The organism is Kineococcus endophyticus (assembly GCF_040796495.1).
GTDB lineage: Bacteria > Actinomycetota > Actinomycetes > Actinomycetales > Kineococcaceae > Kineococcus > Kineococcus endophyticus.
Map to the genome: position 1 here is coordinate 56,564 of NZ_JBFNQN010000010.1, position 115,343 is coordinate 171,906.

Below are 115,343 nucleotides of genomic sequence, written 5' to 3' on the forward strand. Positions count from 1 at the left end.
CCCGCAGGAGCACTGGGAACTGCTGCCCGACGTCCCGCCCGGGCACGACGCCGCGAACCTGGACGCCGGTTCCGAGGCGGCGCTGTCCGAGCTCGGGTTCATCATCGGCCAGCTGCAGCGCGTCATCTTCTACGCGCCCGGCATCAAGGAGACGAACTGGTCGGCGACCCGCGAGGTCGTCGGCGTCGACGGTGTCACGCGGCGCTGGGTCTACCTGCACTACTTCAAGCAGGGCCAGCCGTCGGTGAACTGGCTCGACCCCTCCTTCGCGGGGATGAAGCTGGTCATCGGTGACGCGCTGCACTCCCTGGGCGACCTCGGGACGAGCGCACTCCGCCTGGACGCCAACGGTTTCCTGGGGGTGGAGAAGAGCGTCGAAGGCCCGGCCTGGTCCGAGGGGCACCCGTTGTCCGAGGCGGCGAACCACCTCATCGCGGGGATGGTCCGCAAGGTCGGGGGGTTCACGTTCCAGGAGCTGAACCTGACGATCGAGGACATCCGCGACACCTCCGAGGTCGGCGCGGACCTGTCGTACGACTTCATCACCCGTCCCGGCTGCCAGCACGCGGTCGCGACCGGCGACACGGAGTTCCTGCGGCTGTGCCTGCGCCAGGCGCTCGAACTGGGCGTCGACCCCGCCTCCCTCGTGCACGCGCTGCAGAACCACGACGAGCTGACGTACGAACTGGTCCACTGGGCCACCCGGCACTGCGAGGACGAGTACGAGTTCCGCGGGGCGACCGTCACGGGCGGGACGCTCGCCGAGACGATCCGGGCCGACCTCGTCGAACGCCTCACGGGGGACAACGGCCCCTACAACCTCGTCTTCACCACGAACGGCATCGCCTGCACCAGCGCGAGCGTCATCGCCGCCAGCCGGGGCCACCGCGACCTCGACAGCCTCACCGAGGACGACGTCGAGCAGATCAAGCGGGCCCACCTGCTGATGGCGATGTTCAACGCCTGGCAGCCGGGGGTCTTCGCCCTGTCCGGCTGGGACCTGCTGGGCATGCTGCCGCTGCCGGTCGAGAGCGTGAAACCCCTCCTCACCTCGGGGGACACGCGCTGGATCGAGCGCGCCGGGCACGACCTCATGGGCGTCGCCCCCGAGGCGACGATGTCGGCCTCGGGCATCCCCGTCGGGCGCTCGCTCTACGGCACCATCCCCGAGCAGCTGCAGGACGACAACTCGTTCGCCAGCAAGCTGTCCCAGGTGCTCGCGGTCCGCCGCGACAACCGCATCGCGACGGCCCGGCAGATCGACATCCCGCCGGTCGCCCACCCGAGCATGCTCGTCATGGTCCACGAGCTGGACCCGGCCGACCACGGCGGCCGCACCGCCCTGCAGGTGACGGTCCTGAACTTCGGGTCCGAGACGATCGAGGGCTCGGTGCGCTCGGAGCACTTCACCCCGCGGGTGCCGGTCACGGACCTGTCCAACGGCGGCGAGATCGGCTGGGTCGACGACCTCAAGAGCTTCGGCGTCTGGCTCAAGCCCTACGCCGGGTTGTCGCTCCTGCTGCGGGAGAACGAGCCCGAGGACGACGTCAGGCGTCCTGAGGGACGTTGAACGGCGTGACGATCTGCACGGCCGAGGCGCTGCCGGTCAGCTCCGTGCGGGTGTAGGGAGCCTGCAGGAGCATCCGGCAGGCCTGCCGGCAGTCCGCCCGCAGGTCGTGGTGCAGCACCGCCGTCAGGTCGCCGCGGCGCAGCAGGTCGGCGTTCTCCCCGTCGAGGTCGTGCGCGACGAAGGCCGCGGGCCTGCTGCCACGGCGTTCGAAGGCCCGCACGACGGCCCCGTTGCCCCCGGCTCCCGCGCACATCGAGTACACCGCGCGGAGGCCGGGCCGGCCGCCGAGGACGGCGAGCACGGACTCCTCGACGACGGCCGGGTCCTGGTCGTCGTCGACGACGGTGAGCACGGGCCGCACGGACCCCTCGAGCTGGGCGAGGGCGGCCTCGAAGCCGGCCCACCGCTCCCGGTCCCCGTCCTGCGGCTGCAGGCCCCGCACGACGAGGACGGGCTCGGAGGGGTCGGGGACCCACTGCGTCAGCAGGTAGGCGGCGGTGGCGCCGGCGCCGCGGTTGTCGGCGCCGACGTACCCGCGCCGCCGGCTGCCCGGCAGGTCGCTCGCGAGCGTCACGACGGGGACCTGGGCGGCGGCCAGCTGCTCGACGGCGGCGCGGACCACGGGCAGGTCCGGGGACTGCAGCATTACGCCGTGGGAGCCGGTGCGCCGCACGCGGTCCAGCTCGGCGGCCACCCAGTCCGCGGACGCCCCCGGCGCGGTGTGGAACCGGGCTCGCACCGTGGCGGGGTGCAGCGCGGGCAGTTCGGCCTCCAGGGCCGAGCGCACGGCGTCGGTGAAGCGGGTGGGGGAGGCCATGACGACGTCGACCACCACCGTGCGACCGCTGAGGCGCACCTGCGACCGCTGTCGCTCGAGGTCGGCGACGGCGCGGCGCACCTGCTCGACCGTCGCGGTGCGCACACCCGGCCGCTCGTGCAGGACGCGGTCCACGGTGGCCTCGGACACCCCCGCCTGCAGGGCGATGTCCCGCACGCTGAACGTCCGCCTCACGGGCAGATGCTCCCACGCTCGTGCGCCAACAGTTCGCGCACGAACGGGTAGCCTGCCCCCGTGACGACCGAGGACCCGCTGGCGCTGGAACGGCAGGTCTGCTTCGCCCTCGTGGTGGCGGCCCGGACGGTGCTGTCCGTGTACCGCCCCGTCCTGGAACCCCTGGGCCTGACCCACCCGCAGTACCTCGTGATGCTGGCGCTCTGGGGACGCGAGCCGATGTCCGTCAAGGACCTGTCCGAGGCCCTGCAGCTGGACCCGCCCACGTTGTCCCCGCTGCTCAAGCGGCTCGAGGCGCAGGGGTTGCTCGAACGTCGGCGGCTGCCGGAGGACCAGCGCAGCCTCGCCGTCACCCTCACCGAGCGGGGGAGGGCACTGCGCGAGGAGGCGCTGCGGGTGCCCGGGCAGGTCCTCGACCGCCTCGGGATGGACGTGGCCGAGCTCGAACGCCTGCGGGACGGGCTGACGCACGTCATCGACGCGGCCACGTCAGCCGGGGCCACGACCGCGGGCCTCAGTCGAGGTCGGTGACGCGCTTGCCCAGCAGGGACAGGGCGAGCTCGCAGAACGTGGAGTCGGCCCAGGAGAACCACTCGCGCGTCCACCGCGACGGGTCGTCGACGTGGAACCCCTCGTGGACGTGGCCGGTGTCGTCGTCGCAGTCGGCGACCAGGCGCAGGACCCGGACCGCCTCCTCCTCGTCCCCGCTGGTCAGGGCCTGCACGCACAGGGCGATCGGCCAGACGTAGCGGTCCGGCGTGTGGGGGCTGCCGATGCCCGTCGCGGCGGTCCCGCGGTGGAACCAGGGGTTCGTGTCGGACAGCACGAGCCCGCGCGTCGCGACGTACAGGGGGTCGTCGGCGCGGCAGGCGCCGAGCAGGGGCAGGGAGAGCAGGCTGGGCATGTTCGCGTCGTCGGCGAGCAGCGTGCTGCCCAGGCCGTCGACCTCGTAGGCCCAGACGCGGCCGTGCCCGGGGTGCTCCACGACGCCGTGGGCCTCGACGGCCGCACGCAGTTCGGCGGCCAGGGCCTCGGCGTCGGCGGCGAGACCCGCGTCGTCGAACACCTCGCGGGCGAAGGTGGCGACGTGGTCCAGGGCCCGGGCGGCGAAGAGGTTCGCCGGGACGTTGTAGCCGTACTCGCAGGCGTCGTCGCTGGGGCGGAACCCCGACCACGTCATGCCCGTGACCGCCACGGGCGTCCCGAGCCCGTCGCGGTCGAGCGTCTCGCTGCGCTCGTCCGTCGGCCGGACGAACCGGTAGGGCGAGCGGCCCTCGTGGTCCTGCTCCAGCCGCCACAGGTCGACGATGCGCCGCATCGCCGGGTGCGCGTCGGGGCCGAGGAGGTCGTCGCGGCCGGCGGCGCGCCGCAGCCGGTGCGCCAGGAGCACGGGGAAGGCGAGGGAGTCGACCTCGTACTTGCGCTCCCACAGCCAGGGGTCGTCGCTGTTGTCACCGGGTTCGTGGCAGCGACCGGTCGGGCCGTCGTTGAAGGCGTTGGCGTAGGCGTCGTGCCGGATGGAGGCGAACTGGGTCCGCAGCACCCCGGCGATGACGTCGGTGAGGGCCGGCGCGCGGTCCAGCAGCAGCAGGTACGTCTGCCACTGCGCCGTGGAGTCGCGCAGCCACATGGCCGGGATGTCGCCCGTCACGACGAACACGGACCCGTCGGGCCGGACCGTCGGCGTGCGCTCGACGGTCTCCCGGAGGGCCCGGGCGACGATGCGCCCCACCCGTTCCCCGGCCCGCTGCGTGACCTGCTCCGCCAGGTCGTCCACCAGCGCCGCCGGCAGCAGCTCGTCCACGTCCACCCTCGTCGTCGCGTCCACGGCGCCACTGTAGAGGCAGCCTGGGAACGATCTCAGGAGAACGCCGGATCCGCGGGGGCGAAGTGTTCGCACGGCGTTCAGCCGACCTCCTCCCGCACGTGGCCGGACCGGGCGCGCGGCGCACCCACTCTGGAGCCGTGCGAGTAGCGATCGTCACCGAGTCCTTCCTGCCCCAGGTCAACGGTGTGACCGGCTCCGTGCTCAAGGTCTGCGAGCACCTGCGCTCCGAGGGTCACGAGGCCCTCGTCGTCGCCCCCGGACCGGGCCCCTCCCGGCACGGTTCCGTCCCCGTCGTCCGCATCGCCTCGGCTCCGCTGCCCGGGTACGCCGAGCAGCGCGTCGCCTACCCGTCCTGGCGGCTCGCGCAGGCGCTGCGCGACTTCCGTCCCGACGTCGTCCACCTGGCCGCCCCCACGGTCCTCGGGGCGCAGGCCGCGACCCTCGCGCGCCGCGCCGGGGTGCCGGCCGTGGCGGTGTACCAGACCGACCTGCCCGGGTACGCCGCCCGGTACGGGTGGCGGGGTGCGTCGCAGGCGGTCTGGCGCTGGCTGCGGCGGGTCCACGAGATGGCGGCCCGCACCCTGGCGCCGAGCCGGCACGCGTGCGCCGAACTCGTGGCCCACGGGTTCCCGGACGTCTCGCGCTGGCCGCGCGGCGTCGACGTGCAGCGGTTCCACCCGCGGTTCCGCGACGAGGAGTTCCGCCGCGACCTCGCCCCGCGCGGGGAACTGCTCGTCGGCTACGTCGGGCGGCTGGCCCGCGAGAAGGAGCTCGACCTCCTCCGCGAGGTGCACGGCGTGCCGGGCGTGCGTCTCGTCGTCGCCGGCGACGGACCGCAACGCGCCCACCTGCAACGGGTCCTGCCCCGGGCGCGGTTCCTGGGCATGGTGCACGGGGCGCAGGTCGCGCGCGTCTTCGCCTCGCTCGACCTGTTCGTCCACACCGGCCGCCACGAGACGTTCTGCCAGACCGCCCAGGAGGCCCTGGCCAGCGGCGTCCCCGTCGTCGCACCCGCAGCCGGCGGGCTGCTGGACATCGTGGACCCGGGGGTCAACGGGGAGTTCTTCACCCCCGGCGACGGCGCCCAGCTGCAACGGGTCGTGGGCCACCTGCGCCAGGACACCGGCGCCCGGCTCGAACTCGCCGGCCGGGCCCGGACCTCCGTGGCCGGTCGCGACTGGACATCGGTCGGGCACGACCTCGTCGCGACCTACCGCGCGGTGTCCGTCTAGGTGCCGGCCGGCTGGACGCCGACCGTCCCGAACCCCTCCGGGAGCCGGAACGGGCAGTACGGGCTCATCTGCGGCTCCACCCTGTCCTGGGCGCGCTGCAGGGCCTCCCGGGCCGGGGTGCGGCTGTAGAGCACGGCGTCCTTGGCGTCGACCGTCGCGTCCCACAGCACCTGCGCCGCGGGCAGCGGCGGCCGGGACGTGCTGTGCTGCAGCTCGTCGGCGAAGAACCGCAGCGACGGGTCCGAGGCGGAGGGGTCGGACAGCACGTCCACCCGGGTGGGCAGGCGCTTGAGCTCGCCGAGCAGGGTCCGCTGCCCGTCCGCCCCCGCGTAGCTCGTCATGAAGTCCCACACCTCCTTCGACCGGCTCGACCCCTTCGGCGTCGCCACCGCGAAACCCCCCGACCACGTGTACGGCTGGTCACCGGGGGAGTTCACGGGCAGGTGCGTCACCCCGACGTCGAGGTCGGGTGCGTACTTGGCGAACTGCGACAGCCACCACGGCGTGGCCGTGACGAAGGCCCGCCGCCCGGTGAACATCGTGTTCGCCGACGGGGGACCGGACGCGGGCTGGTAGGTCGCGAGGAACAGGTCGACCTTGGTGAAGTCCAGCCGGTCGCGCCACTCCTCGAGCTGCTCGTAGGCGTGCAGCACGGGGTCGGCGAGCAGGTCGACGCTGCAGCTGGTGTCGTCGAAGTACTTCGCCCCGCGGGCGAACGAGTACGTCATCGGCCACCCCTCGTCGCTCCAGGGGATCCAGCCGATGCGTTCGTAGTTCCCGCGGGCGTCCCGGCGGGTGACGGCGTCGGCCATCTCCAGCACCCGGTCGAACGTGACCGGTCCGTTGGCCGGGTCGAGCTCGTCCGGGTCCACCCCCGCCTCGCGCAGCAGCTGCTTGTTGTAGAACAGCGAGCGGCAGTCGGTCTCGGTGGGCAGCGCGTAGAGCTTGCCGTCGTAGCTGGCCTCGTCGGCCGCGAAGCGCAGCCACCCCGAGCGGAACTCCTCGACGCTGACCCCGCTGTGCTCCTCGACGAGCGGGTCGAGGGGCTCGAGCAGGCCGAGGGCCGCGTACTGCGCCGTCGTGAACCGGTCGAGCAGCCAGACGTCCGGGGCGGTGCCGCCCCGCACGGCCGTGATGATGCTGGCGCCGTAGTTCAGGGAACCCGCCGGCACCTGGCTGGCCGTGATGCGGGTGCCGGGGTTCGCCGCGGTCCAGGCGTCCAGGAACCGCGTCTGCGCCGGCAGGTCGTCACCGCCGGCTCCCCAGAAGGAGATGTCGCCGGCGGCGCGCGGACCGGAACCGCACCCGGCGAGTCCGGCCAGCCCCGTGAGGCCGGCCAGCCCACCTCCGAGGACCGTGCGACGGCTGGGGTTCTGCGTGCGGCTCACTTGAAGCTCCCGACGGTCGCGCCACGGATGAAGTAGCGCTGGAAGAGGAAGAAGAGGACCACCAGCGGCAGGATCACCAGGAACGACACCGCCATCAGCTGGTTGTACTGGAAGTCCTCGGTGGAGGCGGTCATCGTGTACGCCTGGATGCCGATGGACAGCGTCTGCACGTCCTGGTCCTGCAGGTACAGCAGCGGGCCCATGAAGTCGTTCCAGGACCCCACGGCGGCGAAGATGGCGACCGTGGCGAGGGCCGGCCGGGCCTGCGGGAAGACGACGGTCCACAGCGTCCGCCACGCGTTCGCCCCGTCGATCGCGGCGGCGTCCAGCACGTCGCGCGGGAACTGCAGCAGGAACTGCCGGATGAGGAAGACGTAGAACGCGGACGCGAACATCGACGGCACGACCAGCGGCGCCCAGGTGTTGATCCAGCCGAGCTTGGCGTAGAGGTCGAACATCGGGATGAGCGTGATGGGGAAGGGGATGAACAGCGTCGCGATGACGACGTAGAACACCTTGTCCCGGCCGGGCCACTGCAGGCAGGAGAACCCGTACGCCACGACGAAGTTCGAGGCGACGGCGAACACCACCGACAGCGCCGTCACGACGACGGTGTTGCGGAAGAACGTGAAGAAGGGCATCGACTGCACGGCCGCGGAGAAGTTCTCCCAGTGCAGTTCGTGCGGCCACAGCGTCGGCGGGAACGCCGCCAGTTCCGTGTCGGACTTCAGGGCGCTGGCCACCATCCAGTACAGGGGTGCCAGGAACGCCAGCGAGATGACCAGCAGCACCACGCGGGCGGTCCAGCGGGCGCGCCGCGTGCGCACGGGGCGGGCGCGCAGGTCGCGCCGGGCGGATCCGAGGGTGGGGCGGGGGAGGGTCACGGCCACGTCGTCGTCTCCTCTCGTCTCTCGTCGGGTCTCAGCCGGCGTCGAGGTCGTAGTTCACGAAGCGCTTCGACAGGACGTAGACGAGCGCGGACAGGGTGACGCCCACCACGAACAGCAGGAACGCCAGAGCGGAGGCGTAACCGAGGGAGGCGTAGCTGAAGGCGTTGCGGTAGACGTACAGCATGTAGAAGAGGGTTCCGTTGTCCGGACCGCCGACCGCGTCGGAGACCCCCGCCGAGACGACGTACCCCTCGGTGAAGATCTGCAGCGCGCTGGAGATCCCGGTGATGAGGTTGAACAGGATGACCGGGGAGATGAGCGGCAGCGTGATCGACAGGAACTGCCGCACCGGCCCGGCCCCGTCGACCCGGGCGGCCTCGTACAGCGTCGGAGGCACGGCGCGCAGGCCGGCCAGGAAGATCAGCGCCGCGTTGCCGGCGGCGAGCTGGGCCATCGCGACGATGACGAACTTGATGGTCCGGGGGTCTCCGAGGAGGTTGACGTCGCCGGCGCCGAACACGCGCAGCACCTGGTTCACGACGCCGAACTGCGGGTTGACGAAGACGATGAAGATGAACCCGAGGGCGAACGTCGGCACGAGCGAGGGGATGTACAGGGCCGTCCGGTACCACCGGACCTCGCGCAGGTCCTGGTTCATCGCGATGGCCACCACGAGTGCCACCAGCAGGCTGCAGGGGACCGCGACCACGGCGTACAGCAGCGTGTTCCCGATGGAGGTCCGCACGAGCGGGTCCACCGCCGCCGACACGTAGTTCGTGAACCCGACGAAGTCGGGGGAGTTCATCCCGGAGTACCGGGTGAGGCTCACGACGAACGAGTAGACGACCGGGTAGACGACGAAGACGACGACCCCGACGATCCACGGGGAGACGAAGGCCAGCCCCGTCCACAGGCGCCTCCGGTCGCGTGGGCTCAGTCGCGGCCCGGTGCGGCGCACCTCGAGGACGCCCGCGCGCAGGCGCGGTGGGTCCGTGGTCGTTCGACCGGTCGCTGGGAACACGAGACCTCCGGGACGGCGGACTTCCCGTCGGCCGGCGTTGGACGACGGGTCGTGCGCCCAGTCCACCCCGCGACCCTGGAGTCTGTCAACGTTCTCAGACGAGTTCCGGGACGCCGTCCTCCCTCAGCCACTCCGGGCGGGGGCCACGGCCCAGGCGGTACCGGGCGGCTCGTTCCGACGGGCTGTGGGGTCCGAGGGCGAGCCTCAGGGCCTTCAGCGAGACCCGGGCCGCGGCCAGTTCCCGGCGCAACCGGGCGGAGGTGGACGACCTGCCGCGGCCCGGCACGCCGGCGAGGTCGGCCAGGGTGGGGGACAGCACGAGCGACCCCGCGCGGGCGATGCGGCGGTACACGAGGCGTTCGGCGCGGCCCAGACCCGTGGGGCCGGTGATGAAGGCGCGCAGGTCGTCGGGCACGGGAACCAGCCCGGGACGCTGCTCGTGCAACGCCTCCGCGAGCTCCCTGCGGGAGGTCGGCAGGTCGAGGGCGCCGAGAGCCCGGGCGCTGCGCGCCCAGTCGGCCACGTACTCGTCCCCCCACCGCGACCCGAACCGCGGGGTCAGGTCGTTCCCGCAGGCGTCCTGGGCGGCCAGGAACGCGTCCGTGAAGGCCAGGTGGACCCAGCGCAGCAGGGCTGGGTCGGACGCGGAGTAGGGCCGGCCGTCGGGTGCGGTCCCTCGCACGCGCTGGTGCATCCCGCGGACGCGAGCCGCCTCCCGATCGGCCAGCTGCGACGATCCGAACGTCGTGACGGTGAGCCAACGCGCCGTGCCGGCGAGCCTGCCCCACGGATCGGTGCGGTAGGTGGAGTGCCGTTGCACGCCCGCGAGGGCGAGCGGGTGGGTGCCCTGGCCCAGCAGGGCCGCGACCCCGCCCACGAGGGTGGACAGGTCGCCGTGGACGCGCCAGACGACGCCGTCCGGCTCGAACCAGCCCGGACCCTCGCCGACGGTGGCGATGGCCCGGACCCAGTCCGGCGCCCCGCTCGGGTCACCCGAGACGCGGCGCCGGAACCGGGCGCGGAAGCGGTCGGAGGTGCGCAGCGCGCTCCTACTTCTCGTAGCTGCGCAGCGCGTTGCCCACGCCGAAGAACGTGGGGGCCCAGTGGCCGACGAAGATGCCCCAGCGGTCGGCGCGGTCCACGCCCGCGTCCTCGGCCTTGCGCGAGATCGTCCAGGCCAGGAACGACAGCCCGATGCTGGCGAAACCGGCCGTGTAGGCCCACTCGGACTTGATCCCGGCCTCGTGCAGCGACTTGATCACGGTGTCTCCTCGGTAGTGCGGTGGGTTGAGCGGTGGGAACTGCGTGGTCGTCGGGTGACACCTGCATCTGACCGCGGTCCGCGCGGGCCCGCCACCGGAGAGCGACCGAACTGTGACCTGGACCACGCATCCACCGGGCCCCTCAGGTCCGAAGGGATGGGTGAGAGGGGGTGACGACGTGCACCGACGTTCGACGAAGGACTCAGCGACCGACCGGCCCGGCGTCGCCGGCCACCTGTGGGGTGCCCTGTGCGGGGTGCTCTCCGGGGGCCTCACCCTCGGGGTCGGTTCCCTGGTCGCCTCGTTCCTCGTCCGGTCCTCCGACCCCGTGCTCGGGGTCGGTCAGGAGTTCATCGCCCGCACGCCGGAGTGGCTCAAGGAGTGGGCCATCCGGCAGTTCGGCCAGTCCGACAAGGCGGTCCTGCTGGGCAGCCTGTACGGCACGCTCGTCGTGTTCTTCGTCGTGCTGGGGCTCCTGGCCCGTCGGCACCTGCGGGTCGCCCTCGCGGGTGTCACGGTCCTCGGGGTCGCCGCGGTCGGTGCTACGCTCAACCGGCCGGACGCCACGGCCCTCAGCTGGCTCCCCTCGACGATCGGCACCGTGGCGGGTGCCCTCGCCCTGGTCCTCGGCACCCGTGCGCTGCGGCGACGCGGCCGGGGCCCTGCCGGGGGCGCCCTGTCCCGCCGGTCGGTCGTCCTCGGCGGCGTCGCCGTCGTCGCGGCCGGCAGTGCCGGCGCGGGCGCGGCGGTCACGTCGTCCCGGTCCGTCGCGCAGGCCCGGTCCAAGATCGTGCTGCCGAAGCCCGCCTCGCCCGCGCCGGCGCTCCCCCCGGGGATCGACACGGTCGAGGGGATCACCCCCTACGTGACGAGCGCGAAGGACTTCTACCGGGTGGACACGGCGCTGTCCGTGCCGCAGGTGGACGTCTCGTCGTGGTCGCTGCGCATCCACGGCATGGTCGACCGCGAGGTCTCCGTGACGTTCGAGGACCTGCTCGCGGAGGACCTCGTCGAGCGGTGGACGACCATGACGTGCGTCTCCAACGAGGTCGGTGGGAACCTCGTGGGGAACGCCCGGTGGTTGGGGGTTCCGCTGACCCTGCTGCTCGACCGGGCGGGTCTGGACCGGGACGCCGACATGCTGCTGTCCCGTTCCTCCGACGGTTTCACGATCTCGACCCCGGTCGCCGACGCGACCGACGGGCGGGACTCGATGATCGCCGTCGGCATGAACGGAGAACCCCTGACGGACGTGCACGGGTTTCCCGCCCGCATGCTCGTGCCGGGGTTGTACGGGTACGTCTCGGCCTGCAAGTGGATCACCGAGATCGAGGTCACCCGGTTCGACCGGGCGAGCGCCTACTGGACCGACCGCGGGTGGGCTCGGGAGGCGCCGATCAAGACGGCCGTGCGCATCGACGTCCCCGCTTCGTTCGGTCAGGTCCGTTCCGGCGCAACGGTTCCCGTGGCCGGTGTGGCCTGGGCCCAGACCCGCGGGATCTCCGGGGTGGAGGTCTCGGTGGACTCCGGGCCGTGGCGCGCGGCAGAACTCCTGCCGTCGGTCGGGAAGAACTCCTGGGTCCAGTGGACCGTCGGCCTCGACGGTCTGGAACCCGGGAACCACACCCTGCGGGCCCGTGCCACGGACGGGACGGGGCAGCTCCAGACGGAGGCCGTGGCGAAACCCATCCCGGACGGTTCGTCCGGATGGCCCAGCAAGTTGTTCACCGTCGTCTAGAAACTCCGGTGACGTTTCGGCAACGGCCGGAGCGGTACCCCGTTCTCGAGGTGCGAAACCCTCGAGGACGGTTGACCATCGAACTACCGCACCAGAAACCGAGGAGAAACCCATGTCCACGCTGAACACCACGTCGAACGGCAAGAAGGCCTTCTCCCTGGTGGCCCTCGCCGGGGCCCTCACACTGGCCGTGGCCGGCTGCGGCGGCTCGGACGGGACCGCGGGGAACGCCGAGCCCTCGACGAGCACCTCGTCCTCGTCGTCCAGCTCGATGTCCTCCAGCCCGTCCGAGAGCATGACGAGCTCGATGGCCTCGGACACCACCCCGGTCGGCCCCGGCTGCGCCGACTACGCCGCGCAGGTCCCGAGCGGTGCCGGTTCGGTCGAGGGCATGTCCACGGCGAACGTCACGACGGCCGCGTCCAACAACCCGCTGCTGAAGACGCTCACCGCCGCCGTCTCCGGTCAGCTGAACTCGCAGGTGAACCTGGTCGACACGCTCAACGGTGGCGAGTTCACGGTCTTCGCGCCCGTGGACACCGCCTTCGAGAAGCTGCCGGCCGACACCGTGAACTCGCTCAAGACCCCCGAGGGCGCCCAGACGCTGACCAAGGTCCTCACCTACCACGTCGTGCAGGGGAAGATGACCCCGCAGCAGCTGCTCGACGCGAAGTCCGTCAAGACCGTCGAGGGCCAGAACGTCGAGGTCGCCGGTTCGGCCGACGCCCTCACGGTCAACGGGTCGACGAACGTGATCTGCGGCAACGTCCAGACCTCGAACGCGACCGTCTACCTCATCGACTCGGTGCTGATGCCGCCGTCCTGACGGACGACGTGACCGTCGCCGTCGCGGCACCGATCGCCGCGACGGGACGGTCCGCGGGCAGCAGGGCGAGTCGCGAGGCGATCCCCAGCCCGCGCACGAAGGCGGACCCCTCGGCCTGCCGGTCCAGCGCACGCCCCACGGCGTGCAGGACCGGCAGGCCGTTCGTCGTCACCCCACCTGCCAGGACGACGACCGCCGGGTCGACCGTCAGCACCAGGGTCCGCACCGCGAGGGCGACCGCGGTCGCCCACCGGTCCACGACGGCCGCGGCCGCCGGATCCCCCGCGGCGGCGGCTGCGAACAGGTGCCCGCCCTCGCGGCCGGGTTCTCCGTGCGGCCAGGCGCGTTGCAGCGCCGACCCCGCGGCGACCGTCTCCAGGCACCCGCGCTGCCCGCACCCGCAGCGTTCCCCGGCCGGGTCCACGGCCAGGTGCCCGACCTCGCCGGCCGCGGCGCTGGCGCCGCGCTGCAGGACTCCGCCCACCACGAGCCCCGCCGCGACCCCTGTCCCCAGGGAGAGCAGGGCGAGGTCCCCGGCGGGCTCGAGCGACCGCCAGGCGCCCCACGTCGCCGCCTTGACGTCGTTCTCCACCGCGACGGGGACGCCGCCGACGGCCGCGCCCAGGAGGTCCGCCAGCGGGACGGGTTCCGGGCCGAACCCCAGGTTCACGGCGTCGCGCACGCATCCCGTGTCCGGGTCGACCAGCCCGGGGACCCCGACACCCACGTGCTCGGGGACGGCGCCCGCGGCCTGCACGAGCTCGACCACGGCCGCGCTCGCGGAGGCGACCACCTCGTCGCGCCCCAGACGGGTCCGGTGCCGGCACGTGGCCAGCACCTCGCCGTCGGGCCCGAGGGCGACGCCGTCGACCGACGTGCCGCCGATGTCCAGGCCGATGCGCACGGCGCGGCCGTCAGCCCACGGCCCGCAGCAAGGCGTGCCGCAGCGGGGCGAAGGCGGCCAGGCTCTCGGGCAGGCCGCCCGGGCGGGACCGCAGCGCCCAGCAGGCCCGGTGCTCCTCGAGGAGGCCCTCGAGCTCGGTGAGCAGCCGCGGGGCGCGGACGGCGTCGAACGCCCCGTCCTGGCCACGGGCCTGGAAGACGCGGACGGCGAACTCCGCCAGCTGCAGCGCCCACGTCACCTCGCGCACGACGACGTCGCCGTCCGCGGCGGCCGGCTCGGCCGACCGGAGGTCCTGCACGCACGACAGCAGCTCGGCCTGCACGTCGGCGAGGGCCGCGGGGGCGGGCACGGCCCACGGCTTGAGCTGGTCCGGTTCGCGCAGCACGAGGCACAGGGGGGAGGCGTTGAGCAGGGGAGCGCCGAGCTGTGCGCAGACCTTCCCCGCGCGCACGAGGACGTCGCCGACGACGCCGTGCGGGTCCAGCAGCAGCGCGTCGGACAGGACGGCCGCGACGTCGACGTCGCGGTTCCCCTCCAGCGACCAGGACACCGCGCCCCCGAACAGGACGGGACCGAAGGCCACCGACGGCGGGTCCCAGTGCCCGTGGTCGCCCCAGGACGTGTTGAGGTAGCCCTGCGCGGAGTGGGCGAGCCCGACCTCGGCCGCGTCCAGCATGTTGCCGACGGCGTTGTCCCACCGGCCCAGCAGGGAGTTCCAGTTGCTGGCGCCCGGCGCCACCCAGAACGGGATGCCCGCGTCCAGCAGCAGCTTCGCGCGGTCCCGGAACCCGTCGCGCAGCGCGGTGACGTCGACCCCGAGGGACTCCCACTCCTGCACCTGCCCGGGGGAGGCCGCGTCGACGACCTCCTGCAGCAGCTGCGGGGAGTCGTACTGCCAGACCACCGGGACGGCTCCCGCCGGGACCTTGTCCATGAGTTCGGGGTGGTCGCCGAAGACGTCGGCCCAGAACTCCACCGCGTACCCGCGGTCCAGCCACGGCTGCAGCACGCTCGTCACGTAGTCCCAGTACACCGTCCCGAGGCCGACCTCCTCGGCCCGGCCGGCGCTCTTGCCCGTGCCCAGCTCGAACGGCTCGTCGGCGCCGACGTTGAGGCGCTTCGTGCGGAAGTTCGGGGTGACGTCCTCGAGCAGGCCCTGGACGAAGGCCGCGTTCTCCGGGGTGGGTTCCAGGGTGCTCGGCGGCCGGTGCACCTCGCGCATCTCGAAGCCGTCCTCGTTCTCGGCGCGCTGCGCGTGCCGGGGGTGCTTGAGGAACCGCTCCATGTGGCCCAGGGTGTTCTGGTTGCAGACGAGGTCCACGCCCCGGGAGGCGCAGAGCGCGTCGAGCCACTGCAGGTCCTGCGCCGTCAACGGCGAGGCGTCCTGCCACACCTCCTGCTCACCGCTGAACGCGTAGGTGTGCTCGGTGTAGAGCTCGAGGGTGTTGATCCGGGCCAGCACCAGCACGTCGACCCAGCGCGCCAGCGTCCGCCGGGTGGGGACGCGGTCGCGGCTGACGTCGAGCATGAAACCCCGCACCGGGAAGTCGGGGTGGTCGCTGATGTCGTAGGAGGTGGTGGAGAACTCCCGGTCCGCGCGGAGCTGGTCCAGGGTCGCCAGCGCGTACCGCAACCCCGCCGCGTCCGAGTGCGCGATCGTCGTGCCCTCGGGGGAGGTCTGCAACCGGTACCCCTGTGCGGGCGTCGCCGGGTCCAGCACGACGCGCAGGGGAGCGTCCGCGGCGGGCCCGGTGCCCGTCGTGCTCGTCATCGACTGCGGACGGGGGAACGGGGTGACGGGCACGAGGAGTTCTCCTGGGTTCGAGGGGGTTTCCCCGAGTCTAGGGAGTTCGGGGTCCCAGAGGAACCCTCAGCCGAAACCGAACTCGCCCGAGAGGACGAGGGCGGCGGCGCCCTGCAGGATCCCGGCCTCGCCGAGCCGGGCCATCCGCAGGTCGACCGTCCCGCTCGTGGCCGGCAGGCACGCGCTCGCCACGAACTCGCGCGTCGCCTCCAGGAGCGGGCCGTCGAGGAGTTCCGGCGGCCCGGTGAGCAGCACCTCCTCGAGGTTCAGGGCGGCGACGACGGGGGCCAGCACGGCGCCGAGCCGGCGCCCCGCGTCCCGCAGCGCCGAGCGCCGGCCCGAGGCCGTCCGGCCCTCGACGGCCGACTGCAGGTGCGGCAGGCCCAGGTACGTCTCGAGGCAACCGCGGCGGCCGCAGCTGCACTGCGGCCCCCGGGGGTTCACGGTCAGGTGGCCGATCTCACCGGCCGCCAGGCCGTGCCCGCGCACGAGGTTCCCGTCGAGCACGAGCCCGGCACCGACGCCGCGGCCGATCGCGACGAGGAGGAAACCCGAGGTCGAGGCGTCGGCGTAGGTGAACTCCGCCAGGGCGGCCGCGTCGGCGTCGTTGGCGACGTGCACGCCGGTCCCGAGCCGGGTGCCGAGGTGCTCGGCGAGGTGGACCTCGTTCCAGTCGAGGTTGGCGGAGTCGCGGACGACGCCGTGGGCGTCCACCACGCCGGGAGAGGCCACGCCCGCCCCCACCACCGGCCGACCGGAGTCGTGCAGGACGCGGGCCGCGAGGTCCGCGACGGTCTCGAGCGCCGCCCGTCCGGTGCGGCCGCCGAGGTCGGTCGTCTCCTCGTGCACGACCGCACCGCCGAGGTCGAGGACGGCCGCCCGGGCCGTCGGTTGGGACTGCAGGTCGACCGCGAGGACGAAGTGCTCGGTGGTCCGCAACCCCACCATCATCGCCGGTTTGCCGACGCGCCCCTCGGGGCGCAGGCCGAGTTCGGCGACGAGTCCCTCGGCGAGGAGGTCGCCGACGATCTCGGAGACGGTCACGCGCGTCAGGCCGGTCGAGCGCGCCAGGTCCGCGCGGGAGGCGGGCCCGTCGTGGAACAGCAGGCTCAGCAGGACGGCGCGGTTGTGGGCCCGGGCCTGCGCGGGCACGACCGTCGCGCGCAGGCGTCCGGAGACCATCGCCCGTCGCCACTGGGGTGGCCTGGCGTCGCTGGTGGTGGCCGGCTCGCTCACGCAGTAGTGATACCAGACTGACAAATCCCCGCGGGAGTCTTCCGGTGGACGCGGCACGGCGCTACTGTCACGAAAGCGCAGCACGACTCACAAACCGTCGTGCGCGTTCCGCCCGTCACCGTCGACCCGGCTGAACCCGCCGCTGGAGGTCCCCGTGCCAGCCGACCACCCCACCGGTCTCGTCCCCGCCCCCCGCTGGTCCGGTGCGGCCCCGCAGGGCCCCGGGGCCGACCTCGGCGCCGGGGGCGACGTCCTCGCCCCGCGGGCGTGGTGGCCGGCCCTGCTCGCCGTCCTGCGTCCGCTGGAAGCCGGGACGGGCGCGGTGTTCACCCTGCGGGAACCGCAGGCGGGAGCGGAGCCCGACGCGGGGGAGGGGGCCCTCGTGACGGTCCGCCGCGTGGACGAGGTCCCGGGGTTGCTGCAGGCCTGCGGCCCTTCCTCCCAGCTGTCGGAGGGGTACGGGTTGCGGGTGGGACGGGGCACCGTCGAGGTCCTCGCCACGACGGCCACGGGTGCGGGTCACGCCCTGCAGACCCTGCGGCAACTGCTCCCCCCGCACGTCTTCCGGCGGGCCGGCCGTGGACCGGCCGTCGCTCCTCCGGTGGACCTGCTCGACGCGCCCCGGCACGCCTGGCGGGGCCTCATGCTCGACGTCTCGCGGCACTTCCACGGGGTCGCCTGGACGTACGACCTCATCGACCAGCTGGCGCTGCACAAGCTGAACGTCCTGCACCTGCACCTCACGGACGACCAGGGCTGGCGCCTGCAGGTCGACGCGTTCCCCCGGCTGACCGAGGTGGGGGCCTGGCGGCGCGAGACCCTCGTGGGGTACCGCTTCTCCGACACCTTCGACGGCCGCCCCGACGGGGGTTTCCTCACCAAGGACGACGTGCGCGACATCGTGCGCTACGCGGGCGACCGCGGGATCACGGTGGTGCCCGAGATCGACGTCCCGGGCCACGTGCTGGCCGCCGTCGCCGCGTACCCGGAGTGGGGGGTGACGGGCGTCCAGACGGAGGTCCTCACCCGCTGGGCCCGGTCGCACGACGTGCTCAACCTCGAGGACGCGACCGTCGCAGCCGTGGAGACGATCCTCGACGAGGTCGTCGAGCTGTTCCCCAGCCGGTACGTCCACATCGGCGGGGACGAGTGCCCGCGGACCCAGTGGCGGGACTCCCCGCGCGTCCAGGAACTCCTGCGCGAGCGGGGACTTCCCGACGAGGACGCCCTGCAGCACTGGTTCACCCGCCGGCTGCGCGACCACCTCGCCTCGCGTGGGCGCGTCCTGCTGGGCTGGGACGAGGTCCTCGCCGCCGACCTCCCGCAGGACGCGGCGGTCGTGGCCTGGCGCTCGGAGGACGAGGCCCGGGCGGCGCTGGCCCAGGGGCACGACGTCGTCGTCGCGACCCAGGGGAAGCTCTACCTCGACTACAAGCAGTCGCGTGACCCGCGGGAACCGCTGGGGCCGAGGATCTTCGGTCCCTACCTCACGGAACTGCGGGACACCTACGAGTACGCCTGGCCCGAGCACGACCGCGTGCTGGGGGCCCAGGTGTGCCTCTGGACGGAGTTCGCGGACAGCCGGGAGAAGGCCGAGTACCTGCTCTTCCCGCGCACCTGCGCGTTCGCCGAGAGGGCCTGGAACGGAGCCCCCGACACCTTCGAGGAGTTCCTCCCGCGCCTGGAGCACCACCTCGAGCGGCTGACCGCCTCGCACGTGGGGTTCCGCGGCCTCGACGGTCCGCACCAGGGGCAGAGCGACACGTGGTGGGGCCTCGAAGCCGAGGCGCCACCGCACGTCCTGCTCTCGTCGGACGACCAGCCGGAACAGCAGTCGGACCAGCAGCCGGACACCGTGCCGGAACCGCGCGTTTCGAGTTTGTGAACACTCTTGCCACCCGCTGGTCGCGGGTGGTGCACTGAGGCACCCCACCCACCAGCCCCTCGTCAGGAAGGCGTTGCCGTGCAACTCACCCGTAGGACCACCCTCGCCGCCGGCGCCGCCCTGGCCGGCGCCGCCGCCCTGTCCGCCTGCGGGGGCTCCAGCGAGTCCTCCGGCGGCGGCCAGTCCGACAGCAAGGACCTGACGATCTGGCTCATGCGCGACTCCGTGCCGCAGACGTCGGTCGACTGGCTCGTGAAGCAGTGGGCCGACGCCAACGGCGGCGCCAAGCTCACCGTCGAGATCCAGGACTGGACGGGCATCGTCACCAAGCTGCAGACGACGCTGTCCAGCGCCGACCAGACCCCCGACCTGGTGGAGTTCGGGAACTCCCAGGTCCTCACGTTCACGTCCGCGGGGGCGCTCAGCGACATCAGCGACCTGCAGGAGGAGCTCGGCGGCAAGGACCTACTGGCGAGCCTGGTGGACGCCGGCAGCTTCGAGGGCAAGCTCTACGCCGCCCCCTTCTACGCCGGTGCGCGGCTCGTCTACTACCGCAAGTCCCTGCTGGAGCAGGCCGGCATCGCCGTGCCCACCACCCTCGACGCCTTCAACGAGGCGGTCGTGGCCCTCAAGAACGCCAACCCCGAAGGCGTCGCGAACTTCTCCGGCATCTTCCTGCCGGCCAAGGACTACGGCGTGAGCGCGGCCTGGATCTTCACCCGCGGGGCCAAGTTCGCCGTCGAGAAGGGCGGGAAGTGGGAGGGCGACCTCACGACGCCGGACGGGATCGCCGGCCTGGACGACCTGAAGAACCTGTACGCCAACGCCTGCACGGTGTCGGCGACCGCGACGCTGGAGGAGGCCCGCGACCCCTCGGCGCCCTACAACCGCCGCGAGGCCGGCATGTTCATCGCCCTCAACAACCAGTTCCCCAAGGTCGACCCCGCGCTGGCGCCCGACACCGGGTTCTTCGCCTTCCCGGGGGAGGAGCCGGGATCGGTGGGCAAGGTGTTCGCCGGGGGGTCCAACATCGGCATCCCCGCCATGTCGCGCAAGCAGGAGGCCGCGAAGGAGCTGCTGAAGCTCGTCTTCCAGTCCGGCTTCATGGAGCCCTTCGCCTCCGAGGGCGGCTGGGTCCCGGGCAACAGCTCCTACGCCGGGCCGCTGGAGGCGACCGAGCTGGGCGCTGTCGAGGTCAAGGCCGTCCAGAACGCCGTCGCGACGCCGAAGTCGGAGGGCTGGGGCGTGGTGGAGAACAACGACGTCATCCGGGACGCCTTCACCAAGCTGGCCCAGGGCGCGAGCTCCGAGCAGATCGCCCAGGACACCGACGCCAAGGTCGAGAGCCTCCTCAACGCGTGAGCACCGTCAGCGCGACGACCGGGCGGCGGACGGGGCGCCGCCCGCAGTGGCTCACCCCGTTGCTGCTCGGCCTGCCGGCCCTCGCGGTGGTCCTGCTGTCCCAGGGCTACCCGCTGGTGCGCCAGCTGGTCATGTCCTTCCAGGAGTTCGGCCTGCGTCAGCAGTTCGGGCAGCCGCCGGAGTTCGTCGGCCTGCGCAACTACGCGGCGGTCTTCTCCGACAGCGTGTTCTGGGTCGTCCTCGCGCGTTCCATCGTGTTCTGCGCGGTCTGCGCGGCGCTGACGATGCTCCTCGGCGTGGCCTTCGCCGTCATGATGACGCGCCTCGTCCCGGCCGTCCGGGTCGTGCTGCAGAGCGCCATGCTGCTGGCCTGGGCCATCCCGGTGCTGTCCTCCCTCACCGTGTGGCAGTGGCTGTTCAACACCCGCAACGGCCTCGTCAACTGGGTCCTGGTCCGCTCCGGCCTGGACCAGTTCGACCGGTACGCGTGGCTGCTGCAGGGCACGACGCTGCTCGTCATCGCCGGTGTCATCGTCATCTGGATGTCGGTGCCGCTCGTGGTCTTCATGGTCTACGCGTCCCTGACCCAGCTGGACCCCGAGGTGCTCGAGGCCGCGGAGCTCGACGGCGCGTCGGGCTGGCAGCGGTTCCGCTACGTCACGGTGCCGGGCGTCGCGCCGGTGCTCATGCTCGTGGGGCTGCTGCAGATCATCTGGGACATCCGGGTCTTCACGCAGATCTCGGTGCTGCAGGACGCGGGCGGCGTGGCCGAGGAGTCCAACCTGCTGGGCACGTACGTGTACCAGATCGGTCTGGGACAGGGGAACTACGGGATGGGATCGGCGGTCGCCATGGTCATGCTCGTCATCACCCTCGCGCTGACGGCCGGGTACGTCCGCTCGCTCGTCCGGCAGGGGGCCACCGCGTGAGCGCCCCCGCCGCAGCTGCGCCCGTCGCCCCCGTCGGGCGGCTGTCCGCCACCGCGCCCGGACGCGTCGTGCGCAGCCGGTCCCAGCGCGTGCGCCGGGTCGTCCTGCAGGTCGTCGCGGTGCTCGTCGCCGTCCTGTGGGTGTTCCCCATCTACTGGATGGTGAACTCGAGCCTGCAGTCCAGCGCCGACCTGTCCGGGGACCCGCACTTCTGGCCCTCGCCGGCCGAGCTCGGGAACTACAGCCGGATCCTGTCCGACGCCACGTTCTGGTCGGCGTTGCGCGTCAGTGCGACCGTCACCGTCATCGCCGTCGCCGTCGCGCTGTTCAGCGCGTTCTTCGCGGCCGTCGCCCTCACCCGGTTCCGCTTCCGCGGCCGGACGTCGATGGTCATCACGGTCCTGGTGATCCAGATGATCCCGGCCGAGGCGCTCTTCATCTCCCAGTACCGGATGCTCGACAGCTGGGGCCTCATCAACAGCGTCCTCGGCCTGGGGCTGCTCTACGCCGGGCACTCGGTGCCCATCACCATCTGGATGCTCAAGGGTTTCGTCGACGGCGTCCCGGCGGACCTGGAGGAGGCCGCGATGATCGACGGCTGCTCCCGGCCGGGCGCGTTCCTGCGCATCACGCTGCCGCTGCTGGCCCCCGGGCTCGTCGCGTCGGGCATCTTCGCGCTGCTGGCGTCGTGGAACGAGTACACCCTCGCCCTCGTCGTCATGAAGGACAACTCCTCGGCCACCCTGCCGCTGTGGCTGGCGCGGTTCAACGTCGCCAACGAGGCCACCGACTGGGGCGCGATCATGGCCGGTTCCACGCTCGTCGCGCTGCCCGTGGTCGTCGTCTTCCTCATCGTCCAGGGCCGCATGGCCAAGGGTCTCGTGGCCGGGGCGGTGAAGGGGTGAGCGGCCTGGCCAGCGGCGCCAACGCCGACGCCACCGTCCCCGCGTGGTTCACCGACGCCCGGTTCGGGTTGTTCGTCCACTGGGGCGTGTACGCGTCCGCCGCCCGGCACGAGTGGGTGAAGAACTACGAGGAGATGACGAGCGAGCAGTACGAGCGGTACCTGCGCCACTTCGACCCCGACCTCTACGACCCGCGGGAGTGGGCACGCCGGGCGCGGGCGGCGGGCATGCGCTACGCCGTGCTGACCGTCAAGCACCACGACGGGTTCTGCCTGTGGGACTCGGCCCTCACCGACTACTCGGTCGCGAGCACGCCGCACGGACGGGACCTCGTGGGGCCCTTCGTCGAGGCGTTCCGGGCCGAGGGCCTGGAGGTGGGGTTCTACTACTCGCTGCTGGACTGGCACCACGAGGACTTCGTCGTCGACAGCGTGCACCCGCAGCGGAACGCCCCCGACGTCGCGGCGCTCAACGAGGGGCGCGACATGGCGCGCTACCGGGAGTACCTGCACGGGCAGGTGCGCGAGCTCCTGACGCGGTACGGGCGCATCTCCTACCTGTTCTTCGACTTCTCCTACGCCGACGACGACCACAAGCCCGGCGTGTGGAACGGGAAGGGCAAGGAGGAGTGGGGGAGCGAGGAACTCCTGGCGACCGTCCGGGAGCTGCAGCCCGGGATCGTCGTCAACGACCGGCTCGACGTCCCCGGCGACCTCGTGACCCCTGAGCAGTACCAACCGGTCGAACCCATGACCGTGCAGGGGCGGCCGGTGCCGTGGGAGGCGTGCCAGACCCTGAACGGCAGCTGGGGGTACCACCGCGACGAACTGCGGGAGAAGTCGCCGGACCTGCTGGTGCGCATGCTGGTGGACGGCGTGTCCAAGGGTGGGAACCTGCTGCTCAACGTCGGCCCGGACGCGCGGGGCCGGTTCGCCCCGTCGGCGGCCAGGACGCTGGACACCATCGCGGACTGGATGGAGCTGCACGCGCGGGCCGTGCACGGGACCGGGGCGGCCGAGCCGGGGATCGCCACGACCGCGGACGCCCGCCTCACCCAGCGCGGGGACCGGCTCTACGTGCACCTGTTCGCCTGGCCGCTGCGGCACCTGCACGTCACGGGGCTCGCCGGCCGCGTCGAGTACGCGCAGCTGCTGAACGACGCCTCGGAGGTGCAGTTCACCGAGGCGGACCCGTCCGTGCGGGCCTACGGCACCGGGATGGGCGGGCTGCCCGCCGGCACGACCACGTTCGAACTCCCCGTGGTGCGGCCGGACGTCCTCGTGCCCGTCCTGGAGGTCTTCCTCAGGCGGTGAAGACCGCGGCCAGCGAGTCCAGGGCGGCGAGGCGGTCGTCGCCGGTGGGGAACAGGACCACCTCGTCGAGCCCGGCCGCGCGCAGGTCGGCGATGCGGGTGCGCACCGCCTCGGCCGGGCCGGCCAGGGTCAGGTCGTCCACCCACTCGTCCGGCAGCAGCCGGACGAACTCGTCGACGTCCGGCGTGCGGTCGCGCAGCGCCTGCAGGTCGGCGGCGTAGGGGGACGGCGCGGTGTGCGCGGCGGCGTCGGGGGTCCCGACCCACACGAGACCGGGCCGGACGGCGTCGCGGGCGCGGACCGGGTCGTCGTCGACGGCGGCCAGCTCGTACCCGATGAGCCGGTGCTCCGGGCCCGCGCCGATCTGCTCGCGCGCCGCCCGCGCGTACGCGGCGGTCACGGGCTCGGCGAGCAGCGTGCCGTCGGCCTGACGACCCGACAGCGCCAGCGACTTCGGGCCGCGCACGCCGGACACGACGAGGGGCGGCGTGGCCGGGGGAGCCTCGAGCCGGACGCCGTCGAGGTGGACGTAGTCGCCCAGCAGCGTCACGGTCTCGCCGTGCAGGAGGCGGCGGACAGCCTCGACGTGCTCGCCGAAGGACGTGAGCGGGCTGCGTCCCCAGGCGCCGACCTGCCGCATCCAGCCGGGCACGCCGTGGCCGAGGCCCAGCGTGAACCGGCCGGGGAACTGCTCGGCCAGCGTCGCGGCCTCCATCGCGGTGAAGACGGGGTTGCGCGCGGCGGCGGGCGCGATGCCCAGCCCGACGTGGACCCGTTCGGTGACGGCCAGGACGGCGGCGGCCTGGGCGAACCCGCCGCGGAAGCCGAGGTCCTCGATGACCCAGAGGCTGCCGGCGCCGAGCGCGTCGGCGCGCCGGGCGAAGGGCAGGACGTCGGCGGCGGGCAGGTCGCGGGGGAGGACGACTCCGGTGCTCACCCGCTGCACGCTACATTCCCCGGTGTGACCGGCGGGCCGAGGTGATCCGCCTCGAGGGTGTCCGGGTCGACGCCCAGGACCACGTGGTGCTCCACCCGCTGGACCTGGAGGTGACCGAGCGGTTCACGGTCCTGGTGGGCCCGAACGGGTCCGGGAAGTCCACCCTCCTGCGTCTGCTCGACGGGCTGGTGCTGCCGTCCGCGGGCCGGGTGCTCGTCGACGGGCTGGACCCCGAGCGCGACCTGCGGGCGCTGCGGCGACGGGTGGGTTTCGTCTTCACCGATCCGGACGCGCAGCTCGTCATGCCGACGGCCGTGGAGGATGTGGCGTTGTCGTTGCGCCGCACGGACGTGCGCGACCGGGACGCGCGCGCCCGGGAACTGCTGGCCGCGGCCGGTCTCGGCGGTCTCGCGGACCGGTCCGTGCGCGACGTCTCCTCCGGGCAGCGCCAGCTGCTGGCCCTGACGACCGTGCTCGCGACCCGCCCCCGCGTCGTGCTGGCCGACGAACCCACGACCCTCCTGGACCTGCGGACGGGACGCCGGGTCGGGGACGTGCTGCGGAACCCGCCGGCCCACGTGGACCAGGTCGTCGTCGCCACCCACGACCTCGACCTCGCCGTCCGGGCCGACCGCGCGCTGTGGATCGCCGACGGCCGCGTGCACGCCGACGGGCCGGCGCCCGAGGTCGTCGCCGCCTACCGGGCGTGGGCGTGAGGCGCGGCCTCACCGGGCCCCCGCCCCTGCTCGGGACCGCCGAACCGGGGACGTCCCTCCTGCACCGGGCCACCCCGCGCACGAAGCTCCTCGCCCTCGTCGTCGTGGGGACGGTGGTGGGCCTCGTCCGCTCGCTCGCCACGCCGCCGACGGCCGCCGCGTGGCTGGCGGGTCTGCTCGCCGGCTGCGTCGTCCTCGCCCGGGGTTGCCGGTTGCGCCGCGGGCTGCTGCGCGGGCAGGTGCGCCGGACGGCCTGGGTGCTCGTGGCGCTCGCCGTGGTCCAGACCTGGCTGCAGGGCCCCTGGGAGGCCGCGGTGGTCGTCGGCGGCCTCCTGGCCTGCCTGTGGTCGGCGACCCTCGTCACCGCCACCACACCCGTCCCCGACCTGCTGGACACCGTCGTCCGGGCGCTGGAGCCGCTGCGACGCGTCGGCGTCGACCCCGAACGGGCCGGGTTGGCGTTCTCGCTGACGCTGACGAGCGTCCCCGTCGTGGGTCGGCTGCTCGCCGAGTCGCGGGAGGCTGCGGCCGCGCGGGGGCTGGGGGCCAGCCCGCGGGCGTTGCTGGTGCCCACGGTCGTGCGGGCCGTCGCCCACGCCGAGCAGGTGGGCGAGGCGCTCGCCGCACGGGGACTCGACTGACCGGATGAGGCTCCTCGTCGTCTCCCACCCGGAGGTGCAGGTCGACCCGACGGTCCCCGTGCCGCAGTGGGGCCTGTCCGCAGCCGGGTGCGACCGGCTCCAGCGCCTGCTGCGGTTGCCGTGGGCGCGTTCGGCGGTTCTCGTGGCGTCCAGCACCGAGCGCAAGGCGCTGCAGACGGCGCAGGCGGTGGCCGAGGTCAGCGGGTGCCCGGTGCACGTCGACGCGCAGTTGGGGGAGAATGACCGCAGCGCCACCGGTTTCGTCCCGCCCGAGGAGTTCGAGGCGCTGGCCGACGCCTTCTTCGCCGAACCGGGACGCAGCGTGCGCGGGTGGGAGACCGCGGCCGCCGCCCAGCAGCGCATCGTCCGCGCGGTGGACGGGGTCGTGGCGCGAGCGCTGCTGGTTGCCGACGCCCGGGCGGACGACGTCGTGGTGGTCTCCACCCACGGTGGTGTGGGAACGCTGCTGCAGTGCGCCCTGCGGGGAGTTCCGATCGACCGGCGCCACGACCAGCCGGGGCAGGGGAGCTGGTACTCCGTCGACACCGCGACGTGGGAGGTCGCGCACGGGTGGCGCCGGATCTGAGGTCGCGGGCGACAGTTTCCCGGCTGGCTGGAACCCCGACCCGGGACACCTCCCTGTGGGTGGAGGCCCTAGCTCGTCGGGTCCGTCGCCGCGAGATGACGTCCGTGTCCGCACTTCGGCCCGTGACGCACCAGTACTCCGGTGGAAGTCGCGCCGCGGGCGTTCGTCGACCTTCACAGCAGCCGGAGGGAAGCAGCGGCCAGTGCGGTGGCCGCACTCGCCGCGCTGAGTGTTGCCAACAGGCCGATGGCCCACGCCGGTACCGGTCGCAGCACCCGCACTCCAGCCAGCCAGTAGGCGCTCACCCGGCCCGTGAGGAAGCCGACCAGACACATCGAGGTCAGCAGAGCGCCGGGGATGCCGAGGATGAGTGCCCAGCTGACCCACCTCAGGTGGCCTCCCAAGGCCGCCACTCCGAACAAGGAGAAGAGGAGGAGGACGTACCCGACCACGGCGCTGAGCAGCACCGCGGGCAGTACCCAGAGGAAGCTCAGGGACCGAGCCATCGTGCGTGCCTCCAGTCGTCGCAAGTAGACGGTGTCGGCGGTTGTGGGTAGGTCCTCACGAAGCCGTCGTCCTGCACTCACCTCAGCCACTCCCAGCGGTGGACCGGGCTCTCGAGAGCGGGAAGACGTGCCCTCGGCCGCGGGCGGACCACTGTTCACCAGGTTGCGCACGACAGTTCTCAGCCGGCGTGTGAGGTTTCGTCCAGCGGGCGGTCCGTCCACGCCGTCGAGCCTGCATGACACGAGTCCCGAGCCGCAGCGGCTGCTGATGACCTCCACCGGGTCTGTACGGCACAGGCACAGGCTCGGGGCGTCGCGTGACGGTGGAATGGTCGCCGAGACCTTGCCGCCCACTCCTGGGGGGTCGAACTCCCCAGTGGTGCACGGGCTCAGCGACAGGACTGGGACCAACAGCGGTTTCTCGACGGCGACCAGCGGAACCACTGCGGTGAGCTGGTGACGTCGCACGCTCACGATCATCGCCCCGCGCTGGTGGGCGGCGGGTGCGGTCTCGTTCTCCTCCTGCTGCCTCGCCGCTGTCGCTGCGGGAGCAGCAAGCCTCTGGGGCCCTCAGGCGTGTTCCAGCGGTATCGGTGTCGTTGCAGCAGTCAGGCGGGGATCGGTGGGTTTCGCCATGTCGATCTGCAAACCATTGCTGCACATGGATTCACATCAGCGAAGGCCTAGTTTCTCAGGCGGTGTTCGACTACCCTGGAACACGTGACCCCCACCGCCCAGCACGCAGCCCAGGACGCCCTCACGCGCCTGAGTTCCGCCCTGGACGACCTGCTCACCCTGCCGACCGGAACCCTCGACCGCGACGACGTCGACCACGCCGTGAGGTCCGCGTACGCCCTCGGCAACCGCCTCGACGCCGCCAAACTCCGCCTCCTGCGCGCCGCCCTGGACCACACCACCGACGGCACCGTCACCGACCTGCTCGCCACCCACCCGGTCAACCTGTCCCGCACCCACGCCCGCAAGGACGTCGCCGCCGCCCGCCACACCGACCCCGACACACTCGAGGATGGAGGCTGGGACGGACGCATCGGCGGTCTACGCGGCGACCGCGGTTCCCTCGCCCGCCTCGGCGCGCAACTCACCGCCGGGAACACCACCCTGGCCCACGTCCACTCCGCCGTCACCGCCCTGCGCTCCATCCCCACCACCGTGCGCCGCGGCACCGTCGACGTGGAAGTCGAGATGGCTTCCGGTGAACGGGTCTGGACCACCAAACGCCGCTCAGACCTGCTCGACGGGTTCCTCGCCACCGTCACCGCCACCCAACCCCTGGCCACCTCCACCCACGTCCTCGACGAGCTCCTCACCCGCCTGGACCCCGACCGCGTCGACCGCGGCTACCGCGACCTCGAACCGGACACCACCAGCCGCCGCGCCCTCACCTTCACCCGCCACCACGGGATGCTGCGCATGACCGTCGACCTCGACGAGCACGCCGCCGTCATCGTCCGCGCCGCCGTCGACGCCGCCTCCCGCCCCAACCCCACGAACGGGGCCGACAGCGCAGAACCCGACACCCGCTCCACCATGCAACGCCGCCACGACGGCCTCGTCACCACCGGCGCCCACCACCCCGCCAGCGACCTCGACCCCGTCGTGGCCCACAAGGCGACCGTCGTCCTGCGCGCCACCCTCGACCACGACGGCACCGTGAACGTGGGAACAGCCAGCGTCGACGGGCACGGCCCCGTCAGCGACGCCACTCTGCGTGCCGCCACCTGCGACGCCGACCTGTCCGTCGCGGTCCTGGACCGCCTCGGCCGGCCCCGCTCCCTGCACACCCAGCACCGGCACGCCACCCCGGCCCAACGCCTCCTGGTCGCCGAACGCGACCGCGGCTGCACCGCCCCCGGCTGCGGCGCACCGGCGTGGGCCTGCCACTACCACCACGTCGTCCACTGGGCCGACGGCGGACCCACCAGCATCGAGAACCTCATCCTGCTCTGCGGCCGGCACCACCGCGCCCTGCACGCCGGACGGCTCGAAGCAAGGTTCGCCGAGGACGGGCTACCCGAAACCCGGACCCTGCACCGCCACCTCGGCCGGCTCGCCGACCCCGGACCCTGGACGCGGAACGACCACCCCGGCCTCCTGGCCCGAGCCCGGGAACTGTCGGCGACCCTCCAGCGCGACGACCCACCCGACCGCGCTGCGGCGTGACGGTCAGCGCAGGCGCAGGTCGATCTCGTCGGCGGGACCCGGTGCGCCGCAGTGGAAGCCCTGGAGGTAGTCGCAGCCGGCGGCCAGCAGGGCCTCGGCCTGCTCGGCGCTCTCGACCCCCTCGGCGACCACCTCGACGTCGAGCCCGACGGCGACCGTGACGACCGCGTCGAGCAGGGCCCGGCGCCGCGGGTCGGAGGCGATCCCGGCGACGAGGGACTTGTCGACCTTCGCCATCCGCACGGGCAGGTCGACGAGCCGGGCCAGCGAGGAGTACCCCGTCCCGAAGTCGTCGATGGACAGCGGGTGGCCCCGGCGCTGCAGTTCGTGCAGGGCAGGCAGGACGAGCGGATCGATGAAACTGCTCTCGAGCAGTTCCAGTCCGAGGTCGCCCGGTTCGAGTCCGTTGCGCTCCAGGGCGTCCTGCAGCACCCGGCCGAGTTCGGGATCGGCCAGTTCGCGGGCGCTGAGGTTGACGTAGACGGTCTCCGGCGCGGCGGGACCGTGCGCCGAACGCCACCGCGCCAGGTGCGCGCACGCCTCCTGTGCGACCCACCGGCCGAACGCCACGACCATCCCGCAGTGCTCGGCGAGGTCGACGAACTCCGCCGCCGGCAGCAGGCCGCGCGTGGGGTGCTGCCAGCGCAGCAGTGCCTCGACGGCACGGACGGTCCCGGTGGCGTCGGTGATCGGCTGGTGGTGCAGCCGCAGCCTGCCCTCGGGCAGGGCTCGCGTGAGCTGACGCTCGAGGTCGCGCAGGGAACCGCCGGTCCCGGTCGCCTGCCCGGCGGGGTGCTTGGCGCGGTACATCGCGGCGTCGGCCTCGGAGAGCAGTTCCTCGGCCGTGCTGCCGGGACCGCTGTGCGCGACTCCCGTGCTGGCGGAGACGACGACGTCGACGTCCCCGAGGCGGACCGGGGGAGCGAGCGCACGACGCAGCCGGGCCTGGACCGCGTCGACGTCCCGCTGCCGGCCCTCGTCGTCCGTGGCGGGCAGGTCGTCGCACACGACGACGAACTCGTCGCCCGACAACCGCGCGAGCGTGTCCCCGTCGCGCAGTTCGGCGCGCATCCGCGCCGCCACGGCGGCCAGGACCCTGTCCCCGGCGGCGTGCCCGAAGGTGTCGTTGACGGCCTTGAACCGGTCGAGGTCGACGAAGAGGACGGCGACGCCGCGTCCGCGGCGTCGTGCCGAGGACAGGGCCTGGTCGAGCCGGTCGAAGAGCAGGACCCGGTTCGGCAGACCCGTCAGCGCGTCGTGCGTGCTCGCGTGCTCGAGGTCCTCCCGTGCCCGCCGCGCCTCGTCCCGGTCCGCGGCCAGCGCCAGGTACGACGCCGCGAGGTGCCCCAGGACCCGGACCCAGTGCAGCTCGCGCGCCCGCCACGTCCCCGGGACCCGGCGGTAGACGTCCAGGACCCCGCCGAGCCGGCCACCGCTCAGCAGGGGCACCGCGACGACCGACCGCCACCCCGCGGCGAGCGCCGAGTCGACGTACGACGGCCAGGCCGTCTGCACGGGGTCGAGGAGGTCGTCGACCACGACGTCCACGCCGAACAGCGCGGCGTCCTGACAGGGCCCCTCGGCGAGCTGCTCCTGGAGGCGCTCGGGGGCCTCGGGACCACCGGTGCTCACGTGGACCAGCCGCAGGTCGCCCGGGCCCGCCGTCCCCGCCGCCACGACACCCGCGCCGTCCACGCCGAGGTGCTCGACGGCCACCTCCACGAGGCGGCGCAGGAGGTCGTCGGTGGCGGCGTCGGCGGCCGCGGTGTCGGCCAGCCCCGCCACGGCGGCGAGGAGGGCCGCGTCGTGGTGCTCGGAGTGGGGGTCGGACGGGTCTGGGTGCAACGGCCGCTCCCGTCGGGACGGATCCACCGCCCGTGTCGGTCGAGCGCGCCCGGCGTCCGGGCACGGGCAACCTAGCGCGGACGGCGGCTGCGGGCTCGTCGGACGAATACCTTCCACTGGAAGGTTCCGGTGTAGCATCGGCCCGGGCCGGTCACCGGCCCACCCGTCCACGGAACGAAGGAGTCTCGAGGTGTCCCGGAAACCCTCCGTGCAGCTGTACTCGGTGCGCGACGCGGTCCAGCAGGACCTGTCCGCCGCCGTGGCGCGGCTGGCCGAGATCGGCCTCACGCAGGTGGAGCCCTACGCGTTCCACACCCGCACCGCCGAATACAAGGACGCGTTCGCCGCCGCCGGGGTCACGGCCCCCTCCGGCCACGCGCCGGTCATCGACGCGGAGAACCCGCGGGAGGTCTTCGAGGCGGCCAACACCCTGGGCATCACCACGGTGATCGACCCGTTCGTGCCCTCGGAGCGCTGGCAGACGGCCGACGACGTGCAGCGGATCGCCGAGCGGGTCAACGAGCTCAGCGCCCTCGCGCACGAGTACGTCCTCGACTTCGGCTACCACAACCACCACTGGGAGCTGTTGAACACCGTCGACGGCCGCCCGGTCCTCGAACTGTTCGCCGAGCAGCTCGAACCCGGCGTCGTCCTGGAGGTCGACACCTTCTGGGCCTCGGTCGGTGGCGCCGACACCCCCGCGCTGCTGCGCTCCCTGGGTGACCGCGTGAAGTTCCTGCACGTCAAGGACGGCGCGCGCAGCACCGACACCTCGCTGCAGCAGCCCGCGGGCCGCGGCGAGATCGACGTCCCCGGGATCCTCGCGGCCGCCCCGGACGCCCTGCGCGTCATCGAGTTCGACGCCTACTCGGGCGACGTGTTCGAGGGCATCGCCGCCTCCCTGCAGTGGCTGTCGGAGAACGACGCGTGAGCCGCGCCGGGGTCGGCGTCATCGGCGCCGGGAACATCTCCACGCAGTACCTGGAGAACCTCACGAAGTTCGCCGACGTCGAGGTCCGGTTCGTGGCGGACATCGCCCTGGACCGCGCTGCGGCGCAGGCCGAGGCCTTCGGCGTCCAGGCGTCGGGAACGGTCGAGGAGCTCCTGGCCCGCGACGACGTCGAGATCGTCGTCAACCTCACGATCCCGGCGGCGCACGCCGAGGTCGGGCGGCAGGTCCTGGCGGCGGGCAAGCACGTGTGGAGCGAGAAACCCCTCGCCCTGGACGCGGAGTCCGGCAAGGCCCTGCTCGCCGACGCCGAACGGCTCGGCCTGCGCGTCGCCTGCGCTCCGGACACGGTGCTCGGCGCGGGCATCCAGAGCGCCCTGCGGGCCATCGTCCGCGGTGACATCGGTCAGCCGCTCACCGCCACCACGATGTTCCACGTGCCGGGTCCGGAGGCGTGGCACCCGAACCCGGACTTCCTGTTCGCCCACGGTGCCGGACCGCTGTTCGACATGGGCCCGTACTACGTGACGACGCTCGTCCACGCGTTCGGTTCCGCGAGCCGTGTGCAGGCCGTCGCGTCGCGGTCGGCGGCCACCCGCACCATCGCCTCGGGCCCGCGGGCGGGGGAGACCTTCCCCGTCGAGGTGCCCACCCACCACGCGGCGCTCATCGAGTTCGACGGCGGGCAGTCCGCGCAGTCCACGTTCTCGTTCCAGCACGCGCTGCCGCGCAACGGGTTCGTCGAGATCAACGGCACCGAGGGCACGATCGTGCTGCCGGACCCCAACACGTTCGAGGGCGACTCGACCCTGTGGCGCCTCGGGCAGGACGAGCCCACGACGCTGCCGGCCGTCGGTTCCACCTTCGGGCGGGGATCGGGCGTCCTGGACCTGGCCCGGGCCATCCGCACCGGGGGGACCGAACGCGCGTCCGGCGCCGTGGCCGCCCACGTGCTCGACGTCCTGCTCGCCGTCCGTGACGCGGCCGCGAGCGGCACGGCCGTCGAGATCGCCTCGACGGTGGCCCCGGTGGCCCCGCTGCCGGAGGACTGGGACCCGAGCGCCGCGACGCTCTGAGGCTCCCTCCGCCGCCGTGGGGGCCAGTACCCTCGCGGGGGTGAGCAGGAACGTCACCCGCGCCGACGTCGCGCGCTACGCCGGGGTCAGCTCGGCGGTGGTGAGCTACGTCGTGAACGACGGCCCGCGCCCGGTCGCCCCGGCGACCGCGGCGCGGGTCCGCGAGGCCATCGAGGCGCTCGGCTACCGTCCGAACACGACGGCCCAGGCGTTGCGGCGCGGGTCCTCGCGCCTGCTGGGGCACGTCGTCCCGGACCTGGGGAACCCGCTGTGGGCGGGGTTCGCGCTCGCCGTCGACGCGGTGGCCGCGGCGCGCGGGTACGACGTCCTGCTGGCCAGCACCGACGGTGGCGTCGAGGCCGAGCACCGACGCATCGAGGCCCTCAGCGCGCGCGGGGTGGACGCGATCGTCGTGACCAGCGTCATGGCGCGGCCCGACCTCGTGGCCCGCTCGGGTCTCGGGATCCCCCTGGTCCAGCTCAACACGTTCTTCGAGGTCCCGGGTTTCCCCAGCCTCGGGGTCGACGCGTTCGAGGGCGCCCGCGCGGGAACCGCGCACCTGCTGGGGCACGGCCGCGGTCCCGTCGCGCTCGTCATCGGCGGGGAGGCGGGGGAACTGCGCGAGGAGGGCTGGCGCGCCGCGGCGCGCGAAGCCGGCAGCGGGGTGGGGCCCATCGCGCGGGGGGAGTTCTCCCGCCGGGGCGGGTACGACGCCGGCCGCCGCCTGTTCGCCCCGGACGACCACCCGCACGCGGTGTTCGTCAGTTCCGACCTGCAGGCCGTGGGCGTGCTGCGGGCGCTGCACGAACGTGGCCTGCGGGTGCCGGACGACGTCGCCGTCGTGAGCTTCGACGGGACCGAGGAGACGGAGTTCACGCTGCCCCCGCTCACGACGGTGCGGCAACCGGTGGAGGAGATGGCGCGGGCCGCCGTCGCCCGGGCGCTGGACCCCGCCCCCGACGGCGAGCACGAACGCCAGGTCCTGCCGGCCGAGCTCGTCGTGCGGCGCAGCTGCGGCTGCTGAGGTCAGGCGCCGCCGCCGCCGATGTCCCGGCGGCTGGGCAGCAGGCGTTCCAGGAGTTCCAGCGACCGCCGGACGTCGACGCCGTCGGGGTCGAGCAGCCACTGCACCTGCAGACCGTCCGAGGCGGCGATGACGAGGGCCGCTGCGTCCGCGGGGTCGAGGTCGGCGTCGATGCGGCCCTCGCGCTGCCCGAGCGCGACCGCGTCGGCGAGTTCGGCCCGCACCCGCGAGAACCGCGCCTGGACGAACTCCCGGGTCAGCGGGTGCCGCTCCTGCAGCGCGTCGGCGGTCAGCGTCGCGTACAGCTGCACGAGGCCGGGCACCACGCGGTTGCGGTCCGCCGACCGCGCCATCTGCGCGACCGGACCGCCCGCGGCCGGGTCCTCGGGGGAGGAGTGGCGTCGTTCGTGCTCGCGGTAGGCCTCGACGAGGAGTTCGTCGCGGGAGCTGAAGTAGTGCCGCAGGGCGGCGTGCGAGACGCCGGTGCCGTCGGCGACCGACCGCAGGGAGGCCCCGTCGACCCCGTGCTCGGCGAACAGGTCGATGGCGTGGTCGAGGATCTGCTGCCGCCGCTCGATCCCCTTGCGGTACGCGCCGGGTCGCCCGGTTCCCTCAGCCACCCGGCCATGCTAAGACCAGTGCGTGACCGAACACCCCCTCCTGCTCGTGACCGGTGCCGCCGGCGGGCTCGGCCGTGAACTCGTCCCCCGGCTGCGGGCCGGGGGTTTCCGGGTCCGTTCCCTCGACCTGCCCACGCCGGGAGGAGCGGCGGACGGCGAGTGCGACGAGGTGCTCGTCGGGTCGGTCACCGACACCGACGTCGTGGACCGGGCCGTGGCGGGGGTCGACGCGGTCGTGCACCTCGCGGGGCTGAGCAAGGAACGCGCCTGGCCGGACGTGCTGCAGGCCAACGTCCACGGCACCTGGGTCCTGCTCGACGCGTGCGTCCGGGCGGGCGTCACCAAGGTGGTGTTCGCCTCCAGCAACCACGCCGTCGGTCTCACCGGGCGACCGGAGGGGGAACTGCTGGCCGCGGACACGCCGTTCCGCGCGGACAGCTACTACGGCTGGAGCAAGACGGCGGGGGAGTCGTTGTGCCGCCTGTTCGTCGACCGGGCCGGCCTCGACGTGGTCGTGCTGCGCATCGGTTCCTGCTTCCCGCACCCGGGGGGCGTGCGTGGGTTGTCGACGTGGATGTCGTACGACGACTGCGCCCGACTGGTGACGGCCGCGGTGGCGCCGCAGGTCACGGGGTGGCACTGCGTCTGGGGGGTTTCGGCGAACACCCGGCGGTGGTGGTCGCTCGCCGAGGGCGAGGCGATCGGGTACCACCCCCAGGACGACTCCGAGCAGTTCGCGGCCGAGGTGTTCGCGGCCGAGGGACCTCAGGAGGACGACGACCTCGTCGGCGGCGACTTCCACCGCACGCCCCTGGGGGAACCGAACTAACGGGCGCCGGCGATCGTCCCGACCCCGAACGCCGTCAGGACGGCGGCGCTGACCCGGTCGAGCGTGCGGGTCACGCGCGGGCGGCGGATCCACTCGACCGCGCGGGCGGCGACGTGGGACAGCACCGTGAGGTACAGCAGGGCGACCCCCGCCTCGAGGGCCCCCAGCAGCAGGGTGCCGCGCGCCCCGGCACCGGCCGGGACGAACTGAGGGACCACCGCGAGGAAGAACAACCCCACCTTGGGGTTCAGGACGCACGAGACGAGGCCGGAGCGGAACGCCGTGGGCATCCGGGGCGCCGCGGCGGTGAGGGGTTCGCCGCTGCTCGCGCGCCGGTGCGCCAGGAACGTGCGGACCCCGAGGTGCACGAGGTAGCAGCCGCCGGCCACCTTCAGCACCTGGTAGGCCTGCGCCGAGCGTTCCAGCAGTGCGGCCAGGCCGACGGCGACCGCGCTCGCCCAGACGAGCGCCCCGAGCGCCGAACCCAGCGCCGTCACGACCCCGGCCCGCGCCCCGTGCAGGCTGTGCCGCAGGACGAGGAACGTGTTCGGGCCCGGTGTCAGCTCCAGCAGCAGGCACAGGGCGCAGAACGCGAGCACGGCGTCGAGGGTCACCCCGCGAGCGTAGGCGCGGGCGAGGGCTCACCGGGGCACGTCGAGAGCACGCGGGCCACCGCCTCCCGCTCGGCCGGGGTGACCCACAAGCCGTAGGCGGCCTTCACCGCCACCTGCCGCGCGACGTACCGGCAGCGGAAGCCGGCCGCCGGGGGCAACCACGTCGCCGCGTCCCCGTCGCCCTTGGCGGCGTTGAGGGAGCCGTCCACGGCGAGCAGTTCCAGCGGGTCGTTGGCGAACGCGGTCCGGCGGGCCGCGTCCCACCCCTGCGCCCCCGTCCGCCACGCGTTGGACAGCGCGACCACGTGGTCGACCTGGACCTGCTCGCTGGTGCCGGGGCCGCGGACGAAGTCGATGCGCTCCCCGCCGTAGGGGTCGACGAGCTCCCCGCTCGCCACGACGCAGCCGCCGGACCCGGCGCGGAAGGAGACGTCGAGCAGGTCCCGGGCCAGGACGTCGTCCCGGGTCTGGCAGCCGTTGCGGTCGGTGTCGACCCAGCCGTCCCCGAACCGCTCCCGCGCGTAGCCCGCGTGCGGTGCGGGCGCCCGGACGGCCAGCGTGGCGAGCTGGGCCAGGGCCGTCTGCGCGGACACCGCCGGGGGAGCGTCCCGGTCCGGTCGGGGGGCGCCGCCCAGCGCGACGAGGGCGACGAGCAGCGCCACGACCAGCAGCGAACCGAGCAGGAGGACGAGCGGCAGGGCGGGCGGGCCAGGGCGGCCCCGGACGGTCGGCACGGCCGACGATGCTGCCGCACGCGGGCTTTCGACGGTCGTCACGGCACCCGGCGTGTCACACTCGAGGACGCTGGAGAACGCCGGCGACCGTCCACCCGTCCCCAGGTTCGACCCTGTCCCAGCCCGGTCCCCACGCCGGTCGGCCGAGGAGCACACGTCATGGACCGCCCGCCACCGGCTGCTGCCGCGGCCGCGTTCGCCGGCGATGCCGACCGCGTCCAGTCCGCCCGGCGCCTCGTGACGGCCAGCAGCAACCCCGCGCTGGACCGGCTGGCCGAGCTCGCCGCCCGCCTGCTGGGGGCACCCGCCGCCCAGGTCTCCCTGCTGTCCGACGTCCAGACCATCTCCGCAGCCGTCGGGTCGGCCGCCGAGGGTGTCGCGGGTCCCGGGCAGCCGACGCCGCTGGCGGACTCGCTGTGCACCGTGACGGCGACGTCAGCCGGGCCCCTCGTCGTCACCGACGCCCTCGCCGACGCGCGCGTCAGCGGGCTGCCGCCCGTCACGAGCGGCGCCGTCCGCGCCTACCTGGGGGTCCCCCTGCGGGGTCAGGACGGGCACGTCGTCGGCGCGCTGTGCGTCTTCGGGCCCGACGTGCGGGAGTGGGCGGGGTCCGACGTCTCGCTGATCACCGCGCTGGCGAGCTCCGCCGTGACCGAGCTGGAGCTGTCGGCGCTGTCCGTCGACCTCGAGGCGGTCCGCGTGCGCCACCAGCTCGCCGTCAGCGCGGGCGGGGTCGGCACGTTCGACTGGGACCTCGGCACCGGCAGTCTCACGTGGGACGAGAACCTGCTGCAGATGTTCGGCTACGCCGCCGACGACTTCGGACGCACCATCGAGGCGTTCAACGGCCGCGTCCACCCCGACGACCGCGCTCGCGTGACCCGCGCCCTGCAGGAGTCCATCGACACCGTCGGGCCCTACGAGGCGGAGTACCGCATCGTCCTCCCGGACGGCACCACGCGCTGGGTCCGGGCGAAGGGGCAGTCCCTGGCCGACGAGTCCGGCCGCGCCGCGCGCGTGCTGGGGGCGGCGTACGACACGACGGCGGCGCGTGACGAGGACGCCCGCATCGCCCGTGTCCTGGAGTCGATGTCGTCGGCGTTCTTCTCCCTGGACCGCGAGTTCCGGTTCAGCCACGTCAACGGCGAGGCCGAACGCGTCCTGGGGCGTTCGCGCGCGGACCTGCTGGGCGGCAGCGTCTGGGAGCTGTTCCCCGAGGCCGTCGGGTCGGAGTTCGAGACGCACTACCGCGCCGTGGCCGAGACCGGCGTGCCCGCGACGTTCGAGGCGTTCTACCCCGCGCCCCTCAACGCGTGGTTCGAGGTGCGGGCCTGGTCCGACCCCGACGGCCTGTCGGTCTCCTTCCTCGACGTCACCGAGCGGATGCGCGCGCAGCGGGCGCTGGAGGCGGCGCACGCGGCCACGGCCGACGCGGCCGAGCGGTTGCGGCTCATCGTCCGCGTCAGCGAGGACCTCTCCTCCACGCTGGACGTGGAGGAGGCGTACGCGCGGCTCGCCCAGCACCTCGTGCCGGCGCTGGGGGACTGGTGCCTCGTCACCCTCGTCGACGAGGACGGTGGGCTGCGCGACCTCGGTTGCCAGCACGCCGACGCGGCCCGCCGCGACCTCGTCGAGCAGTACCGCGAGGCGCGCCTGCAGGCGCTGGAGTCGAGTTCCTACCTGTTCCGCGTGTGGCGCACGGGCCAGCCCACCGGGGTCGCCGCCGGTGCCACCGAGTCCATCGCGGCGCAGCTGGCGCCGGGTTCCACGGCCCGGGAACTCCTGGAACGGCTGGCGCCGCAGGCGTTCGAGTGCCTGCCGGTGCGCGCTCGCGGGCGCACGGTCGGGCTCATCAGCCTGTTCCACGACCGGGCGGCAGACCGGCTCTCGGCCGAGGACCTCCTGCTGGCGACGGAGGTCGGCGACCGCGCGGGTCTGGCCCTCGACAACGCCCGGCTCTACTCCCAGCAGCACCGGGTCGCCGAGGGGTTGCAGCGCAGCATCCTCACGCCGCCGGTCCAGCCGGACCACGTGCAGGTCGCGGTGCGGTACCGGCCCGCGGCCCGCGCCGCGCGCGTGGGGGGCGACTGGTACGACGCCTTCCTGACCCCCGACGGCGCCACGGTGCTCGTCATCGGCGACGTCATGGGCCACGACATCGACGCGGCCGCCGCCATGAGCCAGGTCCGTTCGCTGCTGCGCGGGATCGCCTACAGCACAGGGGCTTCGCCGGCGCGGGTGCTGTCGGGCCTGGACGCCGCGATGGAGGGCCTGGACGTGGGGACCACGGCGACGGCGGTCGTGGCCCGCCTGGAGCTGTCCGGGGAGCGGACCCACGTGCGCTGGTCCAACGCCGGGCACCTCGACCCGCTCGTCGTCAGCCCCGACGGTTCGGTCCGGTCGCTGGACTCCGGGGCGTCGGAGCTGCTGCTCGGCATCGACCCGACCGCCGCCCGTTCCGACCACGTCGCGGTGCTCGAACGCGGGTGCACGGTGCTCGCCTTCACCGACGGCCTCATCGAACGCCGGGACATCCCGCTGGAGGAGCGCATCGCGCTGCTGCGCTCGGTCGTCGCCGACCTCGCGGGACAGAGCCTGGAGGACCTCCTCGACGGCGTCCTCGAACGGCTCGTCCCCGGCGAGCACGAGGACGACGTGGCGCTGCTCGCGTTCCGGCTGCACCCCCTCGAGGGCGACCGGCCGGCGGAAGCAGGCCCCGAGCGCGTGCCCCGGGGCCTGCCTCCCGTGCGCTGATCAGCGTCCGGGGGAGTCCTGGTCGCGCAGGTCCTCGAGACCGGTCAGCAGGCTCTCCAGACCGAGGTGGAACGCACGGGCGGACCGGTCGCCCGGTTGCGCCTTGGTCGCCCGGATTGCCCGCGAGAGCGGGGAGTCGGGACGTCCCGAGTCGGCCCAGACCTCCACGGGCGCACCGGCGTCCAGCGCCGAACCGAGGACGAAGTTGTCGAGCACCGTGACGGCGTGCAGGAGTTCCTCGTCGTCGAACCCGGCGTCGTGCAGGACCCGCGCCAACGTCTCGTAGCTGGCCAGGGTCGACGGGTGGGTGACGGTCTGCGCCGTCATGAGCGGCACCGCGGCGGGGTGGGCCACGAACGCCGAGCGGTACCGCCCGGCCCAGCGCCGGACGAAGTCCTGCCAGCTCTCACCGGGCAGGGGTTCCTCGGGCATCGCCTCCTCGGTGAGCAGCCCGCGCAACCCCTCGACGAGTTCCTCCCGCCCGCCCTTGAAGTGGTGGTAGAGCGAGGAGGTCCCGACGTCGAGCTGCCGGGCGAGCTTGGGCAGCCCGAGTTCCCCGGTCCGGTCGAGCTGCTCGAGCGCGGCACGCAGGATCTGCTCGCGGGACAGGAGCGGGGTGCTGGGACGGGCCATGGGGATCTCCGGTGGTTCAGGCGGGTTGCTGCTGGGTGATGCAGTGGATGCCGCCGCCGAACGCGAACACGTCGCGGGCGTCGACCGGGACGACGGTGCGTCCGGGGTACGCCTGTTCCAGGACGGAGCGCGCCTGCGCGTCGCGCGGGTCGTCGAACGCGCAGGCCACGACGACGGAGTTCGCCACGTAGTGGTTGACGTACGAGAAGTCCACGAGTTCCCCGTCGACCTCCGCCGTCTTCGGTGCGGGCAGTTCCAGCACCTGGAGTCGTCCGCCCCGCGCGTCGGTCGCGGACCGCAGGAGGTCGAGCACCTCCCGGCTCACGGCGTGGTCGGGGTGCCCGGGGTCGGGCTGGGTGTGGACCACCACGCGTCCGGAACTGGTGAAGGCCGCCACGATGTCGACGTGCCCGCGGGTGCCGAACTCGCCGTAGTCCGCGGTCAGCCCGCGCGGCAACCAGATCGCGGTGGTGGTGCCGAGCTGGCGGTGCACCTCCGCCTCGACGCGTTCCCGCGTCCACCCCGGGTTGCGGAACGGGTCCAGCTGCACGGTGTCGGTGAGCAGCACCGTCCCGTGGCCGTCGACGTGGAACGCACCCCCCTCCTGGGTGAGGTCGGAGGTGCTGACCGCGGTCCCCGCCAGGTCGGCGACGGCCCGTGCGGCGAGCGCGTCGCGGTCCCAGCGGGCCCACGACTGCGCACCCCACCCGTTGAAGCGCCAGTCCACCGCGACGGGTTTGCCGCCCTCGCGGGCGAACGTGGGTCCGGAGTCGCGCAGCCACGCGTCGTCGAGGGGGACCTCGGCCCGGTCGACGCCGGCGTCGAGGAGCTCGCGGGCCGCGGCGGTGTCGCCGGGGTCCACCAGGACGGTGACGGGTTCGTGCGCCGCGACGGTGTTCGCGACCGCGCTCCAGGCCCGCCGGGCCCGGGCCAGGTCGGGTCCGCCCTCCTCCCCGAACGTGGGGTTCGGGGTGGGGAACGCCATCCACGTGCGCCGGTGGGGCGCCCACTCCGCCGGCATGGCGCGCGCGCTCGTCGTGGGGCCGTCCTCGGGGAGGGTCATGGGGTGGAGGACCTCCGGTCAGGCGCGGTGGACGACGGAACCGTCGACCACGGTGAGGTGGACGGGGGACTGCGCGAACTCGTCGGGGTCGGCCGTCAGCGGGTCCAGGCCGAAGGCGGCGAGGTCGGCCCGCGCACCCGCCCGCACCGTACCCGCCCGGCCGCTCAGCCCCGCGGCGGCGGCCGCGTGCGTGGTGTACCCCTCCAGCGCCATGAGCGCGGTGAGGGCCTGCCCGGGCAGGACCGGTTCCTCCTGCGCCCGGCCGGCCGTGCGGCGCAGGCGGGCGTCGGCCATGACCGCCCGCGGGTCGAACGGGGCGACGGGCCAGTCCGACCCCAGGGCCAGCCGGGCGCCGGCGTCGCGCAGGTCGCGCGTGCGGAACGCGCGGTCGGCGCGCACCTTCCCCAGGCGCCGGGACCAGTTGTCGCTGTGGTCGGCCTTCGTGAAGTGCGTGCAGTGGGTGGGCTGCATGCTGGCCGTCACGTCGAGGCGGGCGAACTGCTCGACGAGGTCGTCCGGCAGCGTCTCGATGTGCTCGATCCTGTGTGGCACACGGGGTCCGCTCCCCGCGCTGAGACCCGCGACGGTCCGCAGGACGTGGCGGATCCCCGCGTCCCCGATCGCGTGGGTCACCGTCGGCACCCCGTGGGCGGTGAGGTGCCCGACGGCCGCGGTGTACTCGGCGGGGTCGGGCCAGAAGGGGGCGGTGGACTCGCCGTGCGTGTCGGCCTCCTCCAGCCACGCCGTGCCCCCGTCGATGGTCCCGTCGACCATGAACTTGGCACCGTCCACGGCCCACCGGCGTCCGGCGCTGCGCTGCAGGTCCACGACGTGGTCGAGGTGGTCCCGGCCGTGCTGCGGCATGACGAACGGCGCGAAGCGCAGTCGGATCGGCAACCCCGCGTCCTCCTGCGCCACCGCCCGCACGAGGTCTGCGGAGTCGCCCTCGAAGTCCATCGCGTTCGCCCCGACCAGACCCACGGCGGCCATCGACTGCAGCAGGTGGCGGAACCGGCGGCGGCGCTCGGCCGGCGCCTCGGACGGGAGCAGGTCCCCGACGAGGTCGACGGCCTCCAGTTCCAGCAGGTGGCCCGTCGGGTGTCCGTCGGCGACGACGACGGACGCACCGGACCGGAAACCCCGGGGGCCGGTGATGCCCGCGAGTTCCAGCGCGCGGGGCGAGACGAGCGCCGAGTGCGCGTCGAACAGGGTGATGTGCACGAGGGCGTCCGGGCCGAGGGCCGTCACGAGGGGTTCGTGCGTGATGGGGGCGCCCTCGAACGCGTTGGGGTCCAGCCCCCAGCCAAGGACCCAGGCGCCGCCCCGCACGTCGGTCCCGGCGTCGGCGACGCCCGCGCGCAGCGCCTCGACGAGCTCACCGCGCGTGCGCACGCCGGACAGGTCGATGCCGGCGGTGAGCACGAGGCCCATGACCGGGTGCACGTGCCCGTCGACGAGGCCCGGGGTCACGGTGGCGGCGCCGAGGTCGACGACCTCGGTGTCCTTCGTCCGCCAGCCGGCGACGTCGGCCCGGTCCCCGACGGCCGTGACGGTCCCGTCGGCGATGGCGACGGCCTGGGCGCGCGGGCGCGCCGGGTCCAGCGTGTGGACGGTGTCCGCGACGACGACGAGCTGCGCGGCGGTCACGACTCGCCGCCGATGCGGGTGTAGAGGTCGGGACGCCGGGTGCGCAGCAGCTGCGCCAGGACGATGCCCAGCAGGAGGGCGGCGGGGACGATCGCGACCAGGACCACGTTCGTCGAGGTGGGTGCGCCGGTCAGCAGACCGACGTAGCGCACGAGGAGTCCGGTGGCCACGGCCAGCAGGACGGAGGCCAGCACCGAGACCCACTTCACGAGGGCGCTGACGTCGGGCCGGCGGCGCAGGTACACCACGACTGCGATGCTCGTGAGGGTCTGCAGGAGCATGACCCCGATGGCGCCCGGCGTGTTCACGAAGATGACGAGCTGGCGGTACGGGTCGGCGTGGATGAGTGCGGCGATCGCCACGACGACGCCGGCGAGGACGCTCTGCGCCGCGCCGGCGCGGGCCGGCGACGCGTAGCGCGGGTGGGCGTGGCCGAGCGCGGCGGGCATCAGGCCGTCCTTGGCCAGGGTGAAGGAGTACCGGTTGATGGCGTTGTGGAACGCGATCTGGGCCGCGAGGACGCTGGTGAGGACGAGGACGGCCATGACGTCGGTGGCCCACGCGCCGGCGTACCGGTCCATCACCGACGTGAAGAGCGCGACGGGGTTCGCCCCCGCGGCGGCGCGCGCGTCGGCATCGCCCAGGCCCTGGATCACGGCCCACACGACGAAGGCGTAGAAGAGGCCGAGGAACGCGACGGCACCGTACGTCGCACGGGGGATCGACCGCTCCGGGTCCCTCGCCTCGCGGCGGTACAGCGCGGTGGACTCGAACCCGGCGAAGGCCGCGAAGCAGAACCCGAGGATGCCGACGAGGCCCGGGTCGGTCAGCGCGGGGGCGCTGAAGGACGTCAGGTGCAGCCCGTTCGCGCCGCCCTCGGCCACGATGCTCACGGCGAGGACCGCCAGGATCGCGGTCTCGGCCGCGAGCAGCACGCCGAGCAGCTTCGCGCCGATGTCGATGCCGCGCCGGCCCAGCGCCCAGACCACGGCGATGGCGGCGAAGGCGTACAGCCACCACGGCAGCACGAGACCGGTGAGGCGGGCGACGGTGGCCTGGAACTGCAGGCCGAGCAGGCCGTAGACCCCGACCTGCAGGGCGTTGTACGACATGATCGCGACGAGACCTGCTGCGGCGCCGAAGCTCCGGCCCAGGCCCAACGTCACGTAGGAGTAGAACGCACCCGCACCGCCGGTGAGGCGGGTCATCGTCGTGAAGCCGACGGCGAAGATCGCCAGGACGACCATGGCGGTGAGGTAGCCGGCCGGGGCGCCGATGCCGCCGATCGCGATGGCCAGGGGGGCGATGCCCGTCAGCACCGTGAGGGGTGCGGCGGCGGCGACCACCATGGCGGTGATGCCGGTGGCCCCGAGGGAGCCCTTGAGCTGGTCGGTGCCGGTGGGGCCGGGGGGAGCGGCGGGGTGAGCTGACGACGCGGTGCTGATCACAGGGTCCATCACGAGGTCCTCCTGGGTGAGGTGCTCCGTTGCACGACCGGAGCCTAACCGAAACCGTGTCGGTTATGGTGCCTTTCCCGCGAGTCCCTCGTGTTCCGCCCACGTTTCGGTCGTGTGACGTCGTCCCGCCCCGCCGCAGCGCTCCCGGGCGTCAGCCGACGGCACCGCCGGTGAAGTCGAGCAGGACCTTGCTGGCCACGCGCCGGTCGCCCGCGAGGTCGAACGCCGGGACCGCTTCGTCCACGGGGACCCGGTGGGTGAGCACGGCGTCCACGGGGAGGTCGCCGGCGAGCAGGTCGACGGCGGTGCGGATCTCGTCGGTGAAGCGGAACGCGCCGCGCAGGTCGACCTCCTTGGTGACCAGGAGGTTCCCGGGGGCGGGCACGTCGCCCGGCGGGAGCAGCCCGACCTGCACCACCACCCCGCCGCGGACGACGTGGCGAGCGCAGGTGCCGAGCGCCGGCGGGGCGCCGGACGCCTCGATCGCCACGTCGACGTCGAGCGGTTCGGTGCCGTCGAGGTCGCCGGCGTGCACCGTCGACGTCGCTCCGCAGCGCCGGGCCACCTCCAGCGCCTCACCGACGAGGTCGCTGACGACGACCTCCGTCGCGCCCGCGTGCCGGGCCGCCGCGGCGACCAGGACGCCGATCGGACCGGCGCCGGTGACGAGCACGCGGCGACCCCGCAGGTCCCCGGCGCGGGAGACGGCGTGCAGCGCCACCGCGAGGGGTTCGGCCAGCGCCGCCCGGTCCAGGGCCAACCCGGCCGGCAGTTCCACGAGCTGGGCCGCCCGCACGACGACGACGTCGGCGAAACCGCCCTGGACGTGGGGGAGGTGCGCGGCGCTGCCGAGGTAGCGGGTGGCAGGGCAGGTGTTGGGCCGGCCGGCCCGGCACTGCGCGCACTCCCCGCACGGCGTCGCGGGGTGGACGGTGACGGGGGTTCCGACGGGTGGGCCGTCGACCCCCTCGCCGAGTGCGGCGACCGTGCCGGACACCTCGTGCCCGAGCGTCAGGGGTTCGCGGATCGAGTAGTCGCCGACGCCACCGCGGTGGACGTAGTGCAGGTCGGACCCGCAGATCCCGCCGAACGCGATCCGCACGGCGACCTGCCCCGGCCCGGGGTGGGGGAGCTCGTGCTCCTCGACCCGGACGTCTCCCTTGCCGTAGGCGATCACAGCACGCACGTCATGCCTCCGTCCACGTAGACGACCTGCCCGTTGACGAAGTCCGACGCGGGGCTCACCAGGAACAGCAGCGTGCCGACGAGGTCCTCCACGTTCCCCCACCGGCCGGCGGGGGTGCGGCCCCGTACCCAGGCGCTGAACTCCTCGTCCGCCACGAGGGCCGACGTGAGTTCGGTGTCGAAGTACCCCGGGCCGATCGCGTTGACGCACAGGCCGTGCGGCGCGAGGTCGGCGCACATGCCCTTCGTCAGCATCTTCAGCCCGCCCTTGGTGGCGGCGTAGGGGGTGATGCCGGGACGTGTCACCTCGCTCTGCAACGAGGCGACGTTGACGATCTTCCCGCGCCCGCGGGAGGCCATGGCCCGGCCCACCGCGCGACCCACGAGGAAGGCGCTCGTGAGGTTCGTGGCCAGCAGCCGGTGCCACGCCTCGTCGGGGAAGTCCAGGAACGGCGCGCGGTGCTGCGCGCCGGTGTTGTTGACGAGGACGTCGAGCGGGCCGACCTCGGCCTCGGTGCGCGCCACGCCCTCGCGCACCGAGTCCGCGTCCGTCCCGTCGAAGGCGACCGCGTGCACGGCGTCCCCGAACCGTTCGGCCAGCCCCGCGCGGGCCTGCTCGAGCCGGTCGGGGTCGCGGCCGTTGAGGACGACGGTGCAGCCCGCCTCCAGCAGGCCGGTGGCCAGGGCGTGGCCGATGCCGCGGCTGGACCCGGTCACCAGGGCCCGTGAGCCACTGACGTCGAACAGGGGGTGGATCACGGTGCTCCTCGTCTCGAACGGGCCGTACCGGTCAGCGACCCCAGAGCGTCGCGTAGGCCTCGCGGTACCCCGCAGGGTCCCACGACGTCGTGCTGCCCACGTTGTCGGCGTCGGTGATGTGCACCGCCGGGACGTACCCGCTGTCGGGCTGACCGGCGAACGCGCGGTTGAACTCGTCGACGATCTGCCAGCCCTCCTGGTTGAGGGGTTCGGGGATCGTCGCGGCCTGGAACTGCTGGCCCGCAGCGCGCAGCGGGGTGGCCGCGTCGGTCGAGGTCACGAGCGCAGGGCCTCGCCGACCCTGGCGTGGACGTCGTCGACGCTGAGGTGAGCGGGGGTGACGTCGGCGCTGAGACGGGGGCGGTCGGCCGTCATGGCCGGTGGCCGCACGGAGGCGTTCGACCGGGTTCGTCCGTGTTCGACGCGATGGGGTCGGTCGTGCGCCACCTCGGCCCCGTCGGGAGCGGTCAGCTGGAGGTCGAGCGGGAGCGGCTGGTCAGCGGCGAGTTCGCGCCCGGAGGGCTCTCGGAGAACCAGCACCACGAGCCCCGAACAGCTGGTCGACGAAGGCCGTGACCGGCGTGAACGCACCCACGGCCCGGGCGGACTCGAGCGCGAAACCCAGGCTCTGTGCAGGTGCCGGGGGAGTTGTCGCGGAACCCGCAGGACGAAGCACGAGGGAGGATTCTGCGGGGGTGACGGTGTTCCGACAGCCGGGTGGACCGTGCTCGCTGACACTCGGACCTGCGGCTAGTCGCCCTGCCCCGTCCCGGGATGCGCCTTGAACCACACATAACCCACCGAAGCCGTTGCAGGACAATGTGTTCGTCTTGTTCGAACCGGCCCTGAGCGGTAGGATCAGGACATGACGGCGACGATTCAGGAGCACGCGGGACACCCCGCAGGTTCCGTGCCGCCGACGCGGTCGCCGCGGTTCCCTCTCGACGCCGACGGCTTCACCGACCTCGACCTCGACGCCCACCTCGCCGCCTTGCGCCGCGCCGCCGACCAAGCCCACGCCCGCGAACTGCTCGGGCTGGCCGACCTCATCACCCAACTCACCACCCACCCCCACCCCGACCAGGCCGGGGAACTGTCCGACCGCCGCATCCAGATCATGGGCCGCCACCACGGCCACCCCTTCGCGGCCTGGACCCCACTGCAGGCGGCGATCGAACTGGTCGCCCTGCACCACTCCCGCGGCTGCGGCGTCCCCATCGAAACCGCCCTCACCCACGTCTGGACCGCTCACGCCGCCGGCACCGCCGAACGCCCCGTCTGGGAAGCCGTCGCCGCCGGTGAGGTCACCGCCCGCCAGGCCCGCACCATCCTGGCCCAGTCCCGCCGCCTGGCCGCCCACACCGGGACCGTCGCCGCAGACGCCGACGGGGAGGTCACCGAAGGGCCCGCGCTGCTGGAGGGGGAGGCTCTCACCCAGGCCCTGGACCGGTTCCACACCAGCGCCCTGGCCTGGGCGCGCGAGGGCAAGGTCGGCTCGGCCCTGCACGGCCGCTGCTTCCGGCTGCTGGAACGGATGACCCCCCACCACGAACGCGTCGTCCGCCACACCCGCCACCCCGGACGCGAGGCGGTGCTGACCGACTGCGAGGACGGCGCCACCGCCCACCTGTCCCTGGAGCTCCCCCTGGGCCTGGGACGGCGGTTGATGACGTTCGCCACCGCCTGCGCCGACGCCACCACCGACCACACCAAGACCCACGGCCTGCACGACACCCGCGACCACGCCACCAGGGTCAACGACGCCCTCGTCGACGTCCTGCGCGACGGCCTCACCCGCTGGACCCCCGCCACCTCCGACCAAGCCCACCAGCAGCCCGCTGACGCGGACCACCCGGTCACGACCGGCCGCAGTCACCGGCCCGCGACCAGCGTCCACGTCCTGCTGCGCGTCGACGCGACCACCCTGTTCGGCACCGACGAGAACAACGGCGGGGAACTCCCCGAGGACGCAGCCTGGGTCGACGGCCTCGGCCCCGTCAGCATCGACACGGCGCGGGAACTGGCCGCCGACCCCGACGCCACCTGGCGCAAGGTCGTCACCGCCCCCGGCACCCGCGACGTCATCGACGTCGCCGCCGACGTCTACCGCCCCTCCGCCGCGCTGCGGCGGTTCATCGTCGCCCGCGACGAGACGTGCCGCGGCCCGGGGTGCGTGCGACCGGCCGCGGACTGCGACCTGGACCACGTCGTCCCCTGGCCAGAAGGACCCACCACCGCCGACAACCTTCAAGCGTTGTGCCGGACCCACCACCGGTTCAAGACGCAGTTCGTGTGGGAACACGTCGACGACCGGGCGCGGCGGGTCGCGGCGCTGCGCGCTGCCCGCGAGGCCGACGACCCGCCACCGTTCTAGGGTTGCGATCACGCGCCGTGGCGAACCGCGGAGGTCTGCGTGAATTCGTCCTGGGCAGGCAGGCGCTGACGGCGTTGCCGTCACTGCTGCGCCACCCCGGTGCGACGCCGGACTCGTACTTCGTGGTCCGTCACGGGGTTCCTCGCTGTCGCGTACGCTCTCGTGGAGGAGGGCCTCGTCGACCAGACGGTCTTCAACCCCGGGTACCTCGGGCTGCCGGACTTCGCGGACTGGGCGGCGGTTCCCGGGCTCGGCAGCACGCTCGTCCCCATCGTCGTGGTCGAGGCCTTCGACACCGGGTGCCCGCGCCCTGGTTGCGGTGGCGGGGGCTGACACTCGTCACGGCCGTCTTCCGTCGTGGGCTGCGTGGGTTTGGGCGTCCTGCAGGCCGTCGACCTCCGCTTCGTCGGCACGTGGCCGCAGTTCGCCGTCACCACCACGGCCGTGCTGGGTCGGAGCGTTCACCGTGACCAGTGGCTTGTGGCTCGTCGACCTCCCCGGGGGCGGGTGGGTGACGGCCGGGGGAGGGGCTCTCGTCCTGTTCTTCGGGCTCGTCCTCCTCGTGCGGGAGTCCCACCGCCCCGGCTGGGGGCCGGCGCACCACCTCGCCGCCGCCACGCGCCCTCGCGACGTACTTGTGGCCGCCGGTCGCCGCCCTGGCGTGGCGGGCGCGCCGCACTACGCTCGGGACATGATCCTCATCGTGGTGAAGTGGCCCGTGAAGCCCGAGCTGTCCGACCGCTGGCCCGAGCTCGTCCGCGAGTTCACCGACGCCGTCCGCGCCGAGCCGGGGAACCTCTTCTTCGACTGGTCCCGCAGCGTCGAGGACCCCAACCTCTGGACCCTCGTCGAGGGCTTCCGCGACGACGAGGCCGGGAAGACGCACGTCGCGTCCGACCACTTCCAGAAGGCGATCTCGGAGATGCCCGACCACGTCGCCGCCCAGCCGCAGATCATCTACGTCGAGGCCCCGGACGTCGCCGGCTTCGGGCCGATGGGTGAGGTGCAGCCCCGCTGACGCGATTGCACCAGCGGTGAAGATCGGCCGATCTTTCGAGGTCTGAGCCCTGTCGAGGGGTTCGCGCTTCCCGGATCGTGGGGTTCGACGACGACCCACGATCCGGGAGACGAGCCTTGACGACGCAGCTGGACGCGCCCCTCACCACACGGTCCGACGTGAACCCCCAGGTCCTGTCCTGGGTGCAGGACATCGCGAGGCTCACGGAGCCGGACGCGGTGGTCTGGTGCGACGGGTCCCAGGAGGAGTTCGACCGGCTCACGTCGCAGATGGTGCAGGCGGGCACCCTCATCCGCCTCAACGAGGACCTGCGACCCGGTTCCTTCCTGGCCCGCTCGACGACGACCGACGTCGCCCGCGTCGAGTCGCGGACCTTCATCGCCTCCCAGGAGGAGCGGGACGCCGGCCCCACGAACAACTGGCGCGAACCCACCGCCCTGCGCGAGGAACTGGACGAGGCCTTCGCGGGCTCGATGCGCGGCCGGACGATGTACGTGGTCCCGTTCTCGATGGGCCCGGTCGGCGGCCCCATCTCCCAGCTCGGCGTGCAGGTCACCGACTCCCCGTACGCGGTGGTCTCGATGCGGATCATGACGCACATGGGAGCCGAGGCGCTGGCCGCGATCACCCCCGGGACGGCGTGGGTCCCCGCGGTGCACTCCGTCGGCTTCCCGCTGGTGGACGACCGCGGTGTCGCCCGGGACGACGTCCACTGGCCGTGCAACGACCTCAAGTACGTCGCCCACTTCCCCGAGACCCGGGAGATCTGGTCCTACGGTTCCGGGTACGGCGGGAACGCGCTGCTGGGCAAGAAGTGCTTCGCGCTGCGCATCGCCTCCGCGATGGCGCGCGAGGAGGGCTGGCTGGCCGAGCACATGCTGCTGATCAAGGTGACCGACCCGCAGCAGCGGCAGTTCCACCTGGCCGCGGCGTTCCCCTCGGCGTGCGGCAAGACGAACCTCGCGATGCTGCGTCCCACCGTCCCGGGCTGGACGGTGGAGACGATCGGGGACGACATCGCCTGGATGCGCCCGGACGCCGACGGTCGGTTGCGGGCCATCAACCCCGAGGCCGGGTTCTTCGGCGTGGCCCCGGGCACGGGCTGGTCGACGAACCCGACCGCCATGGAGATGCTGCGCGAGAACGTCATCTTCACCAACGTGGCCCTGACCGACGACGGGGACGTGTGGTGGGAGGGGATGACCGACGAGGTCCCCGAGCACCTCGTGGACTGGCGCGGTCGCGACTGGACGCCGGCCTCGGGCACGCCGGCCGCGCACCCGAACGCACGGTTCACCGTCTCGGCGTCGCAGTGCCCGTCGCTGGCGGACGACGCCGACGACCCCGCCGGGGTCGTCGTGGACGCCGTCCTGTTCGGCGGCCGCCGCCGCACGAACGTGCCACTGGTGCTGCAGGCCGAGGACTGGCGCGCCGGGGTGTTCCTCGGCGCCTCGATCTCCAGCGAGCAGACCGCCGCGGCCGAGGGGACCGTCGGCGAACTCCGGCACGACCCCTTCGCGATGCTGCCCTTCGCCGGGTACGACATGGCGGACTACTTCGGCCACTGGCTGGGCATGGGCGAGCGGCTCGCGCAGACGCCCGCGGTGTTCGGCGTGAACTGGTTCCGCCGCGGGGACGACGGCCGTTTCCTGTGGCCGGGGTTCGGGGAGAACTCCCGCGTCGTGGAGTGGATCTGCCGGCGCGTGGCCGGATCGGTCGACGCGGTGCGCACGCCCGTCGGACTCGTCCCGGCACCCGGTGACCTCGACGTCACGGGGCTCGACGTCCCCGCCGAGGACCTCGCCGAACTGTTCGCCATCGACCCCGCCGCCTGGACGGCCGAACTCGACGAGCTCGAGACGTACTTCGCCCGCTTCGGGGACACGCTCCCCGCCCCGATCTCGCAGCGGTTGCACCAGCTGCGGACCGACCTGACCGCCGCGAACTGAGGAGACGACCCCGCATGTCCGACCAGACCCAGCCCGCCGACGACCTCGGCTGGTCCCTCAAGCTCGGCCTGGCCGAGGCGATGGTGCCGCTCATCGGCCGCCTGCACCGCGACCACGGGGTGACGGCGACGGTCCACGGCCGCAGCCTCGTCGGCAAGTCCGTCGTCGACCTCATCAAGGCGCACCGCTTCGCCCGCCGCGTCGACGACGTCGAGCTGAGCCTGGAGGGCAGCCTCGAACTGCTGCAGGTGCTCTGCCGCCTGCCGTTGGCCCCGGCCGTCATCGACCTCGCCCGGCTCACCGGCGTGGGGGACGAGGCCGCGGTCCGGGAACTGCTCGCCCCGCTGGCGCAGCAGCAGGCCCCCGCGGGTCGGCGCGACGTCGTCCTGTACGGGTTCGGCCGGATCGGTCGCCTCCTCGCCCGCATCCTCGTCGAGCAGGGCCAGGACCCGTGGGGTCTGCGGTTGCGTGCCGTCGTCGTCCGCCGCGGCGGGGCCAACGACCTCGTCAAGCGGGCCAGCCTGCTGCGCCGCGACTCCGTCCACGGTGCCTTCGCGGGCACCATCACGGTGGACGAGGAGAACGAGCGCATCCACGCCAACGGCACGACGATCCAGGTCATCTACTCCGACGACCCGGCCACCGTCGACTACGCCGCCCACGGCATCCACGACGCGCTCGTCATCGACAACACCGGCCGCTGGCGCGACGCCGAAGGGTTGTCGCAGCACCTGCGCAGTGGAGGGGTCGGACGCGTGCTGCTCACGGCACCGGGCAAGGGTTCGGTGAAGAACGTCGTCCACGGGCTCAACCAGGACACGCTGTCGGAGTCGGACCGGATCGCCTCGGCGGCGTCGTGCACGACCAACGCGATCGCCCCCGTCCTGAAGGTCGTGAACGACCGCTTCGGGATCCTCCGGGGCCACGTCGAGACGGTGCACTCGTTCACCAACGACCAGAACCTCATCGACAACTTCCACAAGGGCGACCGCCGCGGACGGTCCGCGGTGCTCAACATGGTGCTCACCGAGACGGGCGCGGCGAAGGCCGTGGCGAAGGCCCTCCCCGAGCTCGAGGGCAAGCTCACCGGGAACTCCATCCGAGTACCCACCCCCGACGTGTCCCTCGCCGTGCTGCACCTGACCCTGCGCGAGTCCGTCGAGAAGGCCGACCTCAACGAGTACCTGCGCCAGGTCTCGCTCGACTCCCCGTGGCAGGACCAGATCGACTACACCGACTCCCCGGAGGTCGTCTCGACCGACTTCATCGGGACCCGCAAGACGGGGGTCGTCGACGCACTGGCGACCATCACGGCGGGGGACACCGTCGTCCTGTACGTCTGGTACGACAACGAACGCGGCTACTGCGAGCAGGTCCTGCGGGTGGCCCGGACGTTCCAGGGGCTGGACCGGCAGGTGTTCCCGCCGGTGGCGTCGGGGCTCGCGACTCAGACGGGCGGTTCCGGGTCGTACTGGACGTGACGACGCACCTGGCGGGCCCGGTCCACCGAGGAGAGCCGGGCCACCAGGTGCAGGGCCATGTCGATGCCGGCCGAGACGCCCGCCGACGTGACGACGTCGCCGTCGTCGACGAAGCGGTCGTCCGGCCGGAGCTCGATCGTGGGGTCCAGCTCGGCCAGCAGGTCGAGCGAACCCCAGTGGGTCGTCGCCGGCCGGCCCGCGAGGAGACCCGCGGCGGCGTAGACGAGGGCGCCGGTGCAGACGCTCGTCATGAGCGGCACCGAGCGGCGCTGGGTGCGCACCCAGTCCAGGTGCGCCTCGTCGCGCAGCTGCGGCCGCGTGCCGCGACCGCCGGGGTGCAGCAGCACGTCGAACGCCGGGGCGTCGGCGAAGGAGTGGGCGGCGGTGAACTGCAGCCCCTTGGCCGCGGTGACGGGTCCGCCGTCGCGCGACAGTGTCGTCACCTCCCAGCCGTCCTCGTCGAACTGCTGGGTCCAGCAGGCCAGCACGTCCCACGGCCCGACGGCGTCGAGTTCCTCCACACCGTCGAAGAGCACGATCCCGATCCGCCGCACGTCGCTGTCCGCCACGGGGTCATCCTGGAGGAGGGATGAACTCCGCCGCCAGTCGTTCCGAACCCCGGGCGAGCAGGACGACGTCCGCGCCGACGAGGACGAACCGGGCCCCGGCCTCGACGTACCGGTGCGCGAGCGCGGGGTCGAACGCGTTGACCCCCGCCGGCCGGCCCGCGGCGCGCACGTCGGCGAGGGTGCTGAGGACCGCGGCCACGACGTCCGGGTGGCCCTGCTGACCCAGCAGCCCCATGGACGCTGCGAGGTCGGCGGGGCCGACGAGGACACCGTCGATCCCGGGCGTCGCCGCGATGGCGCGCGCGTTCCGCACCCCGTCCGGCGTCTCGACCTGCACGAGGACCGACACGTGGTCGGCGGCGTTCCGGAGGTAGCCCTCGACCCGGTTCCAGCGTGCGGACCGGGCCAGCGCGCTGCCCACCCCGCGCCGCCCGAGCGGGGGGTAGCGGGTGGCGGCCGCGACGTCCGCTGCCTGCTCCGGGGTCGAGACCATCGGGACGAGCACCGTGCGCGCGCCGAGGTCGAGGACCTGCTTGAGCAGCACCTCGTCGGCCGCCGCGACGCGCACGACGGGGACGACGGGGTACCCGGAGACGGCGTGCAGCTGGGTCAGCACGGACTCCAGCCCGTTCGGCGCGTGCTCCATGTCGACGAGCACGAAGTCCAGCCCCGACCCCGCCATGATCTCGGCCGCCACGGGGGAACCGGAGCAGACCCACCCGCCGAACAGGGGCCGGTCGGCGGTCTGCAGGGCGTCGCGAAGGGTCAGTGGAAGCGGCACGAGATCGTCCCCAGTCGTCCGTAGTCGGCCAGCACGGTGTCGCCGGGTTCGATCCACACCGGCCGGGTGAAGGACCCGGCGAGCACGACGTCACCCGCGGCGAGGCCGTCGTCGTGCTGCGCGAGCTTGCGGGCCAGCCACGCCACCCCGGTCGCGGGGTGGTTCAGCACGGCCGCTGCGACCCCCGTCTCCTCGATGGTCTCGTTGCGGTACAACAGAGCCGAGACCCAGCGCAGGTCCACGGCGTCGGGGGCGACGGGGTTCCCGCCGAGCACCATGCCGCCCATGGCGGCGTTGTCGCTGATGGTGTCGACGATGGTGCGTCCGGCCATCTCCAGCCGCGAGGAGAGGATCTCCAGCGCCGGGACCACGTACTCGGTGGCGCGCAGGACGTCGAACACGCTCGTGTGCGGGCCGCTGAGGGGTTCGCGCAGGACGAACGCGAGTTCGACCTCGATGCGCACGTTGGAGAACCGGGCGTGATCGACGACGCTGCCGTTCTCGAACACCATGTCGTCGAAGACCGCGCCGTAGTCGGGTTCGGTGATGCCGGTGGCCTGCTGCATCACCTTCGACGTCAGCCCGATCTTGCGGCCGACGAGCCGGCGGCCCGCGGCGACCTGCCGGCGGCGCCACTCGTTCTGGACCGCGTAGGAGTCCTCCACCGTCATGCCGGGGTGCCGGGCGGTGAGCAGGGGGACGGTCGTCCGGTCGCGTTCGGCGGCGGCGAGTTCGTCGGCGATGGCGGTGACGGTCTCGGGGGGCAGCACGGTTCAGGCCTCCTGCTCGTAGCGGGCACGCCAGTGGGCGTTCATCGGGAACAACCCGTCGACGGAGTTCCCGGCGGCGACCTGCCCGGCGATCCAGGCGTCCTCGGCCTCCTGGGCGAGCGCGGCCGCGACGACCTCCTCGACGAGGGCGCGGGGGACGACGACGACCCCGTCGCCGTCCCCGACGACGACGTCACCGGGCTGCACCGTCGTCCCGCCGCAGGCGATCGTGACGTCGGTGTCCCACGGGACGTGCTTGCGGCCCAGGACGGCGGGGTGGGCGCCACGGGAGTACACGGGGATGCCCACGGCGCTCACGGCGGCGTGGTCGCGGACACCGCCGTCGGTGACGACGCCCGCGGCGCCGCGGGCGTGGGCGCGGATCGCGAGGATGTCGCCCAGGGTTCCCGAGCCGGTCTCCCCGCGCGCCTCGATGACGATGACCTCGCCCTCGCCGACCGTGTCGAACAGCCGCTTCTGGGCGTTGAGACCCCCGCCGTGGGAGGCGAAGAGGTCGGTGCGGTGGGGGACGAAGCGCAGCGTGCGGGCCAGCCCGACGAGCTTGCGGTCCGGGTGGTTCGACGTCACCCCGTCGACCGTCACGTCGTCGAGGCCCCGCTTGCGCAGCTGGGCCGAGAGCGCCGCGGTCGGGACCCGTTCGAGGTCGGCGCGCAGTGCGGGGGACAGGCCGTGACCGGGGAGCCCGGCGGCCTCGCGCGAACCCCACGCCTCCTCGCGCTGGAGGTCGTCGACGGCGGGGCCGGACCCGAGGGCGGGGTCGAACCCGTGCTCGCCCTGGACGACCGTCGTGCGCAACCGGCCGGTCGCAGGACCTCCCGGCACGTCCACCTCGACCTCGACGACGTCCCCCGGCACGACGACGCCCGCACCGGCCGGGGTTCCCGTGAGGACCACGTCGCCGGTCTCGAGCGTGAGGTGCTGGGACAGGTCGGCGACGATCTGCGCCAGCGGGAACAGCAACCCGGCCGTCGTGTCCTCCTGGACGAGGTCGCCGTTGACCCAGGTGCGCACGCGCAGGGCGGCGGGGTCCAGGCCCCGCGCGGGCAGGACCGCGGGCCCGAGCGGGGTGAACCCGTCGCCGCCCTTGGAGCGGACGTTCGAGCCCTTGTCGTTGCTGCGCAGGTCGTACAACCCCAGGTCGTTCGCCGCGGTGACGCCGGCGACGTGGTCCCAGGCGCGGTCCACGCCCACCCGACGGGCGGGTTCGCCGATGACGAGGGCGATCTCGCCCTCGAACCCCAGGAGTTCGGTGCCGAGGGGACGTTCGACGGTGCCGCCGCCGGAGACCGAGCTGGACGGTTTGAGGAAGTAGGACGGGTGCGCCGGCCGGCGGCCGCGCTGGGCGGCGCGGGAGGCGTAGGCGAGGTGGACGGCGAGGACCTTCCCCGGCCGGTGGGGGAGCGGTCCGGACGAGGACGGCATCTGCGCACTCCTTCGTGGGTCGTGTGGTCCGACCGTCGGGCTGACGGCCGCCCGCGTCAAGCGCACCGGGCCGAGGTGCCTCCTCGGCGACGACGAGGAAGCCGGTCCTTGCGCACCGTCGAGCTGGGCACCTACCGTATCGCCGAAGATATACGATCTGTCGAGCGTCGAGGAGGACGTCGTGCCGGGTCCGGAGGCGGGTGTCGCCACGTCGAAGGTGGAGCTCGCCTACGAGCTCGTCCGCGGGCGCATCGTGTCGGGCGCCTACACGCCGGGGTACCGCCTCGTGCTCGGGGCGCTCGCCCGGGAGCTCGGCTCGTCCCCGGTGCCGGTGCGCGAAGCCGTGCGGCGCCTGGAGGCCGAAGGGCTGGTCGAGTTCGAGCGCCACGTCGGCGCGACCGTCCGGGGACTGGACCCCGTGGAGTACCGCTGGACGATGGAGACGCTGGCCGTCGTCGAGGGGGCGGCGGTGGGGCAGGCCCTGCCGCTGCTCACGGCCGACGACCTGGCGGAGGCGAGGCGGCTCAACGAGCGGCTGCGCGCCGAACTCGCCGGGTTCGACCGCGGGGAACCGGACACCCAGCTGTTCAGCCAGCTCAACCAGCGACTGCACCGCACGCTGGCGGGCCGCTGCCCCAACCCGCACCTGCTCGAGCTCGTGGACCGGGGCTGGCACCGCCTCAGCACGCTGCGCACCAGCGTGTTCTCCCTGGTCCCCGACCGTACGCACCAGTCGGTGGCCGAGCACGACGCCCTGCTCGACCTCATCGCCTCCGGCGCCCCCGCCGCCGAGGTGGAGACCGCGGCCCGGGAGCACCGCGCGGCCACCCTGCGCGCCGTGCTCGTCCACGAGGCCACCGCCCGCAACCCCGAGGAGACCCTGTGACCGCTCGCCACGTGCCGGACGGCCTGCCCACCCACCTGCAGCACTTCATCGACGGCGAACTGCGCGACTCGGCCGACGGGACCACGTTCGACGTCCTCGACCCCGTGTCGAACGAGACGTACGCCACGGCCGCCGCCGGCGGCGCCGCCGACGTCGACGCCGCGGTGCGGGCCGCGCGCCGGGCGTTCGACGCCGGCACGTGGTCCGAGCGGCCCGCCCGCGGCCGCGCCCGCGTCCTGAACGCGATCGCCGACCTCGTCGAGGCCTCGGACACGCGGCTCGCCGAGCTGGAGACCTTCGACACCGGGCTGCCCATCACCCAGGCCCTGGGGCAGGCGCAGCGCGCCGCGGAGAACTTCCGGTTCTTCGCCGACCTCGTCGTGGCGCAGTCCGACGACGCCTACAAGGTGCCCGGCAGGCAGGTGAACTACGTCAACCGCAAACCCGTCGGCGTGGCCGGGCTCATCACGCCGTGGAACACGCCGTTCATGCTGGAGAGCTGGAAGCTCGCGCCCTCCATCGCCTCCGGCTGCAGCGTCGTCCTCAAACCCGCCGAGTTCACCCCGCTGTCGGCGAGCCTGTGGGCGCAGATCTTCACCGAGGCCGGCCTGCCGCAGGGGGTGTTCAACCTCGTCAACGGCATCGGCGAGGACGCCGGGGACGCGCTCGTCAAGCACCCCGGCACCCAGCTCATCTCCTTCACCGGCGAGACGACGACGGGGCAACTGATCTTCCGCAACTCCGCGACGCAGCTCAAGGGGTTGTCGATGGAGCTCGGCGGGAAGTCCCCGGCCGTCGTGTTCGCGGACGCCGACCTCGAGGCGGCCCTGGACTCGACGCTGTTCGGGGTGTTCTCCCTCAACGGGGAGCGGTGCACCGCGGGGTCGCGCATCCTCGTGCAGCGCAGCATCTACGACGAGTTCGTCGATCGGTACGCCACCCGGGCGCGGAACATCGTCGTCGGGGACCCGCACGACCCGCGGACCGAGGTCGGCGCCCTCGTGCACCCCGAGCACTACGAACGGGTGCTGGGGTACGTCGAGGTCGGCAAGACCGAGGGGCGCCTCGTCGCCGGCGGCGGGCGACCGGACCACCTTCCCGTCGGGAACTACCTCGCGCCCACCGTCTTCGCCGACGTCCCCTCCACCGCGCGGATCTTCCAGGAGGAGATCTTCGGTCCCGTCGTGGCCATCACGCCGTTCGAGGACGAGGCCGACGCCGTGCGGCTGGCCAACGACGTCAAGTACGGCCTCGCGGGGTACGTCTGGACGTCCGACCTCACGCGCGGGCACCGCGTCGCGCACGCGATCGAGGCCGGCATGGTGTGGCTGAACTCCCACAACGTCCGCGACCTGCGCAGCCCCTTCGGCGGGGTGAAGGCCTCCGGGCTCGGCCACGAGGGCGGGTACCGGTCGCTGGACTTCTACTCCGAGCAGCAAGCCGTCCACATCACGCTGGGCGACGTCCACACCGCGCGCTTCGGCGCCCACTGAACCCCCGGGAGCCCGACATGAGCGACACGACACGAGACCTGCCGACCCCGCCCGACGTCATCCGCTGCGCCTACGCCGAACTCGTCGTCACCGACCTGCAGGCCTCGAAGTGGTTCTACACCGGACTGCTCGGCCTCGTCGTGACCCACGAGACCGAGGACGCGCTGTACCTGCGGGCCTTCGAGGAGTACCTGCACCACAGCCTCGTCGTGCGGCAGGGGCCCGTGGCGGCGGCGGCCAAGTTCGCCTACCGCGTGCGCACGCCGCAGGACCTCGACCTGGCCGAGGCGCACTACCGCGCGCTCGGGGTCGAGGTCCGCCGGGTGCCCGCCGGGACCACCCGGGGGATCGGCGAGGCCGTCCAGGTCGTCGACCCCCTGGGGTTCCCCGTCGAGTTCTTCCACGAGGCCGAGCACGTCGAGCGGTTCCACCAGCGCTACGACCTGCACGGGGCGGGGGCCATCTCCCGGCTGGACCACTTCAACGTCGTCACCCCCGACGTCCCCGCCGCGCGCGCCTACTACGAGGGCCTGGGGTTCAAGGTGTCCGAGGACATCGAGGACGACGAGGGCACCGTCTACGCCGCCTGGATGTACCGCAAACCCACCGTCCACGACGTCGCCCTCACCGGCGGGGACGGCCCGCGCATGCACCACATCGCCTTCGCGACCCACGAGCGCAGCCAGATCCTGCACCTGTGCGACCACCTCGGGGCCGTGCGGCGCTCGGACCAGATCGAGCGCGGCCCCGGCCGGCACGGGGTCTCCAACGCGTTCTACCTCTACCTGCTGGACCCGGACGGGCACCGCATCGAGATCTACACCCACGACTACTACACCGGTGACCCCGACAACCCGGTCATCACGTGGGACGTGCACGACAACCAGCGCCGCGACTGGTGGGGCAACCCCGTCGTCCCGTCCTGGTACGCGAACGCGTCCACCGTCCTCGACCTCGACGGCACGCCCCGCCCGGTCACCGAACGCACCCAGGACCGCGAGTCCGACGTCACCATCGGCGCCGACGGGTTCTCCTACACCCGCAAGGACGACGAGGCGGTCGGCTTCAAGGTGGGGCACCAGGTGTGAAGACCGTCCGGCAGGCGCCGGCGTGGTCCCTGCGCCAACTCCTCTACTTCGTCACCGTGGCCGAGACGGGGACGATCACCGGTGCCGCCGAGCAGCTGGTGATCTCCCCGTCGGCGGTCGCCGCGGCGGTGGAGAAGCTGGAGCACGCCTTCGGGGTCCAGCTCTGCGTCCGCCGGAAGGCGCACGGCATCACGCTCACCGCGGCGGGGCAGGACCTGCTCCGCCGCTCGCGCGCCCTGCTGGAGGAGGCCGAGGAACTCGCCGAGGTGGGGGGCGGCGCGGGGGAGTCCCTGGGCGGGAACCTCACCGTCGGCTGCTACCACACGCTGGGACCGACCTGCCTGCCGCCGCTGCTGTCGGCGTTCGCCGCCGACCACCCGCGGGTCCGCACGACGTTCACCGAGGCTGACCAGGACAGCCTGCAGGACGGGCTCGAGCGCGGCGAGCTCGACGTGGCCGTCCTGTACGACATGCAGCTGCGCGACGGCGTGGCGAGCCTGGAACTGTTCCGCACCCGCCCGCACGTCCTGCTGCCGGCCGGTCACCCGCTGGCGGGCGACCCCGAGGTCCGGTTGCGCGACCTCGCGGCCGAACCGTTCGTGCTGCTGGACTCACCGCCGAGTTCGCAGGACACGTTCTCGGTGTTCCGGCAGGTCGGCATCGAGCCCCAGGTCCGGTTCCGCGCCGGCGGCCTGGAGACCGTGCGGGCCCTCGTCGGCCGCGGGCTGGGGTGGAGCCTGCTCGTCCAGCGCCCGTGGTCGGACCGGACCTACGAGGGCCGGGAGGTCGTCGTGCGCGAGATCGCCGACGGCGTGCCCGAGGTGCGCGTCCTCCTGGCCTGGTCGCGGCGCACCCCCCTGACCCGGGCCGCACGCGCGTTCGCCCGCGCCGCCCCCACCGCCTTCACCCCCAGTCCCATCCTGTCCCAGCAGTCGACGACGACCGAGGAGAACCGATGAGCACCCAGACCGACACCGTCACCAGCGAGCAGGACCTGCTGGCCCGGGTCACCGTCGCCGAGGGCGTGGAGATCCACGAACCCGCGACGGGGGACCTGCTCGGCCGCGCGCCCGAGCACACCACGGACGACCTCGAGCGCGTCGTGACGGCGGCCACCGCGGCGCAGCCCGGCTGGGCCGGACTCGGGCACGCCGAGCGCAGCGCGGTCCTGCTGCGGATCGCCGACCGCATCGAGGCGGCCGCCGAACCGCTCGCCCGCCTGCTCGCCCGCGAGCAGGGCAAACCCCTCAACGGGCCGAACGCCCGGTTCGAGGTCGGCGCCTGCTCGGCCTGGCTGCGCGCGACGGCGGCCACCGTGCTCGAGGAGGAGGTCGTCGTCGACGACGGCTCGCAGGTGTCCGTCATGACCTACCGGCCCCTGGGCCTGGTCGCGGCGGTCGGGCCGTGGAACTGGCCCCTGATGATCACCGTCTGGCAGGTCGCGCCGTCCCTGCTGATGGGCAACGCCGTCGTCGTGAAGCCGTCGGAGAAGACGCCGCTGAGCGTGCTCGCGCTCGTCTCCCTCATGGCCGAGGAACTGCCCGACGGCGTCCTGGGGGCGCTGTCCGGGGGCCGTGAGCTGGGGGCGTCGCTCGTCGCGCACCCGGCCGTGCGCAAGGTGATGTTCACCGGGTCCACGGCCGCGGGCCGCAAGATCGTCGAGGCGTCGGGGGCGAACCTCGCCCGGCTGACGCTGGAGCTCGGGGGCAACGACGCGGGCATCGTCCTGCCCGACGCCGACCCGCGGGCCATCGCCCAGGACCTGTTCTGGGGCGCCTTCATCAACACCGGCCAGACCTGCGCGGCCCTCAAGCGGCTCTACGTCCACGAGTCGATCCACGACGAGGTCGTCGCGGCGCTGGCCGACGTCGCGAAGGCGATGCCGTTGGGGCGCAGCCTGGACGAGGACAGCGTGCTCGGGCCGGTGCAGAACTCCATGCAGTTCGAGGTCGTCTCCGGCCTCGTCGAGGACGCCAAGCAGCGCGGCGGAACCGTCGTCACCGGGGGTTCGCCGCTGAGCGACCTGGGCCCGCTGTTCTACCCGGTCACGCTGGTCACCGGGCTGCACGACGGCGACCCGCTCGTGGACCAGGAGCAGTTCGGTCCGGCGCTGCCCATCGTCTCCTACTCCGACGTCGAGGAGGCCATCGCCAGCGCCAACCGGCTCGACGTCGGTCTCGGGGCGTCGGTCTGGTCGTCCGACACCGCCCGGGCCCAGGAGGTCGCCGACCGTGTGGAGGCCGGGACGGTCTGGATCAACTCCCACGGCGGGGTGCACCCGATGGCCCCGTTCGGCGGGGTCAAGGGGTCCGGGTACGGCGTCGAGTTCGGTGTCGAGGGTCTGAAGGCCCTCGGGGTGCCGAAGGTCGTGACCCGCCCGGCTGCGCCGGCGGCGCAGTGAGTGCGGCGGACGGGGCCGGGCGGGTCGTCGTCGTCGGCGCCGGGTCGGCCGGTTCGGTCCTGACCCGGCGCCTGCTGGACGCGGGCCGCTCGGTCCTCCTGCTGGAGGCCGGCCCGCCCGAGACGAACCCGGCCATCCCCGAACTCGCGCGGCTCGGGGAGCTCTGGCACTCCGAGGTCGACTGGAACTACTTCACGGTGCCGCAAGCGGGTGCGGCGGGACGGCGGCTGCACCTGCCCCGCGGGAAGGTCGTCGGCGGCTCGCACGCGCTGAACGCCTGCATCTGGGTGCGTGGGTGCAGGCAGGACTACGACGACTGGGCGGCGGCCGGGAACCCCGGCTGGGGCTGGGACGACGTCGTGCCGCTGTTCCGCGCCGCGGAGGAGGTGCTGGGCGTCGTCACCGACTACCCGTTGCACCCGGTCCAGGCCGCGGTGCTCGAGGCGGCGCAGCAGGCGGGTCTGGCCCGCACGCCGGACTACAACGGCGGGCGGCTGGACGGCGTCGCGCCGCAGCAGGTCACGGTGCGCGACGGGCGGCGGCACAACACCTGGCACGCGTACCTGCTGCCCGTCCGCGACCACCCGTCGCTGGAGGTCGTGACCGGGGCCTGGGTCCACGAGCTGCTGCTCGAGGACGGCGCCGTCCGCGGGGTGCGGTACGCCGTGCAGGGGCGGGTGCAGGAGGTCCGCGCCGACACCGTGGTGCTGTGCGCCGGAGCGCTCGACACCCCGCGGGTGCTGCTGCGCTCGGGCGTCGGCCCGCGCGAGGAACTCGCGGCCGTCGGGATCGAGCCCGTGCTCGACCTGCCGGGTGTCGGGCGCAACCTCCACGACCACCTGCTCGCCCCCGTCATCGCGACGGCGCAGCGGGAGGTCCCGCCTCCCGGACCGGGGCAGAGCGCCACGCAGGTGCACTGGTGGTGGCGGTCCCGACCCGGGCTGGACCGCCCGGACACCCAGCCCATCGTGTTCTCGGTCCCGATGTACGACGACACCCTCAGCGGTCCGGCCAACGCCTTCACGGTGTACGGCGGTCTCGTCACGCCGCGCAGCCGGGGGTCCGTGCGGCTCACGAGCGCCGACCCGACGGCACCGACGGCCGTGGACCTCGGGGCGCTCACCCACCCCGACGACGTCGCTTCCCTCGTCGCGTCGGTGCAGCAGGCGCGCGAGGTGGTGCGGCAGCCGGCCCTCGCGGCGTGGGGGGCCGCCGAACTGCACCCCGGGGCCCAGGTGCGGGACGAGGACCTGGAGGACTACGTGCGGCGCACCGCGGTCACGTACCACCACCAGGTCGGCACGGCGCGGATGGGCACCGACGCCCTCGCCGTCGTCGACCCCCGCACGCTCGGCGTGCACGGCGTCGCCGGGCTGCACGTGGCCGACGCGTCGGTGGTCCCCACCATCCCCGCGGGGAACACCAACGCGCCGGCGGTCCTGGTCGCCGAGAAGGCGGCCCGTGCGCTGAGCGCCCTCAGCGTCGCGGGCTGAACACCCCGTCGAAGAACGCGGGCAGTCCGGCTCGATCGGTCAGCGGCAGCACGGCCGCCACGTACTGGTCGGGCCGGACGACCACGACGCACCCGGCGGGGTCGATCCCGCGTTCGGCGAACACGTCCTCCTCGGGGTGCAGGGCGTAGACCTTCTCGTAGTCCGTCAGGCCGAACGGCCCGGTGCGCGGCAGGAACACCGCCGGCACCGTGCCGAGGTCGACCTCGGGGTGCGGGACGGGGTGGACGACCTTGACGTCGAAGAGTGCGTCGAGGTCCTCGTCCGGCCGGGTGTGGGCGACGACGGGGGAGGCCGGGTCGTCCGCCAGCCACTGCGCCCACGCGGTGAGTTCCGCACCCGGCGCCCCGTCGGCGAAGGCGTACAGCCGCCAGCGGCCGTCGGCGCGGGCGTGGTGGCCCAGGTGGACGGGGTTCCCGTCGGCGACCCGGCTGACGCGGGGGGACCTGAACCGCTTGCCCACCGTGAACCCCTTCGCGAGGTCCTGGTGCGCGTCGTCGGCGACGACCTGCGAGGCCGGGTAGTGCGTGCGGAACCCGGCCGGGAACTCGGCGGTGGCGGTGTAGAACTCACCGAGCGCGCCGGGGTCGTCGAACTCCTCGGGCTTGCGCGCCATGAGGGTCGACCACTCGCGGTCGAAGTCGATGAGGTTCTGCGCGATGACCTGCCGCTCGGCGGAGTACGTGCGCAGCAACGACTCCGGGCTGCGTCCGGACAGGACGTGGGCGAGCTTCCAGCCGAGGTTGAACGCGTCCTGCATCGAGACGTTCATGCCCTGACCGGCCTTGGCGCTGTGGGTGTGGCAGGCGTCGCCCGCGATGAAGACGCGCGGGTCCCGGTCCACTCCCGCCGGCACGTCGTCGAACCGCTCGGTGAGCCGGTGCCCCACCTCGTAGACGCTGTACCAGGCGACGTCCTTCACGTCGAGCGTGTACGGGTGCAGGATCTCGTTCGCCTTGGCGATCGCCGTCTCGACGGTCGTGGCCCGGACGGCGCCGGCGTCGTCCGCGGCGGTCTCCCCGAGGTCGACGTACATGCGGAACAGGTGCCCGCCCTCGCGGGGGATGTGCAGGATGCTGCCCGCCCGGGACTGGATCGCGCACTTGGTGCGGATGTCGGGGAAGTCGGTGACCGCGAGGGCGTCCACGACCGCCCAGGCGTGCAGCGCGGCCCCGCCGGCGAGCGTCAGCCCGATGGAGCGGCGGACACCGCTGCGGGCCCCGTCGCAGCCCACGACGTACCGCGCGTGCACGGTGCGCTCGGCGCCGGACGCCTCGCGCAGCCGGACCTCGACGGGGTGGTCCCGGCCGTCCTCGTGGACCGTCAGGTCGAGGAAGTCGTAGCCGAAGTCGGGTTCCATCCGGCTCGGGGAGTTCTCCATGAACTCGGTGAAGTGGTCCAGGACGCGGGCCTGGTTGACGATGAGGTGCGGGAACTCGCTGATGCCGTGCGGGTCGTCGACCGCCCGCGTCGTCCGCACGATCGAGGCGGGGTCGGCCGGGTCCGGCGCCCAGAAGCACATCTCGGTGATCCGGTACGCCTCCTCGGTGATCCGCCCCGCGAAGCCGAACGCCTGGAACGTCTCGACGCTGCGGGCCTGGATGCCGTCCGCCTGGCCGATGGCCAGGCGTCCCTCGCGGCGGTCCACGAGGCGGGTGGTGATGCCCGGGAAGACCGAGAGCTGGGCGGCGAGCAGGACGCCCGCCGGCCCGGCGCCGACGACGAGGACGTCGACCTCCTCGGGCAGGTCGGGGTCCCAGGCGGTGCCGTCGGGGACGGGGGTGACGCGCGGGTCGCCCGAGACGTACCCGTGGTGGTGGAACTGCATGAGGAGCCTCCCGGACGACGGTGTCACCGGCGACGCTAGGTTTCGCCTTCGCGACGGGTCAACCACCGGTGTCCGAGGTGGAACCTCGGCTTCCCCGAGGTGGGCTCAGCCCTCCGGGGAGCCCAGGTCCTCGCCCAGCTCCGCCAGCACTGCGGAGGCGATGCGGAAGGCGGTGTTCGCGTCGGGCACCCCGCAGTACACGGCGGAGGCGAGGATCGTCTCGCCGATCTCGGCGACCGTCACGCCGTTGCGCCGGGCGGCCCGCACGTGCATGGCGAACTCCTCGTGGTGACCGCGCGCGATGAGGGCCGTGAGGGTGATGAGCGAGCGCGTACGCCGGTCCAGGCCGGGGCGCGTCCAGACCGCGCCCCAGGCGTTCTCGGTGATGTACCGCTGGAAGTCGGCGGTGAACCCCGTGGTCCCGGCCACGGCGCGGTCGACGTGCTCGTCGCCGAGCACCTCGCGCCGCACGACCATCCCCGCCCTGTACTCGGGGGAGTACTCGTCGCTGTGGTCCCGAGTCACTGCGTCACCTCTCGTGCCAGGTCCCGGACGATCCGGGCGATCTCCTGCGGCGCCTCGGCCGGGGCCTGGTGCGCCACGTCCTGCAGGACCACGAGGCGCCCGTCGCGCACCCCGTCGGCGATCTCCCGCAGGGACTCCGGCGGGCAGACGGCGTCGTGGGCGCCGGCGACCGCGACGACGGGACGCTCGACCTCGGCGAGGCGGTCGCGGACGTCGAACCGCGCCAGCGCGCCGCAGACCGCGGTGTAGCCCTCGGTGCCCGTGTCCCGCAACGCGTGCAGCAGAGCGGCCCCGACCGCGGGGCGCCGGTCGAGGAACCCCGGGGCGAACCAGCGCTCCGCCGTCGCGCTCACCAGGGAGGCGGTGCCCGAGGCCCGCACCTGCGCCGCGCGTCCCGCCCACGAGTCGGGCGTCCCGATGCGCGCGCCCGTGCAGCACAGCACGGCCCCCAGCACGCGGTCGGGGTGGTCCAGGAGGAGTTGCAGCCCGACCTGCCCGCCGACCGAGTCGCCCGCGTAGAGGAAGGGGCCGTCGTGCCGTTCGGCGACGGCGCCTGCGACCTGCTGGGCGAGGTCGGCGATGGTCAGGTCGTCGGGGACGGGCCGGCGGTCGGCGCCGTGGCCGGGCAGTTCCCAGGCGACGACGTCGAACTCGTCGGAGAGCAGGTCGACGACGGGGCCCCAGCAGGTGGCGGCGGTGGTCCCGAGCGAGGGGCCGAGGACCAGGACGGGTCGGTCGGGGGTCACGGGGTTCCTCCGCGAAGTCGTTCCGCCGCGGCGAGGTTCGCCGCGGCCCTGTCGGGGTGGACGGTCAGACCCGCCAGCAGGTCCGCGGTCTGCGCGGTCGCCACGACCGTCCGGCGGGCCAGCAGTCGCAGGGTGTCCCACTCGGCGTGCCAGGCCCCGTCGGCGCGTTCGTCGACCTGGTCGGCCGCGGCCGCGTGCAGCGTCGCGGCGAGCTGGGGGGCCGCGAGGGCGGTGGAGCGGATCAGGACGGACAGCACGGGGTTCGCCTTGTGCGGCATGGACGACGACCCGCCGCCCGTGCCCTCGGACAGTTCCCCGACCTCGGGCCGCGACAGCGTCAGGACGTCCCGGGCGACGTGCCCGCACGCGTCGGTCGTCGTCGCCAGCGCGTCCCCGGCGCGGGTCACCGGACGTCGGGTCGTGTGCCAGGACGGTGCGTCGGCCAGGCCCAGCCGGGCGGCGAGGTCGCGGCGCTCGGTCAGCACCCCGACGGGCCCACCGGCCTGGACGGGGTAGGTCAGCGCGGCGAGGTCCGCGTCGGCCTCGAGCAGTCCCGTGCGCCACGCGGCGAAGCGGTGGGACAACGGGACGGGCAGCGCCCACTGCGTCAGGGTGCGGGCCGTGACCTCGAGGTGGCCGTGGGCGGCGTCGAGGGTCGCCAGTGCGGCCTGGGCGTCCGCGAGGTGGGTGCGGACCCGGCCCACCGCGTCCCGCAGCATCAGGACGAGCGCGGTGTCCACGACGTCCTGGCTCGTCAGCCCGGTGTGCACCTCGACGCCGGGGTTGGCCCGGCGCAGGGCCCGGACCAGCGGGATGAGGGGGTTGCCGCCCGCCTCGACGTCGAGCGGCTCGTCGGGGGCCGTCAGGTCCGCACCGGCCCACGCCGACTCCACCGCGACCATCGCCGCGGTGAAGGCCTCGTCGGAGAACACGTCGCCGGCCCGGTGGTCACCGGGCCGGAAGAGTTCGCTCACCGGTGGCTCACGCGGGGGTTTCCCCCGGTGCGACGAGGAAGACGGTCTCCTCCGGACCCTGCAGGTGCACGTTGAAACGGTAGCCGTCCGGGTCGGCCGTCGCGACGAGGGTGCGGGCCCGCGGGCCGGCCGCGGTGAGCAGCGGATCCGTCGCGCCGTCGGCGAGGGGGAGGTAAGCGCGGGTGGTGAGGCGGTGCAGCAGCCCGCGGGCGAAGACCGTGACGGCGAAGAACGGCAGCCCGCCGTCGACCGCGCCGGGGGTGAGGGTCGTGAAGGAGTAGTGGCCCGCCCCGTCGGTGGCGCAGCGGCCGAACCCCGTGAACGTCCAGCCGTCGCGGTGCAGGGACCCGTGCCGCTGGACGACGGCGCCGTCGGGGTCGGCCTGCCAGACCTCCAGCAGGGCGTCGGAGACGGGGGTGCCCGCACCGTCGAAGACCGTGCCGTGCAGCCGGACGGCCCCGGGGGTCCCCCTCGGCACGAGCTCGGAGTCGCCGGGGTAGGGCATGGCGTAGTGGAAGAACGGGCCCACGGTCTGGCCCGGGGTCGGCGCGAGGCGGGTCATCCGTGGTCCTCCTCTTCCAGGGGCGTGCGGTGGGCGCCGGTGAGGACGATGTCCCACCGGTAGCCCGTCGCCCACTCGTGCGTGGTGACGTCGTGGTCGTAGGTGGCGACGAGGCGTTCGCGCGCCGCCGGGTCGACGATCGACTGGTAGATCGGGTCCAGCGCGAACAGCGGGTCGCCCGGGAAGTACATCTGGGTCACGAGGCGCTGGGTGAAGTCGGTGCCGAACAGCGAGAAGTGGATGTGCGCCGGGCGCCAGGCGTTGTGGTGGTTCTTCCAGGGGTAGGGCCCGGGTTTCACCGTCGTGAACCGGTAGACGCCGTCGGCGTCGGTGAGCGTCCGGCCCATGCCCGTGAAGTTCGGGTCCAGGGGGGCGGGGTGCTGGTCGCGCTGGTGGACGTAGCGCCCGCCCGCGTTCGCCTGCCAGACCTCCACCAGCTGGTGGCGCACGGGCCGGCCGTCGCCGTCGACGACGCGTCCGGTGACCACCATGCGCTCACCGAGGGGCTCCCCGCCGCGCTGGATCGTCAGGTCCGCTTCGAGCGGGTCGACGTCGCGCTGCCCGAAGGCGGGGGCGAAGAGTTCCACGCCCTCGGGGTCGACCTGGAACAGGTCCTTGGTCGGGTGCCGCAGCAGCGTCGAGCGGTAGGGCGGGTAGTCGCGGTGGGGTTGGAACTCCGGCTCGCGGGTCGTGGCCCACTTCGCCGCGGTGTCCTCGATCTCGGCCGACAGTGCGGCCTGGCTCTCCAGGCCCGTGTCCGGCCCGGTCATCGTGTCGGCCATCCGGTGTAACCCTCCGCGAGGTAGGTGGACCCGGCCTCGGAGGAGACCAGGGAGTGCAGTTCCCCGAGCTGGCGGAGGTCGTCGAAACCCTCGCTGCCGGGGCTGCGGTGCAGCATCGTCGTCATCCAGTAGCTGAAGTGCTGGGCCTTCCACACCCGGGCCAGGGCGCGGTCGGTGTACTCGTCGAGCAGGTCGAGGTCGTCCTTGGTCAGGGCGTCCACCAGGACCTCGGCGAGCACCCGGACGTCGGCCAGGGCGAGGTTCAGGCCCTTCGCGCCCGTCGGCGGGACGGTGTGCGCGGCGTCTCCGGCCAGGACGAGGCGGCCGTGCCGCATCGGGGTCTGGACGAAGCTGCGGAACGGCAGGACCGAACGGCTGATGACGGGACCCTCGACGAGTTCGAACCCGTCCCGGCCGGCGAGCCGTCCCTGGAGCTCGTCCCAGATCCGGGCGTCGGACCAGTCGTCGACGTTCTCCGCCGGGTCGCACTGGAAGTACATGCGCTGCACCGACTCGGTGCGCTGGCTGATGAGCGCGAACCCCGTCTCGGAGCGGTTGTAGATCAGTTCGTCAGAACTCTTGGGGGCCTCGCAGAGGATCCCGAACCAGGCGAACGGGTACTCGCGGAACCAGCGCTGGTGGCCGGCGACGAGGTCGCGGCAGACGCTGCGGGACCCGTCGGCGCCGACGACGACCTCGGCCTGCACCTCGTGCCGCGACCCGTCGGCCGCGGTGAAGACCACCCGGGGCGATCCGGTGACGTCGTGCACCCCGACGTCGGAGACGCCGTAGTGCAGGTTCCCGCCGTCGCGGGTGCGGGCGCGGTGCAGGTCGGTGAACACCTCGGTCTGCGGGTAGAGCCAGACGGAGTTCCCGACGAGCCGCTCGAAGTCCAGGTGGTGGGACGCGCCGTCGAAGCGCAGGAAGATGCCGCCGTGGCGGTCGCCCTCGGTGAGGACGCGCTGGGGTCCGTCGCCGTAGACGCCCGTCTCGGTGAGCAGGCGCACGCTGTCGGTCTCCAGGATGCCCGCGCGGTGGGTCGTCTCGATCTCGTGGACCGTCCGGTGGTCCACGACCACCGTGTCGATCCCCGCGCGGTGCAGCAGGTGGGAGGCCATGAGGCCCGCGGGGCCACCCCCGACGACCGCGACCCGCGTGCGGTGGGTCGTGACGGGGGCGTGGGACGGCGTCGTCATGGGGCGAGGCTAGGGCCGGTGCCGGTGAGCGGCCAGGGCGCCGTGCCACTGAGTGGAATAGCCTGGTGGCGTGGCCGGTCGTTCCGCTCCCGGCGCCTCCCTCGTGGACCGCGCCCTCGACGTGCTCGGCGCCTTCGAGCCCGAGCACCGCGTCCTGCGCCTGGCCGACCTCGCGGCCCGCAGCGGGCTCACTCCGTCCACGACGCTGCGCATCGTGCGCCGGCTGCAGACCAGGGGTTTCGTCGCCCGGCGCGCGGACGGGTCCTACGTGGTGGGGCGCCGGACGTGGGACCTCGGGCTGCTGGCGCCGGTGCAGACCGACCTGCGCGACGTCGCCGCGCCGTTCCTGCAGGACCTGCAGGCGGCGACGCGGGCCACGGTGCACCTCGCCCAGCGTGACGGCGACCGGGTCCTCTACCTCGACCGGTTGCAGGGGTCGGCGTCGGTGCCCGTCGTGAGCCGCGTCGGCGGGCGGCTGCCCCTGCACACCACCGGGGTGGGCAAGGTCCTGCTGGCGCACGCCCCCGCGGACGTCGTGGCGCACGTCCTCGCCGGGCTGGACCGCGTGACGCCGTACAGCATCACCTCGCCCGCTCTGCTGCAGCGTCAGCTCGCCCAGGTCCGCCGGGAGGGCTTCGCCAGCACGAGCGGGGAGATGGACGTCGGGAACGCCTCCGTCGCCGTGCCCGTGCGGGGAGCCGACGGGCAGGTCGTCGCGGCCCTCGGCCTCGTGGTCGCGACGCTCGGCCGCGACCGGCAGCGGCTCGTGGCGGCGCTCACGGTGGCGGCGGCGGGCATCGGGCGCGCCCTGCGGGCCGATCTTCGCCTGCCCGGGTGACAGTGCTGGTTGAGAGTTGTACTTGTCTAGAAGCAGACCCACCATGGACCTCGTGACCAGCACGAGCTCCACGGTGAGCCAGACCCTCGAGGGTCCCGACTTCTTCTCCCGCCTCCTGGCGACGGTGGCCGACGGCGACCGCCGCATGACGGTGGAGGACGCCGACGGCCGCCGCTTCGTGCTCGTCTCCGAGGAGCGCTACCGGGCGCTGGAGGAGTTCGAGCGCCGCCACGGCGGTCTGGCGCCGGCGGCGGGGCGGACGCCGTCGCTGACCGCCCGCGAGCGGGAGATCCTCCAGCTGACCGCCGACGGGAACCCCGGCGCCGTCGTGGCCGAACGCCTGGGCCTGGCGCCGAACACCGTCGCCCAGCACTTGGCCTCGGTGCGTCGCAAGTACGGCGTCCGGTCCTCCGCCGCGGCCGCGGCCCTGGCGCGGCAGGCCGGTCTGGTCGACTGAGGGGCAGGCCGACGGGGCGGTGGAGCCCCTGGTCGGAATCGAGCCGACGACCTACCGCTTACAAGGCGGTTGCTCTGGCCACTGAGCTACAGGGGCGCGCTCGCGCGCGGGACCGAGCTTAGCCGAGCTCTCCCGTCAGCTCGTCGCTGGTCACGACCCGCGCGAACCCGTCCCCGAGCGCCGCGAGGAACGCGGTGTGGGCCACGGCCCCGGGCACCTGCACCCCGGCGAGTTCGAGATCCGGTGCGGCGCAGGCGTCGGCGACGACGGTGACGGCGAAACCCCGCTCGGCCGCCGAGCGGACCGTGGAGTCGACGCACATGCTCGTCATCATCCCGAGGACGACGAGGTCCTCCACGCCGCGCTCGCGCAGCAGCTCCTCCAGCCCGGTGTCCAGGAACGAGTTCGGCGCGTGCTTGACCACGAGCGCCTCGCCCGGCCCCGGGGCCACGGCCGGGTGGATCTGCACACCGGGAGTGCCGGGCCGCAGGAAGGGGGTCCCGTCCACGCTGTGGTGCTGGACGTGGACCACGACGAGGCCGGCCCCCCGCGCCGCGGCGAGCACCCGGCCGGCGGCCTGCGCGGCCTCCTCCGGCCCGACGAGGGGGAACGCCCCACCCGGGAAGTAGTCCTGCTGGACGTCGACGACGACGAGGGCTGCGGTCACGGGCGACATCCTGCCGCACTGGGCAGACTGCCCGTCGTCGACCAGTTCCACGCCGCACAACTGGGCAATGTGTCCACCCGAGCGGTCGCGTCTGGACAGACTGACGACCGTACGGCGTCATGGGTCCATGACGTCTCGCTCCACGCCCGCGGTGCCCACGGTGACCGTCGGCGCGTACCTGGCCCGCCGCCTCGTCGAACTGGGGGGAGCGCACCTGTTCGGCCTCCCCGGCGACTTCAACCTCAGCCTCCTCGACGAGATGCTCGAGGTGCCCGGGATCGAGTGGGTCGGCAACACCAACGAGCTCAACGCGGCGTACGCGGCCGACGCCTACGCCCGCACGACCCGCGGGGTCGCCGCCCTCGTCACCACCTACGGGGTCGGGGAGCTGTCCGCCGTCAACGGCATCGCCGGCAGCTACGCCGAGGACGTCCCCGTCGTGCAGGTCACCGGGATGCCCGAGACGGGGGCCTGCCAGCGCGGCGCCCTGCTGCACCACTCCCTCGCCGACGGCGACCACGAGCACTTCGCGCGCGCCTACCGCGAGGTCACCGCCACCGGGTCCGTGCTGCGCGCCGCCGACGCCGCGCTGGAGATCGACCGCGTCCTGCGCGTCGCCCTCGAACGCTCCAAGCCCGTCTACCTCGGGATCCCCGCCGACGTCGCCGTCGCCCGCGTCTCCAGCGCCCCGCTGCGCCGGCCGCTGCGCCCGGCCCCCAGCGACCCCGTCGCCCTCGACGACCTGCGCGTCGCCCTCGCCGAGGTCCTCGCCGACGTCCCCGCCCTGACGGTGCTGGCCGGCACCCAGGTGCACCGCCGCCGCGCCGAGGGCGGGCTGGCGGCGCTCGCGGGCCGGGACGGGGTGCGCGTGGCGACCCTCGTCGGGGCCAAGGCGATGCTGCCCGAGCAGCACCCGGCGAGCCTGGGCACCTACCAGGGCGCCATGACCATCTCGCCCGACGTGCGCCGCGCCGTCGACGAGGCCGACCTGCTCGTCCTGGCCGGCGCCGTCCTGTCCGACGTCATGACGGGGTTGTTCAGCCACGGTTTCGACCCCTCCCGCGCGGTCCGGCTCGGCATCGCCGAGGCCGTGGTCGACGGCGTGACGTTCCACGACGTGCGGCTGGAGGACACCCTCCCGCTGCTGGCCGAGGTCGTGCGGGACCGGGAGTTCGCCGCGCTGCCGCCCGTCGAAGGGGTGTGGCCGCACGTCACCGCGCCCTCGGCGCAGGCGGAGGCGGGGGACGGCCCGCTGACGCAGCACGCCCTGTGGCGCACCGTGCAGGGGTGGCTGCCGGAGGACGCGATCGTCGTCGCGGACGCGGGCACGTCCCTCTACGGGAGCCTGGAACTGCGCCTGCCGCCGGGGGCCGAACTCCTCGTGCAGCCCATCTGGTCCTCCATCGGGTTCACGCTGCCCGCCGTCCTGGGGACCTGCCTGGCCGCCCCGCACCGGCGTTCGATCCTCTTCGTCGGCGACGGCGCCGCGCAGCTCACGGTGCAGGAGATCGCGACCGTCCTGCAGCGGGAGCGTTCGGCTGGTCAGCCCGCTCCCGTCGTCGTCGTGGTCGACAACTCCGGCTACACCATCGAACGCGTGCTGCAGAGCCCCAAGGCCGTCTACCAGGACGTCACGTCCTGGGACTGGCTCGCGGTGCCCGCCCTGTTCGCCCCCGGCCGCGACGTCCTCACCGCCCGCGCCGGCACCCGCGCCGAGCTCGAGGACGCCCTGGACCGCATCGCGGCCGCTCCGGAGCGGCCGGCGGTCGTGCACGCGGTCCTCGACGCCCACGACGTGCCGCCGCTGCTGGCGCGGCTGGGGGAGGCCGTGCACGGGACGCGCTGAGTCCCACGTTTCAGGTGGCGGGTGCCGCGTCCGATGAGCAGAGGACGAGGCACCACGCCATCCGGACCCGGGGACGACAGCGATGACCCGCACCAACCACAGCTCCGCCACCGCCAGCATCGCCGCTCGGCTCGTCCTGCTGTCCACGGTCGGCGTCCTCGGCGTCGTCACCGTCGGCGGCATCGGGGTCGTCAGCTCCCAGCGCCAGGACACCGCGCAGACGGCGCTCGTGGCCGCCGACCGCGCCTCCGGGCTCGCCGAGCGCGTCGACGCGGCCCAGGCGCGCATCCGCGGCGACGTCATGACGTCGCTGGTCACCACCGACACCACCCAGCGCCAGTCGGCCATCGCCGCCCTCGGCGCGGACGCGACGACGCTGCGCACGACGCTGCGCGAGCTGGCCGCGTCCTCCAGCGGGGACGTCCGCACGCAGGCGAGCCAGCTGCTCGCGCAGACCGAGACGGTCGTGACGCTCGGCCAGCGCGTCGTGTCCCTGTCGAACTACGAGATCACCGACCCCAGCCAGTCGGCCGCCCGCGCCGCCATGCCCGCCTTCGCCAAGGAGGCCGACGTCCTGTCGGCGGCCGTCCCGGGCATCGTGGGCGCCGCCGCGACCGCGCAGAGGGCGGCCGTGGCCGACGCCGCCGACGCCCGCACGCAGGGGTTGTGGTTGACCCTGTCGGCCAGCGTCGCGGTCACCGCGGTCCTGGCGCTGGTCGCCGCGGCCATCACGCGGGCGTTGCGCCGGCGGATGCGCACCACCGTGGAGATCCTGCAGGAGGTGGCCGGTGGCCGTCTCGACAAGCGCGGGGAGGTCGGCCGGCCCGACGAGATCGGGCAGATGGTCGCGGCCCTGAACAGCGCCCTCGACAAGCTGGCGCAGATGTTCGCCGAGGTCGGCCGCGTCAGCCGGGAGATGTCCGTCTCGGCCGACGACCTGACGTCGGTCTCCGGGTCGCTGCACGCCCGTGCGTCGGGTTCCGCGGCGCAGGCCACGGCGGGCTCGGCGGCCGCCGAGGAGATCTCGGTGACGATCCGCAGCGTCGCCGACTCCAGCGGGGAGATGTCCAGCGCCATCGAGCAGATCGCCTCCGCCACGAACGAGGCGAGCCAGGTCGCCGCCGACGCCGTCGCCGCCGTCGAGGAGGCCGTCGGCACCGTCCGCGGCCTGGCGCAGTCCTCGGCCGAGATCGGCGACATCGTCAAGGTCATCACCTCCATCGCCGAGCAGACGAACCTGCTGGCGCTCAACGCCACGATCGAGGCCGCCCGGGCCGGTGAGTTCGGCAAGGGTTTCGCCGTGGTCGCCAGCGAGGTCAAGGAACTCGCGTCGGAGTCGGCCCGCACGTCCGAGGGAATCATCGCCAAGGTGGCTGCGGCGCAACGGGACGCGGCTGCGGCCGACACGGCCATCCGCACCATCCGCGGTGTCGTGGAGCGCATCAGCGACCTGCAGGCCACCGTCGCCAGCGCCGTCGAGGAGCAGACCGCGACGACCCGCGAGATGGTCCGCAACGTCGACGAGATCGCGTCGGGCTCCGCGGACGTCACCCGGTCGATCGCCTCCATGGCCCACGACGTCACCCTCACGACCGAGGTCGCCGAGCAGACCTCGGGGACGGCGGGGCGGGTGGCCGCGGCCGCCACCGCCCTGGAGCAGGAACTGCGCAAGTTCACCGTCTGACCCCACCACCGGAACAGGAGAGCCGCCGTGCGTCGTCGCCGTCCCCTCGCCGTCCTGGCGGCCGCCGCTGCCGTCACCGCCCTGGCCGCCGGTTGCGGGAGCCAGGCCGGCACCACCACCACCGCGGGTTCCGCCGCCGGCGCTCCCGCGGGGCTGTCCCTCGTGGCCGACGGCGTGCTGACGATCGGCACCGACCCCACGTACCCGCCCATGGAGTACGAGGAGGGCGGCACCCTCAAGGGCGCCAACGTCGAGATCCTCACCGACGTCGCCCGCCGCCTGGGCCTGCGACCGCAGTTCCAGACGGTCGCGTTCGCCGACCTGCGCCCCGCCGCGGCCGCCCACACCATCGACGTCGTCGGGGCGTCGGTCACCGACAAGGCCGTCCGCCAGAAGGACGTCGACTTCGTCGACGTGTTCTACGCCGGTGAGCAGATCATCGCCGGCACCGGTGACCACAGCGCCTGGACCACCCCCGGGAACTGGTGCGGCCTGCGGATCGCCGCGACGGCCGGCACCTCGACCTCCGACATCGTCACGGGGCAGTCGGCCCTGTGCACCGCGGTCGGCAAACCTCCCGTCACCCTCGTCGACGTGCCGTACCTCAAGAGCGTCGAGGAGGTGCGCGCCGGCCGCGCCGACCTGGGCGCCGAGGGCCTGCCCGCCGCGGCCAAGCTCATCGCCGACTCCGGCGGCACCCTGCAGGCCGTCGGCAAACCCTGGCAGGCCCAGCCGTGGGGCTACGGCTTCGCCAAGGACCGCACCGCGTTGCGCGACGCCGTCCAGCAGGCGCTGCAGGCGGCGATCGCCGACGGCACCTACGACGCGATCCTGGAGGAGTACGGCGTCTCCGACGGCGCGCTGCACACCACGGCGGTCAACGGGGGCGCGTGAACCACGCCAGGACGTCGTCGGCGGGTTCCGGGACGTCCAGCGGGACCGACCCCGAGCGCAACGAGGCCGTCGCCAGCGCACCCGTGGCGACCGCCTCGCGCGCGGCGAGGGGGGAGACGAGCGTCGGGGCCCCGTCGGCGACGTGGGCCAGGAACTCCGCCATCGTCGCCAGGTCCGCGTCGGCGTGGCCGGAGGGATCGCCCGTGATCGGGTGCTCCCGGTCGCCGGTCACCGACCAGTCCCGGCGGCGGTTCCAGACGCGCACCACCCCGCCGGCCGTGTCGCCGACGTTCTCCAGGCGCCCCTCGGTGCCGATGACGGTGTAGTTGCGCCAGTAGTCCGGCGTGAAGTGGCACTGCTGGTAGCTGGCGAGGACGCCGTTGCCCAGCGTCATGAGGACCATCGAGACGTCCTCCACGTCGACGACGGGGTTCAGCCCCGTCTGGGTCGCCGGGGGCCAGTTGTCCGTGGAGAACCAGTCGGGCATCGTCTCGCCGGTGCGTTCCCGGCGGTCGGCGATCCCGCCGTACACCAGCAGGTCGCCCATGCCGACGACCCGGCGGGTGTACGCGCCCGCGAGGTGGTGCACGACGTCGAGGTCGTGGCTCGCCTTCTGCAGCAGCAGGGAACCGGTGCGGCGGCGGTCGGCGTGCCAGTCCTTGAAGTAGTAGTCGCCGCCGTGGCCGACGAAGTGGCGCACCCAGACGGCGCGCACCTCACCGATCTCGCCCCGGTCCACAGCGGCCTTCATCGTCCGCACGACCGCGGCGTGCCGGAAGTTGTGGCCGACGTACAGGGGAGTTCCCGTCTCCGCGGCGCAGGCCAGCACGCGGTCGGCGTCCTCCAGCGTCGTCGCCAGGGGTTTCTCCAGGTACACCGCGACGCCGGCGCGCAGCAGGTCGACGGCGATGTCGGCGTGGGTGTGGTCGGGCGTCGTGACGACCGCCGCGTCGACCTGCGCGCCCGCGAGCAGGGCCGTGTGGTCGCCGAAGACCTCCGCGGACGGGAACAGCGCGGCGGCCCGGGCGCGGCCGGCCTCCGTCGTGTCGGCCACCGCGCTGACGCGCGCACCCTCCCGCGCCTGCGCGACCCGGGCGCCGATCTCGGCGCGGGCCCCGCAGCCGACGACGGCGACGGTGAGCGCCCCGGTCACCGGTCGGTCCCGGCCAGCAGGGACAGCAGCCGGGCCGTCTCGTCCCGCACCGCGGTGCGCCCGGCGGCGACGTACTTCCGGGGGTCGGTGACCGCCGGCTGCTCGGTCAGCACCTGCCGCACCGCGGCGGTGAAGACGCCGTTGAGGTGCGTCGCGATGTTGACCTTCGTCATCCCGGCCGCCGTCGCGGCCCGCAACTGCTCGTCGGACAACCCCGAGGACCCGTGCAGCACGAGGGGGACGGGCACGGCGGCGGCCAGTTCCCCGACGAGGTCCAGGTCGACGCTGGCGTCCCGGGTCTGCATGGCGTGCGACGTCCCCACGGCGACGGCGAGGGCGTCGACACCCGTCGCCGCCACGAACTCGGCCGCCTCGGCGGGCACCGTGCGGGCGCCGGGGGCGTGCACACCGTCCTTGCCGCCGACCTCCCCGAGTTCGGCCTCGCACCCGACTCCCGCGGCGCGGCAACGGTCCGCGACCTCCCGCGTGCGGGCGACGTTCTCGGCGAAGGGCAGCGCGGAGGCGTCGAACATGACCGACGACACCCCCAGGTCCAGGCCCCGGGTGACGAGGTCCTCGTCCGTCACGTGGTCGAGGTGGACCAGGACGGGGACGTCCGCCGACCGCGCCAGCGCCAGGGTCGCGGTGGTGATCGGCGTGAGGTCGCCGTGGTAGCGGACGCAGTTCTCGCTGATCTGCAGGACGACGGGCAGGCCGGCGCGCTCGGCCCCGGCGACCATCGCCTCCGCGTGCTCGAGCAGCACCACGTTGAACGCACCCACGGCGCGGCCGGCGGAGCGGGCACCGGTGACGAGTTCGGCGAAGGGGGTCGGGCTCATGCGGGGCTCCTGTCCAGAGGGGGTTCGAGGTCGGGGAGGAACCGGGCGAGGGCGTCGTGGTCCACCTCGCCGGCCGTGGGGCGCAGGACGGCCGCCGCGCCGAACGCGGCCGCCCACCGCAGGGCACCGGCCGTCGGGAGTCCCCGCACGAGGGCGAGGACGAGACCGGCCGTGGCGGCGTCGCCGGCGCCGGTGGGGTTCCCCGACACCCCGTCCACGGCGGGGACGTGGACCTCGCCGTCGGGGGAGTGCCCCGTCAGACCCGCTGCGCCGCGGGACACCACGACCAGGGGTGCGCCCAGGCCGAGGAGGGCGTGCGCACCGGCGCCGACGTCGGCGGTGCCGGTGGCCTCCAGAAGTTCCTCGGTGTTCGGCGCGCAGACGGCGCCGGCCGCGGCCGCCGCGAGCAGCGCCGGTCCGCTCACGTCGGCGACGGCGAGGCCTCCCGCCGCGCGGACCCAGACGCCGACGAGGTCCGGGTCGGTCCCCGGGGGCAGGGAACCGGCCACGACGAAGGCGGCGCTGGTGACCTCCCGCGTCACCCGCTCCGTCACCTCGTCCCACTCGTCACCCGTGACCGCGGGGCCCGGTTCGCCGAACATCGTCGGGTGCTGCTCGCCGTCGACGACGGTGACCGTCGAGCGGGTCTGACCGGCGAGCGGGACGACCGTCGCCGGCACGTCCAGGGCCTCCGCCAGCCACGCGCCGGAGGCGCCGCCGAGGGGCAGGACGCACCGGGCCCGCGCCCCGACCGACTGCAGGACGCGGGCGACGTTGACCCCCTTCCCGCCCGGGCGGCGGGCGACGTCGAGGACCCGCTGGGTGGTGCCGATCCGCTGCTCGGCCACCCGGTAGGTGAGGTCGACGGCGGGGTTCGGGGTGAGCACCGTCACGACCGGCGGCCCGGTCACGGGGCGACCCGACGGCCGGCGAGCGTCCGGGCGTACAGGGCGCTGCCGTGGCCCGGGTCGTGCCGCGGTTCCACGAGGTCGACGGCGAACCGGCTGCGGCGCAGCGCCTGCTCGAAGGCGTCCCGGACGACGGCCGCCGCGAACAACCCACCCGTCCGGGAGACGGTGACCCGGTCCCCGGGGGCGTGGCCGAGGCCCAGCGCGGTGCTCTCGACGAGGTCGGCGAGCTCGGTGGCGGCCGCCCGGACGATCGCCCCGGCCGTCGCGTCGCCCTCCGCGGCGGCGCCGGTGACGACGGGGGCCAGCCGGGCGACGTCGGCGCGTCGCGCGCCCCAGCCGTCCAGGACGACCCCGACGACGTCGTGCGGGTGCCGCACCCCGACGGCGGCCAGCACCGCGTCGTGCAGGGGAGTCCGCGGGACGCGACCGTCGGCCATCCGGGAGAACGCGCGCAACCCCTCCACGGCCACCCAGTGCGCGGAACCCTCGTCGCCGAACAGCTCGCCCCAGCCGCCCGTGCGCCGGGTCCGCCCGGCCCGTTCGCCGTAGGCGATGGACCCGGTGCCGGCCACGACGTTCACGCCGTCCCGGGCCCCCAGCGCACCGGCCCACCCGCTGACCATGTCGTTGCCGCAGGCGTAGCGGTCGTGGCCGAGGACGCGGGCCGGGAGCGCGTCGAGGGCGGCGACGTCGCCGCTGACCTCCCCGTACCCGGGGAAGGCGAAGAACGAGAACTCCACGGACCCAGGATCCGTCACCCCGTCCGTGACCGCCCGCACGCCGTCGGCGACGATCCGCTCGACGGCCGCGAGCCCTCCCGGTGCGCCGAAGTAGTAGCAGGACGGCTGCGTGCTGCGCGCCACGACGTCGCCCGCGCCGTCGAGGAGGACGAACGCGGTCTTCGTCCCGCCCCCGTCCATCCCGAGGAACCACGTCACCGCCCGCCACCTCCACCCTCGACGAGGGGGTGGACGAGGGGGTGGATGCGGACCCCCCGGACGACGCGGTTCACCGTGCCCCCGGGGAACGGGTCGTCGGGCGTGCACCCGTGGCGCAGCGACGCGCCCAGGGCCAGCAGTTGGACCGGCACGGCCAGCACGGCGGCGCGCAGCCCGTCCGGCAGACCGGTCAGTCCCGGCGGGTCGACGTGCACGACGCGGGCCGTGGCGTCGCCCCGCAGCTCGGTGAGGATGTCGGCGTCGTAGCGCGCCGTGTACGGGTCCGCCGAGCCGAGGACGACGACGAGCGTGCGGTCGTCGACGAGCGCCTTGGGTCCGTGCCGGAACCCCAGCGGACTGTCGTGGAAGGCCGCGGTGCGGCCGGCGGTGAGTTCGAGCACCTTCAGCGCCGCCTCCTGCGCCAGGCCCTGCAGGGGGCCGCTGCCCAGGAACACCGTGCGGTGCGGCAGCGGGTCCAGCAGGTCCTCGACGTCCCCGGCCCGGTCCAGCACCGCCGTGGCCGCCGTCGCGAGCTGCTCGACGGCGTCGAGGTGCTGCGGCTCGAAGGCGCAGAGCACGGCGAGCAGCATGGTCGTGAAGCTCGACGTCATGGCGAACCCGGAGTCGTGGGTCTGCTCCGGCAGGAGCAGGACGAAGGACCGCTCCGCCCCGGCGCGGTCGAGCGCCAGCCGTCCCTGCGCGTGGCAGGTGACCACGAGGTGGTGGACGCCGGGGGAGAGCTCGTCGGCCAGCTGCACCGCGGCGAGCGACTCCGGGCTGTTCCCGGACCGGGCGAAGGAGACGAGCAGGACGGGCGCGGGGTCGGCGAACGCGCTGCGGGGGTCGGCCACGAGGTCGGTCGTGGGGACGCTGTCCAGCCGCCGGCCCAGCGGCCGGCGCAGCGCCGCCGCGGCGATGTCGCCGACGAACGCCGACGTGCCCGCGCCGGTGAGGACGATGCGCAGGTCGGGGCGCGCCAGCAGCGGGTCGAGGAAGGCGCGCAGCGCGGGACCGCGGTCGTGCAGGAGCCGGCGCAGGTCGCGCCACGCCTGCGGTTGCTGCCGGACCTCGCCGTGCGTGGCGCTGCTGGGAGTGCTGGTGGGGGTGCTCACGGTTCTCCAGGGGTGGTGGGGTCTCAGCCCTTGAGGCCGGCCGAGGCCATGGTGGCGACGAACTGCTTCTGGGCCAGGAGGAAGAGGAGGACGAGGGGCAGGGTCGCCACGACGTTGCCGGCCATGAGCAGGGACCAGTCGGTCCGTCGGGTGCCCTGGAACGTCGTCAGCCCGAGCTGCAGCGTGAAGGCGTCCTCGTCGTTGATGGCGACCAGCGGCCAGACCAGGTCGTTCCACGACCCGAGCAGCGTGAAGATCGCCAGGGTGGCGAGCGCCGGTCGCGCCAGCGGGAGCACGACGAACCAGAACACCTGCAGCCGGGAGCAGCCGTCGATGCGTCCGGACTCCTCGAGCTCGGCGGGCAGTGAGAGGAAGAACTGCCGCATGAGGAAGATGCCGAACGCGGACGCCAGCCAGGGGACGATCGCGGCGCCGAGGTCGTTGACGAGTCCCAGCTTCGCGAACATGACGTACGTCGGGATCATGAGCAGCTGCGAGGGGACCATGATCGTGGCGAGGATGCCCAGGAACCCCAGCTCCCGACCCGGGAACCGCAGCCGGGCGAACCCGTACCCGGCCAGGGAGCACAGCACCAGGTGGGAGGCGATGGCGACGGCGGAGACGACGACCGTGTTGAGCAGCCAGCGCACGACCTCCGACTCCGCGAACAGACGCGCGTACCCGTCCACGGTGAACCGCGACGGCCAGAAACCGGGCGGGATCCGGTTGATGTCCGAGGCCGGGGTCACCGACGCCAGGAACATCTCCACGAACGGCAGGAGGAACACGGCGGCCACGGGCAGCAGCAGGAGGTGCCAGGCGCTGAAGGGCAGGCGTCGGCGACGGCGGGGCCGGTGCAGGGAGCTCGCCGGGGGCCGGACCCGCGGGGCGGAGGTGGGAGCGGCGGGGCTCGTCATCGGGTCCTCCGGGCGGCACGGCGTTGGGTCACGGTCACGGCGACCGTCACGGCGAGGGTGAGCACGAACAGGCCGTAGGCGATGGCCGAGCCGTACCCGAACTGCAGCTTCTGGAACGCCGTGGTCCACACGAGGTAGACGATGGTCTGCGTCGCGTCCAGCGGACCGCCCCGCGTCGTGGCGTAGACGAGGTCGAACAACTGCAGGGCCTGCAGCGTCAGGTAGACGCCGACGAACGTCGTCACGGGGCGCAGCTGCGGCCAGACGACCCGCCAGGTCACCTGGAGGGAACCGGCGCCGTCGATGCGGGCGGCCTCGACCGTCTCGTGGGGCACGTCCTGCAGCGCCGCGAGGTAGATGACCGTCGTGAACGCGGCCTGGCCCCACAGCGACATGAGGGTGATGACGACGAGCGCCTGGCCGCTGTCCTCCAGCCACCCCTGCTGGGGCAGGTGCAGGACCCGCAGGACGTTGTTGACGAGACCGAACTGCGGGCTGAAGAGGTAGGTCGTGAGGATGCCGGTCGCGGCCGCCGACACGACGAACGGCACGAACACGGCCGTCCGGTAGAAGCCGATGAACCGGATGCGGCGGTTCAGCGCCGTCGCCAGGAGCAGGCCGAGGAGCAGGGAGGCCGGGACGAACATCGCCGTGTACAGGAGCGTGTGCCAGGCCGCGCTCAGCACGGCGGGGTCGCTCAGGAGGTCGCGGTAGTTCTGCGTCCCGACCCCGACCTGCGGGCTGAACCCGTCCCACTTCCGGAACGACAGGACCAGCGCCCACGCGGCGGGGAACAGCGTCAGGCCGCCCACGACCAGGAGTGCGGGGGCGACGAAGCCCCAGCCGGCGAGGGCCTCGCCGGGGGTCCACCGGCGGCGGACGGACCGGCGCCGGGCGTTCTCGTACGTCGTCACCGTGGACTCCTAACCTTGTCGCAGAGCTCGGTCGGCCGCCTCGGCGGCGTCCTGCAGGGCTGTCCGCGCGGACCCCTGGCCCTGCAGGACGTGGGCCACGGCGTTCCCGACGGCCTCGGACAGGCCGTTGTAGCCGGGGACGGTGGGCCGGGAGGTCCGGGCGTTGGCCGCGTTGGCCTGGATGACGTCCAGGCCGGGCAGTTCACGCGCCTGGGCGAGGAAGGCGGGGCTGGTGGCCTCGCTGGACCGCAGGGGCAGGTTCCCGACGGCGACGTTGAACCGTTCGTCCTGCTCGGCCGACGTCAGCCACCGCGCGAACTCCGTCGCCCAGTGCGCGCGGTTGACGTCGCGGTTGTCGAACAACGTCCACAGGTCCGGGCCCGACACCGTCTCGTGGTTGCCTCCCGTCCCCGGCAGCGGGACGACCCCGTAGGCGGTCCCCGCGGTCTTCAGCGCCGAGAGCTCCCACGGGCCCGACGTCATCATGGCCACGCGGTCGCTCGCGAACAGCTGCGCGAACTTCGTGTCGGTCTGGTCCAGGTAGACGCTGCGGTCGTCCACGGCCATGGCGCGCAGGAACTCCAGCGCCTCCACGCCGGCGTCGGACTGGAAGGCCGACCGGCCGGTGGTCCCGTCGAGGACCGCCCCGCCGTTCTGCCACAGGTGCGGCCACAGCTGCCAGGTCGTCTCCTCGCTGCCCGAGACCGAGTAGGCGTACCCGAAGGTGTTCGTCGCCGGGTCGGTGAGGGCCTTGGCCGCGGTGCGGAAGTCCTGCCAGCTCCAGTCGGGCGTGGGGTGCGCCACGCCGGCCCGGTCGAAGACCGTGGTGTTGAAGAACAGCGAGACGTTGTCGACGACGGCGGGGAACCCGATCGTGCGCCGGCCTGTGGGGCGGGCGGTGTCGCGGGCGGCCTGGGTGAACTCCTCCCACCGGACCTCCGGGTCGGCGACGACGGCGGTGACGTCGAGGGTCCGTCCGGAGCGTTCGAGCTGGCTGGCCCAGGAACCGAAGGTGTAGGAGATGTCCGGGGCCTCGTCGGCGGCGAAGGACGCGGCGAGCTTCTGCAGCAGTTCCTCCGTCGAGGACGCACCGGGGGACATGTCCAGGTGCACGTTGGGGTGCAGCCGCTGGAACTCGTCCACGAGGCCCTGCAGGACGGTGGCGGCGTCGTCGCTCTGGCCGGACCAGAACACGAGCTGCACCTCGGCGTCCGTGTCCAGGACGGTGACCTCCTCCCGTCCGCAGCCGCCGAGCACGGGGAGGAACCCGAGGGTGGCGGCGGCGGACAGGACGGTTCTGCGGGTGGGGCGCACGGTGAGCTCCTTCGCTCTCGCGGGTCACAGCGCGGTCGGGGACACCGTCGCGCGCAGGGGTTCGGGCAGCAGGTCCCCGTGGGCCAGGACGAGGTCGTCGCACATCCGCCAGACCTGCTCCGGGGTCAGGGTCGAGGAGGCGTTGGGGTCCACGAGCACCGCCTGGCGAACCAGGCGCGGGTCTCCGGTCCGGGCGGCCTCGACGGTGAGTTCGGCGACCGAGACGTAGGGGCGGTTGAGCGCGGCGGCCTGCACCGGCAGGGACCCCACCGGCACCGGGTGGACGCCGTTCCCGTCGACCAGGGTGGGGACCTCGACGACGCAGCCGGCGGGCAGGTTGTCCACCAGGCCGTGGTTCACGACGTTGGCGTGCACCTCCCGCGGGGTCCCGGTGACCAGGGAGTGGATGACCTGCGGGGCGTACTCCGTGGCGCCGTCCTCCAGCGCCAGGGTGCCGCCGGCGGCCAGCGTCCGTTCGGCCTCCTCGAACTCGCGGACGTTCTCCTCGGAGATCTGCAGGTACTCCGAGGGCCGCAGGCGGAACCGCTCGACCTGCTCGTCCGAGCGCAGGAACCAGGGGAGGTACTCCGAGGAGTGCTCGCTCGTCTCCGTCGGGTAGTACCCGATCCGGCGGAACACCTCGACGCGGACCCGGCGCTCGAGCTCGGGGTCGGCGGCGATGCGCGCGCGCAGGGCCGGGTACAGGTCGCGGCCCTCGTGCGTCCACTCCAGCAGCCACGACTGGTGGTTCACCCCCGCGGCGCGGAAGCGGGTCCGCTCGACCGGGACGCCGACGAGCTCGGCGAGGTCGTGCGCGGTCCAGTACACGCTGTGGCACAGGCCGAGGGTCGTCAGGTCGGGGGCGACGACGTGCAGCCACCACACGTTCATCGCCATCGGGTTCGTGTAGTTCAGGACGACGGCCCCGGGGGCGACGTCGCGCACGTCCGCCGCGAGGGCGGACAGGAACGGGAAGGTGCGCAGGGCCCGGAACACCCCGCCCACCCCGGTCGTGTCACCGATGGTCTGCCGCAGGCCGTACCGCGCCGGGATCTCCAGGTCCCGCCGGGTGGCCTCGATGCCGCCGACCTGCACCATGTCCACGACGAAGTCGGTGTCCGCGAGCGCCCGCCGGCGGTCGGTGGTGGAGGTCACGGACACCTTGCTCCGCCGGGCGCCGCCGAGTCGTTCGGCGACCTGCCGGGCGGTGCCGTCGGCGACCCGCAGTCGCCGCTCGTCGACGTCGAACAGGACGAGGTCGAGGTCGAGGTCGTCGAACCGGACGAGGTCGGCGACGAGCTGCCGGGTGAAGACGACGCTGCCGGCCCCGACGAAGGTCACTCGTGTCATGGCCCGATGGTGAGCGCGGCGCTCAGCCGTGTGCAACGATCTGCGCGAAGCGCTCAGAAGTTCTGATCGGATCGGCGACGACGGCAACCATGACCCCGACCACGACCACGACCACGACCACGACGACGACCACGACCCTGGGGCCGGGCAAGCGCGCCCGTCGGCTGCGTGCCGAACTGCAGCTGCTCGCCGCGTCGGGAGCCTCCGGTGCGCCGGTCCCGCTGCAGCGGCTGACGCAGGAGTTGTCGGTCTCGGTGGCCACCGTGCGCCGGGACCTGGCCGACCTGGAGGCGCAGGGCCTCGTCGTCCGCACCCACGGCGGTGCGCGCATCTCGTCCACGGCCGCGGACTCCCGGTCCGCCTGCGGGCCGGGAGTTCCGCGGAGGTGAAACGCCTCATCGCCCGCCGTGCGGCGACGTTCCTCCCCGAGGGGCCGTTCGCGGTGGCCATCGGCGGGGGGACGACGGCGGCCGAGGTGGCGCGGGCCCTGGTGTTCCGCACCGAGCTGACGATCCTCACGAACTCCCTCACGACGGCCGCCGAGATCGGGGCACGGCAGAACCTGCGTGTCCTGGTGACGGGCGGGATCGTCCGGCCGAGTTCCTTCGAGATCGTCGGTGCGCTGGCCGAGAGCTCGTTCGCAGCGCTGAACATCGGGATCGCGTTCCTCGGGGCCGACGGTGTCAGCGCAGAGGGCGGGGTCACCACCCACGACGAGGTCGAGGCCCGCACCAACGCGGCGATGGTGGCGGGCGCCCAGCGCTCGGTCCTCGTCGTGGACTCCTCCAAGATCGGCCGCGTCACGCTGGCGCGGGTGGTCGACCTGGCCGCGGTCGACGACGTCGTCACCGACGACGGGGCGTCGGTGACGGACCTGCGCGCCGTCGAGCGGGCCGGGCCCCGGGTCCACGTCGTGCAGCGGGTCGTGCAGCGGGTCGTCCAGCGGGTCGGTCACCGCGCTTAGGGTGGTCGTGGACGACGGCCCGGCCCGGACCGCCGCCACGTCGACCGAGGAGCCCGGTGTCCCAGCCGCAGGAGCACGTCCCCGCCTACGGCGAGGTCGACCTGACGACCTGCGAGAGCGAACCCATCCACGTCCCGGGGGCGATCCAGCCGCACGGGCTCCTGCTCGGCCTGGAACGGCCCTCGCACCGCGTGGTCGTGGCCTCGCAGAACGCGGCCGCGCTGCTCGGTCGCGCACCGGGGTCGGTGCTCGGCGCCGACCTGGCCGACCTCCTGGGGGACGACGTCGCCGGGCGGGTGCGCACCGCGCTGGAGGACGACACCCGCGACGAGGCCCTGCACGCGCGGCTGGTGCTGGACGGGGACGAGGTCGACGTGGACGTCGTGGTCCACCTCAGCGGCGAACGCCTCGTCGTGGAGGTGGAACGGTCCACCGGCGTGGAGGGTCCCGTCAGCCCGGTCTCCTACCGCGCCACCCGCGGTGCCGTCGCCCGGCTGGCGGGCACGACCGACGTCGACGCGTTGTGCCGCCGGCTGGCGCGGGAGGTCCGCGGCGTCCTGGGGTTCGACCGGGTGATGGTCTACCGGTTCGACGCGCAGTGGAACGGCGAGGTCGTCGCCGAGGAGCACCGCGCGGGCCTCGAACCGTTCTTCGGGCTGCGCTACCCGGCCAGCGACATCCCGGCGCAGGCCCGCCGGCTCTACACGCTGAACTGGACGCGGCTCATCGCCGACGTCGACTACCGCCCCGTGCGCCTGGAACCCCTCGTCGACCCCGGCACCGGTGCCCCGCTGGACCTGTCGCACTCGGTGCTGCGCAGCGTCTCGCCGATCCACCTCGAGTACCTGCACAACATGGGCGTCACCGCCTCGATGTCCATCTCGCTCATCGTCGACGGCCGGTTGTGGGGGCTCGTCGCCTGCCACCACTACTCCGGCCCGCACCGCCCCGGGTACGACGCCCGGTCGGCGGCGGAGTTCCTGGGGCAGACGACGTCCCAGCTCGTCGGGGAACGAGCGCGCTCGCGCGAGCGCGACGAGGCGCTGGCGGCCCAGGAACTCATGTCCGACGTCCTGGCCGGGGTCTCGGGGCAGGGCCGGGACCCGCTGACGGCGCTCGTGGAGGACGGCCGCGTCGCCGACCTCCTCGGCGCCGGCGGCGTCGCGGTGTGGGACGGGCACCGGCTGCTGACCTGCGGGCAGGTGCCCGCCTGGGCGCAGGTGCAGCGGGCGTCCCGGCTGCTGGGACGGGCCGACGGGGCGGTCACGTTCACCGACCACCTCTCGACCCTGGACCCGCGCCTGGGTGAGGTCACCGGCACGGCGGCCGGCGCGCTGCGGATCGGGCTGGACCGGGAGGGCTGGCTGCTGTGGTTCCGCCCGGAGCAGCCCGAACTCGTCTCCTGGGGCGGGGACCCGCAGAACGCCGAGGTGCACGAGCTGTCCGCCGACGGCGCGCAGGTGCGGATCAGTCCGCGCAAGAGCTTCGAGAAGTGGCAGGAGGTCGTGCGCGGCCGCAGCCTGCCGTGGCGGCCCTGGCACGCGGCGACGGCCGAACGCCTGCGCGGCCAGCTCACCGCGATCATGCTGGGCCGCTCCCGGGGCCAGATCGCCATCGCCGAGTCGCTGCAGCGGGCCGTGGTCCTCGACGAGGCGCCCGAGGTGCCGGGGCTGGACGTGCACGCCCGCTACCGCCCGGCCGCGGGCGGGCAGCTCGGCGGCGACTGGTGGGACCTGCTGCCGCTGGCGGGGGACCGCGTGGCCGTCGTGGTCGGTGACGTCGCCGGGCACGGGGTGCACGCGGCCGCGGCGATGGCGCAGCTGCGGACGGCCCTGCGGGCCTACCTGCTGGAGGGGCACAGCCCGGCGGCCGCGCTGGACCGGCTCGACGCGCTGGTCGCCACCCTCAACGGCAACCACACGGCGACGGCGGTCGTCGGGATCGTCAGCCCGGCCGCGGAGGGAGCCTCCGGGGCGCCGTCGGTGGACCTCGCCAGCGCCGGGCACCCCGCCCCGCTGCTCGTCACCGCGCAGGGTGCCGTCGCCCTGCAGGTGCCGACCCGTCCGATGCTCGGGCTGGGGTTCGGGCCCACGAGCGGCACGGTCGACGAGGTCGCGACCACGCCCCTCCCCGCGGACGCCGTGCTGCTGTTCTTCAGCGACGGACTGGTCGAGCGGCGCGGGACGAGCCTGTCCGAGACGACCCGGCAGCTCGGGGAGAACGCCGCGCACGCCGTGGGAGAGGGCCTGGACGTGGCGGCCGTCGCCGACCGCCTCCTGACCGCCGTCCCCGGCCGCGGCGACGACGACACGACCCTCGTGCTGGCCCGGCTCGCTCGTCACCGCTCCGTGACCTAGGCTCGCAGCCGGTGTCGAGACCAGGCCCCGCCCGTCGTGCTGCCCTCGTCCGGGGGTGAGAGGCGGTCGCAGGGTCGAGGAGAGGGGACACCGTGCCAGGAACCGGACGTGGACGTGACGCGTCCTCGGACGTCCCAGACGTCTCGGCCGTCACCGGGGACGCCCCGGCCGCCGTCCTCCTCGTGCACCTGTCGGACCGCTCCGTGGTGCACGTCAACCCCGTCGCCCGCCAGCTCGCGCCGCAGGCGCAGCTCCCGCTGAGCGTCGACGCCTGGTCCGACGCGGCGGGACTGCTGGACCTCGACGGTGCCGAGCTGTCCGACACCGAACACCCGCTGTCCAAGGTCGCGCGGTCCGAACCGGTGGTGGGACAGGCGGTCTCGGCGGCCGCCGGCAGCGACCTCGGCGGCCGGCGCGAACCCCTGTGGGTCGTGGCGCTGCCGATGGCCGACGCCCCGATGCTCGACGACCACGCGCTCGTCGTGTTCCTGCCGCTGCGCGACAGCCGCGCCGCCCGCGCCGCGATGGACGCCGCGACCGAGCAGGCCGCGCTGCGGGACCGCGCCGTCCTGGCCACGGGGCTGTCCTTCACGGTCGCCGACGCCCGTGACCCCGAGTTCCCGCTGGTCTGGGTGAACCCCGCGTTCACGGCGACGACCGGGTACACCCTCGAGGAGGTGGTCGGCCGGAACTGCCGCTTCCTGCAGGGCCCGGGCACCGACCCCGCTGCGCGGCAGGCGCTGCACGACGCCCTGGACGCCCGCGAACCCGTCACCGTGACGCTCCTGAACTACCGCAAGGACGGACTGGCCTTCTGGAACCAGGTGGCCATGAGCCCGATCTTCGGGGCCGACGGCACGCTCACGCACTACGTCGGCATCCAGACCGACGTCAGCGGGCGGGTCGCGGCCGACCGGGCCCGCGACGAGGCCCTGGCCGCCGAGCGCGCGGCCCGCGCCGAGGCCGAGGAGGCCCGGCACCGCGCCGAGGAGCACCGCGCCCGGCTCGACCTGCTCGCCGAGGCCACCCACAGCCTGTCAGGGACCCTCGACGTCGCCGAGTGCCGACGCCGGCTGCTGCAGCTCGTCGTGCCGCAGCTCGCGGACTGGGCCGTCGTCCTCAGCCCCGACGACAAGGGGCAGATCGGGCAGGTCACCGCGCTGCACGCCGACCCCGCGGACGACGAACGCTTCGACGCCTACCTCGACGCCCTGCGCAGCACGCCCTTGCGCGGCCGGCTGCAGGACCTGCTGCTGGACGGCGCCTCGGCACGCCGCATCGGCGGCTACTCCTCCCCGGCGGTGCGGGAGGTGCGCCGGACTTGGGTGGAGGACGAGTCGGTGCTGGACCTGTCCGACGAGATGGGTGTCGCCTCCGTCCTCGTCGTGCCGCTGCCGGGACGGCGCCGCGTCGACGACCTCATGGTCCTCGTCCGCACCGCGAGCACCCCCGAGCACCCCGCCCCCGAGCACACCGACGACGACCTCGGGATCGCCGTCGACCTCGGCCGCCGGGCGGGGTTGCTGCTGGACAACGCCCGCCTCTACGAGGAGCAGCACCACATCGCCACCGAGCTGCAGCGCAGCCTGCTGCCGGACCTGCCCGAGGTCCCCGGCCTGCAGGTCGCGGCGCGGTACCACGCGGGCCAGGACGGCAACGACGTCGGCGGCGACTTCTACGAGCTCATCGACGTCCCCGGCGACGGGATCGCCGTCGTGATCGGCGACGTCGCCGGGCACGACGTCTACGCGGCGGCGGCGATGGGCCACCTCAAGGGGTTGCTGCGCGCCTGCGCGTGGGACCGGACGCTCGACACCCCGGCCGCCGTGCTGACGCGGGTGGACGAGCTCATCGCCGCCCTCGGCATGACGACGATGGCCACGGTCAGCTACGTCCGGCTGACCCCGGACGGGCCGGACCACTGGTCGGTGGAGCACTCCTCGGCCGGGCACCCGCCGCTGCTCGTGCGCTGCCCGGACGGCAGCGTGCGCTACCTGCCGGAGGCCCGGGGCATCCCCCTCGGTGTCGAACCGTCGCTGGCGCGCGAGACGCTGCGCGAACGGCTGCCCACGGGGTCGCTGCTGCTCTGCTACACCGACGGCCTCATCGAGCGGCGCGGGGAGGTGCTCAACGAGGGGCTCGACCGCCTGGCCGGCGTCGTGGCCGCCGGACCGCACGAGCCCGAGGCCCTGTGCGAGCACCTGCTCGAGGAGCTCGGCGACAGCCACGACGACATCGCCCTGCTCGCCGTCCGCCTCTGAACCTCCTCCCGGTCGCCCGCCCACGGTTTCCGGGAGAGGGTTCAGGCGATGTGCCAGTACACCCCGCCCGCCGAGCTCGTCCTCGTCATGGACGACACGGCGGGGCGCCACGCGCGACGTTTCCTCGACGAGCACTGGTGCCGCCCGCACGCAGCGGACCTGCGGCCGCAGGGCGACCTGGTGGTGACCGAACTCGTCACCAACGCCGTCCGGCACGGCGCGCCGCCGGCGGCCCTCACGCTGGACTGCGCGGGCGAGGCCGGGGTCACGGTCCGGGTCCGCGACGCCGGCACCGAGCTCCCGCGGCTGCGGCAGGCCGACCCGGGAGCCCTCGGGGGACGGGGCATCGCCCTCGTCGACGTCCTCAGCGCCCAGTGGGGCGTGGACCCCGGACCGGACGGCAAGACGGTGTGGAGCCGCCTCGTCGCCTGAGTTCCGACGGGCTGATCCGGCACCACGTGGCTAGTTTGGTGCCACCTTTCCCAGAGGTGCCCGTCCCGCGCACGACACCAGCAGGTGCAGACCCCCGCCTGCGTGGACATCGGAGTTCCCCATGGTCACCCCTGCCCAGAACACCCCCACCCGCCGCCGCGTCCTCGGCGCCGCCGGTGCCGCGGCCGCCACCGGCGCCCTGTCGGCCTGCAGCGGTTTCTCCACCCCCGACTCCGGCGGGTCCGGCGGTTCGTCCTCCGGCGACGACACGATCACGATGATCACCTGGGCCTCGGACGTCGAGGCGAGCGCGTTCAAGAAGCTCGCCGACGGCTTCGAGGCCCAGTCCGGAACCACCGTGCGGATGCAGGTCGTCCCGTACTCGGAGGTCCTCACGGCCGTCGACACCGGGTTGCGGACGGACTCCCCGCCGGACCTGTTCCGCGTCAGCTACACCGATGTCGCCGCCTACCGGGGGCAGAAGGTCCTCGCGAACCTCACCGACGCGGACACGCTCAAGAGCTCGTTCCTGCCTGCGTTCTGGGCCGCCGTCACCGACAGCGAGGGCACGTTCGGCATCCCGCACCACACCGACACCTCGATGGTGCTGCTGAACACCGCGGCCGTCGCCTCCGCGGGCCTGGGCACGCTGCCCACGACGCTGGACAGCGCGTGGACGTGGGAGCAGTTCGCCGACGCCCTCGGGCGCATCCAGCCGTCCCGGGCCGACACGTACGCGTTCGCGGCGAACTGGCAGAACGCCGGCGCCTACCGCTGGCTGAACTTCGTCGACCAGGCCGGGGGCCGGCTGCTCAGCGAGGACCTGACGAGCGTCGCGACCGACGACGCCGGGGCCCTGAAGGCGCTCACCTTCACGCGCGACCTGTTCCGCAAGCAGCTCACGCCGCAGAACGCCTCGGCGCGCGGCCAGGCGGCCAGCGACCTGTTCCTCAACCAGACCGTGGCCACGGCGTTCGCGGGCGACTTCCTGCTGAGCGAGATCGAGGGCGGCGGGTTCGAGTACTCCGCCACCTTCCTGCCGCGCGACGTCAACGCCTCGGCCGACCTCGGCGGCAACGCCCTCGTGGCGGTGGAGGCGAGCTCGCGCAAGGAGAAGGCGCTGGAGTTCCTCACCTACTGCGCCCAGGCCGAGCAGATGTCCGCGTTCTGCACCGAGGCGTCCGTGCTGCCGACCCGCGAGGACATCGACGCCTCCACGCTGCAGTACCCCGTGCGCCCCGACCTCATGGCGCTGTACGTGGAGCAGGCCAAGGCCATCCGCGAACCCCTCGTCCAGCAGGTCGTCGTGCCGAGCTTCAGCGCGGTCAACGCGCAGCTGCGCGACCGCCTCGACGAGGTGTTCCTCGGTTCCGACGACGACGCGACCGCCCTGAAGCGGATCACCGACGGCGTCGCGTCGGTGCTGCAGACGTCGTGAGCACGGCCACGACCACGCGGGGGGTGGCCCGGGGGGCGACCTCGCGGCGACCGGCGGTCCGTCGCTGGGCGACGTCCTACGTGATGCTGGCCCCGGCGCTGCTGCTGTTCGGCGTCTTCGTGCTGTACCCGCTCGTCGGGGCCGTCCGGATCTCCCTGACCAACTCGACGGGGATCGGCCAGGCGCAGTTCGTCGGGCTGGCCAACTACCGGGCGATGCTGTCGGACGACACGTTCTGGCAGGCGGCCGGGAACACGGCGCTGCTGGCCGTGGTGTCCGTCCCCGTCAGCCTGGCCCTCGGCCTCGCGGTGGCGGTGCTGCTGCGCGACCGCATCCCCGGTGGCGGCCTGTTCCGGGCGGTGTTCCTCGCGCCCTACGTCATCTCCGGGGTCGTCGTCGCGATGGCGGGCCGGTGGGTGTTCGACCAGAACGTCGGCATCGTCGACCGCGTCCTGGCGGGGGTCGGGCTGCCGCAACCGGACTGGCAGTCGGACGGCACGGCCGCCGCGGTCTCGGTCGTGCTGGTCCTGCTGTGGGCGCGCACGGGCCTGGCCGTCATCCTCTACCTCAGCGCGCTGCAGGGCGTCGACCGCGACGTGCTCGAGGCCGCCGAGCTCGACGGCGCCTCGTCCTGGCAGCGGCTCAAGGACGTCGTGTGGCCGCTCATGCGCCCCACCACGTTCTTCCTCACCGTGATGATGGTCATCGAGACGTTCCAGGTCTTCGACATCGTCTGGGTCATGACGAAGGGGGGACCCGCGGGGTCCACCGAACTCCTCGTCACGTACGCCTACAGCCAGGGCTTCGCCGCCCGCCGCGAGGGCTACGGGTCGGCCATCGGCGTCGTCGTGTTCGTCGTCGTGCTCGCGGCCACCGTCCTGTGGTGGCGGGCCCAGCGGTCGAGCGAGGACGACCAGTGAGCGGTGTCCGCGCGCCCGAACGGGCGCGGACCGACGTCGGGGTGAGCCGTGGCCCCCGCGAGCGGCGGGGCGCCCGGCGCGGCAAGGTCCTCGTCCTCGTCGTGCTCAGCCTGGTCTGGCTGTTCCCGCTGTACTGGATGCTCGTCACGGCGGTCTCGCCCCGCGACGACCTGGCCTCCGGCCGGATCGGGATCGTCCCGACGACGTTCGACCCCGGCGGTTTCACGCGGGCCCTCACCCAGTTCCCCGTGCTGCAGTGGGCGCAGAACTCCCTGGCCATCGCCGTCGTCGCCGTCGTCATCACGGTCGTCGTCGACGTCACGGCGGGGTACGTGCTGGCCAAGCACCGGTTCCCGGGGCGGGCGGTGGTGTTCTTCCTCATCATCGCCACCCTGATGATCCCCGTGCAGGTGCTGCTCATCCCGCAGTTCGACCTCGTCAACTCCCTCGGGTGGATCAACTCCTACTGGGCCGTGATCATCCCGCGGTCGGCGGAGGCGTTCGGGGTGTTCCTGGCGCGCCAGTACTTCCTGTCGCTGCCCGACGAGCTGCTCGAGGCCGCCCAGCTCGACGGGGCCGGGCAGCTGCGGACGCTGTGGTCGATCGTGCTGCCCCTGTCGCGACCGCTCGTCGCCGTGCTCGTGGTCATGACGTTCATGTACCGGTGGAACGAGTTCGCCTGGCCCCTGGTGGCACTGCGCAACCCCGACCTCTACACGCTCCCGGTCGGGTTGTCGTTCCTGCAGAGCCAGTACACGACGGACTACCCGGCCCTCATGGCCGGGGCGCTCGTCTCGGTGCTGCCCGTCCTCGTCCTGTTCGGCATCGCCCAGCGGCAGTTCGTCGCCGGCATCGCGCGCAGCGGGCTGAAGTGAACGCCCCCGTCACCCCGCACCAGATGGCCGACCGGTACGCCGAGGCCTTGGGGGCGGACGCCGGCGCAGAACTCCTGGAGTTCGACCTCACCGGGTTCGACCGGACCGGGATCCCGGTGACGGGCACCGTCTGGCGCCCCCACCCGGGGGCCCCGGGCTCCGGTCACGGCGTCGGCTACGGCGCGGACCCGGCGGCCGCCCGCCGGGGCGCCCACGGCGAACTGGCCGAGCAGGTGCTGCTGGACCGGCACCTCCTGACCTGCGCGCCCGTGGTGGCGACGTTCGCCGAACTGCTCGCCGCCCGCGGACCGGGCGGGGTCGTCGACCCGGTCGAGCTCGTCCTGCCCGCGGGGAGCCGCTACACCCCGGACCTGCCGCTGCGCTGGCTGCCGACGCGGCGCTGGCGCACGGGGGAGGAGGTGCTCGTCCCCGCCGAGTTCGTCGCCCCGCACGCCGGCGGGGTCCGCGGCGGGCCCCCGCCCGGGGGTTTCCTCACCACGCCCATCACGAACGGCATGGGCGCCGGGGACACCCTCGAACGGGCCGTGGCCCACGGCATCGGCGAACTGCTGCAGCGCGACGGGGACACCGTCTCGTTCCGGGCCCTGGAGGAGGGCGTCCTCGTCGACGGGGTGGCCGACCACCCCGCGACGGCGGACGTCTGGGCCGCGCTGGTGGCCGCGGGCCTGGAACCCCAGGTCAAGCTCGACAGCACCGAGTTCGCCGTCGTCGTGCACGCCGTCGCCCGCGACGCCGACCCCGAGGCGGCGCCGATGGCCGTCACGGCCGTGGGGGAGGCCGCCGCGCTCGACGCCGCGGGGGCGGCCCGCAAGGCGTTGCTGGAACTGGCCAGTTCCCGCGCGCGGCGCGCGTTCGCCTTCGGGCCGCTGGACCCGGTGCGGACCCGGTTGCGGCCCTACTGGGCGGCCGAGGAACGTGCGCCGCTGCCGGAGTCCGAACCCCGGGCGCTGGAGGCGATGGCGGACTGGACGCACCGCTCGGGGGCCGAGCTGTCCCGGCTCGTGGAGCCGCTCCTGCGGGTCACCTCCCACGTCGCGCTGGGGGAGCTGCCCACCGCCCCGGACCGGGAACCGGCCGACGAGCTGACGGAGCTGCTGCGGCGGCTGGACGGCTTCGACGTCCTCGTGCACGCCGTCGCGGTCGAGACGTCCCGCGGCCCCGTCCACGTCGCGAAGGTGCTCGTGCCGGGGCTGGAGGTGGAGACGCTGTCCTACCACCGCATCGGCGAGCGGGTGCTGCGACGGCTGCTGGACCGCGGGTCCCCCCTCGTCGGGCTCGGCGAGCCGGCCGGGGCGCGCCGGCCGGTCCTGCTGAGCGCGGCGGCGCGCGAACGGATCGGCGGGCCGGCGTGGTTCGACGTCGAGGTCGCCGACGCGACCGTGGGGGAGCTGTACCCGCTGTACCGCGAACCCGTCCGGCACGCCCCCCAGCGGCTGGACCTCTGACGGGTCAGGGGTCGGGGATCGTCACGACGAGGGCGAACCCGCCGTCCTGCGTCGGAGCGGCGTCGACCTGCCCGTCGAGCAGGGCCGCCCGCTCGCGCAGACCGAGCAACCCGTGCCGGGCGCTGGGCAGCTCCTGGGCGGGTTCGGTCGCGGGGCCGTTGCGGACCTCCACCCGCGTCCGCTCCCCGTCGTGGGCCACGACGACGGCGACCTGCGCGCCGGGGGCGTGCTTGCGGACGTTCGTCAGCCCCTCCTGGACGGCGCGGAACACGGCGCGCTGCACCGGCGCCGGGAGGTCGTCGGGGACCTGCAGCGAGCTGCGGACCGCGAGCCCGCACCCGGCGGTCAGCCCGTCGAGGTCGCGCACCCCGGGCTGGGGGGCGTCCTCGCGCACGCACCCCCCGGCCGTGCGCAGGACCTCGACCATCGACCGCAGCTCGTCGAGGGTCCGGACGCTGAGCTCGCGGATCGTCCGGGCCGCCGAGCGCGTCGGGTCGTCCGTCGAGGTCACCTGCAGCGCACCGGCCTGCACCGCGATGAGGCTCACCTGGTGGGAGACCACGTCGTGCATCTCGCGGGCCAGCACGGCCCGCTCGCGTTCCAGCGCCTCCCGGGCGGCGCGCTCGTCGATCTCGGCCAGCCGCCGCGACAGCTCGCGGCGGGTGACGACGAGCTCCCCCAGGGCCCACGGGGCGGTCGCGAAGATCAACCCGTAGAGGACGGCGCTGACCCAGTCGTCGAGGTCCTGCGGCAGTTCCGTCGCCACGAGGTTCCCGACGAACACGCTGAGCGCCGCGACGACACCGATGCGTCGCCGGGCCCCGGTGACGACGGCCAGCGAGAACACGACCACCATCGCCGCCAGCAGCGCGTAGCCCCAGAACAGGCCCACCGCCACGACGACGGCGCACACCCAGGGCAGGCGGCGGCGCAGCGGCAGGACCGCGGCGGCCAGCAGGGCGGAGACGAGGGCGCCCGTGGAGGAGTAGGGCAGGCCGATGAGCGCGTCGACGACGGCCAGCACCACCAGGCCCGCCTCGACGAGGACGGTCCGGCCGCTCGTCCGGCCGTGCGTCCCGGTGGTCACGTCGCCGTCCCCGCGGCCGGGAGCACGTCGGGTTCGCCGGGCACGTCCGGCGGGAGCCGGCGCGGACCGGCGCTCGCGGGGCGGGGCCGGTCCTGGCGGTGCAGGCGGATGGCGACCAGCGCGACGTCGTCGCCGGGGTGCTCCGGCAGGAGGTCGCGCAGCACCGCGTCGCACGTGGCGTCGACGTCCAGCGGGTACCCGTCCTCGTCGCGCGGTTCGCGTGCAACGGCTGCGCCCACCGCCTCGAGCAGACGGTCCAGGCCGACCTGCAGGGACTCTCCCCGGCGTTCGACGAGGCCGTCGGTGTACAGGAGCAGGGTGCTGCCGCGTTCGACGTCCACGGTGGACTCGTGTCGCCGGAGGTCGGGGTCGACGCCCAGGAGGAGGTCGCGCTGGCCCGGGCCGTCCAGCAGGCGGGGCACACCGGACCGGGACACCAGGACCGGTGGCGGGTGACCCGCCGTGGACCAGCGCAGCCGGGTCAGTCCCCGGCGGGTCAGGTCCTCGTCCTGCTCCAGACGGGCCACGACGGAGGTCGCGATCGTGCCGACCCGCAGCGTGCGCAGGGCCGCGTCCGTGGCGGTCAGCACCTCGGCCGGGCCCCGCCCGGTCCCGTGGCCCGCCATGACAGCGGCTGCGCGCACCAGGGTCCGCACCTGACCCATGGCGGCGGTCGAGGTCCGGTCGTGGCCCAGGACGTCCCCGATGACCAGGACGCTGGCGCCGTCCTCCTGCAGGAAGGCGTCGTACCAGTCGCCGCCCACCTGAGCGGCCTCCGCCGCCGGCAGGTAGCGGGTCACCACGTGGGCGTGGTCCGGCTGCGGCGGTTCGGTGAGCAGCGCGCGCTGCAGCGTCTCGGCGATCTGCACCTGAGCCCGGACGAGCCGGGCCTCGTCGATCGCGGCGCCGACGCGGTCGGCCACCGTCTGCACGAACGTCAGCACGTCGGCGCCGGGTCCGGCGGGGCGCCGGGCCGTGCCCGTGACCCGGGGATCGGCGCCGAGCTCGTCGACGGGGCTGGCGGCGGTGCGGGGGTGGACCGAGGCAGGTGCGGTGGAGCAGGAGCCGTCCCAGCACAGGCTGAGCACGCCGAGGACGCGTCCCCGGGCGCGGACGGCCACGGCGACGGCCGTGCGGGGCCGCAACCGCTCCAGCGCCTCGGCGGCCGGTCCGGGCAGCATCGTGGCCTGCACGCTGCCGGTGGTCCCGCTCTCGACGACCTGTGCCGCACCGGAGACCAGGGCGCGGACGAGGAACGGTGGGGCGACGGGCTCGTGCCCGTCCGCGGCGGCGCGCGCGTGGCCGCGGTAGGCCTGCAGGCGGTGGCGCGAGTACGTCTGCACGAGCTCGTCGCGCACGGGGTCGGCGTGCCGGGCCGCGAGGTCGTCGAGGTGCTCCAGCACGAGGTCCACCGCCTCGGCGTCGGCGGCCTGCAGGTCGCCGCCGCGGACGGCCCGCGCGAGGGCACCCACCGCGCTGTCGGCCCGCTCGGACTCCTCCAGCACCGTGACGACGCACCAGTCGGCCACGGTGGGCACGAGCAGCCCGGGCACGAGCCGGAGCGCGTGGTCGGGGTCGCGGTGGGCGCTCAGCTCCTCGCTGACCCGGGCGAGCAGCTGGGCCCGCTCGGCCGCCGTCTCCGCGGCCCGCTGCGCCTCGACCCGGTCGCTGACGTCGAGGAAGTACAGCGCCAGGGACGTCCCCTCGGGGACCGCGCGGACCTCGTACCAGGCGTCCAGCGGCGGGGGGTAGTAGGCGTCGAAGACGAACGGCCCGCCCCCGTCGAGGGCGCGGCGGTACCCGGCCTCGAAGGCCGTCCCGACCGTCGCCGGGAACAGCTCCCAGAGCGAGGCCCCGAGGAGCTCACGGCGCGTCAGGCCGAGCGCGACCTCGGCCTGGGTGTTGGTGTAGGTGATGGGCCACCGCTCGTCGCTCGTGTCGAGGACGAGGTAGCCCGCCGCCATGGACTCGGTGATCTGCTCGACCCTGGCGCGGGTCTCCTCCAGGGAGCGCGCCAGCTCCTCCTCCGCCGTGACGTCGTCGACGATCACGCACAGACCCGTGACCTCGGTGTCCGAGCCCGGGCGGTGCACCGGGTGGAAGGACAGCGACCAGTGCCGAGGCCGCCCCGGTCGCGCGCTGACCTCGCCGGACAACCGGACGTCCCGCATGGGGACGCCCTCGGCGATCACCCGGCGGTAGAGCTCCTCGGCGCGCGCACCGGTCTCCCCGTTGACCTCGCTGGGCGTGCGGCCGACGAGCTCGGCCACGGGCCGCCCGTTCATCTCCGCGAGCACCGTGTTGACACGGACGTGCCGCAGGTCGAGGTCGAACACGCCGATGCCGAGCGGGGCGCCCTCGAGCAGCGAGTCGAACTGGGCGGCCGCTGCCGCCTCGGGGTCCTCGGGGGATCGCGAGCCCACGTGAGTGTCCACCTGCGTCCTGGATCGGGTGCCTGCGCTTCCGGTCGCCCTCGCCTCGAGCGCACCGAGTATCGCCGACGATCAGGCGTGCAGGCGGCACAACGCCGTGTTGGACGTCCACAACCGGACCCCGGTACCGGTCAACGCGGCGTCACCGGGCCGTCGCGGGTCGTGGTCGGTCCCCCCGAGCCACGCCCACGACGCCGGCGCCCGGCCGATCGCGGCCGTCAGGCGACGCACCGGTTCGAGCACCTCCGACACCACCCGCTCGGGGGAGTCCACGGTCGCCGACGCCGCGTGCGTCGCGCTGTGCGCGCACACCTCGTGGCGGGTCGACAGCTCCGTCAGCTCCTCCCACGTCATCGCCAGCCGGCCGGCCGGGTGCTCGAGCACGCCGTACTCGTGGGCGCGGGCGAAGTCCCGCTGCCGGTCCGGCGGGACGTCGAGGAAGTCGGTCGGCGGGTAGAACCAGCCCACGAGACCGACCTCCTCCAGGGCGGGGAGGGCGACCTGCACGGCGCTCGCGAACCCGTCGTAGAACGCGGGCACGATCCCCGGCCGCGAGGCGTCGGGCCAGCGGCCGGTGGCGCAGAAGGCGTGCACGTCCGCGGCCCGCACGGGGGTGAAGCGCTCGGCGTACCAGTGCAGGTCGCGACGGAACTCCTCGGCCCGGGAGACGGGGGTGTCGTGGTAGTTCACGACCCGCAGCAGACGGCCGGCGACGAACGCGTCGGCGACCCGGCCCACCTCCGCGTCCCGCACGGCCCGTGGCGGCACGACGCTCCCGGGCGGGCGCCAGGCCGACAGGGCGCGGGGCGGCTGCGCCGGTGCGCGGGCCGGTTCCGGTCGCAGCTCGAGGTCGCCGAGCACGGCGAGCACGTCCTGCACGGTGACGTCGGCGTCGGCGGCGGTCAGGACGTCCCACACCTCGCGGACGCGGGCGGCGAGCGCCGGCTCACCGTGCTGGGGTTCGGGGGAGCGGGAGCCCGGGTCGACCCGCAGGTAGGTGGCGACGCCGGCGCGCTCCTCGTCCTCGGCGGCGACGGCCTGCGCGGCCCGCAGGTAGGACGGGCGCTGGTCGTCGCCGGAGGTCACGCCCCCGTTCTAGCCGCGGGCACCTGGTCCCGCACCTGGTCCCGCACCTGGCCCCGCACGACGGTCCGGTCCCGCCCCAGGCCCTTGCCGCGGTAGAGCGCCTCGTCGCAGTGCCCGAGGACCGCGGCCGCGCTCGCCCCGGGCGTCCACTGCGCCACCCCCACCGTGGCCGTCTGGGCGTGCGGCACGGCGGCCCGGATGCGGTCGGCGACCTCGGCCGCCGCGGCCGCGGTGCAGCCGGGCAGGACGAGGGCGAACTCCTCCCCGCCCCAGCGGCTGATCGAGTCGCCGGGCCGCAGCTGCTCGCCCGCGACCCGTGCGAAGTCGCGCAGCAGGTCGTCGCCGATGAGGTGGCCGTAGGCGTCGTTGTAGCGCTTGAAGTGGTCGAGGTCGACGAGGGCGAACGTCAGCGGGGCACCCGTGCGCTCGGCGACGGCCACCTCGTGGGCGACAACACGGTCGAAGTGGCGGCGGTTGCCGACGCCGGTGAGGGGGTCCCGCTCGACGGCCACGACGAGCTGCTCGAGCAGCGCCGTGCGGGCCAGGGTGTGCGCGGCCTCCCCGGCCAGCGTCTGCACCATCGAGGCCAGGGGCCCGGGGAGGGCCTCGACGCGACGCTGCCAGACGACGCCGAGGACCCCGACGGGACGGCCGTCGGCGCCCAGGACCGGCTGCCACACACCGGACTGCGTGCGCGTGCCCGTGAGCAGGCGACGGTTGGCGTCGGGGTGGGACGGCACGTCGGCGACGAACAGCTGCTGCCCGCCGGCCAGCACGGTCAGCGGCAGCGCCCGCTCGGTGGCGGGGTCCAGCACGAGGAAGGAGTCGTCCTCGATGCCCACGCTGGCCGTCGCGACGAGGCGCTCGCCGTCGGGTCCCGTCCTCGTCTGCAGCAGGTAGACGGCGTCGGCCGCGGTGAGGTCGCGGACCGCCTCGCAGACGGCGGTGCGGGGGTCGTCGGCGGTGGCGACGGTGCGCGAGGCGCGGGCCAGCGCCCGCATCTGTCCCGCGTACCGGGCCAGTTCCTCGTGCGCGGCCTGCAGCGAGTCCTGGTGCTCCCGGTCGGCCGTGACGTCCTGCAGGGCCACGACGGCGCCGAGGAGCTCACCGGAGTCGGCGAGCATCCGCCGGCCCGTGCACCGGACCCGGCGCTCGTCGCCGGACGCGGTGCGCACCAGCAGGTCGACGGCGTCCACGGACCCCTCCGCGAGCACGCGCAGCAACGGGGTCTGCGCGCCGGTCAGCAGGGTGCGACCGTCCGGGCCGTACAGGCCGTAGCGCTCCGCGTGCGCGTCCGGGCCCAGCGCCGGGTCGGCGTCGCCGAACCAGCGGCGCGCCGTGTCGTTGAACATCACCAGGTGGCCGGCCGGGTCGGCCACGACGATGGCCACCTCCACGGAGGCCAGGACGGCCCGGGTCAGCTCACCCTGGCGGGCGCTGCGCAGCGCGTCGCGGCGCCGGGCCAGGAGGGCCACGACGACCGCGCCCAGGTCCTCCAGAGCGCCCAGCCGGGCCGCGGTGAGCGTCCGCGGGGCCTCGTCCATCGTGCACAACGTCCCGAGGACCCGGCCGTCGGCCGCGGTGAGCGGCACGGAGGCGTAGCCGCGGACCGCGGCCAGCCGGCCGTCCACGAGGGGACTCCTGCGCAGCACCGGGTCGGCCGCGGCGTTGGCGACGTGGACGGACCGGGCGGAGGTGACGGTCAGCTCGCACGGGGTGTCGACCAGCGCCAGCCGCTCCCACGTCGGGCGCAGGGGCCCGTCCCCGGTCGAGGCGACCCGCAGGAGGTCGTCGCCGTCCAGGACGGTGACGCACGCGACGGCCATCCCCGTCAGTTCCGCGGCGACCCGGGCGACGGCCGTCACCTCGGGGTCGCCCACAGGGCCGCCCACGGGGTCCACCTCACCGGTCCTCACACGCGTTCGGTTCGGCACGCGGCGGCCCCGGCTTGAGCAGCGGCGGCCAGGTCGGCGGCGGGGGCGGGCCGGGCGAAGAGGTACCCCTGCGCCAGCGGGCACCCGAGCTCGGCGAGCAGGTCGGCCTGCTCGGGCGTCTCCACCCCCTCGGCGACGACGAGCAGACCGAGGCTGCTCGACAGCGACAGCAGCGCCTGCAGCAGTGCGGTCCGCCGCTGGGACGTCGTGATCGCGGCCGTGAACGCGTGGTCGAGCTTGAGGTAGTCGGCGGGCAGGGTGTCGAGGCGGCTGAACGAGGACCAGCCCGTCCCGAAGTCGTCGATGGCCACGGCGGCACCCGTCGCCCGCAGCCGGCGCAGGGCGTCCAGCGCCGCGGGGGAGGAGGCGTCGACGACGCTCTCGGTGACCTCGACGACGAACTGGTCCAGGGGCCAGCCCTCCTCGCGCACGGTGGCCACCGTCCGCTCGACCCAGCCGTCGGCGACGATCTCGCGGCCCGAGACGTTGACGGTCAGGAGCAGGTCCGGTCCGTGGGCTGCGGCCAGCAGGTGCGCGCCCCGGCACGCGGCGGCCAGGACCGCCGCACCGAGCGGGACGACGAGACCCGTGGTCTCCGCGACGGCCACGAACTCGTCGGGACGGACCGGGCCGCGGGAGGGGTGGGTCCAGCGCGCGAGGGCCTCGGCTCCCACGACCCGGCCGGTGGCCGGTTCGACGACCGGCTGCAGCCAGGCCTCCACGTCGCCGGCCGCCAGGGCCCGCTCGAGGTCGGCGGCCAGCTCGAGGGAGTCGCCGTCGTCGAGGCGGCACCGACCGCGTCCGGCGAGCTTGGCGGCGTAGAGGGCGGCGTCCGCGCGGCGCAGCAGGTCCGTCCCCGACTCCCCGGAGACCCGCCCCGCCACCCCGGCCGACCAGCCGACCGCGGTGTGCGCCCGCACGCTGTCGAGCAGCTCCAGCGCCGCGGTCCCGGTCCGGCCCGGCAGCAGCACGGCGAACTCGTCCCCGCCGAAGCGGGCGACGACGGCGTGGGCGGGGAGCTCGCGGCGCAGCACGTCGGCGAAGTCCTCCAGCAGCGCATCGCCCGCGGCGTGGCCCTGCCGGTCGTTGACGGCCTTGAAGTGGTCGACGTCGAGCAGCGCGAGCCCCAGGTCGCCGTCCCGGGTGACGGGCAGGACGGCGTCCAGCGCCGCGTCGAAGCCTCGACGGTTCCGCAGACCCGTGAGGGCGTCGCGGTGCGCGTCGGAGGCCCGGCGCACGAGCAGGCCGACGGCCGCGGTGACGACGAGGCAGACGACGGCGAGCGCCACGGCCACGCCGGGCGTGACGCCCTCGCGGCCGCGCAGCGCGACCGTGGCGGCCAGCAGCAGGGCGGTGAGGTGGGCCGCCGCCGGCCGGGTCGCGAAGAAGAAGACGACGTCGATCGCCACGAAGGCGTAGACGGCGGCCAGCGCCACCGCCGACGCGGTCGTCGGGGCCAGCGGGACCGCCCCCGTGATGAGCAGCGTCCCGGCCCCGACGACGACGTGGAACGCGGAGCGCCTCAGCCGCCGCCCCCACCGCAGCAGCCCCGCCCCGCAGACCAGGGCGGTGACCGCCAGAGCCAGGAGGGCCGAGCGCCGCCCCGGGGCCGGGAACGTCGCCGACAGGACCACCGCGAGGGCGGCGGTCCCGCCGGCGGCGTAGAACGCCCCGGCCGTCAGCGCCATGACCCGTGGGGTGGCCAGGGCGGGGGTGGTCCAGGCGCGCACGGTCACCTCAGCGGGGGAGGGTGAAGCTGCCGACGAGGGTGTCGAGCTCGGCGGCCGCGGTGGAGACCTCAGCGGCGGTCGCGGCGGTGCGGGTGGCGCCGGTGGTGGCCTCACCCGCGGCGGCCGCGATGCCCGAGATGTTCAGCGCGATCTCCTGGGAGCCGGTGGAGACCTCGGTGACGTTGCGGACCATCTCGCTGGTGGTGGCCGACTGCTCTTCGACCGCCGCGGCGATGGTGGCCTGCAGGCCGTCGATGCGGGCGATGACCTCGGTGATCTCGGTGATCGCCGCGGCGGCGTCGGCGGCGTCGGTCTGCGTGGAACCGATGCGGGCGACGATCTGCTCGGTGGCGCGGGCGGTCTGCCCGGCCAGTTCCTTGACCTCCCCGGCCACGACGGCGAACCCCTTGCCGGCGTCCCCGGCGCGGGCGGCCTCGATGGTCGCGTTGAGCGCCAGGAGGTTCGTCTGCTCGGCGATGGAGGTGATGAGCTTGACGACGTCGCCGATCTCGCGGCTGGAGGTGGCGAGGCGGTCGAGGGTCTCCCCGGCGTTGGTCGCCGCGCTCACGGCGCTGGCGGCCGTGGAACTCGCGTCGGCCGTGGAGGTCGCGATCTCGCGGATGGCCGAGGTCATCTCCTCGCCGGCCGCGGCGACGGTGCCGATGTTCGCGCTGATCTGCTCGGTGGCCGCGGAGACGACCTGGGCCTGGGTGGAGGACTCCTCGGCGGAGGCCGACAGCTGGGTCGCGACGGTGGTCAGTTCCCCGGAGGCGCCGGCCAGGGTGGTGGCCGAGGCGGAGATGCGGCGCAGGGTGGTGGCCAAGCGGTCGACGGTGGCGTCCAGGGCGGTGGCCAGGCGGCCGACCTCGTCGGTGGCGTCGTAGCCGACCTTCTGGTCCAGGCGGCCCTCGGCCAGGCCTTCGACGACGGTGAGCGTGCGGGCCAGCGGACGGGCGATGGAACGGGCGACGAGGACGGCGACGACGACGGCGACGGCGACGGCGACGGCGCCGATGAGCAGGAGCAGGGTCACGGCGCTGTGGTAGTCGGACTTCCCCTCCACAGCCATGTCCTGGGCGGCCTTCTTCTCGATCGCGCTGACGGCGTCGAGCTGGGCGAAGGCGTCCTTGGTGATGGGGGTCGTGACCTCGCTGCGGTAGGCGATGAACTGCGCGGTCTGCCCGGCCTTGGCGAAGGTGACCAGCTGGCCGCGGGCGTCGCGGTACTTCGCGACCAGCGCCTCGACCTTGGCGCGCTCGGCGGCCGGCGCGGCGGGGGAGGAGGCCAGGTAGGCCTTCCACGCCTCGTCGTACTTCGCGTCGTCGGCGGCCAGCTGCTGCAGCTGCTTCTCGACGTCGGTGGCGTTCTGCGCCAGCGCGGCGTTGGCGATGTCCATCCGCATCGCGGCGTACTCGAACTTGACGGCGGCGATGATGTCGACCGAGGCGATGCCGCTGCTCGACATCGTCGTCAGGTTCTCCTGCGACGTCCCGAGACGGGAGATGCCGAGGGCGACGACGGCGGCGAGGAGGAGGCAGACGACGCCGAAGCCGGCGAAGAGCTTGGAGGCGACGTTGAGGTTGCGCAGCGCGGTCACGACCGGGCCTTTCCGTGGAGAAGGGTGGGGAGCCCGGTGGCTTCAGCTCTGTTCTAGACATCGGCAGCCGGGGGCCCGCGCTTGAGGTGGGGCGAGGACGCCCCGGACCACGGCCGCTGCGCACGTCGGCCGTCGCGGGAACGGGGGACAGGCTGAGGAGGCGGCGGCGCGGAGGAGTTCCGGAACCCCGGGGGACGTTCAGGGGAGTTCGACGGCCCCGCTGAGTTCCGCCCTGGCCCCACCCGGCGCCGGGATCGCGTTGAGCGTCAGCGTGAACCTCGAACCACCCCCGCCGGCGGGCTGGTAGACGAGGTCGCCGCCGTTGGCGTTGACGAGTTCCCGGGCGATGAACAACCCGAGCCCGGTGCCCTTCTGCCCGGCCGCGGTCCCGGTGGTGGCGCGGGCGAAGCGGTCGAACAGGTGCGGCACGAACTCCGGGGGGACTCCCTCCCCGGCGTCGACGACGTCCAGGAGCACGTCGTCACCGCGACGGCGGGCCGTCACCCGCACCGGCGGCCGGCCGTACTTGAAGGCGTTGCCCACCAGGTTGGTGAGGACCTGCTCGAGGTGGCCGCGGTCGGCGAGCACCGTGACGTCCTGCACACCGGTCGTGTCGACCGAACCCGCCCGCACGGCCAGGCGGTCGACGACGTCGGCGACGAGCGCCGGCACGTGCAGCCGCGCGGTCCGCGGGAGCGGTGGGCCGGCGTCCAGCTGGGCCATCGTGAGGATGTCCTCGAGGAGGTCGTTGGCCCAGCGGCCGGCCTTCTGGATGCGGGTGAGGTGCCCGCGCCGGTCCTCCTCGCTCAGCCCCTGCCAGTCGTCGAGCAGCAGTTCGGCGAAACCGGTGGTCGTCGACAACGGCTGCCGCAGGTCGTGGCTGAGGGTGGCCACGAGGTCGTCCTTGAGGCGGTTCGCCTCCAGCAGCTGCTCGTTGGACCGGGCCAGGGCGTCCTGGGCGCGGCGCTGCTGCGACAGGTCCCGCACGAGCGTGAGGGTGGCGCGGCCGCCGGCGTCGGGCAGGGGGACGCAGGTCACCTCGACGGGGACGGTCGTCCCGCCGGAGTGCCGCAGGGCGGTGACCGAGGGGAGCGCGGCGCGGACCTGGCCGGGGACGAAGGTGCGCCGTGCGGCCCAGGCGGCCTGCTCGTCCTCGGGGACGAGCAGCAGCGAGGAGGGCAGGGCGAGCAGGCTCGCGGTGCCCCGTCCGGTGAGCCGGGCCAGGGCGTCGTTGGCGTAGGTGACCTGGTCGTCGTGCTCGACGAGGACGCCCTCCCCGAGGTCGCTGAGGGCCTGCAGCAGACGGGTCGAGACGTCGCGCTGGCGGCGGACGCCCTCCTCCGCGGCGACGCGGTCGCTGACGTCCAGCACCTGCGTCGTCAGGTGCAGGGCCCGGCCGGCGGCGTCCCGGACGACGGCCGTGGAGACGTGGGTGTGGACGACGCCGCCGTCGCGGTGCAGGAGGCGCAGGTCGCCGGCGACGTCCCGGCCCAGGTCGGCGACGGACCGGTCGTCGGGGTGGACGTGGACGGCCCAGTGCTTGCCCACGAGGTCGGCCGGGCTGCGTCCGAGCATCGCCGCGGCGGCCGGGTTGGCCCGCAGGACCGTGCCCTCCAGGGTGAGGTCGACGTTCCCGACGAGCGAGGCGTCGAACGCGGCCTGCAGCCGGTCGGCCTGCGCGCCGGCCTGGCCGCGGGCCTCCTCGAGGTCGCGGCGCAGGGCGCGGTCGGCGCTGACGTCGGCCATGACGACGACGGCGCCGAGCGCGCTGCCGTCCGGTCGCGTCATCCGCCGTCCCGAGCACACCACCGTGATCGCCGGTCGCCCGGCCGGGGCGAGGACGATCTCGGCGTCCGCGACGGACCCCTCGCGCAGCACGCGGTGCAGCGGCACCTCCTCGGGGCTCAGCGGGGTGCGACCGTCGGCGGCGTAGAGGTCGTACCGGCCGGCGTGCTGGGTGGGGTCCAGGCCCGTGTCGGCGTCCAGACCGTGCCAGCGCTGGGCGGTGCGGTTGAACATCGTCAGCCGGCCCCGCTCGTCGGCGACGACGATCCCGACGTCGACGGACTCCAGCACCGCGGCGGTCAGCTCGCCGCGCGCCTCGGCCTCGGCCCGCAGGGCCGCGGCCTCGACGGCCAGCCGCTCGCTGGCGGCCGTCGAGAGCGCCATCGAGGCGAGCAGGACGTCGCGCTCGTCCCGGCTCATCGCCAGGGCCAGGCCCACCACGGCGAGCATGCTCACGTAGAGCTGGACGACGATCGCGCGGGTCGCGTCGTCGGCGATGAGGGCGAACGGGCCGTGCCCGGTGAGCGTGAGGACGACCGCGGCCACGCCCAGGGCCACGTCGAGGACGAGGACGACGGTCGTGTCGAAGCGCAGCGCGGCCCAGACGGCGAGGGCGATGAGCGGGAAAGCGACGGGAAGCCCGTCGTAGACGACGAACACGAGCGCGTACGCCCCGGCCGCGCAGACCGGCAGGGCGAGGAGTTCGACGCGCTGCCAGCCGCGCGGGAGGCGCACGGGCGCCACCACGTCCTCGTGGCCGCCCGCCGCCCCGCTCCGCGCGCGCCGGGCGTTCAGCAGGCAGCCCACGCGGAAGGCCGCCGAGGCGAGCAGCAGGATGCTCGCGGTGTTGCGGGTCATCCACACCAGCGTCGTCACCCAGGACCACGTGCCGCTGAGCGCCCAGACGGCGGTCGGGCCGAGCAGGGCGCCGGCCCCCGTGGCCACCACCGCCGCGGCCAGCAGCCGCATGAGCTGGCCGACACCGGTCAGCGGTTCCCGCCCGCCCGCACCCCACGCCCGCGGGCACCAGCGCGCGAAGAGGACACCGAACACGAGGACCTGCAGCACGTTCGCCCCGACGAAGCAGACGGCGAGCGCCGGGGAGGCCCCCGTGACGGCGTTGAGGACGAAGGTGGTCACCGACAGCAGGGCGAGGTCCAGGCGGACCGTGCCGGCCGATCGCTGGGCGGCGAACCAGACGACGGCCACACCGGCCGCGGGCCACACCAGGCTCAGGCTCGTGCCGTCCATGACGGTCGCCCGTCCCAGCAGGACGGCGACGGCGAAGACGACGGCGAACGCCGCGCTGCGCAGCACGGCGGGTGCGCTCACGGGGCCACCACCGTGCGGTCGCGGCCCTGCTCCTTGCCGGCGTAGAGGGCCGCGTCGGCGCGGGCGACGACGTCGTGGGCGAGCAGGCCCGGTCGCCACTGGGCGACGCCGATCGTGCAGCTCTGCCCGCGGGGGACCGCGGCACGGATGCGGTCGGCGACGGTGACGGCGTCCGGCGCCGCGCACCCGGGCAGCGCGACGACGAACTCCTCCCCGCCCCAGCGGGCGATGACGTCGACCTCGCGCAGGCACTCCTGGGCGGCGGCGGCGAACTCGCGCAGGAGCGCGTCGCCCCCGAGGTGGCCGTGGCCGTCGTTGTAGCGCTTGAAGTGGTCGAGGTCGATGACGGCGACGCTCAGCGGGGCGCCGGTGCGCCCGGCCCGCGCCACCTCGGTGGCGATGACGTCGTCCCAGCGGCGGCGGTTGGCCAGGCCGGTCAGCGTGTCCCGCTCGGCCGCGTCGGCGAGGCGCTGCAGGAGTTCGGCGCGTTCGGCGGCGTGGGCGACCTCGCCGGTCAGGGTCTGCAGGACGGGCAGCACGTGCTCGGGCAGCTCGTGGCGGACCTCGCGCCAGAACACGCCGAGCACCCCGACGGTGCGCTGTCCGGACGTCTGGCCCGACAGCACGACGGGGTGCCAGGCGCCCGAGGCGACCCCCGTGAGGTTCGCGAGCCGCTGGGAGGCGCGCGGGTGCGTGCTGACGTCACCGACGAACACGGGGGCCGCCGACGTGAAGGTCAACCCGGCCAGGGAGGGTTCGTCGAGGGGGTAGACGATGTCGACGTCGGGCAGGCCCGCGGTGGCGACCGGGCGCAGCTCGGGCCCGCGGTCGCCGGGCACGGGGTACAGCAGGTAGGCGGCGTCGGCCCCGGTCAGCTCCCGGACCAGCCGGCAGACGACCTGCTGCGGGTCCGGCGCCGCGGCCAGCGCCCGCGAGGCGTCGGCCAGGGACTGCACGCGCGCGGAGTGCTCGGCGAGCGCCGCGTGCGCCGCGGCCAGCGCCTTCTCCCGGTCTCGGGCCTGCGTGACGTCGTGCAGCGCCACGACGGCCCCGAGGGGAGAACCGTCGGTGCGGCGCATGGCCCGCCCGGAGCAGACGAGGGTCCGGGGTGCCCGGTCGGGGGTCGCGAGGACGAGTTCGACGCCCTCGACCGACCCCTCGCGCAGCGCACGCAGCCACGGCAGCTCGCACGGGGCGAGCGGGGTGGTGCCGTCGGCGGCGAAGTGGACGGCGGCGTCGCCGTGCCACTCCCGGGCCGTGCGGTTGAGCGAGGTCACGTGACCCTCGCCGTCGACGACGACCAGCCCCACGTCGACGGTCTCGGCGACGGCTTCGCTCTGCTCCCAGCGCGCCTCCGCCTCCGACATCGCCAGGACGGCCAGCTCGCGCGCCTCACCGGCGCGGCGGCCCTGGTCGGCGGCCTCACGGGCCTGCCGGCGCCGTTCGAAGAGGGCGACGAGGACGCCCGCGAGGTCCTGCAGGACCGCGAGGCGCTCGGCGGCGACGGGGCCGGGGACGGTGTCGAAGACGCAGAGCGAGCCCAGGGCGTGGCCGTCGGCGCTGACCAGCGGCGAGGAGGCGTAGGTGCGGACGTGGCCGAGCCGGCCGTCGACCCAGGGGTTGCGGGCGAACCGCGGGTCCCGGGAGGCGTCCGGGACGTGGACGAGGAGGCCCTCCTCGAAGTGCAGCGCGCACATCGAGTCGGCGCGAGCGGAGTCGGCACCCTCGAACCCCACGGTCGTCAGCTGGCACTGCCGGTCCTCGTCGACGAGGTTCAGCGTCGCGTGCGGGACGCCGGCGACGAGCGCGGCGGCACGGACGACGGCCGTCAGCTCGTCGTCGGCGGGGGCGTCGAGCAGGCGGTAGTCGCGCAGGGCGGCCAGCCGCGCCGCCTCACGGGTGCTCGGAGCGGCGTCGGCCCGGTCCGCCTGCGCGAGCGCGATCCAGTCCTTCCGGTCCACCCGTTCCCTGTCGGCGGAACGGGCCCGGGGCTTGAGGTCAGGGCACGCGGCACCACAGCTGGGCGCCGCCGTCGGTGGGCGACCACCCCGTCTCGCCCGACAGCTGCCGCAGCAGGTCCCGCGTGTGGCCGGACAGCACCGGCCGCGTGCGCCCGTCGGCGAACCGGACGTCCACGCCGACGACGAGCGCGCCGGCGGCCTCCCCCACGCGCAGGACGGTGGGGCTGGACCCGGCGCCGAGACCGCCGAGCAGTTCGGCGGTGACCTGGACCGCGTCGTCGGCGGCGTCCTCCAGACCGAGCTGCTCGGCCTGCAGGCGCACGAAGCGCCGCGCCTGGCGCAGGGGTTCGTCGTCGCCCAGCAGGTCCAGCCGCAGCACGTGCGGCAGGACGGGTGGCCGGCTCGCGGGGGCAGGGGTGGGGTCGGTGTCCACGGGCTCCTCCTCGTTCTCGTCGCTGCTCTCGGGGACGGCGCTGCTCGTGGACCGTCGGTCCGAGTGTGCCGGGGTGCACAGGCGAGCGCCACCCGCCGAACGTCGGGGTTGTTTGTCAAGACAATCTGATCTGGTCGTAAGGTGGGACCCGGCGAGGACGCCCCTCGCTGCCGACGCGACAGGGAGGCCCGTCCCGCATGGTCAAGATCGCCCTCGACCCCACGCCGTTCCACCCGGACCACGACCTGCTCGAGCTGCCGGACCTCGTGGCCCGCGCCGGCTTCGAGCACCTGCAGCTCGCCCCGCACCCGGACGTGGCGCCCTTCTTCCGCCACCCCACGGCCGACGACGCGCTCGTCGCGGCCTTCGCCAAGCGCGCCGCCGACGCCGGGGTCGGGATCACCTCCCTGCTGCCGGTCCAGCGCATCTCCTGGCCCGAGGAACTCCAGCGCCAGGCGGCCGTGAAGAACTTCCGCCGGGTCCTGCAGATCGCCGTCGACCTCGGCGTGCGCGTCGTCAACACCGAGTTCTCCGGCCGCCCCGAACGGGCCGAGGACTCCGAGGCGGCGTTCCACAAGTCCATGGAGGAACTGCTGCCCGTCCTCGAACGCGAGGGCCTCACGCTCAACATCGACCCCCACCCGGACGACTTCGTCGAGGACGGCCTGGAGGCGTGGCGGATCGTGCGGGGGCTGAACTCCTCCCACGTGGGCATGGTCTACGTCGCCTCCCACACGTTCCACTACGGGGACCGGGCCACGACGCTGCTGCCGGCGGTGGGCGACCGGCTCGGGGCGGTCTACGCCGCCGACACCTTCGACCACCGCCGGTCGCACGGTCTGCGCTACATCAGCAACCCGCCCGGGAACTCCGCGCGCATCCACCAGCACCTGCGGGTCGGCGACGGCGACGTGGACTGGAAGGAACTGTTCGACACGTTGCGCGGCACGGGGTTCCTCGACCGCGAGGACGCGGTCCTCGTGTCCAACGTGTTCGCCGAGGACGAGACGGCGCTGGAGACGTCGAGGTTCCAGCTCGAGCGGTTGACCGAGCTCACCGCCCCGCGCTGACCTGCGGGTCGCGGCGCGCCGCCTGCGCGACGGCCGCCGCGACCGCCGGGCCCACCCGGGGGTCGAACGGGCTCGGGACGATCCGGTCGACCGACACCGCGCCGCCGTCCGCGGCGACGGCGGCGATCGCCTCCGCGGCCGCGAGCTTCATCCCCTCGGTGATCCGGCGGGCACCCGCGTCCAGCGCCCCGGCGAACACCCCCGGGAACGCCAGCACGTCGTTGATCTGGTGGGGGAAGTCGCTGCGGCCCGTCGAGACGACCGAGGCGTACCGCGCCGCGACGTCGGGGTGGACCTCGGGGTCGGGGTTGGACAGGGCGAACACGAACGGCCCGGGCGCCATCGTCGCCAGGAGCCCCTCCGGCAGCTGCGCGCTGGACAGGCCGACGAACACGTCGGCACCGGCCAGGGCCTCGGCCAGGCCCCCGCGGACCCCGCGGGGGTTCGTCTGCGCCGCCGGCAGCGCCTTCTCCCCGCCGCGGTCGGCGTCCACGACGCCGCGCGAGTCCAGGACGACGACGTCGCGCACCCCGGCCGCGACGAGGAACCGGGCGCAGGCGATCCCCGCCGCACCCGCCCCGGACACGACGACGCGCAGGGCCGGCAGGTCGCGACCCGTCGCGGCGCAGGCCCCGTGCAGGGCGGCGAGCAGGACGACGGCCGTCCCGTGCTGGTCGTCGTGCATCACAGGGCAGTCCAGCGCCTCGACGAGGCGGCGTTCGAGCTCGAAGCAGCGCGGCGCGGAGACGTCCTCCAGGTTCACGGCGCCGAAGCTCGGCCGCAGCCGGACGAGGGTCTCGACGATCTCGTCCACGTCGGTGGTGTCGAGCACCAGCGGGATCGAGTCCAGGCCGCCGAACTGCTTGAACAGCGCGGACTTGCCCTCCATGACCGGCAGCGACGCCCGCGGCCCGATGTCGCCGAGCCCCAGCACCGCGGTCCCGTCGCTGACGACCGCCACCAGCCGGTCCGTCCACGTGTACCGGCGCACGAGGGCCGGATCCGCGGCGATCGCGCGGCACACGCTGGCCGACGCCCGCGACCTGTCGATCGCCTACACCCCGGGCGTCGCGCAGGTGGCGTCGTCAGCGCCGTCCCGAGCTTGCCGCCCTCGTGGGCGGCCAGGACCTCGGTGTCGCTGGGCTGGGTCGTCGTGGTGGTCACGCGGTCTCCTCGCAGGGTTCGACCGCCGGCGCTCCGGCGGCGGTCGCCCCAGCCTGGCGCCGGCCGGCCGGCCCGCGCCCTCCCCGGCGCAGTGCAAGGAAGATCCGCGGTTCTTCCGCGGTGGGTGAAGAACGCACCGGTCCTCGGGCACGCGGGGGCGCTGCGGACGTGGGTACGGTGGTCGGACGGCCCCCGGACCCCGGGCCCACCGCGGCTCGAAGCACCGGGCGGCGCACGCGTCGCCTGGTGCAGCCGGCGGCGACCGCGAAGGGGAGACGACATGTCGGACACGGACACGCAGGACACGCTGGCCGACCACCTGCGGACGGTGCTCGCCGGTCCGGACGCCCACGGGGACGAGGCGGTGGCGGCCCTGCGCGTCCTGCTCGACCTCGGCTGGGTCGAACCCGACCGCGTCGAGGCGCGGTTGGGGCGCGAGCCCGCCGTCCGCTCCCTGGCCGAGGACCTCGCGGTCGCCCGCCTCCGGGCCCGCACCGCCGCCGAGCGCAGCCGCGACCTGCAGCGACGCACCGACGCCGTCCTGGCCCGCGCGCAGGAGCTGCGCCGGCAGACGCCTCCACGCGCGGAGGCCGGTGGGGAGGCGGACCGCGTGGCCGCGCTGGAGCGGGAGGTGGCGCAGCTGCGGACCGCGCTGGAGAACCGGCCCCGCATCGAGCACGCCGTCGGCATCGTCATGCAGCTCGTGGGCTGCGACGAGACGCTCGCCTGGGACCTGCTGAGCCGGCTGTCCCAGCACACGAACGTCAAGGTCCGTGTCATGGCCGACGCCCTCGCCTCCCGGGTGGGGGACGGTCACGGGGTGCCGGCCGATGTCGCCGCGGGTCTGCGGGCCCTGGCGGAACAGGAGTGGTCCGGACGCTCTAGAACATGACAGGATGTGGGGCCACATCGAACAGCCGGTGTCCGTCGTCAGAGGGAGCCGAGAT

General features: G+C 74.0%; 99 protein-coding genes, 1 tRNA gene and 2 pseudogenes (2 of these 102 running past the window's edge). 47 read left to right on the top strand and 55 right to left on the bottom strand.

Annotation, left to right across the window (positions count from 1 at the left end; all coding sequences use genetic code 11):
* Positions 1-1,570, top strand: partial view of a maltose alpha-D-glucosyltransferase gene (gene treS, locus AB1207_RS15040; protein ID WP_437178953.1) — the 3' portion only. 722 nt of this gene lie to the left of the window's left edge; the window shows 1,570 of its 2,292 coding nt (coding positions 723-2,292); its start codon lies beyond the left edge, outside the window; its stop codon occupies positions 1,568-1,570.
* Here the strand turns inward: treS and AB1207_RS15045 are convergent.
* Positions 1,548-2,582: a LacI family DNA-binding transcriptional regulator gene (locus tag AB1207_RS15045; protein WP_367639195.1), complete on the bottom strand. Its 1,035-nt coding sequence runs from the start codon at positions 2,580-2,582 to the stop codon at positions 1,548-1,550. The genes treS and AB1207_RS15045 overlap by 23 nt on opposite strands.
* A gap of 60 nt (positions 2,583-2,642) precedes the next feature.
* On the opposite strand from AB1207_RS15045, the gene AB1207_RS15050 reads away from it, so the two are divergent.
* A complete protein-coding gene (locus AB1207_RS15050; RefSeq protein ID WP_367639197.1) occupies positions 2,643-3,113 on the top strand; it encodes a MarR family winged helix-turn-helix transcriptional regulator in 471 nt (156 codons plus the stop codon).
* Here AB1207_RS15050 and AB1207_RS15055 read toward each other — a convergent pair.
* The gene (locus AB1207_RS15055) at positions 3,097-4,410 is read right to left on the bottom strand and encodes a glycoside hydrolase family 125 protein (RefSeq protein ID WP_367639198.1); all 1,314 of its coding nucleotides are present in this window, start codon (positions 4,408-4,410) and stop codon (positions 3,097-3,099) included. The genes AB1207_RS15050 and AB1207_RS15055 overlap by 17 nt on opposite strands.
* A 137-nt stretch (positions 4,411-4,547) precedes the next feature.
* Between AB1207_RS15055 and AB1207_RS15060 the strand changes: the two genes are divergently transcribed.
* On the top strand, positions 4,548-5,642 hold the full coding sequence (locus tag AB1207_RS15060; protein WP_367639199.1) for a glycosyltransferase family 4 protein: 1,095 nt from the start codon (positions 4,548-4,550) through the stop codon (positions 5,640-5,642).
* On the opposite strand, the gene AB1207_RS15065 is transcribed toward AB1207_RS15060, so the two are convergent.
* The 5 genes from AB1207_RS15065 to AB1207_RS15085 form a co-directional block, all read right to left on the bottom strand.
* Positions 5,639-7,030 carry an extracellular solute-binding protein gene (locus tag AB1207_RS15065; RefSeq protein WP_367639200.1) on the bottom strand — a complete coding sequence of 464 codons (1,392 nt, stop codon included), beginning with the start codon at positions 7,028-7,030 and terminating at the stop codon, positions 5,639-5,641. The two genes, AB1207_RS15060 and AB1207_RS15065, sit on opposite strands and share 4 nt — an antisense overlap.
* Entirely contained in the window at positions 7,027-7,920 is an 894-nt protein-coding gene (locus tag AB1207_RS15070) for a carbohydrate ABC transporter permease (protein ID WP_367639201.1), read from the bottom strand. The genes AB1207_RS15065 and AB1207_RS15070 overlap by 4 nt, the downstream gene beginning before the upstream one ends.
* A gap of 31 nt (positions 7,921-7,951) precedes the next feature.
* Positions 7,952-8,941, bottom strand: coding sequence for a carbohydrate ABC transporter permease (locus AB1207_RS15075; RefSeq protein WP_367639202.1), 990 nt, complete (start codon positions 8,939-8,941; stop codon positions 7,952-7,954).
* Positions 8,942-9,035: 94 nt separating this feature from the next.
* Positions 9,036-9,983, bottom strand: a complete 948-nt coding sequence (locus AB1207_RS15080) for an oxygenase MpaB family protein (protein ID WP_367639358.1) — start codon at positions 9,981-9,983, stop codon at positions 9,036-9,038.
* A 7-nt stretch (positions 9,984-9,990) separates the two neighbouring features.
* Positions 9,991-10,203: a hypothetical protein gene (locus AB1207_RS15085; RefSeq protein WP_366172588.1), complete on the bottom strand. Its 213-nt coding sequence runs from the start codon at positions 10,201-10,203 to the stop codon at positions 9,991-9,993.
* Positions 10,204-10,381: 178 nt separating this feature from the next.
* Here AB1207_RS15085 and AB1207_RS15090 point away from each other — a divergent pair, with 178 nt between their 5' ends.
* Complete coding sequence (locus tag AB1207_RS15090; RefSeq protein ID WP_367639203.1) at positions 10,382-11,941, top strand: molybdopterin-dependent oxidoreductase; 1,560 nt, start codon at positions 10,382-10,384, stop codon at positions 11,939-11,941.
* Positions 11,942-12,053: 112 nt separating this feature from the next.
* Positions 12,054-12,767 (top strand): fasciclin domain-containing protein, encoded by a 714-nt coding sequence (locus tag AB1207_RS15095; protein ID WP_367639204.1) that lies wholly within the window; start codon positions 12,054-12,056, stop codon positions 12,765-12,767.
* Here AB1207_RS15095 and AB1207_RS15100 read toward each other — a convergent pair.
* The 3 genes from AB1207_RS15100 to AB1207_RS15110 all read right to left on the bottom strand — a co-directional run bounded on the left by AB1207_RS15100 (position 12,736) and on the right by AB1207_RS15110 (position 16,711).
* On the bottom strand, positions 12,736-13,671 hold the full coding sequence (locus AB1207_RS15100) for an ROK family protein (RefSeq protein ID WP_367639205.1): 936 nt from the start codon (positions 13,669-13,671) through the stop codon (positions 12,736-12,738). The genes AB1207_RS15095 and AB1207_RS15100 overlap by 32 nt on opposite strands.
* A 10-nt stretch (positions 13,672-13,681) precedes the next feature.
* Positions 13,682-15,475, bottom strand: coding sequence for a family 20 glycosylhydrolase (locus AB1207_RS15105; protein ID WP_367639206.1), 1,794 nt, complete (start codon positions 15,473-15,475; stop codon positions 13,682-13,684).
* Between the two features lie 66 nt (positions 15,476-15,541).
* Positions 15,542-16,711, bottom strand: a complete 1,170-nt coding sequence (locus AB1207_RS15110) for an ROK family transcriptional regulator (protein ID WP_367639207.1) — start codon at positions 16,709-16,711, stop codon at positions 15,542-15,544.
* Positions 16,712-16,865: 154 nt separating this feature from the next.
* Here AB1207_RS15110 and AB1207_RS15115 point away from each other — a divergent pair, with 154 nt between their 5' ends.
* From AB1207_RS15115 to AB1207_RS15135, 5 genes are all read left to right on the top strand, one after another.
* Positions 16,866-18,596: a beta-N-acetylhexosaminidase gene (locus AB1207_RS15115; protein ID WP_367639208.1), complete on the top strand. Its 1,731-nt coding sequence runs from the start codon at positions 16,866-16,868 to the stop codon at positions 18,594-18,596.
* 78 nt (positions 18,597-18,674) lie between these two features.
* The gene (locus AB1207_RS15120) at positions 18,675-19,958 is read left to right on the top strand and encodes an extracellular solute-binding protein (RefSeq protein WP_367639209.1); all 1,284 of its coding nucleotides are present in this window, start codon (positions 18,675-18,677) and stop codon (positions 19,956-19,958) included.
* A complete protein-coding gene (locus AB1207_RS15125; protein WP_367639210.1) occupies positions 19,955-20,887 on the top strand; it encodes a carbohydrate ABC transporter permease in 933 nt (310 codons plus the stop codon). The genes AB1207_RS15120 and AB1207_RS15125 overlap by 4 nt, the downstream gene beginning before the upstream one ends.
* Positions 20,884-21,792: a carbohydrate ABC transporter permease gene (locus AB1207_RS15130; RefSeq protein ID WP_367639211.1), complete on the top strand. Its 909-nt coding sequence runs from the start codon at positions 20,884-20,886 to the stop codon at positions 21,790-21,792. Before AB1207_RS15125 ends, AB1207_RS15130 begins: the two co-directional genes overlap by 4 nt.
* The gene (locus AB1207_RS15135; RefSeq protein ID WP_437178951.1) at positions 21,789-23,105 is read left to right on the top strand and encodes an alpha-L-fucosidase; all 1,317 of its coding nucleotides are present in this window, start codon (positions 21,789-21,791) and stop codon (positions 23,103-23,105) included. Before AB1207_RS15130 ends, AB1207_RS15135 begins: the two co-directional genes overlap by 4 nt.
* On the opposite strand, the gene AB1207_RS15140 is transcribed toward AB1207_RS15135, so the two are convergent.
* Positions 23,095-24,042, bottom strand: a complete 948-nt coding sequence (locus AB1207_RS15140) for an LLM class flavin-dependent oxidoreductase (protein ID WP_367639212.1) — start codon at positions 24,040-24,042, stop codon at positions 23,095-23,097. The genes AB1207_RS15135 and AB1207_RS15140 overlap by 11 nt on opposite strands.
* A 41-nt stretch (positions 24,043-24,083) precedes the next feature.
* On the opposite strand from AB1207_RS15140, the gene AB1207_RS15145 reads away from it, so the two are divergent.
* The 3 genes from AB1207_RS15145 to AB1207_RS15155 are packed head-to-tail and all read left to right on the top strand — an operon-like array spanning position 24,084 to position 25,985.
* Positions 24,084-24,758, top strand: coding sequence for an energy-coupling factor ABC transporter ATP-binding protein (locus AB1207_RS15145; RefSeq protein WP_367639213.1), 675 nt, complete (start codon positions 24,084-24,086; stop codon positions 24,756-24,758).
* On the top strand, positions 24,755-25,399 hold the full coding sequence (locus AB1207_RS15150; RefSeq protein ID WP_367639214.1) for a CbiQ family ECF transporter T component: 645 nt from the start codon (positions 24,755-24,757) through the stop codon (positions 25,397-25,399). The genes AB1207_RS15145 and AB1207_RS15150 overlap by 4 nt, the downstream gene beginning before the upstream one ends.
* Before the next feature lie 4 nt (positions 25,400-25,403).
* A complete protein-coding gene (locus tag AB1207_RS15155) occupies positions 25,404-25,985 on the top strand; it encodes a histidine phosphatase family protein (protein WP_367639215.1) in 582 nt (193 codons plus the stop codon).
* Positions 25,986-26,158: 173 nt separating this feature from the next.
* Here AB1207_RS15155 and AB1207_RS15160 read toward each other — a convergent pair whose 3' ends face one another.
* Entirely contained in the window at positions 26,159-26,491 is a 333-nt protein-coding gene (locus tag AB1207_RS15160; protein ID WP_367639216.1) for a hypothetical protein, read from the bottom strand.
* Between the two features lie 720 nt (positions 26,492-27,211).
* Between AB1207_RS15160 and AB1207_RS15165 the strand changes: the two genes are divergently transcribed.
* Positions 27,212-28,672 carry an HNH endonuclease signature motif containing protein gene (locus AB1207_RS15165; protein ID WP_367639217.1) on the top strand — a complete coding sequence of 487 codons (1,461 nt, stop codon included), beginning with the start codon at positions 27,212-27,214 and terminating at the stop codon, positions 28,670-28,672.
* Positions 28,673-28,675: 3 nt separating this feature from the next.
* On the opposite strand, the gene AB1207_RS15170 is transcribed toward AB1207_RS15165, so the two are convergent.
* On the bottom strand, positions 28,676-30,517 hold the full coding sequence (locus tag AB1207_RS15170; RefSeq protein WP_367639219.1) for a bifunctional diguanylate cyclase/phosphodiesterase: 1,842 nt from the start codon (positions 30,515-30,517) through the stop codon (positions 28,676-28,678).
* Between the two features lie 190 nt (positions 30,518-30,707).
* On the opposite strand from AB1207_RS15170, the gene AB1207_RS15175 reads away from it, so the two are divergent.
* The 3 genes from AB1207_RS15175 to AB1207_RS15185 are packed head-to-tail and all read left to right on the top strand — an operon-like array spanning position 30,708 to position 33,566.
* Positions 30,708-31,448, top strand: a complete 741-nt coding sequence (locus tag AB1207_RS15175) for a sugar phosphate isomerase/epimerase family protein (RefSeq protein WP_367639220.1) — start codon at positions 30,708-30,710, stop codon at positions 31,446-31,448.
* Positions 31,445-32,542, top strand: coding sequence for a Gfo/Idh/MocA family protein (locus AB1207_RS15180; protein ID WP_367639221.1), 1,098 nt, complete (start codon positions 31,445-31,447; stop codon positions 32,540-32,542). The genes AB1207_RS15175 and AB1207_RS15180 overlap by 4 nt, the downstream gene beginning before the upstream one ends.
* A 40-nt stretch (positions 32,543-32,582) precedes the next feature.
* The gene (locus AB1207_RS15185) at positions 32,583-33,566 is read left to right on the top strand and encodes a LacI family DNA-binding transcriptional regulator (RefSeq protein WP_367639222.1); all 984 of its coding nucleotides are present in this window, start codon (positions 32,583-32,585) and stop codon (positions 33,564-33,566) included.
* A gap of 2 nt (positions 33,567-33,568) precedes the next feature.
* Here AB1207_RS15185 and AB1207_RS15190 read toward each other — a convergent pair whose 3' ends face one another.
* Positions 33,569-34,186, bottom strand: a complete 618-nt coding sequence (locus tag AB1207_RS15190) for a TetR/AcrR family transcriptional regulator (RefSeq protein ID WP_367639223.1) — start codon at positions 34,184-34,186, stop codon at positions 33,569-33,571.
* A 22-nt stretch (positions 34,187-34,208) separates the two neighbouring features.
* Between AB1207_RS15190 and AB1207_RS15195 the strand changes: the two genes are divergently transcribed.
* The gene (locus tag AB1207_RS15195) at positions 34,209-35,015 is read left to right on the top strand and encodes an NAD-dependent epimerase/dehydratase family protein (protein WP_367639224.1); all 807 of its coding nucleotides are present in this window, start codon (positions 34,209-34,211) and stop codon (positions 35,013-35,015) included.
* Here AB1207_RS15195 and AB1207_RS15200 read toward each other — a convergent pair.
* Together AB1207_RS15200 and AB1207_RS15205 are read right to left on the bottom strand one after the other, a co-directional pair.
* The gene (locus AB1207_RS15200; protein ID WP_367639225.1) at positions 35,012-35,629 is read right to left on the bottom strand and encodes a LysE family translocator; all 618 of its coding nucleotides are present in this window, start codon (positions 35,627-35,629) and stop codon (positions 35,012-35,014) included. The genes AB1207_RS15195 and AB1207_RS15200 overlap by 4 nt on opposite strands.
* A complete protein-coding gene (locus AB1207_RS15205; RefSeq protein WP_367639226.1) occupies positions 35,626-36,363 on the bottom strand; it encodes an HNH endonuclease family protein in 738 nt (245 codons plus the stop codon). Before AB1207_RS15205 ends, AB1207_RS15200 begins: the two co-directional genes overlap by 4 nt.
* Before the next feature lie 159 nt (positions 36,364-36,522).
* On the opposite strand from AB1207_RS15205, the gene AB1207_RS15210 reads away from it, so the two are divergent.
* Positions 36,523-39,117, top strand: a complete 2,595-nt coding sequence (locus tag AB1207_RS15210) for a SpoIIE family protein phosphatase (protein ID WP_367639227.1) — start codon at positions 36,523-36,525, stop codon at positions 39,115-39,117.
* On the opposite strand, the gene AB1207_RS15215 is transcribed toward AB1207_RS15210, so the two are convergent.
* The 7 genes and pseudogenes from AB1207_RS15215 to AB1207_RS15245 all read right to left on the bottom strand — a co-directional run.
* Positions 39,118-39,750, bottom strand: coding sequence for a TetR/AcrR family transcriptional regulator C-terminal domain-containing protein (locus AB1207_RS15215; protein ID WP_367639228.1), 633 nt, complete (start codon positions 39,748-39,750; stop codon positions 39,118-39,120). It lies immediately after the preceding gene.
* A 16-nt stretch (positions 39,751-39,766) separates the two neighbouring features.
* Positions 39,767-40,813 carry an agmatine deiminase family protein gene (locus AB1207_RS15220; RefSeq protein WP_367639229.1) on the bottom strand — a complete coding sequence of 349 codons (1,047 nt, stop codon included), beginning with the start codon at positions 40,811-40,813 and terminating at the stop codon, positions 39,767-39,769.
* 18 nt (positions 40,814-40,831) lie between these two features.
* A complete protein-coding gene (locus AB1207_RS15225) occupies positions 40,832-42,460 on the bottom strand; it encodes an amidohydrolase (protein ID WP_367639230.1) in 1,629 nt (542 codons plus the stop codon).
* Positions 42,457-43,917: an APC family permease gene (locus tag AB1207_RS15230; protein ID WP_367639360.1), complete on the bottom strand. Its 1,461-nt coding sequence runs from the start codon at positions 43,915-43,917 to the stop codon at positions 42,457-42,459. Before AB1207_RS15230 ends, AB1207_RS15225 begins: the two co-directional genes overlap by 4 nt.
* A gap of 151 nt (positions 43,918-44,068) precedes the next feature.
* On the bottom strand, positions 44,069-45,103 hold the full coding sequence (locus AB1207_RS15235) for an L-idonate 5-dehydrogenase (RefSeq protein ID WP_367639231.1): 1,035 nt from the start codon (positions 45,101-45,103) through the stop codon (positions 44,069-44,071).
* Positions 45,091-45,861 (bottom strand): SDR family oxidoreductase, encoded by a 771-nt coding sequence (locus AB1207_RS15240; protein WP_367639232.1) that lies wholly within the window; start codon positions 45,859-45,861, stop codon positions 45,091-45,093. The genes AB1207_RS15235 and AB1207_RS15240 overlap by 13 nt, the downstream gene beginning before the upstream one ends.
* A 31-nt stretch (positions 45,862-45,892) precedes the next feature.
* Positions 45,893-46,096: pseudogene (locus AB1207_RS15245) on the bottom strand (substrate-binding domain-containing protein); the annotation flags it as partial.
* A 630-nt stretch (positions 46,097-46,726) separates the two neighbouring features.
* Between AB1207_RS15245 and AB1207_RS15250 the strand changes: the two are divergent.
* The 5 genes from AB1207_RS15250 to AB1207_RS15270 all read left to right on the top strand — a co-directional run bounded on the left by AB1207_RS15250 (position 46,727) and on the right by AB1207_RS15270 (position 52,683).
* The gene (locus AB1207_RS15250) at positions 46,727-48,235 is read left to right on the top strand and encodes an HNH endonuclease signature motif containing protein (RefSeq protein WP_367639233.1); all 1,509 of its coding nucleotides are present in this window, start codon (positions 46,727-46,729) and stop codon (positions 48,233-48,235) included.
* Positions 48,236-48,397: 162 nt separating this feature from the next.
* Positions 48,398-48,568 carry a hypothetical protein gene (locus AB1207_RS15255; RefSeq protein ID WP_367639234.1) on the top strand — a complete coding sequence of 57 codons (171 nt, stop codon included), beginning with the start codon at positions 48,398-48,400 and terminating at the stop codon, positions 48,566-48,568.
* A gap of 133 nt (positions 48,569-48,701) precedes the next feature.
* Positions 48,702-49,253, top strand: a complete 552-nt coding sequence (locus AB1207_RS15260) for a putative quinol monooxygenase (protein ID WP_367639235.1) — start codon at positions 48,702-48,704, stop codon at positions 49,251-49,253.
* A 158-nt stretch (positions 49,254-49,411) separates the two neighbouring features.
* Positions 49,412-51,202 (top strand): phosphoenolpyruvate carboxykinase (GTP), encoded by a 1,791-nt coding sequence (locus AB1207_RS15265; RefSeq protein WP_367639236.1) that lies wholly within the window; start codon positions 49,412-49,414, stop codon positions 51,200-51,202.
* A gap of 14 nt (positions 51,203-51,216) precedes the next feature.
* Positions 51,217-52,683, top strand: a complete 1,467-nt coding sequence (locus tag AB1207_RS15270) for a glyceraldehyde-3-phosphate dehydrogenase (protein ID WP_367639237.1) — start codon at positions 51,217-51,219, stop codon at positions 52,681-52,683.
* On the opposite strand, the gene AB1207_RS15275 is transcribed toward AB1207_RS15270, so the two are convergent.
* Genes AB1207_RS15275 through AB1207_RS15290 form a run of 4 tightly spaced genes read right to left on the bottom strand, consistent with a single transcriptional unit; the run spans position 52,650 to position 56,246 of the window.
* Entirely contained in the window at positions 52,650-53,237 is a 588-nt protein-coding gene (locus AB1207_RS15275) for a DJ-1/PfpI family protein (RefSeq protein ID WP_437178954.1), read from the bottom strand. The genes AB1207_RS15270 and AB1207_RS15275 overlap by 34 nt on opposite strands.
* 19 nt (positions 53,238-53,256) lie before the next feature.
* On the bottom strand, positions 53,257-54,033 hold the full coding sequence (locus tag AB1207_RS15280) for an HpcH/HpaI aldolase family protein (RefSeq protein ID WP_367639239.1): 777 nt from the start codon (positions 54,031-54,033) through the stop codon (positions 53,257-53,259).
* On the bottom strand, positions 54,018-54,803 hold the full coding sequence (gene hpaH / locus AB1207_RS15285) for a 2-oxo-hept-4-ene-1,7-dioate hydratase (RefSeq protein ID WP_367639240.1): 786 nt from the start codon (positions 54,801-54,803) through the stop codon (positions 54,018-54,020). Before hpaH ends, AB1207_RS15280 begins: the two co-directional genes overlap by 16 nt.
* A 3-nt stretch (positions 54,804-54,806) precedes the next feature.
* Positions 54,807-56,246 carry a fumarylacetoacetate hydrolase family protein gene (locus AB1207_RS15290; RefSeq protein ID WP_367639241.1) on the bottom strand — a complete coding sequence of 480 codons (1,440 nt, stop codon included), beginning with the start codon at positions 56,244-56,246 and terminating at the stop codon, positions 54,807-54,809.
* Between the two features lie 181 nt (positions 56,247-56,427).
* Here AB1207_RS15290 and AB1207_RS15295 point away from each other — a divergent pair, with 181 nt between their 5' ends.
* From AB1207_RS15295 to AB1207_RS15320, 6 genes are read left to right on the top strand one after another with little or no spacing between them, the layout of a single operon-like run.
* Entirely contained in the window at positions 56,428-57,132 is a 705-nt protein-coding gene (locus tag AB1207_RS15295) for a GntR family transcriptional regulator (protein WP_367639242.1), read from the top strand.
* Positions 57,129-58,625, top strand: coding sequence for a 5-carboxymethyl-2-hydroxymuconate semialdehyde dehydrogenase (gene hpaE, locus AB1207_RS15300; protein WP_367639243.1), 1,497 nt, complete (start codon positions 57,129-57,131; stop codon positions 58,623-58,625). Before AB1207_RS15295 ends, hpaE begins: the two co-directional genes overlap by 4 nt.
* 17 nt (positions 58,626-58,642) lie before the next feature.
* Positions 58,643-59,713, top strand: coding sequence for a 3,4-dihydroxyphenylacetate 2,3-dioxygenase (gene hpaD / locus AB1207_RS15305; RefSeq protein WP_367639244.1), 1,071 nt, complete (start codon positions 58,643-58,645; stop codon positions 59,711-59,713).
* Positions 59,710-60,672 (top strand): LysR family transcriptional regulator, encoded by a 963-nt coding sequence (locus AB1207_RS15310; protein ID WP_367639245.1) that lies wholly within the window; start codon positions 59,710-59,712, stop codon positions 60,670-60,672. The genes hpaD and AB1207_RS15310 overlap by 4 nt, the downstream gene beginning before the upstream one ends.
* Positions 60,669-62,114 carry an aldehyde dehydrogenase family protein gene (locus tag AB1207_RS15315; RefSeq protein ID WP_367639246.1) on the top strand — a complete coding sequence of 482 codons (1,446 nt, stop codon included), beginning with the start codon at positions 60,669-60,671 and terminating at the stop codon, positions 62,112-62,114. Before AB1207_RS15310 ends, AB1207_RS15315 begins: the two co-directional genes overlap by 4 nt.
* Positions 62,111-63,607, top strand: coding sequence for a GMC family oxidoreductase (locus AB1207_RS15320; RefSeq protein WP_367639247.1), 1,497 nt, complete (start codon positions 62,111-62,113; stop codon positions 63,605-63,607). The genes AB1207_RS15315 and AB1207_RS15320 overlap by 4 nt, the downstream gene beginning before the upstream one ends.
* Here the strand turns inward: AB1207_RS15320 and AB1207_RS15325 are convergent.
* The 7 genes from AB1207_RS15325 to AB1207_RS15355 form a co-directional block, all read right to left on the bottom strand.
* Positions 63,591-65,453 (bottom strand): FAD-dependent monooxygenase, encoded by a 1,863-nt coding sequence (locus AB1207_RS15325; RefSeq protein WP_367639248.1) that lies wholly within the window; start codon positions 65,451-65,453, stop codon positions 63,591-63,593. The two genes, AB1207_RS15320 and AB1207_RS15325, sit on opposite strands and share 17 nt — an antisense overlap.
* 105 nt (positions 65,454-65,558) lie before the next feature.
* The gene (gene pcaC, locus AB1207_RS15330; protein ID WP_367639361.1) at positions 65,559-65,930 is read right to left on the bottom strand and encodes a 4-carboxymuconolactone decarboxylase; all 372 of its coding nucleotides are present in this window, start codon (positions 65,928-65,930) and stop codon (positions 65,559-65,561) included.
* Positions 65,931-65,974: 44 nt separating this feature from the next.
* The gene (locus AB1207_RS15335; RefSeq protein ID WP_367639249.1) at positions 65,975-66,724 is read right to left on the bottom strand and encodes an alpha/beta fold hydrolase; all 750 of its coding nucleotides are present in this window, start codon (positions 66,722-66,724) and stop codon (positions 65,975-65,977) included.
* Positions 66,721-67,698: a lyase family protein gene (locus tag AB1207_RS15340; RefSeq protein ID WP_367639250.1), complete on the bottom strand. Its 978-nt coding sequence runs from the start codon at positions 67,696-67,698 to the stop codon at positions 66,721-66,723. The genes AB1207_RS15335 and AB1207_RS15340 overlap by 4 nt, the downstream gene beginning before the upstream one ends.
* A 7-nt stretch (positions 67,699-67,705) precedes the next feature.
* Positions 67,706-68,260 (bottom strand): protocatechuate 3,4-dioxygenase subunit alpha, encoded by a 555-nt coding sequence (gene pcaG / locus AB1207_RS15345; protein WP_367639251.1) that lies wholly within the window; start codon positions 68,258-68,260, stop codon positions 67,706-67,708.
* Positions 68,257-69,030 (bottom strand): protocatechuate 3,4-dioxygenase subunit beta, encoded by a 774-nt coding sequence (pcaH, locus tag AB1207_RS15350; protein ID WP_437178955.1) that lies wholly within the window; start codon positions 69,028-69,030, stop codon positions 68,257-68,259. The genes pcaG and pcaH overlap by 4 nt, the downstream gene beginning before the upstream one ends.
* Positions 69,027-70,238, bottom strand: coding sequence for a 4-hydroxybenzoate 3-monooxygenase (locus tag AB1207_RS15355; protein WP_367639253.1), 1,212 nt, complete (start codon positions 70,236-70,238; stop codon positions 69,027-69,029). Before AB1207_RS15355 ends, pcaH begins: the two co-directional genes overlap by 4 nt.
* A gap of 70 nt (positions 70,239-70,308) precedes the next feature.
* On the opposite strand from AB1207_RS15355, the gene AB1207_RS15360 reads away from it, so the two are divergent.
* Both AB1207_RS15360 and AB1207_RS15365 read left to right on the top strand, forming a co-directional pair.
* Complete coding sequence (locus AB1207_RS15360) at positions 70,309-71,076, top strand: IclR family transcriptional regulator (protein ID WP_367639254.1); 768 nt, start codon at positions 70,309-70,311, stop codon at positions 71,074-71,076.
* A gap of 52 nt (positions 71,077-71,128) precedes the next feature.
* Positions 71,129-71,533 (top strand): helix-turn-helix transcriptional regulator, encoded by a 405-nt coding sequence (locus AB1207_RS15365; protein ID WP_367639255.1) that lies wholly within the window; start codon positions 71,129-71,131, stop codon positions 71,531-71,533.
* 20 nt (positions 71,534-71,553) lie between these two features.
* Here the strand turns inward: AB1207_RS15365 and AB1207_RS15370 are convergent.
* Together AB1207_RS15370 and AB1207_RS15375 are read right to left on the bottom strand one after the other, a co-directional pair.
* Positions 71,554-71,629, bottom strand: a tRNA-Thr gene (locus tag AB1207_RS15370).
* Positions 71,630-71,651: 22 nt separating this feature from the next.
* Complete coding sequence (locus tag AB1207_RS15375) at positions 71,652-72,200, bottom strand: cysteine hydrolase family protein (RefSeq protein ID WP_437178952.1); 549 nt, start codon at positions 72,198-72,200, stop codon at positions 71,652-71,654.
* Between the two features lie 127 nt (positions 72,201-72,327).
* On the opposite strand from AB1207_RS15375, the gene AB1207_RS15380 reads away from it, so the two are divergent.
* The 3 genes from AB1207_RS15380 (at position 72,328) to AB1207_RS15390 (ending at position 76,624) form a co-directional block, all read left to right on the top strand.
* Positions 72,328-74,046 carry an alpha-keto acid decarboxylase family protein gene (locus AB1207_RS15380; protein ID WP_367639257.1) on the top strand — a complete coding sequence of 573 codons (1,719 nt, stop codon included), beginning with the start codon at positions 72,328-72,330 and terminating at the stop codon, positions 74,044-74,046.
* Between the two features lie 82 nt (positions 74,047-74,128).
* The gene (locus tag AB1207_RS15385) at positions 74,129-75,730 is read left to right on the top strand and encodes a methyl-accepting chemotaxis protein (protein ID WP_367639258.1); all 1,602 of its coding nucleotides are present in this window, start codon (positions 74,129-74,131) and stop codon (positions 75,728-75,730) included.
* A 27-nt stretch (positions 75,731-75,757) separates the two neighbouring features.
* Positions 75,758-76,624, top strand: coding sequence for a transporter substrate-binding domain-containing protein (locus tag AB1207_RS15390; protein WP_367639259.1), 867 nt, complete (start codon positions 75,758-75,760; stop codon positions 76,622-76,624).
* Here the strand turns inward: AB1207_RS15390 and AB1207_RS15395 are convergent.
* From AB1207_RS15395 to melA, 9 genes are read right to left on the bottom strand one after another with little or no spacing between them, the layout of a single operon-like run.
* Positions 76,608-77,777 carry a Gfo/Idh/MocA family protein gene (locus tag AB1207_RS15395; protein ID WP_367639260.1) on the bottom strand — a complete coding sequence of 390 codons (1,170 nt, stop codon included), beginning with the start codon at positions 77,775-77,777 and terminating at the stop codon, positions 76,608-76,610. The two genes, AB1207_RS15390 and AB1207_RS15395, sit on opposite strands and share 17 nt — an antisense overlap.
* Complete coding sequence (locus tag AB1207_RS15400; RefSeq protein ID WP_367639261.1) at positions 77,774-78,616, bottom strand: class II fructose-bisphosphate aldolase; 843 nt, start codon at positions 78,614-78,616, stop codon at positions 77,774-77,776. The genes AB1207_RS15395 and AB1207_RS15400 overlap by 4 nt, the downstream gene beginning before the upstream one ends.
* Positions 78,613-79,527 (bottom strand): 1-phosphofructokinase family hexose kinase, encoded by a 915-nt coding sequence (locus AB1207_RS15405; protein WP_367639262.1) that lies wholly within the window; start codon positions 79,525-79,527, stop codon positions 78,613-78,615. Before AB1207_RS15405 ends, AB1207_RS15400 begins: the two co-directional genes overlap by 4 nt.
* A complete protein-coding gene (locus AB1207_RS15410; protein ID WP_367639263.1) occupies positions 79,524-80,465 on the bottom strand; it encodes an N-acetylglucosamine kinase in 942 nt (313 codons plus the stop codon). Before AB1207_RS15410 ends, AB1207_RS15405 begins: the two co-directional genes overlap by 4 nt.
* Entirely contained in the window at positions 80,462-81,577 is a 1,116-nt protein-coding gene (locus AB1207_RS15415; protein WP_367639264.1) for an SIS domain-containing protein, read from the bottom strand. The genes AB1207_RS15410 and AB1207_RS15415 overlap by 4 nt, the downstream gene beginning before the upstream one ends.
* Before the next feature lie 23 nt (positions 81,578-81,600).
* Positions 81,601-82,494, bottom strand: coding sequence for a carbohydrate ABC transporter permease (locus AB1207_RS15420; protein ID WP_367639265.1), 894 nt, complete (start codon positions 82,492-82,494; stop codon positions 81,601-81,603).
* Complete coding sequence (locus tag AB1207_RS15425) at positions 82,491-83,408, bottom strand: carbohydrate ABC transporter permease (protein ID WP_367639266.1); 918 nt, start codon at positions 83,406-83,408, stop codon at positions 82,491-82,493. The genes AB1207_RS15420 and AB1207_RS15425 overlap by 4 nt, the downstream gene beginning before the upstream one ends.
* 9 nt (positions 83,409-83,417) lie before the next feature.
* Positions 83,418-84,722, bottom strand: a complete 1,305-nt coding sequence (locus tag AB1207_RS15430; RefSeq protein WP_367639267.1) for an extracellular solute-binding protein — start codon at positions 84,720-84,722, stop codon at positions 83,418-83,420.
* A 24-nt stretch (positions 84,723-84,746) separates the two neighbouring features.
* Entirely contained in the window at positions 84,747-86,072 is a 1,326-nt protein-coding gene (melA, locus tag AB1207_RS15435; protein WP_367639268.1) for an alpha-galactosidase, read from the bottom strand.
* 89 nt (positions 86,073-86,161) lie between these two features.
* Here melA and AB1207_RS15440 point away from each other — a divergent pair, with 89 nt between their 5' ends.
* The 9 genes from AB1207_RS15440 to AB1207_RS15480 all read left to right on the top strand — a co-directional run bounded on the left by AB1207_RS15440 (position 86,162) and on the right by AB1207_RS15480 (position 96,785).
* Positions 86,162-86,461 carry a DeoR family transcriptional regulator gene (locus AB1207_RS15440; RefSeq protein WP_367639269.1) on the top strand — a complete coding sequence of 100 codons (300 nt, stop codon included), beginning with the start codon at positions 86,162-86,164 and terminating at the stop codon, positions 86,459-86,461.
* On the top strand, positions 86,458-87,036 hold the full coding sequence (locus AB1207_RS15445; protein ID WP_367639270.1) for a DeoR/GlpR family DNA-binding transcription regulator: 579 nt from the start codon (positions 86,458-86,460) through the stop codon (positions 87,034-87,036). Before AB1207_RS15440 ends, AB1207_RS15445 begins: the two co-directional genes overlap by 4 nt.
* 56 nt (positions 87,037-87,092) lie before the next feature.
* The gene (locus tag AB1207_RS15450) at positions 87,093-89,393 is read left to right on the top strand and encodes a SpoIIE family protein phosphatase (protein WP_367639272.1); all 2,301 of its coding nucleotides are present in this window, start codon (positions 87,093-87,095) and stop codon (positions 89,391-89,393) included.
* 92 nt (positions 89,394-89,485) lie between these two features.
* The gene (locus AB1207_RS15455; RefSeq protein ID WP_367639273.1) at positions 89,486-91,654 is read left to right on the top strand and encodes a PP2C family protein-serine/threonine phosphatase; all 2,169 of its coding nucleotides are present in this window, start codon (positions 89,486-89,488) and stop codon (positions 91,652-91,654) included.
* A gap of 48 nt (positions 91,655-91,702) precedes the next feature.
* Positions 91,703-92,086: an ATP-binding protein gene (locus tag AB1207_RS15460; protein WP_367639274.1), complete on the top strand. Its 384-nt coding sequence runs from the start codon at positions 91,703-91,705 to the stop codon at positions 92,084-92,086.
* Positions 92,087-92,207: 121 nt separating this feature from the next.
* Positions 92,208-93,524, top strand: coding sequence for an ABC transporter substrate-binding protein (locus tag AB1207_RS15465; RefSeq protein ID WP_367639275.1), 1,317 nt, complete (start codon positions 92,208-92,210; stop codon positions 93,522-93,524).
* Positions 93,521-94,444: a carbohydrate ABC transporter permease gene (locus AB1207_RS15470; protein WP_367639276.1), complete on the top strand. Its 924-nt coding sequence runs from the start codon at positions 93,521-93,523 to the stop codon at positions 94,442-94,444. Before AB1207_RS15465 ends, AB1207_RS15470 begins: the two co-directional genes overlap by 4 nt.
* The gene (locus tag AB1207_RS15475; RefSeq protein WP_367639277.1) at positions 94,441-95,319 is read left to right on the top strand and encodes a carbohydrate ABC transporter permease; all 879 of its coding nucleotides are present in this window, start codon (positions 94,441-94,443) and stop codon (positions 95,317-95,319) included. Before AB1207_RS15470 ends, AB1207_RS15475 begins: the two co-directional genes overlap by 4 nt.
* Positions 95,316-96,785 carry a YcaO-like family protein gene (locus AB1207_RS15480; RefSeq protein ID WP_367639278.1) on the top strand — a complete coding sequence of 490 codons (1,470 nt, stop codon included), beginning with the start codon at positions 95,316-95,318 and terminating at the stop codon, positions 96,783-96,785. The genes AB1207_RS15475 and AB1207_RS15480 overlap by 4 nt, the downstream gene beginning before the upstream one ends.
* A 4-nt stretch (positions 96,786-96,789) precedes the next feature.
* On the opposite strand, the gene AB1207_RS15485 is transcribed toward AB1207_RS15480, so the two are convergent.
* From AB1207_RS15485 to AB1207_RS15525, 9 genes are all read right to left on the bottom strand, one after another.
* Positions 96,790-97,872, bottom strand: coding sequence for a sensor histidine kinase (locus AB1207_RS15485; protein ID WP_367639279.1), 1,083 nt, complete (start codon positions 97,870-97,872; stop codon positions 96,790-96,792).
* Positions 97,869-100,295: a SpoIIE family protein phosphatase gene (locus AB1207_RS15490; protein WP_367639280.1), complete on the bottom strand. Its 2,427-nt coding sequence runs from the start codon at positions 100,293-100,295 to the stop codon at positions 97,869-97,871. Before AB1207_RS15490 ends, AB1207_RS15485 begins: the two co-directional genes overlap by 4 nt.
* Positions 100,296-100,376: 81 nt before the next feature.
* Positions 100,377-101,390, bottom strand: a complete 1,014-nt coding sequence (locus AB1207_RS15495) for a polysaccharide deacetylase family protein (RefSeq protein ID WP_367639281.1) — start codon at positions 101,388-101,390, stop codon at positions 100,377-100,379.
* Positions 101,387-103,282, bottom strand: coding sequence for a diguanylate cyclase domain-containing protein (locus AB1207_RS15500; RefSeq protein WP_367639282.1), 1,896 nt, complete (start codon positions 103,280-103,282; stop codon positions 101,387-101,389). The genes AB1207_RS15495 and AB1207_RS15500 overlap by 4 nt, the downstream gene beginning before the upstream one ends.
* A gap of 20 nt (positions 103,283-103,302) precedes the next feature.
* Positions 103,303-105,054, bottom strand: a complete 1,752-nt coding sequence (locus AB1207_RS15505; protein ID WP_367639283.1) for a putative bifunctional diguanylate cyclase/phosphodiesterase — start codon at positions 105,052-105,054, stop codon at positions 103,303-103,305.
* 7 nt (positions 105,055-105,061) lie between these two features.
* Positions 105,062-106,651 (bottom strand): methyl-accepting chemotaxis protein, encoded by a 1,590-nt coding sequence (locus AB1207_RS15510; protein WP_367639284.1) that lies wholly within the window; start codon positions 106,649-106,651, stop codon positions 105,062-105,064.
* A 198-nt stretch (positions 106,652-106,849) separates the two neighbouring features.
* The gene (locus AB1207_RS15515) at positions 106,850-109,768 is read right to left on the bottom strand and encodes a PAS domain S-box protein (RefSeq protein ID WP_367639285.1); all 2,919 of its coding nucleotides are present in this window, start codon (positions 109,766-109,768) and stop codon (positions 106,850-106,852) included.
* On the bottom strand, positions 109,765-111,729 hold the full coding sequence (locus AB1207_RS15520) for a sensor domain-containing diguanylate cyclase (RefSeq protein ID WP_367639286.1): 1,965 nt from the start codon (positions 111,727-111,729) through the stop codon (positions 109,765-109,767). Before AB1207_RS15520 ends, AB1207_RS15515 begins: the two co-directional genes overlap by 4 nt.
* A 37-nt stretch (positions 111,730-111,766) precedes the next feature.
* Positions 111,767-112,162 carry a hypothetical protein gene (locus AB1207_RS15525; RefSeq protein ID WP_367639287.1) on the bottom strand — a complete coding sequence of 132 codons (396 nt, stop codon included), beginning with the start codon at positions 112,160-112,162 and terminating at the stop codon, positions 111,767-111,769.
* A 197-nt stretch (positions 112,163-112,359) separates the two neighbouring features.
* On the opposite strand from AB1207_RS15525, the gene AB1207_RS15530 reads away from it, so the two are divergent.
* Entirely contained in the window at positions 112,360-113,232 is an 873-nt protein-coding gene (locus AB1207_RS15530; RefSeq protein WP_367639288.1) for a sugar phosphate isomerase/epimerase family protein, read from the top strand.
* Here the strand turns inward: AB1207_RS15530 and AB1207_RS15535 are convergent.
* Positions 113,216-114,411, bottom strand: a pseudogene (locus AB1207_RS15535) (NAD(P)-dependent malic enzyme). The gene AB1207_RS15530 and the pseudogene AB1207_RS15535 sit on opposite strands and share 17 nt — an antisense overlap.
* 265 nt (positions 114,412-114,676) lie before the next feature.
* Here AB1207_RS15535 and AB1207_RS15540 point away from each other — a divergent pair.
* Both AB1207_RS15540 and AB1207_RS15545 read left to right on the top strand, forming a co-directional pair.
* Positions 114,677-115,288, top strand: a complete 612-nt coding sequence (locus AB1207_RS15540) for an ANTAR domain-containing protein (protein WP_367639290.1) — start codon at positions 114,677-114,679, stop codon at positions 115,286-115,288.
* A gap of 53 nt (positions 115,289-115,341) precedes the next feature.
* Positions 115,342-115,343 carry a 2-nt sliver of an ANTAR domain-containing protein gene (locus AB1207_RS15545; RefSeq protein ID WP_367639291.1) on the top strand. 1,318 nt of this gene lie beyond the right edge of the window, so a 2-nt sliver of its 1,320-nt coding sequence is all that appears in the window; the start codon is cut by the window's right edge — 2 of its three bases fall inside, at positions 115,342-115,343; the stop codon falls past the right edge of the window.

What these genes read in the sequence shown, in the direction of transcription:
- AB1207_RS15095 (WP_367639204.1), top strand. Translation starts at nt 12,054, where the DNA reads ATGTCCACGCTGAACACCACGTCGAACGGCAAGAAGGCCTTCTCCCTG.
- AB1207_RS15155 (WP_367639215.1), top strand. Translation starts at nt 25,404, where the DNA reads ATGAGGCTCCTCGTCGTCTCCCACCCGGAGGTGCAGGTCGACCCGACG.
- AB1207_RS15160 (WP_367639216.1), bottom strand. Translation starts at nt 26,491, where the DNA reads ATGGCTCGGTCCCTGAGCTTCCTCTGGGTACTGCCCGCGGTGCTGCTC.
- AB1207_RS15210 (WP_367639227.1), top strand. Translation starts at nt 36,523, where the DNA reads ATGGACCGCCCGCCACCGGCTGCTGCCGCGGCCGCGTTCGCCGGCGAT.
- AB1207_RS15215 (WP_367639228.1), bottom strand. Translation starts at nt 39,750, where the DNA reads ATGGCCCGTCCCAGCACCCCGCTCCTGTCCCGCGAGCAGATCCTGCGT.
- AB1207_RS15220 (WP_367639229.1), bottom strand. Translation starts at nt 40,813, where the DNA reads ATGACCCTCCCCGAGGACGGCCCCACGACGAGCGCGCGCGCCATGCCG.
- AB1207_RS15230 (WP_367639360.1), bottom strand. Translation starts at nt 43,917, where the DNA reads ATGGACCCTGTGATCAGCACCGCGTCGTCAGCTCACCCCGCCGCTCCC.
- AB1207_RS15250 (WP_367639233.1), top strand. Translation starts at nt 46,727, where the DNA reads ATGACGGCGACGATTCAGGAGCACGCGGGACACCCCGCAGGTTCCGTG.
- AB1207_RS15270 (WP_367639237.1), top strand. Translation starts at nt 51,217, where the DNA reads ATGTCCGACCAGACCCAGCCCGCCGACGACCTCGGCTGGTCCCTCAAG.
- AB1207_RS15290 (WP_367639241.1), bottom strand. Translation starts at nt 56,246, where the DNA reads ATGCCGTCCTCGTCCGGACCGCTCCCCCACCGGCCGGGGAAGGTCCTC.
- hpaD (WP_367639244.1), top strand. Translation starts at nt 58,643, where the DNA reads ATGAGCGACACGACACGAGACCTGCCGACCCCGCCCGACGTCATCCGC.
- AB1207_RS15315 (WP_367639246.1), top strand. Translation starts at nt 60,669, where the DNA reads ATGAGCACCCAGACCGACACCGTCACCAGCGAGCAGGACCTGCTGGCC.
- AB1207_RS15325 (WP_367639248.1), bottom strand. Translation starts at nt 65,453, where the DNA reads ATGCAGTTCCACCACCACGGGTACGTCTCGGGCGACCCGCGCGTCACC.
- pcaC (WP_367639361.1), bottom strand. Translation starts at nt 65,930, where the DNA reads ATGGTCGTGCGGCGCGAGGTGCTCGGCGACGAGCACGTCGACCGCGCC.
- pcaG (WP_367639251.1), bottom strand. Translation starts at nt 68,260, where the DNA reads ATGACCCGCCTCGCGCCGACCCCGGGCCAGACCGTGGGCCCGTTCTTC.
- pcaH (WP_437178955.1), bottom strand. Translation starts at nt 69,030, where the DNA reads ATGACCGGGCCGGACACGGGCCTGGAGAGCCAGGCCGCACTGTCGGCC.
- AB1207_RS15355 (WP_367639253.1), bottom strand. Translation starts at nt 70,238, where the DNA reads ATGACGACGCCGTCCCACGCCCCCGTCACGACCCACCGCACGCGGGTC.
- AB1207_RS15380 (WP_367639257.1), top strand. Translation starts at nt 72,328, where the DNA reads ATGACGTCTCGCTCCACGCCCGCGGTGCCCACGGTGACCGTCGGCGCG.
- AB1207_RS15385 (WP_367639258.1), top strand. Translation starts at nt 74,129, where the DNA reads ATGACCCGCACCAACCACAGCTCCGCCACCGCCAGCATCGCCGCTCGG.
- AB1207_RS15400 (WP_367639261.1), bottom strand. Translation starts at nt 78,616, where the DNA reads ATGAGCCCGACCCCCTTCGCCGAACTCGTCACCGGTGCCCGCTCCGCC.
- AB1207_RS15420 (WP_367639265.1), bottom strand. Translation starts at nt 82,494, where the DNA reads ATGACGAGCCCCGCCGCTCCCACCTCCGCCCCGCGGGTCCGGCCCCCG.
- melA (WP_367639268.1), bottom strand. Translation starts at nt 86,072, where the DNA reads ATGACACGAGTGACCTTCGTCGGGGCCGGCAGCGTCGTCTTCACCCGG.
- AB1207_RS15440 (WP_367639269.1), top strand. Translation starts at nt 86,162, where the DNA reads ATGACCCCGACCACGACCACGACCACGACCACGACGACGACCACGACC.
- AB1207_RS15460 (WP_367639274.1), top strand. Translation starts at nt 91,703, where the DNA reads ATGTGCCAGTACACCCCGCCCGCCGAGCTCGTCCTCGTCATGGACGAC.
- AB1207_RS15465 (WP_367639275.1), top strand. Translation starts at nt 92,208, where the DNA reads ATGGTCACCCCTGCCCAGAACACCCCCACCCGCCGCCGCGTCCTCGGC.
- AB1207_RS15530 (WP_367639288.1), top strand. Translation starts at nt 112,360, where the DNA reads ATGGTCAAGATCGCCCTCGACCCCACGCCGTTCCACCCGGACCACGAC.
- AB1207_RS15540 (WP_367639290.1), top strand. Translation starts at nt 114,677, where the DNA reads ATGTCGGACACGGACACGCAGGACACGCTGGCCGACCACCTGCGGACG.